A 109,188-nucleotide genomic window follows, 5' to 3' on the forward strand; every position below is an offset into this window, starting at 1 on the left:
TCAAATTCAACAGGAACGCCTAAAGCATCACCGATAGCCGTTCCTAATAATATGTCTTTGTTTAAGTTACTCATATTCTACATGTTTATGAAACCCATTTGATGATATAAATATAGATAAATCTCTTCATTTATAACAGTTTTTAAGCAATAAATATCCCTAAACATTGAAATTTAAATATGGTGACTTTTCTATCAACATCTACTCGACACGTACAATCACATTATATATATCGCATGTTAACACACAGACCTAAATATATTGAATATTAACAAACAAAAAGAATACATTTACGTTTATTCCTACAGAAACTTCTTAAATACACAAGAAAATATGAAAAAGAAAAGAACCAATCCGTGGACTGTCGTGGGAATTATCATCGCCATCCTATTACTCGTATACTGGCTACTAGCTGTAACTGTTTTAAGTGAAGATGAAAACGTGATCCCCGTACTAGACGGAACAGAGCAGGTAATCCAGTAGGATTCCTGCCCTTTTTTCAATTACTTCCGAATATTAACATCTATCTTTTTAGAAATCAAAGAATCCAAAGATATTCTTCCCGCACCCGTGAAAAATAATAAAATGTAAATCCCCAGATATAGCAAAGGCAACTCTTTCACCTGGAAAGGATCGCTTGCATGCACGACAAATAGAACCACCAGCATCGAAAACATCAGGGGAATAGTTGCCAACCGGGTAAAAGCACCCACGATAACAAACAAGGAGCAACCAACCTCGGCCCCGATAATCAGGATCAACGACAAGGTACTCCCCAACCCGATCGGGTCCGGGAACGTCGCGGACAATTCCGAAAACGAGGTTAATTTAGCCAACCCGTGTGTCAACATGGTTATCCCGACAAGCACGCGTAGTATCAACAAGCCCAAACTCAGCAACTTTGGATTCGGGGCTATAACGGACGAAATCACTTTTTTCATAACAACATTTTTAAAGATTGTAATTTTAAAGATAAACGTAACATATTTTACTAATGTTACATTTTTTAGGCGCTAGAATGTAAATATAGCACTTTAATAAAATAAATCGTAGCTTCGCGGAAAGAAATACGAGGATATGATTATAGTTATTAGTTTAATGGTCTGTGGCATCGTGCTAGGATACATCTTTAGAGAGAAGAATCTGAAGATCGTGCAAAAACTCATTAATTACGCCATCTTTTTACTCCTGTTCCTCCTGGGAATCACGGTTGGAGCGAATGCCGACGTGATGAACAACCTCAACTCGATCGGGTTGGAAGCCCTGATCATCACACTAGCAGCTATCTCCGGAAGCATTCTATGCGCTTGGGCTGTTTATCGCTTTTTCTTTATCTCCACGAAATAAATACACGCGCATGAAAGGTAGTATCATCATCGTTTCCTTCTTCATCGCCGGGGTATTGCTCGGCCGCTTCGTGGATGTCCCCTCCTTGCTAACAGCGGAAGAACCCACGCTATACGCGTTATACGCCTTGATGTTCCTCGTGGGAATCAGCATCGGTAGTGATAAAAAAGCACTGGAAGCCTTGAAGCATCAAAACCTGAAAATCATGCTAGTTCCGCTAGCCACCATCATCGGAACCCTTGGCGGCACCGCGCTCATCAGTCTCGTGTTAAGCGGTAAAAGTCTCACGGATTGCCTTGCCGTGGGGGCCGGATTCGGTTATTACTCCCTCTCCACGATTTTCATCACCCAGTACAAAGGTGCCGAACTCGGAACGATAGCCCTAGTTTCCAATATTCTCCGGGAATTAATCGCCCTACTGGCAGCCCCTTTACTCGTGCGTTATTTCGGGAAACTCGCCCCGATATCCGTGGGAGGAGCCACCACGGCCGACACCACGTTACCCATTATCACCAAATTCTGTGGTAAAGAATTCGTGATCGTATCCATCGTTCACGGGATCACGGTCGATTTAAGCGTACCTTTTCTAGTCACATTTTTCTGCACGATATAAACGCTCATTCACATTTTAATCAAACTCAAATTGCATTGTTGATTGTATATACTTGGCGTGTTAATTGTATATACATCATTACAGAAAATTTCCTATTGATATAATACATGATTACATCGTGAATTCTTGATGAGTTACTGGTTAATAGCGATAATAATCTTTTATAAACCTAATATAAATCTTTTATAAACCTTATTACAATAGGGTTCATATAAGGTTCGTATAGGGTTCGTATAGGGTTCATGACGGTACTTAATAGGTAGTGATTAACTATTAACGACCTAATAAAATAGTAACTCTCCATGCAATCCGCCCGTTTTCATGCTGATTTACAGATGTATTTGTCTCTATGAAAATTAAACGTCAGTTCGATAACGTCGGTTTACTGATAAATCAAGTAAATTTCATCAAACTGACGTTATTAATTGCACTATTTCCATGCCCGAATAAAAATTGCACCCAATAGATCAATCTATCGTTAAACGTTCGTTTATTGATATTTCATGTTGTTTTTGTTCTACAAATAAACCCCAAGATTGAAGTAGTTCATTTTCAATGAATCAAAAAAATGCGATTTATATAAGAAGGAGCGTTATTTTTACTATTTTTGATACCAACAAACGAAGGATTAATTCTATGGGTGTGCCAGTCACATACGAGGCGATTAAAGGTGGAGATATTAAGGCTTTTGAAAATCTTTTTCAGGAGCTCTATCCCTCTATGTGTGCTATTGCCATGCGCTTCATTACAGATCGTGACGCGGCGGAAGATATTGCACAAGAAGCATTTATTAAGCTATGGGAAAAACGTGCAACCTACAAGGAAATCCCATGCCTGAAGACTTTTCTCTATGTATCTGTCAAAAATTTATGTTTCAATTATATACGAGATAAAAAAGTTACCATTGATTACACTTCTCCCGAAGCCCAGAATCAAGAAGCCATTTTCAAAGATTATCTCATCGAGGAAGAAGCTTATCGCATTATTGATAATGCAGTGAACGCACTCCCGCCCCAAAGTGCAAGAATCGTGAAAATGTGTTTAGAGGGAAAACAAAACAAAGAAATTGCAGAAATACTTGACATTTCTGTCAATTCGGTCAAAACACTAAAATACAACGCGCTAAACGTACTAAGAAGTTCATTAAAAGACTATTTTTACCTCTTGATGTTATTCCTGTTGGGAAAATAATCCTAAAAGAAATGTCAAAATAATGTGAAAATCACTACCCCTGTTCATCCTTTTCAAATTTTGTCGTGTTCTGCTATTAGAAATGAAAATTCAATAACACGATAAAATATATGGAAGAATCAATCGTAAAAGTCGAACATCTCTCTCATCGCTACAGCGTGCAATGGGCGATAAAAGACATCAACTTCGAGATTAAAAACAAAGGTACTCTCGGTTTGCTGGGGTCAAACGGTGCCGGAAAATCCACCACGATGAACATCATGTGTGGTGTTCTCAATCAAACCGAAGGGGAGGTATATATAAATGGTATCAGTCTCAGGGAACATCCGGTAGAGGCCAAGAAGCACATCGGTTTTCTCCCGCAGAAACCTCCTCTATACCCGGATCTCACGGTGGATGAATACCTTACACACTGCGCCTTGATGCGTTTAGTTGACAAATCACAAGTAAAAGCTGCCGTGGAGAAAGCAAAATCCCGTTGTGGGATTACTCATTTCAGTAAACGCTTGATTCGCAACCTGTCGGGGGGATATCAACAACGCGTGGGGATCGCCCAGGCTATCGTGCATAACCCGAAATTCGTGGTACTTGATGAGCCTACAAACGGTTTGGACCCGAATCAGATCGTGGAAGTACGCCATCTGATCAAAGAGATCGCGGAAGATCATGCCGTAATGCTCTCCACTCACATCCTGCCGGAAGTGCAAGCCACCTGCGATGACATCAAGATGATTGAGCACGGGAAGGTTGTCTTTTCCGGTAGCATGGAAGATTTCAATCACTACATGGAGCCGAACACGTTTATCGTTATCATGGAAAATCCTCCTTCAATAGAGGCATTGAAACAAATCCCCGATATCACGCACGTGGAACATATCACGGACACCCGTTTCCGCATGCAATTTTCATCCGGACAAGATATTACCAAAAAGATAATAGAACTTAGCGTGACCAACAACTGGCGCCTTCACGAGCTTATCCTGGAAAGGGATTCTCTTGACGCTGCATTCGCACAATTATCCGGGAAAAATATTTATAAATAAAGTATAGTATCCAACATGAAAACAATATTCAGATTAGCGAAGACAGAACTTCGCATATTATTCTGTTCGCCTGTATCCTGGTTGATTCTCGTTATTTTTGCTTTCCAGGCGGGATTGAATTTCAGTGAAAATTTCGGGAATCAATTGAAACGCCTAGCCTTAGAATACGGTCTGGGAGAGGTCACGATGCAAACATTCGCCGGGTATACCGGGTTACTGGTTTCGATGGTGAAAAGTCTGTATTTATATATCCCGTTGATCACGATGGGACTGATGAGCCGGGAATTAAGCAGCGGTTCGATCAAATTTCTTTACTCGTCTCCTATCACGACAACCCAGATTATCTTGGGCAAATATTTATCCATGCTGGTTTACGGGGCGATGCTGATGGTGATCCTTCTGATTTACGTATTTTTCGGCTATTTCACGATAGAGAACATGGATCTCCCGTACGTCCTCACGGGGGTGCTGGGACTTTACCTGCTGACTTGCGCTTACGCGGCGATCGGACTTTTCATGTCAAGTATCACGTCATACCAAGTGGTGGCCGCAATGGGCACGCTTGCCATCCTTGCCGTTCTTAATTTCATCGGCGACGTGGGACAAAGTATCTCTTTCGTACGGGATATCACGTACTGGTTATCTATTTCCGGACGGACTTACCCGTTTTTATCGGGGATGATATGCAGCGAGGATGTCTTGTATTTCATCATCGTGATTTCTTTGTTTATCGTGTTGTCGATCATGCGACTGCAAGCCGCACGTAAGAGGAGAAGCCAAACGATCACGCTTGCCCGCTATTTTATTGTCATCGGTGGTGCGTTATTTATCGGGTATCTTACCTCACTCCCGATCAGCAAGTTCTATTATGATGCAACGGCCCTGAAGAAAAACACGCTGACTCCCGGAAGCCAAGAAGTAGTAAAGAAACTGGACGGGGATCTGACGATCACGACCTACATGAATATTCTGGATGAAAATTACGGAAGCGCACTTCCCGATCAACTGAAAAATGATTTCGCCCGGTTCGAACAATACGTTCGGTTCAAGCCAGAGATCAAAATGAAGTACGTTTATTATTACGCACCTTCGGTACAGCCATCATTCCCGGGACGTTTCGAAGATTTATCAGAAAAAGAGCGGGCAGAAAAAATTTGCAAGATCATGGAATTGGATTTTGACATGTTCCATTCACCCGAGGAGATTGACCAGAAGATTGATTTAAAAGCGGAGGGTTATCGTTTCGTACGCGTATTAGAACGTGAAAACGGGCAAAAAGCAATCCTGCGCCTCTACAATGACATGATGAAACATCCCTCGGAAACGGAAATTACCACAGCCATGAAACGTTTTCTCGTTCCGGCACCTAAAATAGCCTTCCTGACCGGACACGGGGAACGAAGCGTGAACAGCTCCGGAGATCGTTATTATTACACTTTTGCCCGGAGTATATATTTCCGCCAATCACTGATTAATCAAGGATTTGATGCCATCGAGCTCTCTATTGCGGAGCAGGATATCCCGGAAGACGTGAACATCCTTGTTATCGCGGACATGAGAACACCGCTTTCCGCCGAGGAGATGCAAAAACTGGAACGTTATATCGAACGCGGTGGTAATCTGTTTATCCTAGGAGAACCGAACCGCCAAGAGGCCATGAACCCGGTACTGGCAAAATTCGGAGTCGAACTTATGCCGGGCACGCTGGTGCAACGGAATCCCGATTATCTCCCGTCAATCATCACAGCACAACTCACAGATCAGGCCGCGGCTCAAAGCCCCAGTTACGCCCAATTAAAAAGCTGGAGAGGCACGATCGTCATGCCGGACGCTTCTCCCCTTCAGTATGTAACCGGTAAGGAATATGATATCAAACCGATTGCCGTAACCCGCCCACAAGGTAGCTGGAATGAACTTGAAACCACGGATTTTCTTGACGGGGAATTATCGCTCAACGAAGCGATCGGGGAGAAAGAGCAATCCTATCCCGTCGTGCTTTCTTTGACTCGCGAGAAAGGGGGAAAAGAGCAACGTATCGTGATCACGGGGGATGCCGATTGTATCAGTAATGCCGAACTTGCTAACAGTCGTAACGGAATGTTCGCCATAAACTTCAACTTTATCTCGGAGACATTCAAATGGTTGTCTTATGGTGAATTTCCCATTGATACCTCCCGTCCTCAAGCCATTGATAACGGCCTGCGCGTGACCCGGAAAATTGAACCTTGGCTCAATTTGTTTGCCTTGGGCGTCATCCCGTTCCTGCTGGCCTTCGCGGGTTTCATGGTGTGGTACAAGCGTAAAGGGAGATAGGGGCATGCACGATTTTAGATTTATGATTTTAGATTTATGATTCAAGGTACATCCCGGAAAGATCAGAATCTTTAAGGTTTTAACATTAAATGAATGAATATATGGAAGATTCAATTGTAAAGGTCGAGCATCTGTCTCACCGATATCACATACAATGGGCTATACAAGACATTAATTTCGAGATCAAGGAAAAAGGTGTTTTGGGTCTACTCGGTTCCAACGGAGCCGGCAAATCCACCACAATGAATATTATATGCGGCGTGCTAAACCAGACCGAGGGGGAGGTTTACCTGAACGGCTATAATCTCCGAACAAATCCGGTCGAAGCCAAACGACATATTGGTTTCCTCCCCCAAAAACCTCCTCTCTACCCGGATATCACGGTGGAGGAATATCTAACTTACGCCGCAAACCTGCGTCTCATGAACACGTCCGAGATTCCGGCCGCGGTCGAAAAGGCCATGAAACGTTGTGACATTACTCATTTCCGGGAACGTATTATCAATAATCTTTCCGGGGGATACCAGCAGCGCGTGGGAATAGCCCAAGCCATCGTTCACAATCCTCGTTTCGTGGTACTTGACGAGCCAACAAACGGGCTTGATCCCAACCAAATCGTGGAAATCCGTCACTTGATTAAAGAGATTGCCACGGATCACGCCGTGTTACTTTCCACGCATATTTTGTCGGAAGTACAGGCCACTTGCAATAATATCAAGATGATCGAACAAGGTAAATTGGTATTTTCCGGCTCAATGGATGAATTCAACAATTACGTGGCTCCTTCCACCCTCCTGATTACCCTGGATGCCGCTCCACCCGAATCAACTCTAGAAGCGATTGAAGGAGTTGCCCGAGTCGAAAAGGTAGATCCCCGCAACTATCGCCTGCAATTCGATGCCTCTAAAGATATCAGCGAACAGGTCGTGCAGCTAAGTGTTGCTAATGGTTGGCAACTTTCAGAGATTCAACTGGAACGTCAATCTCTTGATGCCATTTTTGCTCAATTATCAGGAAAAAAAGTACAACAGTAAATGCTATTTCAATTTATGAAAACAATATTAAAGATAACCAAAAACGAATTGAGCACGTTATTCTACTCACCGATAGCGTGGTTGATTCTTATTATCTTCACGTTTCAATCCGGTATGGCCTACGCTAACGCCTGGGACAGTATCCTACGCTCGGTAGCACTCGGGTATAATCCCAGTTCCCTCACCGGACGTCTACTTTTAGGCTGGGAAGGAGCTATATCCAGCATGCAGGAACACCTATTCCTGTACATTCCCCTACTCACGATGGGACTCATGAGCCAGGAATATAACCGGGGATCTATCAAATTACTTTATTCTTCACCCGTTACCAATCGACAGATTATTTTCGGGAAATATCTCTCCATGGTCATTTACGCCGCGATACTGGTTGCTATTTTGTTTATCTATTACGTATTCACGGCTTTCACGATCCAGAATATAGACACGCCATTCGCCCTGACCGCACTATTGGGAGTATTCCTCATGATCTGCGCATACGCCGCGATCGGTTTGTTCATGTCGTCGTTAACTTCCTATCAGGTGGTTGCCGCTGTCGGAACCCTCGCGGTGCTTGCCGTTCTGAATTATATCGGTCATGTCGGACAAGAAATTTCGTTTGTCCGGGACATCACGTATTGGCTTTCAATTTCAGGACGAGCAGACACTTTCTTTAAAGGCTTGATTTGCAGCGAGGATTTCCTTTATTTCTTGCTGGTTATCGTCCTTTTCGTGACGCTTTCTATTTTACGCCTACAAGCAGAACGCACGAAACGTTCCGCCTTGCAGAGCATGCTTCGTTACGGGGGTGTTATCGTGGTGACCCTTTTGATCGGTTATTTCAGTGCCCGCCCCGCGCTTCGCTGTTATTACGACGCAACGGAAATGAAAGAAAACACGTTGACGCAAAACAGTATTGATATCATGAAAAAGCTGGATGGCCCTTTAACGATCACTACCTACGCGAATATGTTCGATGAAAACTATTTCCGGGCTCTTCCCCGCTATTATAACGAGGATTTCAATCGCTTTGAGAAATACATCCGTTTCAAACCGGAGATCAAAATGAAATACGTGTATTACTATGACAAAACGAACAATCCAACCCTAGAACAGCGTTATCCCGGACTTACCGACGAGCAACGGCTGAAAAAAATATGTGACGCACTGGACTGGGATGTAAAAAGAGTATTGACTCCCGAACAGATCCGGGCAAAAGAAGACCTTTCCGGAGAATATAATAAATATGTCCGCGTGATTGAAAGAGGTAACGGGCAAAAGTCTTATCTACGTCTTTACGAGGACAATTACCGTCATCCGACAGAAACGGAGATTAGTGCCGCCCTGAAACGCATGGTCATAAAATCACCCGTCGTAGCCTTTCTTACCGGTCACGGGGAACGTAGCATAGACGGAATCGGAGAACGAGATTATTACGCGTTTTCCCAGTATAAAGATTTCAGAAGTTCACTCGTGAATCAAGGTTTCGAGAGCATATCCCTTTCCCTTGACAGCGTGAACAAGGTGCCTGAAAATATTGACATCCTCGTGATCTCGGATGTTCGCACGGCCTTATCCCCGAAAGAACAAGAGATCATCGAAAACTACATTGCCGAGGGACGTAACCTTCTTATCGCCGGGGAACCGCGTCGCCAAGAACAAATGAATCCCCTACTGGCTCCTCTCGGATTGTCGTTCATGCCCGGAATTCTCGTACAGGAGAGTAAAGACTTCTCGGCAGACTTAATCCTAGCGAATCCCACGATGGTTTCTCTTGACGTGATAAATAGGTTTGACAAATTGTTAGCTTTTGGTAATCAAATCACCATGCCTTCCGCCGTGGGTATAAAGCAGACAGAAGAGAAAGGATTCAAGGTTGTTCCCATATTGACAACGGATTCAACCGGTTCATGGAATGAACTGGAAACAACAAATTTTATTGAGGACACGGCTCGAATCAATCCTAGTATCGGGGAGGTAGAGCAAGCCAACACGACCATGATGTACCTGAACCGAAAGGTGAACAACCGGGAACAACGTATTATTGTTCTCGGAGATGCAGACTGTATCGGTAACGGGGAACTTACTCGTCAACGAAATGGTATTTCTTCTGCCAATTTCAGCGTGATCACGGAGTCTTTCCGCCTTCTTTCATTCGGGGAATTCCCGGTTGACACTAGTCGCAAAGGTTCATCGGACAATAAAATTAACATCAACGAAGGATGGGGGCTATGGATCAAGATTCTTTTCATGGGTCTTTTACCCGGAATATTGACCTTCCTCAGTCTTGCATTATGGTGGAAACGTCGCAAAAAATAATATAAATGAGACGGTCTGAAAAGTCTTTTTCCAACAAAATCACTACCCCTTTCAGCTCCCCCCTTACACGGGGGGGAGTTGATTTCCAAGCGGTTTCCCCTCCCGTGCAAGGAGGGGCTAGGGGGGAATTCTATGTAAATTGACTTTTTAGACAACCTCCAAATAGCATCTATATAGCAATGTTTTACAATAAAATAAAATTTTCTTGCAAAAAAATGATTTTTCATTCATCCTTTTGACATGAACGTGTGTTCTACAAACAGATAATGGTACCAAACTTAGAATATAATGTCAGAATTTGAAAAAGAATATCGGATCGCCCAGCTTCTAGCCAAGAAAATGGCTGGAGAACTTTCTCCCGAAGAGGAACTGGAGTTGCATGAATGGGAAAATACTTCCCTTTCGGCAACAGAACTGGATAAACGAATACTGGATCCTGCAAACAAACGTCAAAGAGATGAATTCGTAAATAGTTTAGACACGAAGTCATCATGGCAAAAGGTTGAAAAAGGTATTACCCGAAAGAAACATACCTCCCGAAACCTTGTTTGGTGGTCAAGTGTTGCCGCTGCAATTATCATCGCTCTAGTGATGATCTTGCCCGAATCACGAGTTTCGGTTGACCCGACTTTACCGCTTGCAGAAATTCAGACCGGAAGTTCAAAAGCGATATTAATTACCCCGGAGGGTAAGCAATTCAATTTGTCACAGCAGGATTCTTCTCAGACACTTGAACTCGGTTACGGGTTGGTAGCAATCAACAATGGGAATGTTGTTGAATATGTTGAGCGTTCGGATTCCTCGATCTATCAAAAAATGCGAAATAATACCATTCGAGTTCCCAGAGGAGGTGAATATGAACTTATTTTACCCGACGGAACACACGTTTGGATAAATTCTGACTCAGAACTCTCTTTCCCGGCACGGTTTGATTCCACGAAACGGGAGGTTTCACTTTCCGGAGAAGCTTACTTTTCTGTCAGGAAAGACAAGAAAAGACCCTTTACAGTGAAAGTAGGACAAAATGTTGAAGTAAAAGTTTTAGGGACTCAGTTCAATCTACAAGCTTACCCGGATGCCCAAACGATTGAAACAACACTATGCGAAGGCTCCGTTAATGTATCAGATGGAAAACAGAAAGTTACCTTGACCCCTTCACAACAGGCGGTTTATTCTAAAGTGACCATGAATATCACGACTCGCAAGGTGGATGTCCGTTTATACTCTGCCTGGAAAGAAGGTTTGTTCGTCTTCGAGAATAAACCCCTTGAAGAGATCATGACGACACTATCCCGGTGGTACAACATTAATGTTTTCTATGCGAATCAAGCTTTGAAGACCTATCATTTCACGGGAGACTTGGAACGATATGGCGATTTTAGAAAAACGTTAAGTATGATCGAGAAAGCAACCTCGATACGATTTAAAATTAATGGTAATAACATCACAGTTGAAGAAATACTAACTAAATAAAAAAGGGGATATTTGCCCTATCCCCATTAATAATCAATTCATAAACACGCAATTTAGAAATCGATTAATTTAAACTATTAAGTACTCAAAGTTATGGAAAAAAAACGAAAGTACACCTTTGATTTTCATCAAAGGTGGGAGAAAATTCTTCTAATTTTACGAGCAACCCTCTTGGTTGTGGTCATTTCCACTCTCAACATTGAGGCAAATGCTTCCGCACAAGTCATCAAGGTCACTCTCAAAATGGAGAATGCAACCATTGATGAAATGATAAAAACGATCCGTACAGAAACGAACTATAGATTTCTTTACCGGGTTGAGGAAGTAAACAAATACGGGAAACGGGATATAGATCTTAAAAACGCATCCATCGAGGAATTTCTAAAAACCGCACTCGCCGGGACAAAGTTATCTTACGAAATCGAGAGTGATGTTATTATTATAAAACCGACTAATGACGATCCTCAAAAGACAGAGAAATCCCGAATTATCAAGGGGAAGGTTACTGATGACAAAGGTTTCACCCTACCGGGAGCAACGATCATGCTTAAAGATACGAAATTAGGGGTAGTCACTGACCATGATGGAAACTTCAAAATTGAAATTCCGAAGATGGATACCATCATTTTGATCGTTTCTTTTGTCGGTTACGAGACTCAGAATATACACGTGAGCAATGATGAAAGTAAAGACGAAAAAGGACTTGTTATCAAATTAAAAGAAGACGTCACCCAAATGGATGAAGTCGTTGTGACCGGTTACGTCAACATCAGTAAAGAGAGTTTCACGGGAAGTTCTGTCAGCGTGAAAAGAGACGAATTATTGAAAGTATCCAAGACCAACGTGATTAAAGCTTTGCAAGTTTTTGATCCGGCTTTTCGTATGGTAGAGAACAATCAATGGGGATCCGACCCGAATGCTCTTCCGGAAATGTACATCCGGGGACGCTCTGGTATCGGGGTGAAGGAATTGGACACGGATAAACTATCTAAATCCAACCTGAAAGACAACCCCAATTTACCGTTGTTTATCATGGACGGTTTCCAAGTGAGCATACAAAAAGTGTATGATATGGATCCCAACCGGATCGAATCAATGACGATCCTGAAAGATGCGGCAGCCACGGCAATGTATGGTTCCCGTGCTGCAAACGGAGTTGTCGTTATCACGACGGTTCCCCCGACTCCGGGAAAGGTACACGCAACCTACACGATGACCGGGACTTTAAATATGCCTGATCTTAGTGATTATAACTTAATGAATGCCAAGGAAAAACTGGAGACGGAAGTTTTGGCAGGTGCATTTATTGACAACAGACCTTCTTATCAAATAGCTTATAATCAAGAATATAATAACAAGTTAGCTAATATAAAAGAAGGAGTGGATACCTACTGGTTATCAAAACCTTTACGCACAATATTCAACCATAAACATAGTTTATTTTTAGAGGGAGGACATGAAGATCTACGTTTCGGCCTGAATATGTTCTACAACAATGGTGATGGAGTGATGAAAGAATCGTTCCGCGACAATATCGGGGCAGATCTTTCCGTGGATTACCGACTAAACAAAATACAAATCAAGAACAAATTAACTTATCAACAAACCAAACAAAAGGAATCTCCTTATGGTAGTTTTTCTGCATATACAAAAAAATTACCATACGACAAGGCTACCGATGAATACGGTAACTACGTGAAACAAACCACGAGATGGAGACATTCAAATTGGTTCAGTGATAGCGATTTAGCCAACCCCTTATGGGAAGCCCAATTGGGTAGTTATGACAAGACTGATTCTGATGAATTGAGTAATGAAACTGGCATTAACTGGTATATTACACAACATCTTTTGGCCAAGGCGACTTTCAAGATGACAAAAACAACCAGTCACCGGAAGAATTTTATTGATCCACAATCAACTAAGAACCAAAATCCTCTTTCCACGACAAATCTTACTTCGGGAGAATTGAGAACAACAGACGAGGAAGGTACCTCATGGGATCTTACGGCCAACATTTCATACAACCGTAACATCGAGAAGAACAATATCAACTTTAACATGGGTATTAATTCTCAAAATTCAAATAGTTCAACCACTAGCGCCGAGTACAGGGGTTTCCCATCCGGACAATTAAGTTCTCCGAATTATGCTGAAGACATATATTCCAAACCACTAGTCGATCAAAGTAAAACTCGTTTGGTCGGTTTCGTGGGAGTATTGAACTATTCATACGATAATATCTATCTATTGGATGCTTCTCTACGCTTGGACGGTTCTTCACAATTCGGAAGCGAGAAGAAGTGGGCCACATTCTGGTCTACAGGAGCCGGGGTCAATTTACACAACTATAATTTCATGAAAAATATCGGTTGGGTAAACCTATTAAAAGTACGAGCTAGTTATGGTTTAACCGGGAAAGTGAACTTTCCTTCATACACGGCTCAAACTATGTACGAAATTCAAAATGACGAATGGTATAAAACCGGATATGGCGCTTCTCTTATCGCTTATGGTAATGAAAATCTAGGCTGGGAAAAGAAATACACCACGAACTTAGGATTAGATTTCGATTTATTTAATGGAGCCATCCAATTCAGCGGGGATTTCTATTTTGATAAAACAGTAGATCTTGTAAACGATGTTACCATCCCTAGTTCTACAGGTTTTACCACATACAAGGATAACTTGGGTGAAGTGGAAGGAAAAGGTTTTGAAATCAATTTAAAAAGCACCATTATAAACAGACAGGACTGGTCGTTAAATGCTTTCTTCAACATATCCCACGATAAGCGCAAATTCACGAAGATCGCAGAAAGCCTAAAAGCTTATAATGACAAGGTTATCGATCATTTTAATGATAAAGATGCAGAAGATCAATCTACACCTTTCAAGCAATACGTCGAGGGAGGTTCTTTGACCCCCATATACGGTATGAGATCTCTCGGTATTGATCCAACCAACGGGCAAGAATTGTTCGTAAAGAAGAACGGGGAACTCACATATGAATGGAATGCCTCAGAACAAGTTGCCTTGGGCGACACAGAACCGGATGCACAGGGTTCTTTCGGATTCAATCTCCGTTACAAAAACTGGAGTTTATTCACGACTTTCATGTATCAATTCGGGGGACAAGAGTATAATACAACTTTAGTTGAAAAAGTTGAGGATGCCGATATTTACAGGTATAACGCTGACAAACGAGTACTCTCGGACAGATGGCAAAAACCTGGGGACAAAGCAAAATACAGGGCCTTATCCTCAGGAGTGTTCAATATTACAAAAACCCAACCGACGGAACGTTTCGTACAGAATAAGAATATTCTTAGTTGCAATTCTTTATCGTTGAGTTATGACTTCAACCCAGAACTTCTCAAAAAATTACACCTTGGTATGGTGAGATTGGAACTCGGCGCAAATGAATTGTTCAGACTTTCTACGATAAAAGCAGAACGCGGTCTTAGTTATCCCTTTGCACGGACCATGGATATCACACTACATGTAACCTTCTAATGACAATAATTATGAAACTAAAAAAATTAATTCTATACGCATTTATTCCTTTCACTCTAGGAGCATGCACAAACTGGCTGGATGTTGCCCCCGATGATCAAGTCAACGAAGAGACCCTATTCTCAGAAGCCAACGGATACCGGAATGCATTAAACGGTATTTATAAAAATATGGCTGCATCCCAATTGTACGGGCAAGAATTATTATACGGGACAGCGGAGGTGCTCAGTCACGCGTATTCAAGCGGGTATTTGGGATATAGTTATAGTTCTCTATACAATTATAAATACTCGGATAAAGATGCTAAAACAATCATTGAAAACATCTGGTCAAAAGCATACACGGCGATAGCCAATTGCAATAACTTAATTGCAAATGCAGAAGAAGCCGATCCAGCTATTTTCTCGGAAAATATTCTTGAAAAGAATCTGATTTTAGGAGAAGCATACGCCTTGAGAGCGTTCCTGCATTTCGATATGTTGCGCCTGTTTGCACCTTCTAAAAAAATGGATGATCAGAAAACATATATTCCATATTACGACAAAAAGAAATCCACTTACGAACCACATTTAACAGTGGATCAAGTACTCGAAAACGTAAAAAAAGATTTACTGAAAGCTAAAGACCTTGTAGCAGCATTCGACACATTGGACGATCAACATAAACGCTGGTTATATACGGCCTCTCGAATCGAAGGCGGCAGTAACAGCCAAGGTTATCTTACCGTTCCCGATGATTTATTTTTCGCATACCGGGGGTATCGCATGAATTACTACGCCATCGTAGGAACGTTAGCCCGTGTTTATTCTTGGGCAGGGGAGTTGGATGAAGCTTACAAAGCTGCCATGGAAATCATTAAAGCCACCAGTTGTTTCACATTTGGAAGTTCTTCTACTTTCAGTTCTAACCGGAAATTATATGACGAGTTGGTTTTTGTATTATCCAAAAAAACTCTTGTAGAAGATTTTGAAGTTTATATTCCAAGTAATTCAAGTAGTGGTTCCTCAACGGCTTTTTGTCTTGATCTTTATCAAATCGGATGGTCTCGCGGGGAACAATATGATGTTCGATTTAAAAATTTCCTAGATATAAAAAATTATCAATACTACTCCTTAAAATACACGAAGCAAGAAAGTTCTTCCCTTGGAGAGGACATTATCCCCATGATCCGTTTAAGCGAAATGTATTTTATTGCTTCGGAATATCTTTACAAAAATGCTAAACCTTCCGAAGCTCTCGATTTACTATCAACTGTTCGGTACAATAGAGGTTTTCTTGATAATTCTTCTTTTATCTCATCCATTTATGACGAAAGCAGTTTCGAAAAAGCCCTGGTTTCTGAAGTACAAAAAGATTTACTCGGAGAGGGACAAGCCTTCTACTGGTATAAGAAATTTAACATGGACATATCGTGGAATACTCCAGAGTACGTCATACCGACACCTGATAATGAAAACATATTTTAATCCATAAAACATTCTATATGAAAATATATATATTTCTTATATCCGTTTTGCTCACCGCTTGGGCATGCTCTGAGGATGCTATAGATAGCTATAAATCCACCAGATATTTGTATTTTTCCAAACCCGAAGTTCTGGATAGTGCAACTTTTCTGTCTTTCTCTCACTACCCGGGAGCAACAGAAAAAAAGATCAACGTGGAAGTAACTCTAATTGGTGATCTTCTGGAAAAAAACACGACTTATCAATTAGAAATAGATCAGGACAGCACGACTGCCGACCCGTCTGACTATGAACTTAACCTTACACAGACGTTCGCTGCTAATCAGATAAAGGATTCTATCGAGATCAAGGTTTTTAACAAGAATCTTGCCAATAAAGAGGTGACCTTGTATTTAAGAATCGTAGAGAATGAAAATTTCAGTCCCGGATTGAAAAAAAACAGAGCTGCCCGAATTATTTTCAATGATATCGACAGTCAACCATTATGGTGGACAAGTAGTATTGAAACATTGTTCCTTGGAAAATGGACACCTGAGAAATATGCAAGATTCATTGAAAGTTCGGGAATAACAGACCTAACCGGATATGAATTTACTGCAATCCGGAAGATATGTCTTCAGTTTAAAGAAGACATCCGTCTAAACGGTTGGACAGAAAAGGACGGTTCACCAATGGAATTAACTGTAAACTAATTAAAAATGATTTACCATATGAAATTCATATATTTAGCATGCATCGCACTCTTTTTATTGCTTTCCGGGTGCTACGATGATAAAGGAAACTATGATTACGATCCTCTCAATCGGATTGAAATAGAGTCATTTAATGTCCCAAGAACATATTATCTCGGCGACAAGATCGAGATAAAACCTGTTCTCAATTTTGCAATTGACAGTATTGAAGATCATCTTCTTTTTGAATGGACTATACTCGGCAACAAAAAAATCTATTCACATGATTTATCTTATATTGCTGACACGCTAGGAAATGGCAACATCCTTTTATGTATAAAAGACACGGTTAATAATATTGAATATACCCAATATACAGATTGTAATATCAAAACGGAATATGAAGCCGAAGGATATATGATTTTATCTAAAGGTGCTAATAATGAATCGCTACTTTCCTATATCAAATTAACCAGCAATCCAAATTACTCGTCCAAAACAGGTGAAGGAGAAACGAATTATTACACTTGTAAAGATTATTACAACGTTTATCATGTAACCAATAACGAGTCCATGGGACGCGGTCCATTAAAACTGTTACAACATTTCCGTTCTGCAAATACCGAAAATGGATCAGAAGTCGGAGCTTTCTGGATTTTCCAAGAGGAACCGGGATGTATTGATATATCCGGGGTAAGTTTCCAGAAAGATGTAACTCTAGCCTCTCAATTCATGGATGGAATGCCCGCTGGCTTCAAAGCGCACGATATGGTCGATATGACATGGAGTACTTTTGTTATCGGAGAAGACGGTACGATGTACAACCGGAAAAAAGAAACCGAGTACTTGTTTAACTCCGGTCTATTCCTGAATAATATCGTCACTTTCGAAGAAGATGGGAATATATATCCCGTCAGCGGAAAAGGAGTTGTACATCATCGCTATAAAACTGCCGGTTACACTCTATTCCATGAAAAAACGCTCAATAGATTCCTGCTCATGACAGATGGAAGTCAACAAAACGGGGGACAAATTTTATCTCCGGGCATTCTTGGTGATAACATATACACTCCCAAGGATGCTGCCAGGATCAATGATCTAGGCGACATGGAGATGATTTGTTGTGGTGCAAACAGAGTAAGTTGGGGAAATAGATTTTATGCCATACTCAAAGCTAAAGATGGTACGTTCTATTCTTACACGTTCGACATGGGAGATACATTCTTTGGCCGAAGCCCCGACGTTGAAAAAGTTGAACAAAAAGAATTGCCCGCTGCAGCACAAACAACGTTGAGTTCTATCATAAACGGAAGTAGTAAAAACCTTTTTAATGTCGGTTTTGCAAACACGGAAAATGCATCCGGCTCTACCAATGGTAAACAACTTTTAGACTATGTTCTAATCACAAAAGATAATGAACTCTATTTATTAGAACGTAAGTCCGGAAACATCATATTATATGATTCTTTTGATGCTACAATTACATCTATTGATACAGAAGCCTATAATGCATGGATAGCCGGTATCGGACTTGAAAACGGAGAATTCCATATCATGGAAATGACCAATGCAGGTTATACCAAAGAACATCCCAGAAGAATGTATTCTTCGGAAACCGATTTCGGTGGGATCGTCGATATTCGCTTCAAAAATGGCGCAGACTGGCAATAGTTAATGCCTTTAAACAATAAAAAGTGGTTATTTCCTGAATGGAATAACCACTTTTTTAATAATTCAAATTTTTCAATTTCTCTCGGAAAACCGAAAGCCTAACCTGAGACAGGCTTTTAGTCTACCCCAAAGATAAATATAGACAATCTTCTCAGGCTGGAACTTCCCATGCTGTACCCCTACAAATTGACTCGTAATACTTGTAAAAAGTAATTTCACGAAAATAGAGGCAATTAATTCACAACGTGTCTCCGCTTAAATATTTAAATCTGCTTTATGCAAGGTGAGCCCTTCCTCCCCATACTCGCAGAAATACACCGAGTTACAATCATTTGATATGCAATAATAGCCTACCATTCCCTCCGGATTAGGCAAATCAAACTTTTTTACCGGCTTTAAATCCCAGTCGAACACGAATATAGCCTCTTTGGGTCGTTTTAAATCTTTATCCTTTTCGCTCAAATAGCCACGAACCAAACATAAAATATATTTATCATTCACTTTCATAAAACGAATACTCTGGCTCATATCATTTGTTGAGGTAAGAGACATTTCCATCCCATCACGCTGCATCTTCGTGTATCTTTTCTCGTTCACCACATTTCCCGTGTTAATATCAAACGTATACAACATAAATTGATTATGCACGGAGAAAACAGCCATATCATTGTCTTTTATTTCTATCATTCCTTGGGCATAGCTCCACTTTATCAAATCATTTTCATTAATTTGCCTATCCGTTGCCTTCCCGACATCAAAACTATCATACTTTATTGTCTCGTAAGGGGTCACATCATTATCGTTAAATACGACAACCGAACTTTTATTAATCTCGTTCATTTTTTCTTTCTCGAATTCGAAGGCAACGGGACGTATCGTCGCCAAGACCGAACCGTTGGGCAACTTCGTCATTTGATTTACAAGAATATGATCCGGGGTAGTTATCACGGAAGCTTTTCTGTCTCCCAGCGGCATATTACCCACAATATCCTTTTTAGCAAAAGTTTTTATCGTATTTTGATTTTCATACAATAGAACGGAATCTCTTATTATTGCAAACCCGGCTAATTCAATTAATTCATTAGCCGCTCTTCCTTTTGATGCAATCACTGATAATTTTTCCCCTGTATTTAAATCATAGCAGGCCCCGAAATCATCCTTTCCGTTTTCAACATACCACAGTATGGAGCCATCAATCACGCATAACCCATCACCAAGAATATCATACGTATTAAAGGGGGTAAACTCCAATTGTTCAGTTACAGGAAAATCCTCGTCTATATTGGAAAAAGCGGAGGTCGATTTTTTACTCGCATTATTGCAACCAACGAAAGAAATAGCTATTAAAAGCAATAAAAATTGATCTTTTTTCATCATGTAATATGGTTAAAAATTTATGATAAATATTTGCAAATGTATGTCTATTTACTCATCTTTGCAAAGAAATTATTCAAATCTTTAACTTTCAAATAAAAGAAATATGAAAACATTAAAGAAAAACATTTTGACGTCAGTTCTATTCATTTGTTTAGGCCTGACAATTTCGACAATTGTATTTGCTAGTACAAGGGCGCCTCTTGACCCTCCTGGGCGTCCGGGAATGCCTTTGATTACTGATTTTTGGAAAACTGGATGTGATTTATCCTGGACTGCACCCAAATCTGATGGAGGAGCACCAATCACGGGCTATTTAGTTGAAGTTAGAGAAGGATGGTGGCATTGGGAAAAAAAAACGATAGTTCAGGGAAATCTGCTTCGTTGTAAAATTGAATGTATGCAGGAAGGAAGTTCGGCCGAATTTCGTGTTGCAGCTTGCAATAAAGTTGGCTTTGGCGAGCCATCAGAAGCTAGTCCTCAAATAACATTCAAAGATCGATAGGAATTGAAATATAATTCCAATAAATAAAATTCCCGAATAATCGTATCGTGATTATTCGGGAATCAAACTAACTATCATGGAAACAACAGCCCTAAAAACCACTATCGCTTACGAGAGCAAGCTAGTAAAAAGGAATTGGTTATTTTACCTCTTCATCCTCGGAATATTGGGATATACTCTAGGGGTTTTAATCCCGTGGAATATCAATCAAGTTTTATGGTCAGATGTTGCGCTGGCATCTTCCATCCCCTCACGTAGTGTCTACTTTTTGAATCTGTTCCAATCATTAATCGTTGCTTTCATTGTCTGTGATATCCAAAGAAAACAGAGAAAAGCCGAAACCCGGAAAGTCCTTTCCACACGCCCGATCAGCAATGGAAAATTCTTTCTTGGAGGATTTTTAGGTATTCTTATCCCGTTTTTGACAGTAGATGTCGTTTTCATGGGTATCACCATGTTTATCAATATATTCATACCCGATTCGCCCGCTAATCTCTGGGTAAATCTTTTTTATCTTCTCACGCGTACACTTCCCACGCTTATTTTTATCACCGGATTATCTTTGCTTGTAAACAAACTGATCAAACACCCTTTTATCAGTTGGCTTATCTTGATCATTTTTCTTTATTTCGCATACAGTTACTTGACAACACCTCTTCATGGAATGCTCGATTTCCGGGGGAGTTTATTGCCTGACTCTTTTTCCACCCTAGTCGGATTCACGCATATCGAAGATAACCTGCTCCAGCGAAGCACCTTTTTGCTACTGGGAATAAGTTTTCTTTTTTTTGCCGCTCCTCTCACGAAGAGATTAGCTGGTACCCCCGGCCGAAAACCTTATTATTTCATTCCCGCCTCTTTGTTTTTAGTATTTTCCTTATCTCTCGGGTACCTCTATGTTGAAAAGTTCCAAACCCGCTTGAAAAATAGAATCGCATACCGTGAAGCCTTTCTTAAATACAATGAATACCCCACGTCACGCGTGCTCTCCCACGATATCACGTATCGACCGGAAGGAGATAAATTCTCTGCCATAAGCCGGATGAGTATTCAAAATCAAAGAAAAGTGGAAATGGATCAACTTCTACTCTTTCTAAATCCAAGATTAAAGATCAACAAGCTTGAATCCAACGGACAAAACCTACCCTTTCACAGGGATCATCAGGTAATTGTTATCAAACGCCCCGTGGCTCCCGGAGAAAATATCGAACTGGAGATAGAATACGAGGGATATATTGACGAAGATATCTATCAGGTAAACATCCCCGATGATGACTTTTTTGCACCTGTCATCTACACTTCATACCATGAAAATTATGGCAAGCGTTCAGCTTTTGTCTCGGACGAATTCACGTTACTTGTACCGGAAGTCATCTGGTACCCGACAGCTGTTTTCCCGGTAGAATTGCAAGCATCTAAAGAGATTAATTTCACGGATTACACCCTTCATGTAAAACAAACAGATAAAATGACCGTTTTATCTCAGGGTGAGCCTATGCCAAAAGGGGATCATATCACGTTCAATAACGTGCAAAACCTAACCGGATTAACCCTTTGTATCGGGAAATACGAGAAAAGATCGATCACGGTTGATTCCACAACTGTCGAGTTTTACACGTACCCGGGAAATGATTTCTACATGAAACCTTTAGACACATGGGAAGGTATGAAAGCAGGTAGTCCGGGACGGGAGAAAAAATTAGCAAAAATTGCCAATCGCTGCAAAGACATTATCGAGGAGGGACAATCCACCCCTTATCCTTTTAAATACTTTAAACTGATCGAGACCCCTTCATCCTTCCTACGCGGGAGTCGGTTTAGCAACAACATTCAACCGGAAATAGCGTTTTTCGAAGAACGATTTTCTACAACAGATCATTACAAACCCGGAGCCCCTCCCCGGGGGCTTTCCGATGACATAAACCTACAGGAATATATTTTATACCAAAGCATGCCCTCTTACCTCAATCTGATAAACATCGATCACATTTTCACGGATCACATACGTCATGTGACATCCGACAGGTACCGTGGTATAGATATAATATTCAATCAAATAATGTCTCTCAAAGGATCGAAATCCTATAATATAATGCCGCAAACATTAAATGACATTGCTGAAAAAGGATTAAAGGAAAGTATCACGGGAGAATATAGTCTGGAAAAAAATATTGCCATTTCTTTAAAAGTTTCCCATTTACTGGGCTATCTTACAACGCTTACCAGCTGGGATACCCTAACCCAGTTTATGCAGGATTTTAAAAATCGCACTCGTTTCCAAGAAGTTAACTTTGATTCGTTTATCGACGAATTCGAACAACGCTTCGGGCAGAACATCAAGGCTTACATAGACGAATGGTACACGAGTCACCAGATTCCATGGTTATCGCTAAAAGAGCTATCCCTTAAAGCAACAGAAGAGATACAAATCATGGATTTCAAGGTAGGTAATTTCAGCGAAACGGATGGTATCGTTTCAATCATCTCGCGTAGTAGTACTGAAAGTGGAAAAGATAGAATCAAAAATTACCGGAGTTACCAGATTAAACCCGGGGAGTGTAAACGGATCATCGTTCATGAAGACCGAAGATGTGGTCTACAATTAACCACTAATTTCTCGGGTAACCTACCGAAAGAAATTGAACTCCGCTGCGAAGCATATTTATCATCAGGCTCCTTACCTGATGAAGGCGTGAGCTTGCTCGAACGCAATCAATTCTATCCCCCAGGGGAGATTATCGTTGACAATGAAGACGAAAATTTCCATTTAATTGATTCGGCAAACAATCGGAAACGTTTGACCGATCTATTCAAAAAAGGGAATGAGGATGAATACATTACCTTTTGTAATCCTAAAGTCAATACCTGGGGACTTCCCTGCTTACCAATCTTATTAAATGATTTTTATGGAGAATATATTCGTAGTGCTTTTATAAAAGAAGCAGGCACGGGAAAGTTCAAAGCCGAATGGGTAGCAAATATCCCGGAAGCAGGTAAATACGAAATATTCGTCAATCGACCTCATGCCGAGATATTTAGCACAGACATGTATACAACAGATCACCCAGGGATGAAAAACTATTACACCGTTTATACTCCAGAGGGAAAAGAAGAAGTCATCCTGGAAGTCCAAAAAGGAGATCCATCTTGGGTATCACTAGGCACATTCTCCCTATCGGCAGGAGAATCCCGCGTTGTACTGGATGACCGGGGAGCTCCTCCCATCGAAAGTCAAAGCCATAGCAAACATTCGTCGAAATATGTCCAGTTAGTCGTAGCCGATGCCGTTAAATGGGTAAAAATAAAATAATCACGACTCACTTCTCTCCATTCTCGTACCAGTGAGCAGGTCATCACCTACTACAAAAAACCGGGAGAATAAGTGTCTTATGGCACTTTATTCTCCCGGTTTCTTTTTGTAGAAATAGATACATGTTACGAATAACACGCTTCATTAAAGCATCATCCTAAAACAAGTATCAATACCCCCTCGACCCGACACAACATTCACAATAATTAAAAACCGTGGTTTACTTTCGAGCATCTCCTTCCACGGGAACTTGTTTTTTCAAAACTTTTGCATTCAGATACAAGAAAGCGATACGGGGGCTAGCTTCCTGAACGACAAGACTCAATGAATCACGAGTTAACAAACCGATCTTTTCTTTGGTCTCGTAAACTTCTTTCGTTCCATCCTCGGCAACATCAAAACCTTTCACGATCAGGAAACCATCTTTAATTTCCCATGTTTTTAAGTCTAAACTAGGAATGTTAATGGCCTCACATACGCCACCTTTCTTAAAATTGAATCCTTTCAATTCGCCAGTTGACTCATACGTGTAAGGATTACACCATTCCCCGACAATCTTTTTTTCCATCTCTTTTTGAGGGTCACTAGCACAAGCAAAACAAAATAAAGTCAAAGCAACATACAATAAATTTTTCATGATTTCTATTTTAAAATTAAATATTACGTTTATTCAAAATCATATTTTTGATCCACACCCCTTTCATCTATACGAATTCCCTCTTTCATCCAACGGGGCATGGGTGCATCTTTCAGATAATGATCAAAAAATTGCTGCAAACGAATGGTCCAATCAACCTCGGCAGCTTTGTTATAAAGAAAATGTTTATCTCCTTTATAATTTAATAACCAGGCAGGTTTGTGCAAACGACGCATAGCCAAAAATAAATTCAATCCCTCGGAATACGGAACGGCTTCATCTGCATCGCAATGGAAAATCAACAAGGGAGTTTGAATTTTATCCGCATAAAAAATAGGCGAATTTTTAATATACGCTTCCGGATCATCCCAAAGTGTTTTACCCATACGGCTTTGTGTCTGCTCGTACATAAACATACGAGGACTTCCACTACCCGAACGGATTCCCGTGTACGCGGAAACCATACTTGACACGGCCGCTCCCAGGTTGGCACATTTAAACATATTCGTACGAGTTACTAGATAAGCCACCTGGTAACCGGACCAACTATGTCCCTGTATACCGATATGGTCTTTATCCGCAATTCCTTTATCAATCAACATCTGAGTCCCGCTAACGACAGCATTGTAACAACTCTCTCCCGGAGCCCCAATGGTAAAATGCACGTCGGGCATAAACACCACATACCCGTTACTCACGTAAGTAACCGTGTTGATCATGGCACTGCTTAAAGAAGGTATGGGATACGAATGAAGATCCCCGGTATGAGTCTCGTAAAAATTCACGATCACGGGATAACGTTTTGTTGAATCATAATTATCCGGCAAATACAACAATCCCCGGTTCCGCTTTCCCTCGAAATTCGTCCACTCCACTAACTTTACACACCCCCACAAGTAATTTTCCCGCTGCGGATTCGCATCTGTCACTCGAACCGGACGGGCAAAATCACATTTACTCCACCAAAGATCCCGGAAATCGGAATAACTTTGCCGGGTAAACAAACAGTATTTACCACCATCTGATAATTGATTGAAATAAAGATCGTAAGCCCCTTCCATCAACTTTTTCACCTTACGGGCGGGTGTCAATACATATACCCCCTGATTCAAGGTTTCCCGATTCAACGCGTGTAATACAATATTCTGTTTCGGGTTAATCCAACGGGTCTCATAATTCGCTTTTAATAAACGCAATGAAATATCATTTTTCCGTCCCCAACCACCAGTCAGTGAATACGTCTGTTGTTTCCCGCTTAAATCCACTACCCACATATCATATTTGTCATACAAAACGACCTGATCTCCCCCTTCCAACCAACCGGCAATACCATAAGGCCCCGCGGGTTTCGGTTTGTCGTATTCCTCGTCATACATGGCATAACCGATAGGAGTTGAAATATCCGTTAACTCTCCCGTGGCTACCTCTAACTTAAACCACGTCTTTTGTCCGGCATGATACAACATCGCATATTTACCGTTCGGGCTCCACACGGGACGCTGGTCAAAATCTTTAAACAATAATTCGCGTTCGCCCGTTTCCAAACTTACCAGATACAAATCAGCCGTCACGCCATCCCGCCAATCCGTGAGACCACGATAAGGGGTCTCGTCTCCAATAATCACGTGACTATACACATCACACCCCGGCGTGTACATCTGGTCCATTTCAGGCGGTGCTATCAACACGCATTTCTTTGTATCCACGTGATACACGTACTTGGGCATCTTCCGGCGCTTACTTCTTGATTCATACCTCTGACGACTTTGTGAAACTTCATCATCCCATTTCCATAGTTCCAACTCGAAACTCTTGTCCGGTTCTACTTTAGGTTTACGTTCTTCCGGTTGTTTCAACCCGACATCCACGAAAATATATTTCCCGCTATTAAACACGGAATATATCCCACCCCGGACTTTATACTCTTCCGACACGTTTATTTCTTTCGTATCCATCACCAAGCGGTAATTCCCATCTTTTAAAGAAAACGTGTACAATAAATCAGGATCGTTTAAATAAGAAGAATCTGAAGCTACCGAGAACACGCCCTCTTCTCCTCCGGTATTTAACGAAAAATTCACAACCGGAGCCTTTCGATCATCATAAATCACCCGCTGTTTCCCCTGTACAGGCCCCATACACAAAGATTTATAGCCATCATGTTTCCGGATATAGACGATCGATTTGTAATCATCCACGGAAAAATAATTCTCCACGCTATCTATCCGAACAGAATCTCCCTTTTCAAAATTCCAAACCACCAAACGCCGTCCTCCTTCTTTACCCAACGGGTAAGAGTAAGAAATCAAAGGAGAACGCGGTGACTCCCGAAAACCGTAGGGTTTATCCCAATAGGTCTTTTTCATATCCCGCAAGGAAAGGAGAAAAAGAGAATCTTTTGCCTGTTTCAAGGTATCAAGCGGAGAAGGATGTACCAAGTACCTCAACCCTTTTCCCTGATTAAAAAAACTCATTTCCCTCACGTTGGGAAACTCATACACTTTCCCGGACTCCATATTCCGCAAATAAGTCACGGGAACATCTTTATCATGTCCTTCCTGATCAATATAAACAAAACGATAAGTTACCCACTTCCCGTCTTCCGACATACGTTGTCCCTCGACCCTGCGCCATAGTTTGTAAGCCTCCATATCCAAAGGCTTTTTTTGAGACATACAGTCTGTTATGCCTATGAATAACAGACTGTATATTACTAATATTATTCTCATAACGAGTTAGCGTTTTTTCATGAAATAATTAATATCTCCCTGATAATCCGCGGAATCATCTCCCAACAAGTATTTAGCAAAATGAAACCACATTTTTCGCTCGAAGAAATCCCCGTTCTCCCCGAAAAAGCCGTGAGAACTTCCCGGCAAAACAATCATATCAAAATTCTTCTTCGCCCGGATCAACGCATCCACCATCCTGTAGGTATGCGAGGGATGAACTGTTTTGTCCATATCTCCCGTCACGATCAATAATCCACCTTTGTAGTTTTTGGCTAATTCTTGATTTGTCTTACTTTTGGTTTCAAAAGTGATCTCCTCCCGATCTCCATTTACACTATCCTTGATCACACGTTTGTTTTCTTTCACCCCGTAATGGATTTCTACAAATCCTTTATTGTATATATTATTATCGTGATTACCCGCACAGGCCACCGCTGCACTATAAAAATCAGGATAAGTACAAATGGCTGCCGCCGTCATAAAACCACCTCCGGAATGCCCGTACATACCCACCTTTTTCCCGTTGATAAAAGGATAGCGATCAGCCAACTGCTCTATGGCATATTTATCGTCAGCCAAAGGATAATCCCGTTGATTTCCATACCCGTATGTATGGTAAGCTTTACCTCGCATCGGCGTTCCGCCTCGATGTCCCATGGCCACCACGATAAAACCGACTTGAGCCAAACGGGTATTCATATCATCATTCAACGTGAAACGTGTTTGCACGTACTCGTAGAACGGTCCCGGGTATACGGTAGAAATAATCGGGTAACATTTCGTCGAATCAAAATCCGCCGGTTTCCACATGATTCCATATATGTCCGTAACACCGTCTGCCGCTTTCACTTTAAAGCGTTCCGGGGCACGCCATCCCAACTCATATACTCGACGCAAATCCGGTTTCTCCAGTTCCATGATAATCTTCCCTTTTTGATTTCGCACCACGTTTACCGGTTCCAAATCAACACGAGAATAACTATCCACGAAATAACGATGAGAAGGAGATATCTTCACGTCGTGAGAAGCATCTTCCGGAGTCAGCAGAGTGATCGCATCTTTCTTATCCAAGTCTGCCCGGTATAAAACGTAATAATAAGGATCAATATTCTTCTCTTTTCCCAAACCGACAAAATAAATCTGCCGTTTCGCCGTATCTATTTTCTGGATAGGCCCTGCAACCCAAGGACCGGAAGTCACTTGATTCTTTAAATTCCCATCCTTGTCATACAAATAATAATGTCCCCAGCCAGAACGTTCGGATCGGAACAATATCTCGTTCCCGTCATTCAAGAAATGGATTGCTCGCATCTTGTAATCCACATAGGGCTTGTCAATCTCGTGAATCAAAACTTTCACATCTCCTGTTTCAGTATTTACCATACAAATCTCCGTCTCATCCCAAGTACGTTTATATCGTTGAAAATAAAGACGGGAGCCATCATTACTAGCATACAAAAAATCAATATATTGATCTTTCCAACGACTAATATCTATTTTCCGGACTTCTTTCAAATCCAGATCACCAATAATCAATTCATACTGAATTACATTTTTATCTCCGGCTAATTCAGCTTTATAAGTTTTCAACTTCGGACGAGGATTTGCCAACGCATCAATTAACCACAACTCCTCTACTTTACGAGCATCCTCCCGAATAGCATAAAACCGATGTCCCTTTTTAAGCCAACGAGCCTCGCAACCGAAACGTCCTTCCATTTCTCCTTCTTCTTCCCGGTTGAAAGAATAATATTTTTCGCCATCATTTGTTAACTGAATTTCTGTTGTATCCTTCCCCTTGTCAGGATTTCCCACTGCATACAAATTATGATGTTTCGCATATAACATATAAGCACTATCCGCAGAATAATACTTCCAATAAGGGGCATAACTTATCCCGGCCTGACGCCCTACGACCTGCAATTCCTTTGTATATACATTATAAGTAAAATTACGACCATCCATGTAAAACCGGATAGTTTTCCCATCCGGATCAAATTCGAAATGCAAATCTAATAACTTCGGATCATGAGCCCGACGAGTAATTTCACTAACTTTAGTCAATAACTCTGCATTGTCAAAAAGTAATCTCTTCGTACATTTTTCCGGATCTACAAGATAATATTTATTCCCTTCTTCCGTCCAGAAAGAATACCAAAAACGATCTGTATTATTAATATAACGAGGATGTACATCCAATGAATACTTTACTATCGGCATTGTTGTCAATTCCCGAAACCTCTCTGCTAAAGCATAATTTGCCTTTTGCTGTGCATTTACCGATCCTACAAATGCTAAGAACAATATGACTAAAAACTTTTTCATACACGATTATTTACATTCAAACATCCTAACCTTTTACATCAAAAAATTCGGGGGGCCCCAAGCCCCCCCGCACACAACAATATCATACTTTAAAAATATCCGTACTTAACGTCCCCCCAGCTGCTATACTTAAAAATAACATCTACAATCTTACCAAGATCGTGTGTTTCAAACAATGGAGTAGTCTTTGTCATATCATCATCATCAATCTCGAATATGTACAAATCTCCATTTTCCAACCCAACTGCAACATGAGCATTAGCTTCATGTCGATAGGGATTGAAATCTTTGAAAGCAATAGAAGTTATCTTATGATCGAAAGTCTTGACAACCCCTTCTTTAAAGTTATCACGATAATACTCATGGAAATAAAGCGTATTACCGGAAGCTATCAACATGTAGTCGCGGTAAGGCAATACGGCCATATCCACAAAATCAGTAAACATACTAGCCGACATTTCATGAATCCTGCTTTCCAATATCTTGACTGAACGATTTCCCCGACTTCCAGAAGGATAAGTCTGGTAATTATTCATCAAATATTTCCCATTTTGATTAATAATCGTCACGTATGAATCTGAGTGATGGAAACCAGAACCGATTACTTTACCTTCTATATTTTGAAATAATGACATATCCACGTCACTCTCCTCGGTAAAAAAGGGGGCTAACTCTGCATTATAATAAAAATCACCCGTAGGACGTGATTCTTTTTCCCAAATCCCATACAATGTATTCTCCTCATCCAAAGCCAACAAATAAGGTGTCTGTGGGTAAATTGAAGGAGTTATAGATTTAAATTTTTTCCCATCAAAAAGGGGTAAATCCGAATAAGTCCCAACATGATAGGCTTCCAAATCATAATTCTTTTTGTACAAAATCGTACCATCTGCATTCAATAAATACCCTCCGGAAGCAGACTGTGTTGCATCTACAACATTAAAATTAGACGGAATCCCAACCAAAAACTCATCAGAAACAAAAACCTCTCTTTCCATTGAAAATCCATGCAATTCCAACGGCTGATCTTGTTGTAGTACCATAATTTCCCCGGGAATTGTAGCATAATCATCTTGCACATAGTGCTCTACAAGTTTCCGTGGTCCCGAACCCAAGGACTGTCCATCATTATGCAACGGATAAATATCCTTTCTCACCCCAATATAATTCAAATACTCTACCTTATCTTCTGTCTCTTCCTTTTTACCCATCACGATTGACAATATTGACTTATTCCCCTCCTCTGACAACACCATCCATCCCGTTTCATATTGAGATTGTACGGAGATCCTAATCAATTTATTAAAATGCATTCCCGATTTTTTATCAATCGGACAAAACGTTACATTATGAGTGCCTATATTATTAGACATAAAAGTATATGTAGGTTCCGTTGACACCAGTTCTGTTCCCACGTACCATTCAAATTCCAACTCCGGATTAAGACTGTCAATAGTAAGTACAACTTGGGGAGCTAATACAATTTCTTCCCCGGCATAAACGGAATAACTCTCTTCTATATTCTCCCATCTCTTAACTTCATTTATATCCTTGAAGCTCTCATCCAATTTGTTATCCAAACAACTTGTAAGAGAAAACAGGGCAGCTATTATCAATAAATACTTTTTCATAAATTCCATATATTATTTTATCCAATAACAGGTACAGAAACCTCATCTCCATTTTCATCTATAAAAGGACCGTATTTTTCCAAATACCTTTTCAAAGTCAAAGCACACCGACGAATCATATCCGAATCATCAAGTGTAATCTCCGGAATACCCCCGTTAGCCTCAATCAGCAGCTCAAACTTTTTGATGGTAAACTCACCTAAATTTGCCCAGATCACCCATTCATCTTCATCCCACCATTCCGGTCGAGAAGCAATATCTGAAATTGATACAACTGCCGTACGGAAGGGAGTATCTCCTTGAGCATATTTTTCACTATCAGCAATTCTAAACACGACACGTCGTATCTCTGAAGATAAAATCTCACTATTCTTGAACGTGATATAAATCGTATCCGCTACTCGATCCTTATGAAATACAAAATCTCCCGATATATCATAATTTGCAGCATCCAATGTCGTTTCTTCTTTTACTACTTCTAACTTAAAAGAACAATCTTCATCAAACATTTTACCAGAAAGACTCATGGCAACAGGTACTGAAATATCTCCTTCAGGATAGAAAAAGAAGGATGTTGAAGTACTGTCATTTGTTGCATTCTTTGTAAAATAGATATATGAAACATCATTCGAATTTTCCAAAATTCCCCTTTCATCACAAGAATAAAGTGATACCAAGGCTATAAGAACTAATATATACTTTTTCATAATCTCAGCTATTAAATATTCTCACTATCCGGCACATTCAAAACAAAATTCTCTGACTTCCAATTACTAACAGTCGGTACAGACTGATTCAAACGTTTAAACATAAAGAATATCTGTCCTTCGCCCAAAAATTCCCGACGGGCATCTGAAATTAATCTATCCATAAAATCAGACTTTAATGTGATTCCTGATAAATCGACATTTCTCAGATTACGTCCCTTTTTCACTTGCATCAAATAATCAATTGCCTCAGACGGGTCTTTATCAAAACAAGCCTCTGCAGCAATATAATAGATCTCACTCATACGAATAATCGGGATCAAATTCGAACTCAATATTCCTTCTGATGTTGCATTGTTTTGATAAGCATACTTCATCAAACGATTCACCGCACTCAATTGGTATCTTTTACGATAGTCATCCGTTTCACCATTAAACAAATTATCCACCTCTTTGACTGCCATAAACAACTGTCCCCCATCTGCATTAACCACATCATTCAGCGCCTTGTCCCAATCGGTTAATTTTGTAGAATAAAAACCGCATAAAATATCATCGTAAAATTTCAAATTTCCCTTTGTCATCTTACTTGCCGAAGTAAAATCATAATATCTCGTACCATTCTGAAAATCAATAATTTCCTTTGCAACCTTATATGCTTCATTAGGCTGATTATTATACAAATATGCCCGAGCCAAAATACCGGAAATAGCATAATAATTCATTCTGAATCCCCTATAATAGAAAAAGCGGTCACCATCAGGACCATCGAAGCGCTCCTCTATTCTCAATTTCCTTATATCAATTGAATCATATTTATAAACTAACTTTCTTGCATCTTCCAAGTCCTGTATAACATTCTCCATGCATTCCTCTACGGACAACTTCACTGACAGTACTTCCGGATAACCCTTAATATACGGGATATAAGTTCCTTTAGGAGAAGTCACCGGTGCCGGAGCAAAAATTCGTAACATATCAAACTGAATAAAAGCACGTAATGCCAACGCTTCGCCTTCCAATAACGCTCTTTCAGATTCTTTAAGTTCAAATAAATCCGGGTCTGCGTGACGAGCATGAGCGATCAAGTTATTACAGTTAGCTACTGCATTATATCCCTCTTCCCAAATTGCCTGAGGCAATTTATGAAAATCAGTGTATTCATAATCGTAAAAAGCAGCTCCTTCCTTATACTGCCTTCCCGGATACTCAGACGGCATATTTGATACATTATAACATTGAGCTAACACATCCATCAAGCCCCAAGTCATCTCCCGGCCATACATATTTACTCCGGACAATGATTTATACACCCCGTTCAACACATTCCGATAACCATTACCGGTAGAGAAAACCTCGTCCTCACTGATTTGTTCTTCCGGTTGTACATCCAACCAGCTATTACATGCTGAAAACAATACCGGTAATATACATATAAGTAGTAATCTATTCATTTTCATAACTCATCCTTTTTATTAAAAGCTTGCTCTCAACGTAAAATTCACGGTCTTGGCATACGGATAACTTGTACCCCTCTCCTGTTTGATTGAAGAGAAACGCAACAAATCATTCGTACTCACCTCTAATCTCAACACATTCAATCCTATTTTTTTGATCAATTGAGTATCGAAATCATAACTCAAAGTCAATGCATTCAATGAAAGCACGTTATTATCCTGCACGAAACGAGAAGAAGGTTTCGTTGTTGTTGAACGATCTTTAATATCTTTCAATGGAGTAACATCTCCCGGTTTCTGCCAACGATCCGTCAACACACGCTTATCCACATTACTATATTGAATATCCGCATTCTCAACCTTGCTCACTAAGGTGGAGTTATACTCCTGCCCACCAAACTCGTACATGAAAGAAGCAAATAGCGAAAAGTTTTTATAGGAAGCATTTAACCCGAATGATCCTTGTCCCTTGGGTTCCGTATTACCAACAATCACCTGATCGGCCCCACTCCACTCGTGAGTAATAACTCCATTTCGGGTGATAAACAATTCTTGACCATTTGCCGGATCTATACCTAAAGAACGCATAGCAAAAATAGAAGTCGTAGATCCACCTTCTTCATATTTGGTCTTCACCTCTGCCACATTGTTATTAGCTGGGTCATTATAGAATGCATCAACCTGTTCGTTATAAGCCTTCAACGCATCCGAAATCTTCACAATTTTATTCTTGTTATGAGCGAAATTTCCCCACAAAGCAAACAACAAATCATTTCTTTGGATAATATTGGCTCGAATATTAAATTCGTATCCTCTATTCCGAATTTCCCCCATATTATCTTTATAAGAAGCAAAACCGGAAGAAGTCGGCACGGTTACGTCCGTAATCAAATCAATTGTTTTCTTATTATACCATTCCGCACTAAAAGTCACACGTTCATTCCATACCTGCATATCCAACCCGATATTGAACGTATTCGTCTTCTCCCAAGACAAATCTTTATTTCCAAGAGCTTTTAATTTAACACCATATCCCGTAACATACCATTCATCAAATTGAGCCTCGTAAGTTGTAATTGCCGAATAAGAAGGGAAATTCACCTTACCGGTCTGTCCATAAGATGCACGTATTTTCAATTGATTAAAGATACCATTATTCTGCATAAATCCGTAATTATGAATATTGATACCCAAACCTCCCGACCAGAAAGGGGCCCATTTCTGATTAGAACCAAATTCAGAAGAACCGTCAAAACGGGCAGAAGCATCCAACAAATAAATATCATTATACGTGTAGTTCAAACTGGCAATCATACCAAACAAACGAGTCTGACTCTGTGATTTTGTCGGTTTATCCACTACTTCTGCCGCATAGTTAGAAGAATGAAATTCTCCTGAAGGGAATCCACGATAATGAGTGGACGTGCTTTCTGCAAAATCAGAAGTAGCATTAAATCCCACAGACAAATTTATATTATTCTTGGCTATCGACTGTTGGTAATATAAAAATGCTTGAGCATCCCACATCGTTCTTTCACCTTTGTCCACGTACAAATCACCTGTCAGCAACTCATTGGAACTGGCTTGGGTTGATGACTTATTGGACTCAGGATCAACAAAACGTTCTCCTTTTGTAAATTGTTTGGTTATACTGAATTGGCCTTTCATTGACAGATAGTCATTGATAAACCAATTCACGCTGACATTATCAATAATCTCATCATACTTGTCGTAATCATAACTATGCAAACTAGCCTCATACAAAGGATTCAAGGCGCTAAGACCTTTAATTTCAGTAAATTGTAACTTTTTCCTCATAGAACCGTCTTCATTAAAACAACGGTCATAAGGTAATAACGTGGTATAATCACTAAAAGAACCGTACGGAGATTCCTGAGCTTTTACATAACCATAAGAAATATAATTCTTTACTTGGAAGTTTTTCAAACGATAATCCACTGAAAAACCGACTCCGGTTCTATTTCTATAAGATTTCTTCATCACGCCATTGTCCCCGTTAAAAGAAGCATCCAACGCATAACGCAAATCCGAATTTCCACCTTCAATATACAGACTGTGTTTATGAGTGACCGCATTTCTCAACGGCTTTGAAATCCAATCCGTATCTGCTCCTTCTGCAATATTCTTATACCTTCTCCAATAAGAATCCTGTTTACTGATACTTGTAGCTCCTTCTTCAGGATCATACAGCCCCGCGAGACGTTCAATTTCCAACTTTTCCTCTGCATTAGCTAAATTATAATCCGATAAATCCGGGAAAGTCACTCCACCTGTCAAAGAATAAGTAACCGTCACCTCACCCGGCTTTGGAGCAACTGTCGTGATGACCACCACACCGTTAGCAGCACGGGATCCATACATGGCCGTCGCAGCGGCATCTTTCAAAATTGTGATACTCTCAATCCGGTTCGGGTCCATATCGTACACTTTCTGTACATCTACCTCAAACCCATCCATGATAAACGTCGGTAAGTTCGGGTTATTCTCCAAATTACCTTTCGTTGTGTAATTCGGATCCAATTCTTTCACTCCAATACCGGAACGTCCACGAATATACATTTCAGGCATCGCATTCGGATCTGATCCCCATTGATTATTCGTGGCAATACGAAAAGAAGGATCAAAAGTCTGCAAAGCTGCAATTACATTTGTTTGTGAAACTTTCAACAAATCTTCTTTTTTCACTGTCACAGAGCTCCCCGTAAAACTTTGCTTCTTGATTTGCCCGTATCCGGTCACCACCACCTCATCCATCTCCGTCACGTCTGCTTTCATGCGAACGGTCACCTCTTTACTCAGATCCTTCATCTTATTGACATCTAAATTCTGGGTTTCCATTCCCACGAAAGAGAAGATCAAGATCAAAGAATCCTGTTTCGGCAATTCCATTTTAAATTTCCCGTCAATATCCGTCACCACACCAATCGTGGTTCCTTTCAACAAGATCGTTACCCCGGGCAACGTCTGTCCGGCATCGTCAACGACCTTACCTCTCACTACGAGTTTCTCAACCCCGTCTTTCTTTTTATCATCCGGAGTTATCACGATCAAGTTATCCACGATCTTGAAACCGTACTTGGTCCCCGTAAGGCAAGATTTCAGAACCTCCTGTATAGATGCATTCGTGAAAGAGCGAGTGATATTCGTGACACTTTTGATTTCCTCGTCATTATACAAGAACTCGAAAGATGTCTTTTGTTTTAGTACACTTAGAACTTCACTCAACGATTGCTTTTCAAACTGTACAGTAATCGTCTGTTGGCCAAATGCATTTTCACTTGAAAACGCAAAATGTGTAAATAGTAACAACACCATCATTAGTTTGCAGCCTAATGACAACTTGCTACACCTGCTCACCCAGTTTTTAATTTTTCTTCTCATCGATAATTTATTTAGGTCATTTTTGCACACATCTTCCTGGACTTTCCAGCAGATTCACGTGAATCTGCCTTCAATCCAAGCAATTGATGTTTATTAAAACTCGAAAAATTTATACATAACACACATATTCAATGAATTTATTTTCATTGTTAAAAAATCGCTAAACTTTGTTTTGGGAGAAAAATCGTATATATTTGTATATCCCTTTTGGGGTTATTTAGTACACATTTCTTATAAAGCCGGAGTTGCAGCTTCGGCTTTATAATTATACTATTTCTCCATTACACTCACAGTCTTACCCTTTACATCAAATTCTATATTTGTTGTTAAACTTAATAACTCCAGCACATCTGTAATCTGAGCATATCGAGGCAAATACCCGGTAAAATGATAATTTTTGACCGATTCATTCACATAGAATACATCCATCACGTACCAACGGGAAAGCTTCGTCATGATCTCCTGAATACTTTCACTCTGAAACCGGAAATTCTCGTACATCCAAGTCGTGTACACTTCAACATCCACCTCCTTCACGTTCATCTCACCATCTTTTATAACAACTTGTTGTCCGGGTTTCAAAACTTTTCGTTTCCCGGCCATATCAATCTCGATTTTACCAGTAGCCAATGTAGTCTTTGACACCTCTTCATTCTCATAACTATTCACGTTGAATGTCGTTCCAAGAACCTTCACAGCGTAATCTTCACACTTCACGATAAAAGGCTTGGAAGGATTTTTTGCTACTTCGAAATACGCTTCACCGGAAAGATATACCAAACGTTGTTCACTATTTGCAAAACTTTCCGGGAATCGAAGTTCGGTTTGTGAATTTAAATATACACGCGTACCATCACTCAGTATAATTTTATATTCTCCTCCTCTCGGAATTTCTATTTTATTATACTTAATCTCACCTATACCGTCACCTTCCTGACGATCTTTAAAAACAACCTCTTTCCCGTTATTTTCTGCTAAAGAAGAAGTCAACTCCACCTGATTCAAAGAATCCAAATGATAAACCATCCCGGAAGCCACCGTCAATTTCGCAACCGGACGCCCGGGAGTAATCGTCGCCACATCAGCTATTTCAATCTCCACCGGTTTGTCTTTTCTCATCCACAACATAGCAGACACACCCAAAACAACCACGATCGAAGCTGCAACCCGATAAATCGCAAACATCCGTTTCCTTCTCTTGCGAGTAGCCTTTTGTCGCACCAATAACCATGCGCTATTAGCATTGTATGACAATATTTTCCGAATATCCTCGTATTGCATCTTTTCATCCCGAATCCGGGACAAAAGAACCTGATGAGACTCGGATTTCTTCAGCCATTCTTCTAATTTTCGCTGATCCTCCTCATCAATCTCATCCCGCAAATACGCTAATATTATCGCGGCAATGTCATACGTATATATATTATTATCTTTCATACACTATTGTTACACGACCCTACCCAAAAAGGATTAAATGAAATCTCATTTTTTTCAAAAAAATACGAAGTCATTTTATCACTCTCACATATATCATTCTAAAACAATGGATTAAACAGCACGAACAACGAAAAAATATCTTTCAAATTTTCCTTCAAAATCTTTTTCCCGCGCGCCTTTTGAGCTTTCACAGTATTAATACTCAAGCCCAATTCCTTCGCGGCACTCTCATTGTCCAACCCTTGAAAATAACACAAGTCAAATACTTTACGACACTCTTCCGGTAATCTTTCAACGGCTGCAGCCAACTCTCGATGTATCTCCGTGAGAATAATCCCCTCCTCCATATTTTCCAGTTGATCTTCATGAGCCAAAGAAGCGATATACTTTTCTTTTGAACGGGAATTACGAATATAATTCAAACAAGCATTCCGAATAGACAAATACAAGAAATTTTTCAGGTGTACCACGGATTGAAAAAACATCTTTTTTTCTAATAACGTGATGAAAACATCTTGCACAAGATCCTCTACCGCTTCCTCGTCATTCAAATACTGGGAAGCGAAATAACAAAGCGAGCCATAATATTCTTTGAATATGAATTCAATATTATTGACCTTATCATTTATATAGCAAATCTCACCTGCCATCGTCATTCTTTTCATCCATTCAAAAAGTGGATAAAGAAATCAAATTAGCCACTCAAACCCTACCCAATAAACCATAAAAAAGAACAAATAACATTAACGCAAGGCTCCCTAGAATCCCGCAAGCTCTTTTATAATCGTGGGAATGTCGGTGTTATCCAATCGTCCGTTAAAACGATCAGCTCCAACACCAACGGCATACACGGGTACAACTCCGGCCGAATGCCCACCACTAGCCCAACTGACCTTAGCGAGCTGATTTATAATACGAATAGCCAACTTGGCTAACGGTTCATCTTCCGAGTACAAGTTCTTTACCATATCCACTTCCTTACCCGAAAAAGTTTTCAGATAACACTCCTTCAATGCCTGTTCATCTTCTTTCGACAAGCTTACCGTATTCCAAAAACCGAGATTTTCACTTAACAACACCTGTATCTCTTCCCATGAAACTTTATTCTTTTTCTCTCCCCGCAAATCCTTGATTTTACTCGTTAATTTACTCAACGACACTTTTTGATTTGCCAGCACCCGCAGATTCAGATGATATGATCCCGTACCCAAAACAATCCCCCCGGTTTCATGATCGGCCGTGACCACGATCAACGTTTCCTCCGGATGTTTCAGATAAAAATCGTACGCTTTCTGCACGGCATCCGCCAGATCAACCACTTCCCGGAAAGTTGTCGCCGCATCATTCACGTGGCAGGCATAATCAATCAACCCACCTTCCACCATCAAAAAGAATCCCTGCTCCCCCTTGCTCAAAAAGTCAATGGCCCCTTCCGTCATTTGGCCCAATGTAAAATCGCCATCTTCCCGATCAATAGCGTAAGGCAAAGTAGCTTGAGGGCCTCCCTGTATCACGACAAGCTTGGAAGTCTCGACCATTTTCTCCCGGAACATTTCATTTCCCCGCGCGATCAGGTAACCGGCCTGTTCGAACAAATCAAACAGGTTACTTGAATCTTTCGGTGAGCGAGCCTGGATAATTCCCCCTCCACCATACAAATCAAATCCTGTAGTGATCGCATCTTTTCCCAACTCAAAATACATATTTCGATTCGGCTGATGCCCGAAAAATGCGGCCGGGGTGGCATGATTCATCCCTACACTGGTGATGATCCCAACTTTACGCCCCACTTCCTTGGCCTGAACGGCAACACTGTATAAAGGATGTTCCCGGTTCCGGTCCATACCGATCGTGTTATTCTTTGTCTTCTCCCCGGTAGCCAAAGCAGTACCCGCCGCTGCCGAGCAAGTCACTCCATTATAAAAAGAATACGTGGTAATATAATTACGCACCGGGAAACTGGCGAAATTAAGAGGTTTAATTCCGATCACACTATCCAATTCCGCCAGATACATTTCCGTCCCGTTCACTTGATTCACTCCCATTCCATCACCGATAAAATAAAACACGTATTTCACCCGTGGAGTTTCCTTACAACTTCCCAAAAGGAAAGCAGATATTCCGATAAGCCAGACAAATAACAACCTTCTCATTTTTCTTTATTTTATCTAACAAAACTAAATAGAAAGAAACAAAAAGCCAAACCTGATTGTCATTTTTTTACATTCCCCTAAAAATTTCCGGCAACGTACTACCGTTCAATATGTTAAAACGCAAACGTATGCGCAATTATATGTTTTACAAGATGTTTTTTATCCGGAACAAATGTGTTAATTTTGCCCGACTTTAAGAATAAAGACAAGGTATTTAACAATATATCAACAAAAAACAAAGACAATGATTTACTCACACGAAGTACAACACATGTGTGTTGTGAAAAAAGGACCGAATCACGGTCCGGCACCCATCCCGGAAGAAGGGAAATGGGTTCGTTCCAAAGAGATTAAGGACATTTCCGGTTTAACTCATGGAATCGGTTGGTGTGCCCCGCAACAAGGCGCGTGTAAATTAACCCTCAACATTAAGGACGGTATTATCGAGGAAGCCCTGGTTGAAACCATCGGATGTTCAGGAATGACTCACTCCGCGGCTATGGCCTCTGAAATTCTGCCGGGAAAAACATTGCTCGAAGCATTGAACACGGACTTGGTGTGCGACGCGATCAATACCGCCATGCGCGAACTCTTCCTTCAAATCGTTTACGGACGCAGCCAAAGCGCCTTCTCCGAGGGAGGACTTCCTATCGGGGCCGGGCTGGAAGACCTTGGAAAAGGATTACGAAGCCAGGTAGGAACCATGTACGGAACCAACGCCAAAGGAACTCGTTATCTGGAAATGGCCGAAGGTTACGTTACCCGCATGGGACTGGATGAAGACGGGGAAGTTATCGGCTACGAATTCATCAACTTGGGCAAATTCACCGATATGCTAAAAAAGGGTATTGACCCGAAAGAAGCCCTTGAAAAAGCAAAAGGATCATACGGTCGTTTCGCTGAAGCTGCAAAATATATTGATCCGCGGCAAGAATAAATGAATTGTAAATTGTAAATTTTAGATTTTAAATTGAAGAATCTAAAATCTAAAATCATTAAATCTAAAATTAATTATGGCTTTATTTGAAAGTTACGACCGCCGGATTAATCAAATTAACGCGGTTCTAAATAGTTACGGAATAAAGGACATCGAGGATGCGAAAGCAATCTGTGATGCCAAAGGTATTGACCCGTACAAAATGTGTAAGGATATTCAACCCATCGCATTCGAGAACGCGGCATGGGCTTATGTAGTCGGTGCAGCTATCGCCCTCAAAAAAGGATGCACAAAAGCTGCTGAAGCAGCCGAAGCTATTGGTGAAGGGTTGCAGTCATTCTGCATTCCGGGATCCGTTGCCGCCGACCGGAAAGTTGGATTAGGACACGGAAATCTGGCTGCCATGTTGCTTCGCGAAGAAACGAAATGCTTCGCCTTCCTTGCCGGACACGAGTCTTTTGCAGCCGCAGAAGGTGCTATCGGTATCGCAAAATCAGCCAACAAAGTACGTCAACAACCCCTGCAAGTAATCTTGAACGGGCTGGGTAAAGATGCAGCCATGATCATCTCCCGTATTAACGGTTTCACTTACGTTCAAACGGAATTCGACTATTACACCGGAGAGTTGAAAATCGTGAAAGAAAAAGCATACTCCAAAGGAGAACGCGCGCAAGTAAGATGCTATGGCGCTGATGATGTACGCGAGGGTGTCGCTATCATGCGCCATGAAGGAGTTGACGTTTCCATTACCGGGAATTCAACCAACCCGACCCGTTTCCAACATCCGGTTGCCGGAACATACAAGAAAGAGTGCATGGAAACCGGGAAAAAATACTTCTCCGTGGCTTCCGGAGGTGGTACCGGACGTACCCTTCACCCGGATAACATGGCAGCAGGTCCCGCATCCTACGGTTTCACCGACACGCTCGGCCGTATGCACGGAGACGCTCAGTTTGCCGGATCATCCTCCGTTCCCGCACACGTGGAAATGATGGGCTTCCTCGGTATGGGTAACAACCCGATGGTAGGAGCTACCGTGGCTGTTGCCGTTGCCATTGAAGAAGCAATGAAATAATATATCCCATATAACTAACTGGTTATAAACAAAATAAGAAGATTGCTTGAAAAGAAACAAACTTTTCAGGCAATCTCTTTTTTAATCCCGGACAAATAAGATTCCAGAGATTATCAAGACGCACCCCCACGCGGTAATAACAATATACATCAGACACGCTTATTCAATACATAGCCTTACATCCTTTCGTTATCTCTTCCTTATACCATCGTTAAAACAGGCTCTATAGGAACGAAGAGATAAGAAAGACTTAACGAAAAGATAACGAATAGATGTAAGCGTTGGGAAAAGGGAGGCACGTCTTAACCCACGGGTCTTTTATGCTTCCAACGCCGGTGAGACCAAAGCCAGTACTCCGGGTTCTCACGGATAAAATGCTCCAACATACGGGTATGCATACGGGTTAACTCCCCCGGTTCCAACTCCCGGGGATTAGAGCTCAAATCATAAAACTCGGCATGATAGTATCCTCTTTTCACTTTCCGCAGGTTCACGAACACCACGGCCTGATTCAATTTCCGGGCGATTTTCTCCGTTCCTTCCATCACCGGGGTATCTTGATTCAGAAATTCCGTCCAAAAATTCAATGAATGCCGATTAGGAGTCTGATCCCCGATAAAACCGGTCATAGCGATTTTCCCCTCCTGCTGGTTTCTTATCATCACCCGTAAAGTATCCGCTTTCGCCAGAGGAGTCGCGCCGAAACGGCTTCTAATCCGACACGTCATCCGGTCAAAAACCTTGTTATGAATCGGCTTGTAAATAGGGATCAATTCGATTCCCGGTTCCCATAATTTATAAGAATACATCATTTCCCAATTCCCATAATGCCCGGAGAAAGCGATAACACTACGCCCTTGCTCGAAATAATGATGCGGGACATCCATATTCACCATCACGCACCGCTTTTTGATCTCCTTCTCTGAAATATGCCATAACTTATAAAACTCGGCAAAAGTATCACATAAATGACGATAATATTTCCAGGCTATTCGTTTACGTTCCTCCTCACTCTTCTCGGGGAAAGCATTTTTCAAATTCATATCCACCACCTTGCGGCGATAATGAATGCCATAATACAAAATGATAAATAATACATCGGTAATCAAATACATCATCGACAAAGGCAAAAAGCTTGCTACCCACAGAAATGCGTATCCTAAATACGAGCACAGATAAACTAATAATTTCATTCAAATGGTATAAATTCCACACGTACTTTGTTTGCTTCCCACCACAAACTTTTCAAAGATAAGAAAATTATTAAGCCTTCAATGAATAAAGTCTTTTTTTATACTTTCTCCACGTAATTTATCGTTTACCCCACTACCAAGCAGCATTTCGGCATTTCAACTGTACACACCCCCACCCTCCATTACCACTGTCAATACCTCTTTTCTCCTTTTTCACGGCGTTTCACAGGTTCCCGATCCGGTAGGACAGGACGAGCTGGAAACTCGAAAAGATCATGTTATGCTCAGTTACCCAACCTACCTATGCAATAATTGTTGCACGAACATGTTAAACAACCGGGGTTCCAGCAAGATCGGGAAGACAAGACCGAACACGGCACCGTAGAAGTGGGCGTTGTGATTGATGTTATCCCCGCCCCGTTTCGCCATGTACTGGCAATAAAACAAGTAGACAAAACCAAAAACGATACCGGGAATGGGAACTATCGCGAAGAAATAAATTTTATCCCACGGGTTCAGGAATATTGCCGTGAACAGAATAGCCGAAACCGCCCCGGAAGCCCCGATAGACGTGTAGTAAACATTATTCCGGTATTTCCACAAATCGTAAATTGATGCCGCGATCATCCCCCCGAAGTACAACAGCAAGAAACTCGCCCCACTGAATCCCAGCCCGGTAAACCAATTCTCCACGTACACGCCGAAAGAGAGAAAAGTAAACATATTCACGATCAGGTGCGTCCAGTCCGCGTGCACGAAGCCATGCGTGACAATCCGGTACCACTCCCCCGAATGTGTCATCCGGTAAGGAGAATAGGATAGTTTATTAAACAGCGAGTAATTATTAAAACAAGCAATTGACACGGCCACCGTGACAGCCAATATAATGTAAGTGATCATCGTAATCCTATTTTATATTCATTCAATGAACAAATATAGTTTTAATTGGCATAACATCATCATTCTCCTTGAATAAAAAAGGAAGTATCGTCCCAGACACTTCCCTTTAAAAACACAGACAAACAAAAATTAGAATTTAAACAACACGCTCTTCATCTCCGGTGGTTGACAACTATAGTCATCGCAACACTGGAAAGAAACGGAACACGTCAAACTTTTACCCGCCAAAACCTTCTTGTCAAGTGACAATTGCTGCCTGAAAACCACCTTACCTTTATAGATGGTAACCTGCTCCATGCTCTCGTAATCATACGCCCGGGGGAGTATCATCGCCCCGGCAAGACTCACGCCGTCCACCCGTTCGATCTCGATCCCCGTCTGGATAAAACCACTTCCCTCCGGCACGTGCGCGTAAATATGCCATCCCTCTTTTATATCCACCTCCAGCTCGAACGTGGCCTGATTGTCTCCCGTCATCACGACCTTCCCGCTCACCTTTACCACGTCATCCGGACTATTCCGGACATTTCCCACGATCACATCGCGAGACCCGTCCACGATATCATCAACAGTGGGCTCCTCCCGACGAGATATTCCGTGATGCATCAAACTCTTGCTGACCGGGACACATGACTTTTGCAAATACGGGTCTGCCGTCTTTGATAATTCCGCCTTCAACTCCGGGTGATTCCATGTATCAACTTGGAATTTATACCCGCCCATTTCCGTGAAGAACAGGTATTTCCCGTATTTCTTAAACCATTTCCGCCATCCCGCCACCGTCGGGAAATCATATTCCGTGTAACGTCTCGTCAAGCGATACCCCTTGTTCGCACGGGCCGAATCCTTACTCCCCAGAAGCTTGATCGCCTCGTCAAGCAAGCGAACATCATAATTAGCGATTCCTAGAGACTTCGCATCCTCGTCAATCTCCGGCGTCAACCCCTCTAAACGGAAATACGGGTAATTATCTTTATAGAATTGATAAAGTTCATCTTTCTCCGGGTCTCCGCATTTTTTATATTCCGTCGAAGCGTGATCCAGAAGCATCCCCGTCTTACGATAACAAAATTCATTCACCCACGCCCGGGCTTCCGAGCGAAAACGGGTGATACCCCGACGTCCGTTAAACCGGGCCATATAGCACACCGTGTTCACGAATATCTGCTTCGCCTGCTCCGTCATAAAATCGGGTGAAGCCGAAAAGCCCCAATGGAAAATATTCCCGGAACGTCCCAAGGCCATTCCCGTGATATCCTTCAAACTATTACTGCTCGATATAAACTCGCAATCCGGGGAATCATCAAACCCCATCCCCACCAGGATTTGCCCGACCCAGTATCCCTTCCGATCCCCGTTCGACTCCGTCTGCATCCACAACACGTCCAGTTCGGGGGGAATCCCGACGCCCGAATAATACTTCGTAAAATTACCCGGGGTTTTCACTTTCTCCTCCTTCAATTCCACCTTGATCGGTGTGTTAAAAATGGCATGTTCTTTCTTGTAAAAACAAGCATAGCCTTGAATAATGCAATGACATTGCGTCATGAACTTCGTCGGCATCGTGTACGTCAGATCGTCCGTGATCTCTCCCAGCACGATCAAGGCTCCTGAAAAATCTTCCGGGATATACCGGGGCAAGCCCAACGGACGTCCTCCCCGGTCGAAACTCTTCCCTTTCGCGTACAACCCGTAATCAATAGTGTCAATGGCAGGCGGCAGATCATCCATGATCGTCACGTCATATCCCTCTGAACGAGCCGCCGTGTAAACATCCGAACCGATTAAGTCCACTTTCGTGAAAAACTTATCCAACAAAGTCTTGAACTCGGCTCCCCGCGTGAGCGCTAACTGCTGCTGACGGGCGTTAGGAGCCGGCCCCGAATAGGCCCCCGTGTACACCTTCTCGGGATTATGCGCCACGATCAGCACCTTGAGGTCATACTTCTCCTGAGCCCGCACCGGGATCACGAACGCGAGCTCACTCAAACAAAACAGGAGCAAAAACAATGATATACTTTTCTTCATACTTACATCTTTTTTCATAACAGGGTAGGGCCCCGGGCAACCCGGTCCCTACTCCCGATTCCGTTACTGAGGCTTATAAATATCCCAAGCCAGTGATTTGTAAATAATATCCGTCGGACGTGATGTAATATTCTCGAATTTCTTCGTCGGTTGCAGGTTCGTCGTCACCCCGATCTTCGAAGCGTCATAAATATAAAACCCTCCCTTTAATGTCTCCCCGCTATTACGGTCATAGAAACCAACGTACAATTCCCGCATATCATAACTTACCCGCATAAAAGTAACCTCCTTCCCCTCGCCCAGGCTAAACGCCGCCTTGGAAGGAAATTTATTGTTCGGGGCCACATTCTTCGGGTACCACACGAACACGTTCGCCCCGTCGGCATAATAGACAGAATTATAACGCCCGTTAGGCACCAGCCGCATACCCTCCCGGTAAGTCGCATCAGGACAATCGAATTCTACTTTCGTCACGGTCTCGAAACCATTCATCCCGGCAGTAAATTCTATAATCATGTAATGATCCTGATCAGCCTTCTCCCGGCAAACAGAAAAAGCGTTGTTATTCTGCCCGGAATAATAATCCCCGTTCATGTTGAAAATTCGGAGTATATCATAACCATCATATTCATTCGCCCTTCCCCCGTCAACAAACACGTCACCCACCTTTGCCATCGTGTTGTTTGCCGGGTTCGTCCCCCCGTAATATTCAAAATAATTGATATTCGTGAACACCTTGTTATCCTTAACCCAATAGTACGCCAGGTTCATATTTGACCCCATCACGGTAAACAGATCGGCATAAAAAGCGTCCGCGTATTGCCCGGAAAGGTTACCCGTGGCAACTTCATAGAGACCGAATTCAGCTTTATTATATCCCAGCAAACGGTTTTTAGAAGTCAATATATAAGCCGTTGTCGCGTAAGTATCCATGATTGCCACCTCGGTAATCGTCTCGCCGGGGAAGGCCGCCACGAAATCCACCACCCAGAATATTTCAAAGGTCTCCGGGTCCGCCACGTAAATCTTGTCCCGCGTAAAAACATGAAGGTTTGCCTCGCTCTTGCCATAGGATATGATTGATTTCGCGATCCGGACCACGTGCTGTATGTCATATTCCGGGTTGATATTCTTCATGATATCCACGGCAAACGTCATCTGCTTGCCCTCCAGTATATCAGAAGCCGACAACTCTCGCCCGAAAGAGATCGTGGCCGCTCCCGTGTTATCATCATTACCCACCACGAAGTATCCCCGGTCATAAGCTCTCACCTCCATAACCCACGACTTCACCTCGCTGTAATCCTCGTTCTTCACCTCCAGCTTCAATTTATACAACCCTTTATCCAGGAACATATAATCCAGCGTTTCTGCCATTCCGCATTCAAACTCTTTCCCTAAAACCCCTTCTTGGGTAAGCGTGTTCGCCGTCCAGCGATAACTCAACGCTTTCCCCTCAATCTCTTGCGAGATCGTCGGTTTAAAACGAACAGCCTGTCCCAGATCGACGCTGATCGTGTCGGAAGGGGAAGTAATGGTTATATTCGAGAAATTCGGGTTATTTTCAGGATACAGCTCCTTGGAGTTATCATCTATACATCCCCATAACAGAACACCGAATATGATATATTGTAATATCCTTTTCATAGCCAATAGATTAATAGATTGTTGGTTTTGATATATTTAACTCTAACTCGGGATGAGCTTCCGAATACTCCCACATCTTCATTTCCACGTACATTCCAAAAGCATACGGGTAAACAATAGTCGGGTTATTCTGGTAAATCAGCGGCGGGATATCCAAATTCCGCCCCCAACGGGCAACAATCTTATCGAACAAATACTTGTTCTCCTGCTCCATTTCCCAGAAATACTTGAAGAACAATTGTCCCTTGAACTTGCTAAAAGCCCCCCACTTGTAACTGGCCCACCATTGTGGCTCGGCAGGCTCTTTATCATCAAAGGTAATCGTGAACTCCGAATGTCCCCTTACCAATAAGTCATCAGAATCTTCCAACTCGAAAGTCAGTATCGCCCGCGTGTTTTCCAACTCGGCATCCCGGATCAACTTCACCGGGATCGTCGCCTGCACGGAATCCGCCGGGAAAGTAAATTCTGCCGGGAGATCATAATACGCCTCTTTAGCCGCGATAAATTCCTCGCTTGCGTACTTGCCGGAATTAACCTTCAATTTCACCGTCCGGTCATAATCCCTCGGCATTCCCAATAACTTGATCGTTACCCCGTAAACATATTCCGTCTTCGAATCAAAACCGAAATTATAGAACACGGAATCCGTACTTTCATCGTATGCTAAAAAAACACCGTCTTTCTGGCTCACGTTATACACGGGGTAATCCTCGTTCTCACAAGCGATCAAAAGCGACGCTATCACCCCTAAAAATATCATTAATCTTTTCATATCCATTCAATTTTACTCTTGGGTTCTATACTCGAATTCCTTTTCCGGGATTGGGAACACATATACTTTATCCGAAGCCGGGATAACTTTCAATTCCGCATTTGAACGAATTTCCGCGTTCAGCTTCTTCATATCAAACCATCTCTGTCCCTCCCCGTACAACTCCTTGTACCGTTCGTTATACAAAAGATCCAAAGAAGGCGTCAAGGCTGGTTCCCGGTCCTCCAAACGGGTCAATCCCCTGGAAACCAACACGGGATTCAGGTAATCGGCCGCCTCATCCAACTTGTTCTCCCGGAGGTAAGCCTCCGCCACGATATAGTACATTTCCGGAACACGCATGAGAGAGATCCCGTCCACGAGTCCGCGATTCGAAGGAGTATTCTGCGCGCTCTCGATGATCGTGACATCCACGTTTTTCAACAACCGGTAGCTGGTTCCTCCCGCTGTCAGGGAACGTATCCACACCAAACGACCGTCAAGCCCCGCGTTATCCCCCAGATAGTTCGAATACACCTCGTTAAAATCAAACAAGAACTGGCCACCGGACGAGGCCTGATAAGGAGAAAAACTCGTCCATGACGCCCCGTCATACAACCTCAACTTCGTGGTCTCGACATATTTCGTTGAATACACGCCGAACAATGTCTCCTTCTGCGACAACGTCCCGGCCACCAACGTGACCATCTCGTCCTTAGAAGCAAGCGGGAAACGCCCGGAATCAATAACCTTCAATGCCTCCGTACGGGCATCCGCGTAATCCCCCTTCATCCGCAATACACGAGCAAGTAAACCCGTCGTGGCATAATAATTCAGATGCGTTTGGCGATATTTCATGAAATTATCAATATCGTTACCGGTATCCGTTCTCGGCCACGCGAGATTGTCTTTATCTTCTTCCAAATAAGTCTGAGCCTTTTTCAAATCAATAATAATCTTCTCGTACACCTCGCCCACCGTTGAAAAGGGCGTGTGTTTAAACGAGTACTCGGTCACGTACGGAATTCCCTGCACGCTCGCACTTTTCTCCACGTGAGGAGCAAAACTCTTTACCAGATCAAAATGCAACATGGCACGCAAAGCATACAACTCCCCCTTGTACAAGTTCAACAAAGGATAACTACCCTCCGATTTCCGTTCCAGATTATCAATAGCATTATTAACGTAACCGATAATCTCGTAAGGCACTTGCCACATCGACTCTAAAATAGTTGCCGCTTGTGAATAATCGTACCGTGTAAAATAGTACTGAGGGGTAACCTGACTGCTACACCCCAAATCCTGCGACAAAAGATCAAATATACCCCAGTTATAATACTCCCCGTACACCTCATTACTTTTCAACTTCCCGTAAATACCGGTTATCGCGTCCTCGCATCCCTGCACGTTATCAAACATGTCATCGTTAACCACCTCGGCATCAGGATTCACATCAAGAAAGCTATCACAAGACATGATAAACAATGCCAAACATAAACTCCATATTATATTAACCTTCTTCATATTCCTGCAAATTAAAATCTTGTACTAATCGTAAAACTTACATTTCGCGCGAAAGGATAGGTCGTACCTCTCTCCCTCACGATCGTTGAGAAATAAGCGATCTCGTTAAGCGAAAGGCTCAGATTCAAATCACTGAAACCCCATTTCTTGACCAAATCCCGATCGAACTGGTAAGCAAACGACATAGCCGGAATCGTCAGGTAATTCTCCTTCTCCACGAACCGGGAAGTATGAACATTCTCCGTCGTCCCGCTCGCCTTTTTACTCACGTACTCGACCACATCCCCCGGCTTCTCCCAACGCTTCGCGTAAGCCCGCCTGTCTGCGTTATATTTGGCATTGATAAGTTCCACCTTCTCGGCCCGGGTTGAATTATACACGTAGGCACCCAAAGAATATTGCGCGCTGATATTAAAACTAAAATTCTTATAAGACAACATACCGGAAATGGCCCCTCTCAACTTCGGCTCGGTATCACCCAAATCCACCTTATCCTCCGAATTATAAGTTTTCGTGTATTTACCATCCTTGGTAATGAATATCTCCTGACCATCAGACGGATCAATACCTGCCGAACGAACGGCATATAACGTCGTCGATGATTTTCCTTCAACATACAACTGGGTCGGCGAACTACTCAAAAGGGCCGCGTTCTCACTATTCTGGCGGCGAAGCACATCCCCGATCTTAACCAACTCGTTGTAATTCTTGGTCCCGTTCACGTTGATCCGGCAATACCAATCATTCCGGTTTACGACCACCCCGGATACAGAAAACTCGAATCCCCGGTTCAACTGCTCCCCGACATTACTGCTCACGCTTGTTACACCCGCGGAATAAGGCATCGAGATCGGCACGATCATGTCGACCGTACGATTATTATAATAATCAAAATTCACGTCAAGCCTCTCCTTCAATAAAGACGAGGTTATACCCACGTTTATATTCTTTGTCACTTGCGCCTTCAAATCCGTGTTACCCATCGTGATCGGCACGGCTCCCGAACCCGCTTTCCCGTTCAATTCCGAATCGTAACGATAAGTCGTGATCGCTTGATAAGAAGCGAAATTCAAACTACCCGTGTGCCCGTAACTGGCTCTCAAGCGTAATAAATTAACCACATCGCTATCGGCAAACCAATTCTCCCGATGCACGTTCCACCCGATTCCCGCACTCCAGTAAGGTTCATACCGTTGGTCTTTCCCGAATTTAGACGACCCGGAAAACCGCAAAGAACCGTCGATGAAATACCGTCCCCTGTAAATAATATTGGCAGCCGAAATGAATGCTACCCGCGCGCTCACGTCGCTCTGACCACTCGGATGACTGTCTGCCGGGTACTGATGCGCGAAGGTAATGTCGGTCAACTTGTCGTTCAGGAATCCCTGCGCGGAAAACGAATACGGGGAACTCTTGTCCTTATTGATCTCTCCACCCGCATTAATAGAAAACATCGAACCCATATCATCCAGGTTACGGTTAAAATTAAACGTCAACCTCCCGGAATACGAAACGGCCTCTGAAGAAGCGATCGTGTAACGACCTTTCTGGGCCGGATCAACCACTTCCGCGTAAGTATGCGACAACGGGGAAATGTAATCGTCACTTCTCGTGTCCGTGCTGCTGATATTACCACTAGCCGAAATAAAGAATCCTTTCATCACGTTCCAGCGAAGCGTCGAATTTATCGTGTACTCCTTTGATTTCGACGTTGAAGAAGAAGACAGGGAAGCCTCGTAAAGCGGGTTTTCCAAATTGTAGGAAAGATCATAATTCAGCTTACCGTTAGCATCATAAGGAGCATCGTAAGGATTCGCCTGCACGTACTTGGAAAAACTCCCGTACTTGGAATTCTCCACGTTCGTCTGGGCATAATTCGCACGGAAGGTGAATATCAACTTCTGGTTATAATTATAGGAAAAATAAACACCCAACCCCAACCTCTCGCGGGCATCCGCTTTCATCACACCGTGCGTGTTACTGTAATTCCCCGTCAACTGGTAGGTAAGCCCCGAACCTTCCCCGCTCAAATTCAAACTATGACTGTGTGAAAATGAATTTCGCAAAGGTTTTGACAACCAATCCGTGTCGATACCACTATTTACCCGCGCCAATTTCGGCAGATACTCGTTCACGTAAGACTCGCCCGTGTACCCATCGTCCTCCGGATTCCCGTAGAGACCGGACTGTAACTCGAAATCGAGCTTCTCCCGCGCGTCCATCAAATCATAAGCCGACAAATCCGGAAATTCCACTTTACCTGTCAGACTATAAGACAACCGAAGGTCTTTTTGAATATTTTGCTTGCGAGTAACCAGAATTACCCCGTTAGCAGCCTGCTCCCCGTAAAGAGCCGTTGCCGAAGCATCTTTCAACGTGGTCACGCTCTCGATATCGAATATATCCATATCATACAACGCCTGAACGGAAGATTCCACCCCGTCGATAACGATCAAGGGAGCATTCACCCCCACGGTCTGGCTGGCATTCAGAGAACTCGTACCGCGGATAATGATATCAGGCAGACTATTGGGGTTAGAGCCCTGCGCGTTGTTCGGTTTGATCTGAATCGAAGGATCCAGAATAGCAAGCGCGGAAAACACGTTCGTCGTGGATATTTTTCGTAAATCATCCCCCGCTACCGTTTTCAACGCTCCCGTGAAACTCTCCTTACGCCGTTCGAAATAACCTGTCACCACAACATCCTCCAAGGCCACCTCATCATCCTCCAGCACGATATCCAACTTCTTGCCCGGGGAATATTTCACCTCTTGTTTCTTCATTCCCACGAACGAGAACACCAGCGTCACCGTGTCCGAGGGTATTGTCAACTTGAAAATACCATCCACGTCGGTAACAACACCTATATGCGTGTCCTTGATCAGGACAGTAACTCCCGGTAAAGGATTACCCTTCGTGTCCTTCACCGTACCGGAAATCGCCCGCCCGTCATTCTTCTCCGGTTCCTCGTTCTTCGGCTTATTCACGATATAAATGATGTCTTTCTCAAAAAAATAACGTAACGAAGAATTTTTGAACACCTCATCCAGCACCTCTCGCACATTCCTTTGGTCCACTTTCACGTTAAAAGTCGGAAAAGTCTTCACGTGTTCTTCGTTGTAAATAAAACGTAAGCCCGTTTGCTTCCAGATTTCCTGACATAATGTATTCACGTCACATCGCTGCAGATTCAAGGAAACTACCTGATTTTGAGAGTAACCGTGGGCAGTCACCCCCGGTACAGAAAAGAAACAAAAAATCATCAACGACCGCAAAATTTTGAATGCGGCTGATTTTTTCATGCTGAATACAGCATATTTCCAATTAGATTTCATAAATTTGTATGTTAAAGATTTCACATTTGAATAGGTATCCGTTTGCCAATTGGGCCTATTCATTTTTTTATCTTTCTAAAGATGAAGATCCTCACACTATCTTCATCTTTTTTTATCATTTGCTTACAACGACGGTTCTACCGTCAACTTTTATCCGAGCCTCTGAAATCTTCTCGAAGGCATTGAATAAATCCTGAACGTCTTTATAACGTTTCAAATTTCCTGATAATCGAATCTCCTTTAACTCCTTGTTTTGATAAAACACGTCCAAATCATACCACCGGGCCAACTTATTCATGATTGACTCCAACGATTCGTCCTTAAATATAAAATCTCCATTTTTCCAAGCGACATAGGACAACACATTTACATCCTCCACCCTCATCGCCCCGTCTGATTTAAAATAAGCTCCTTTCTGATTGGGTTTCAACATCACTTCCTCATCCCCGCATCTCATGCTCACGGACCCTTGTGTCAACACGGTCTCTACCCGGTCTGCCTCGTAAGCATTCACGTTAAATTCCGTCCCGTATACCTTCACGGTAAACTCATCAACCTGTACCAGAAAAGCAGCGTCGGAATTTTTCACCACGTTAAAATAAGCCTCTCCCTTCAAATAAACCACACGCTCTTTCCCCATGAAATGAATCGGATAACGCAATTCGCTTTCCGCATTCAACCACACCTGAGTACCATCTTCCAACACCAGCGAAAATTCTCCACCCCGGGGTACTTCAACACGATTCATCACCGCTTTCGCAGAAGCGTTCGCTCTTTCCTTTTCATAAGAAAGCTTTCCCGTCTCGCTCACTTTTATTGAAGTCCCGTCCTGTTCCTTCAGATCCCTGGCCTCACCACCAATCTCCACGGCCGCACCCGACGATAGATACAACTTCGCCTGAACCTTTCCCGGTTGAATCATTTCGTTCCGGGTCAACCACTCGTTCTTCGAACTTTCGGACCACACGAACCATCCCCCGATACTGACCATCAGCACCACAACAGCCGCCACTCGATACCATAATTTCACACTCAACGGTTTTCTCAACTTGCGACGGAACGTGTTGAAATCCGTACGAGTCTCCCGTGCCTGCACGCTCCACAATAACTCTAGGTGAGTCTTTTGAAAATCTCTGAAATAATTCCTATTCTGATCGTTCTCCTCCATCCATGCCTCGACCTCTTCTCGTTCGGATGTCTCCATCTCTTCCAACAGATATCGAAGTAATCTCTCGTCTAATTTGTCTTGACCTGTCATAGTTTCATAATTTAACTATAATACAGTCCAAGCCCCAAAGTCATTTAGTCAAAATCAAACTTTTTTTTCGAGAAAAATAAATACAGGAAAACATCCGCCTCATTACCAGCTCGTTGTCTCAATTTTTTCAACGCTGTAACCAAAAGAGAATTTACCGTGGCGACAGATATACCCAACTCTTCGGCGACTTCTTTATACTTCATCCCTTTCAAATAAACACATTGAATCACTTCACGCCCTCTCGGGGGTAATTCTTCAAGAGCCACTTCCACACGCTTAAACACCTCCTCCTCGAAGTTGTCATAATCCTCCCAAGGGCTTTCAAAATGGGTCACGTCGCTGGCACGGAACAACGGATCAATCTTATCAATCCGGTTTAACGCCTGATTCCGAACGGAGATAAACAAATAGGACTTCAATGTTCCCGGCTGCAAAGTATCCACGATAGACTTCTCCCACAGCTTCACGAACAAATCCTGCACCAAATCCTCCGAACGAGCCACATCTCGCAGAAATGTCGCAGCCCAAGCTACAAGGGGCTTATAATAAGTCTTGAAGAGAAGTTCCATTCCCTCCATCCTGTGTACCTTTAGCTGTACGTAAATTTCTTCGTCAATGGCTTGCATAAGGCTATTTTTGATTGCAAAGATACAAATTTACATAAAAATCACCACTCCCAAACAGATTACTTACGACCCCATTTACATCCAAAAAAACAACTATAATGTTGTCGGTTTATCCTTCTCCCCGACAAACGCACTCCGGCTCGCGTACGTCTTATCATCTCCGTGAATATACAGAAGAGTTCCACCTTTAATCGTGTCGATGATTTTCTTGCATACCGCCAAAGGCAAAGCCGGACATCCCAAGCTCCGTCCCAATCGCCCGCAAGAACGGATCGTGGAAGGATCGGCATAAGCGGCCCCGTGCATCACGATCGCCCGGTCTTTGGCCCGGTCGTTAATCCCTTTCTCCAACCCGTCAAGCACCAGAGAATACCCGTTCTTCCCGTAATACGTGTTCTCGGTCTTGAAAAATCCCAGGGAACTCTTGTACGATCCCTCCCGGTTAGAAAATGAAGTGGCGTAATTCTCCCCGCTATTCCGCCCATGCGACACGTAGGACACGAACAACACCTTCTTCAGCTTCAGATCAATCACGTACAAACGTTTCTCCGTGGAAGGCTTCGTGAAATCAATTAACGTCAGAATATCTTTTTTCTTCGCATCAATCCGGTTATACCCGTCAATCGCCCGTTCAAAAACATCGTAATCAATCGTCTCCTCCAACCCCATTTCATGGTAAAGACAACGACTATTCACCGGAAGACTTCTCCCGGCAGCCACTCCCAGTCTCGTTCCCCAGCAAAAACACCCGATCATCAAAACCACGAACAATACACGCATAAAAAATCCATTTTACATCAATCAAACACGATTACCAACGTCTTTTCCACCTCCGCCCAATCGTACATGAACTTGGCATGTGACGTCGCGTTGCGCACGCACATGTGTGAACGAGGCGTTGTACCGAGCGACCAGCTATATTCTATCAACTCGTGTTCCGGGTAATTCACGGGTACTCCGTGCAAATAAGCTCCTCCCGTGAAACGACTGGCATAAGGAGCAAAACCTCCCTCTTCATCCGTCCCGTCTTTCAGGAAAAGCATCTCCGACAACTTCCGCTGTATAAAATATATTCCCGGTGGTGTCGGCTGCTGGAATGGCGGTCTATTCGCACCCGTGGTAATCGGGTTCATACTTCTCACCAACCAAACTGCCCCTTCCTGCTCCAGTGTCGCGATATTCTGATTCGTTCGATCAACAAATATAACTTTTTTAATCGAAAGTGGCCCAATCAATTTCAGATATTTTCGTGGCACGTACCACGACCCGCCAAAAGTGGCCGGCACGATTTGGTAATAACCGGCACTATCGCAAATCACCGAAACGTAAGCTCCATCCCGTCCGTAACGTTCCGGCACGCTCAAATCATCCAGCCGGTACAAAGGTATCCCCTGATGACGATTCACCCCGAACGTATCCTGTATCTGCTTGTATTTATTCGTCACGTATTTCCTCGAAAGCGGTGGAATCCCGTTCTCATTCTTGTAATTCCGGAGAACCCCGTACCCGTCATTCCGCTTTTGGAAAGCTTCCAGCGAATCCAGGAAAGCCGAAATTTTCGTCCATTGAAAGCGGCGTTCCTGCTTCCCGTACTTGTACGTGTCCGCTAGCGTGTGCTTGTCATATAATAACCTTTTTTCAATCTTCACGGCGGACACCTCCGTCCCGAAGCATAGCAAAAAAAGAATTGTTATACAGTATCTTATCTTAATCTTCATCATTTTCTCGTTCGTATTTTGTAGTAAATACGTTCACGAAAAGAAAAAGATATCTTATTACACGATCACAATCGTTAAAAACCATTTATTTCTCTCTTACCAACACGTCCCCTTTTCCCCAAGATACTTTCCTGTATCTCAAAGTACTCGCTCTAATATCTCTCTAGTGCTTCTCCGGTAAGTTAATTGAAAGTTAACTGAAAGTTGATTGAAAGTTGATTAACCGGAGAGTCAATTTATCCTCGATCTTTCCCCTACTTCCCATCAATATACAAGCGAGACACACCGGAAACACACCTGCAACATCGACGAGTCACACCACAATACATAAGAAAAATCCCTGATATCAACCGCGAATTCGATTGACATCAGGGATTCTATAAAATATCGACTACTACTCGGATAAATCGTTTATGCCGGGATCAAACCAGTGATCAAGATCAAAACCAACAATCCCAAGATAGCGTACAACTCCGGGAACACGGCCAACACCATGGTCGTTCCGAACACGTTATAACCACTACCGATAGCCACGATACCGTTAGCACATACCTGAGCCTGACGGATAGCCGAGAAGAAGGCAACCAAACCCAATCCTAAACCCGCACCGAAAATAGCAGAAGCAGGTCCCCAACCCATATCAACATTCGTCAAGAAACTACTCAACAAGAAATATCCCACGAAACCATACAATCCCTGAGATGAAGGTAATGCCGACAAACCGATATACTGACCGGAAGCCGTCGGGTTTTTCTTCAAAGCTCCCACGGCAGCATTACCGCAAATAGTAACTCCATAAGCACTTCCGATACCTGATAATGCTACCATAATTGCAACTCCTAAATAAGCTAATAAAATTGGTTCCATAATTCTAATCTATTTAATTTGTTATTTTTATATACTTTATCTTTTTTGTTATTTTACTTTTTTCCGGAATGGTTCGTACTGTTTTCCACCACCTTCGAACCCGGCATTCTTGTAGAATTCCACGAACGTCAAACGCATCGGGTGAACGAACGAACTGATCATACACAAACCGAAATTGATCGAATGCCCGATAATCAGGATCAGGAATACCGCGATGAATTTCACGATAAAAGGCAGACCTCCCGTAAGCTCGAAAGCCAACGTGTTGAACACGCCTCCCAGAATACTACCCGTAAGCCCGATAGCGAACAAACGGATATAAGACAACGTGTCTCCCAACAATCCCGTGGCCATGTTGTAAGTCCCCCATAACCCCGAACCGATATTCGTGAATATACCTTTACCCGGGGAATTCAAGAAATAAATAGCTATCGCGCAGATAGCGAGAATTCCGTAAAGAACATATTTCACGACCTCGGGCAGGACAACCTTCAACATCGGCAAACCGATCACCACGCCAAGCACGATGATCGCGATCACCCACCCCAACGTGGAAAGAGCGTGTTTGAAACCGAACAACTTCGTCAACCGGGCCGCGTTCAGACACATCCCGTAAAGAATCTGTATGATACCGATCACCACGGCGATAATCATCATCGGGTTATACCCGCCCAGATATTTTCCGTAATTGGCCTCTGTCAGGAAATACTCCTTTACCCCTTTCAACCAAGGCCATTCCACGGAATCAAGAGCGATACCGAAGAACGATCCGGTCACGATTCCCACGAATACCGTGGTAATCCCCAGGAATTGCCCTAACAGCAAATATCCCTTCACCGAGGGTTTGGCCTTTCGTCCCAGGAAGAAACAAACCGCCCAGATAATCAAACCATACCCGCCATCGCCCATACACATCCCGAAGAACAGCATGAAGAAAGGCGCCAGGAAAGGCGTTAAATCCAACTCCTTGTATTGCGGTAAGGCAAACATCTCGGTTACCGGCTCGAACAGGCGGGAATACCAACCGTTCTTCAACTGCACCGGAACATCATCTTCCGGCGTCGGGCGACTGAACTCGAAATAGACATCCCGGGTTTCAAGAAAACTTCTCATCTCGTCCTCCTTCTCCGCCGGAATCCATCCTTCAAGAGCAATCACCTTTTCGTCAACCAACGTCTCGGCCGCATCCTCCACTTTCATCTTATCGACAATCTCCCCGACACGCAGACGATACTCTTTCAAGCGGTCAATCGCGTCTAAAGAAATATAATCCAGCTCCTCGCCAATCTTTAACGACTCCTTCTGCAAACTTTCGATCTGCTCGGCTAGTTCTTCCGCGGTCGCTTGCGGAAACACGTAAGGATCTGCCTCCAGATTCACGTCCGTACCCGCGTGAGTCACCGTGACAAAATACTTTTGTCCCATCATTTCACCGATTACCACGGCATCGTACATCTCTTCCCATTCTGCCTGATACTTCTGCTCCGGCACAGAAAAGAAATGCAACTCCCAACCGGCAGCTTCCAACCCCTTGATCTTCTCCCGGGAGAATTTTCCCCACGGCCGATACAACGAGTAATCTTTCTGCAACACGGATAATTGCTGATCTATCTGATCAAGCCTCGTGTACAAACCTTCCAGAAACTCCAGCAAATGCTCGTCGTCCACTTGCACTTTTTCCTTCCGCTCTGCCTCGTTCCGGCTTTGCATGTGCGAGATCATCTCCCCGGCACGCTTTATCAACATCAACTTTGCCTGCAAATTAGCATCTTCAGCCGAACGTTGCGTGTTCTCGTGAATATGTACCATTCCCTTTTCCCGAAGCCCTCCGAGAAACGATTGATATTCCTTGTAAAATATCAACAGGGATAATTTTTTCATTGATACTATCATAGGCTATTCCTCCATCAATTTACGGGTCTTCACGATCTTCTGGGACGACTTGGACAAATTCTCCTCGTCCTCCAAGAAACGTTTAATCTTCCGGATTGCCTCCTGGAATCCCGGAATCTGCACTTTCTCGTACAAGTTCACCTTCTGGGTTGTCTTCTTTCTTGCCTTGTCCAAAAGCTCCATTTTTCTCGCGAAAAACTCCCTTTCCAAAGCAATAGAAACCACCTCCTTGATGTACTCAACTCCGTCAAGTAGCCACCCCGGTTGATTAAACAAGCTGAAATCCTTTATCTCGTATTCCACCTCGTCTAACACCGGAGTCTTTACCCCGGCAATCTTCTTCACGGACATCTTCACATCCTTCACGACCAGTATGTCTTCCACGTACTCGTCATAAAGCTGCAACATATCGTTCAGTGAATTCAGCGTCTCCTCCAACTTCACGTTAAACTCATCCGCCACCTGTTTCGCCTTCTTCACCTCCGACCGCAAAGCCGACTCCTTATTCTTGATGGTAGGCAATGCCCTTACCCTCATCTTCAACTGCTTATCCAGCCCTTGAAGCGATGTCTTATTATATTGAAACTTTATTGCCACCTTATCAATTTTTAAATTATTCAGTGATTTCCGATTCTGTAATTCTGTGATTAACGCTCTTTGTTCAGATTTGTACTTTTTGTTCTGATAGAAGCGACTACCATTGAAACCAACTCGTTTATCTCCTTTTTCAACCCATCTAACTCCTCAGCTCTCAATAAACCAGATTCTTCAATGATCTCAAGCCAGTAAGCAGTTTCATCAGCTTCCTCTTCAACAATTCTCATTTTGTTGATAAAATCCTTATCCGATTTTGCTCGACATACAGCCCTGTAATTAGCCCCTACCGATAAAGCCGAACGTAAAATTTGATCTTTCACAACCCACGCCAACCGAGTCTCCGGAAACTTTTCAGTCATCCGAATAACAGCCAATCCAAATTGTTTTGTTCTACGTTTAAACTCTATCTGATTCATCACTCAAATCTTATCAATGATACAACCACTTAATCCAAAATCTCTCAATCACCTAATCAATAATCATACAATCGGAAATCACCTAATCACTGAATCCTCCAAATTCATTAACGATTTCCGACTTAATACCCAATTCCGCCTTGTTAAAGTATTTCCGGAACAGCTCCCACGCGGTATCCAGCATCTGTTCAACACTGATATTCACGTCGATTGCCAACAAGCTATTGGAATAATCTTTGGCGAAATCCAGAGTACGGCGGTCGTAATCCGTCAGGTCGAAACCGTTCTCCATCTTCGTGCGGGCATTGGCTGCATCGGCATACAGACGGATAGCGGCATTCATCACTTGCGGGTGATCCTTACGGGTTTTCTTACCGATCACGAGCTGTTTCAAACGAGACAAGCTTCGGAACGGGTCAACAATAACCTTACCGATTTCCGTGTCCTTACGCAAGAACAACTGTCCCTCCGTGATATATCCCGTGTTATCGGGGATAGCGTGGGTAATATCACCGCCAGACAACGTGGTCACGGCAATAATCGTGATGGAACCTCCGGCGGGGAACTGCACGGCCTTCTCGTAAATCTTCGCCAAATCGGAATACAGAGAACCCGGCATAGAATCCTTCGACGGGATCTGGTCCATACGGTTAGAAACGATACTCAATGCATCAGCGTACAGGGTCATATCCGTCAACAATACCAGCACCTTCTCGTTCTTATCCACCGCGAAATACTCGGCAGCAGTCAGGGCCATATCCGGAACCAGCAAACGCTCCACGGGAGGAGCCTCCGTCGTGTTCACGAAACTAACGATACGATCCAACACACCGGCATTATCAAACAGGTTCTTGAAATACAGGTAGTCGTCATTCGTCAATCCCATACCTCCCAAGATAATACGGTCGGTCTGCGCCCGCAACGCCACGTTTGCCATCACCTGATTGTAAGGCTGGTCGGGATCGGCAAAAAACGGGATCTTCTGTCCGGACACCAACGTGTTGTTCAGGTCGATACCCGCGATACCGGTAGCGATCAACTCGGACGGTTGTTTACGACGAACCGGGTTCACCGAAGGTCCGCCGATTTCTCTTTCTTCCCCGTCCACGGAAGGCCCTCCGTCAATCGGGTCACCGAAAGCATTGAAAAAACGTCCGCACAGATCGTCACCCACCCTTAAGGTAGGAGCCTTTCCCAAGAATGTCACTTCTGCATTCGTCGGGATCCCTTCCGTTCCGGAGAACACCTGAAGGGTTATATCATTTCCCCAAATCTTCACGACCTGAGCCAACCGCCCATCTACAATAGCCAGCTCGTCATTCCCGACGCCCTGGGCATTCAACGTACACGTTGCCTTCGTGATCTGGGTAATCTTTGTATAAACTTTTTGAAAAGCAGTCGTCATACAATTTATTTTATTATTCTGTAATTTACGATTCCATGATTATGTGATTCTCGGATTTTTAATCACTTAATCATCATATCACCTAATCACTAAATTTTACTTTTTCTTTCTCTCATTAATGATCTCGTTCACTTCCGCTTCGTACTTCTTGAAAGCCTCCGATTGATACTCGGAATAGTTCATCTGTTTGAAGCCATTGATGATACGTTTGAAATAAGGATTAACCTCCTCGAACGTGTCAAAGTTAAAGTCGGAACGAACCACACCCAAAACCATATTCAACATGTACTTCTGGCGATCCATCGAGGTTGAACCGTCGATGTTATCAAAAGCATCCTGTTGCAAGATCACGAAGTCAATCAACTCGGATTTCCAGTATACCACGTGATAATCCAAAGGCACACCGTCATCTCCCAAAATATCAATCTGCTCGGCAGTCTCCCGTCCCCGAACCAGTATGTTACGAGCCTCATTTACATCCGCGATCCACGTGTCGGAAATATTCTTCTTGGCAAACTCGATAAATTCCGGGTACTCCAAGTACTTAGAATACGACTCCAGCGTGTCGATAGCCGGATAACGCTTTGCATCCGCACGAGCCTGGGACAAAGCATAAAAACAACGTGCCACTTTCTTCGTGGACTCCGTCACCGGTTCTTTCAAGTTACCCCCGGCAGGCGATACCGTACCGATAAAAGTCACGGAACCCGTCTTGCCGTTGTTCAAATACACCATTCCCGCACGAGCGTAAAAGTTAGAAATGATCGCGGACAAGTCCATCGGGAAAGCATCCTGTCCCGGCAACTCCTCCATACGGTTGGACATCTCACGCAATGCCTGAGCCCAACGAGAAGTCGAATCGGCCAGCAATAACACCTTCATCCCCATGGAACGGTAATACTCCCCGATCGTCATAGCCGTGTAAACGGAAGCCTCTCGGGCTGCCACGGGCATGTTCGAGGTATTCGCTATAATCGTGGTTCTCTCGTACAACTTACGCCCGGAACGCGGGTCCTCCAACTCCGGGAACTCGGTGAAGATTTCCACCACCTCGTTAGCACGCTCACCACAAGCCGCCATGATAATAATGTCCGCATCGGCAAACCGGGACAAGGCATGTTGCAACACCGTCTTTCCCGTACCGAACGGGCCGGGAATAAATCCGGTACCCCCTTCCAGGATCGGGTTCATCGTGTCGATAACACGCACCCCTGTCTCCATCTGACGGGAAGGACGCGGTTTATCCACGTAATTACGGACAGGCACCTTCACCGGCCATTTCTGAACCATCGTCACGGGAACCTCTTTTCCCGCTTCGTCTTTCAGCACCGCTATCGTATCTTGAATCGTATATTCTCCGGCCCCAACGATCGAAGCCACGGTGTACTCTCCTTTCAGCTTGAAAGGCACCATAATCTTGTGATCCAGCCAGTTTTCTTTTACATTACCCAACCAATCAGCTCCCGTCACCTTATCACCGACCTTGGCTAACGGGGTGAAACTCCATTTCTTATCTGTTTCCAACGGATTCGTGTACTCCCCGCGTTTCAGGAATACCCCGGTCATCTTGTCCAGGTCATTTTGAAGACCGTCAAAATTCTTTGATAGCAAACCGGGCCCCAACGATACCTCCAGCATGTGATCCTCGAATTCCACCAAAGTGCCGGGCTTCAATCCCCGCGTACTTTCAAAAACCTGCACATAAGCAATATCTCCCACAACCTTAATAACCTCGGCCATCAACCGCTCGTTTTCAAGCTGTATAAAGCAAATCTCATTCTGAGATACCGGCCCTTCGGTACGCACAAGTACAAGGTTGGAAATAATACTATGAACTTTTCCTTGTGTCTTATTCATATTTCAATTTGTAAATTATTCTGATTCTTCAATCTCCTAATCGGCAATCATTCAATCACCCAATTACTTAAATTCTTCCGCGAACTCGAAACTCTTCCTGAACTTATCGACAACCTCCATGAAGACCTTGCGTCCAGATTCGGAACTCATCTTGCTCCACCTCTCGACAATCATCAGTTCGAGCATAAAACTCAAAACTTTCTCTATGGAAAAATACTCGTAAACAACAGACTCCTCGATAAAATCCCAAAGCAACAAATCCAGCCCTCGTTCCCGTTCAACAAGATTCGTATTTCCTACCAACGAGATCACCCTTTCCACGTACGGATATTCCATTGCCAACCCGAAATCTTTCGAATTCGAAGTTCTCAAAGCCTTGGAAAAAGCGTTATCACCGATAATCTCCGGGGCAACCTCTTTCCCGTACTTCTTACAAGTCAAGGCGGTTACCAGATTCTTCACGTTCATCGAAAACTCCGTGTAATTTCGGATAAACTTATTATTACACTTCATCAGGTAATCATAATACATCCAACTCAACACGTTCTCCGGAGAAACGTCATATTTCAAATGTTCTCCTTTAAAGTCCGCGATAAATTGTTTGAGATAAACAGGTAAAGAATGAACGGGTTCGGTGATTTCGTCTTCCAGACGTTGGATGGGATACACTGTTTCAAGATTGGTGTCGGGAGCCATTTTATTCAGCAACCGCAAGACTTGTTTATTATCGGCAGGTAGGAAAAACAGTTCCATCAACTTTACATCCTCCTCCTTCAATGCCCCCTGCGCTAATTCCCGAAACCCATTCACGGATAACGCTAATTTGCGATCATCCCAAAAGACCTCCGGTAGTCCCGCAATCAAACAGTAGTAGTTATTTTTAAATATCATATCATCCATTCTGTGATTCAACGATTTCATGATTTATCGATTTCATGATTCCGCTCAAGGCTATCACGCAATCTCAAATCACTTAATCATTTAATCCTTAAACAACAGTTTCTTCGTGAAGCCTTTCATATATTGGTTAAAGAAAGCTTCAAACAGCTTCTCGGAAAAAGCGATCTGGAAACCGCCATCTTTAGGCTGAACTACAAACTCATCCTCCAGATTACCCACTTTCACGGCAAGTCCTTTATCCAACAATTCCTTATACTTGGCAGCCACGAACGACTCGAACTTCGCCTTCTCGTCCTCGGAAAGGAGCACCTCCATGTTCAGATTTCCCCCGGCAACATCCCACTTCTTCACGATTGTCATGACCAACTCTTGGATAAAAGCTTTCTCCTCGAAACCGATCTTGGCAACGTTGCCCGCAACATCCCCGGCAACCAGATTAGTAATGGCCTGTTTCAACGCCGTGATCGCCTGACGGGCGCTCAACGTCATTTCCGACTCGGCCTTCTTTTTTAGATTTGAAACCTCCGTTTCCGCATCAGCATTCATCTGTGCTGCTTTCGCTTTCGCATCGGCAATAATCTTTTCGGCCTCTTGCTTTGCCTGGTTGATGATATTCTCTGCCTCTTGGCGAGCCTTATCTACCCCCTCATTGTAAAGCTTTTGGGTCAAAATATCTAATTTATTCTCCATACTAAAAAACGTATTATATAATTAATATATCAATGTAAACTTTTAAACATCAACTCTCAACAAATGTGCCAGCTTTCCAGAAAAACGGTGTCAAGGTATTAAAAAACATTGACAATAACAAATAAAAACTACATCCTCGAACGTCAAAAATAAATCCTTTTTCCACAGCATACGTAATCCTTCGCAAAGAGTTATAAATCAAAAAGCCCCACGAGAAGGAGATTTCAAAAAGGGCGTGCCCAAAAGACACGGCTCCACATTCAACATTCGGACATTACACCCTCCCTCCTCGACGTTTATCCCATCGATACTTACACCAAGCCACCACGACCGAACTGATCACCCCTCCCACGACACTCAACACCCCCGCCACGAAATCATTTGCCAACTGTGAGAAAAATGCATTCAGACTCAGCGTGAAAAATATTCCGGTAAAGAAATATACACTCATCATAATTTCAATAATTTAATCGTAAATCACCGAATTACTCAATAGTCAAATTCCGACTATCCGACACGCACTTACCATTCTTCGTGGTTGCGAAACAATATGCGTTCACCTTCGTGTGATCCCAACCTTCCGGAAGAGGAAGCACGGTACTTCCACTCTCCCCGCGACTTCTCAAGGATACGAGTTTTGCCCGTTTCAAAGTACTCTCGAACAACACACCATACACCAGATCATCTGCCAACGCAAAACCGCTTTCTTCTTCCTGTATCTCCTGCGTGAACAAATAGTGACTGTCTTCCGCACTGTACGTCAATGAAACGTTTGGCGCATCCTGAAAACCCGTTGCCACTTTCATTTGCTCGTAATCAACCGTAGCCACGTGCTTCTCATCCACGCTTACCGCTCCCATATTCATCGAAACAAACGCATTCGAAGTAGTACCTTTCCCGATCCCCACGAATCCTTTCCGTACCACCGGCAACAAACAACGAGACAACTCGATCAGCACCTTCATCCTCGCCCGCTGATCCAACACCTCCGGGGTCGGGTTATCCTTTCTCGAAAAAATCTTCGCTTTCGCAATATTCTGCTTGTTCACGTAGCACATTGTCACGTTACCAACGGACTTCGTAGCCTTACCTAATAAATAAGAATTAAACTTTGCCATAACTAAACAAATTAAAAATTAATAATTGAAAATTGAAAATGAACTTTACATCCCTCGTATGGGCCCTACACGATAAATGCAAATCACTTCATCATAAAATAAACGCAAGTTCGCGTGCAAAAAAACAACTTGTAACTTGCAAACCTGTAACCTGCAACTCGCTGCAGGCGATCAATAATACTTCATCCAATCACACAACTGTAACGCCGGTCCCGGCTCAACCTTCCTCGAACTCACATCCGAATGTCCCACGATATCCCGGATCGGGTAATATTCCGTCAACAAATCACACACCTCCTCCAACACCCGCTCCTGCACATCCGTGTAGCGATGCCAATACGTTACCTCCTTGTCCGAATCTTTCATGTACACGTCTCGAATCGGCACCTCCTTTCCACATTCTGCCACAAACCGGCCTCCTTCCGAACGAAGCTGTCCCAAGTTATCCAACTCGATTCCGATAGAATAATGATTCAGTTCAGACCTTCCCTCGTAGCAACTCTTTCCTGCATGCCACGCCTCGATATTAAACGGTACCAACTGTATCACCTGCCCGTCTCTCCCGATTATCAAATGTGCCGAAGCCTTTACATCCGCCCGAATCAGGAAATTTGCCGATGACATGGCATCCCGACCTGCCGTGTAATGTAATATAATCATATCCGGCCCTGCTACTCCTCGTCTATTCTTCGGACACTCCAGTTGCACAACTCCCTTCCCGACTAACCTGTGCCTTACAATTGAAAATGGAGAATTGAAAATTGAAAATGAATCCATCTTTTAACTTTTATCTTTTAGTTTTTAACTTAAAAATGGCTTCTGCCATTTTTTCCCCGCTTCTCCCGATCACGTATCCGCCCAGCCCAATCTCCAACAAATCCCAAAACCGGGAAGTATCCGCCAGTATAGGCAAACTCGTGAACGTCCCCACAAGTACAATCACCGCAAACGTCAACATCACCAATGGCCGCCAAGATCGCTGCAACCAGTTTCCACTCGCTTCTGCCCGTACCACACTTGCCTGAGCCTCCACCATTTCCCGTTCCCGCTCGTACACCAACTCCTGCATTTTAGCCTCCAGTTCCTTCTTCTCCCTTGCCGGGAGAGTCAACCCGCCGATCAACCCGCCGATAGCATTGACAACATCCGTTATCGGCTTCATACCTCTCGTTGCAAACGTACATACTGGCTCGTCGACACCTGCTCCCCATCGGGGGAAACAAAGAAGCAATACAAATGCAACGTCTCTCCATCCCACCCCTTCATCGGGAAACGTGCCAACCCATCCTTGCGCAAGACACGGGAGCATTCAATCACTTCCGGTGAAAACGGACGCTTCTCGTGCAACACAACCAACATCAACCGATCGTCATCTTCTTCCCACTCCAAAGAATAATTACTACTCCATTGCAACACTACTTCACCCCGTTCGTCCACCGCCCCTCTCAAATGGCGTCCCCTCTCCCGCTTTCCCGCCGAAAATTGAAGTTGAGAAAAATCACCAATACTTCCGTTGGCTCTGAATGCTTTCAAATTCTTCTCCATGTAAAAACTATAACCACTGGCACTCTTTCCTTGCGCCGAAATACTCAAAACTCTTTTTAACGGAGTCTCTTTCAACCTCTGGTAAAAACGGATTGCGACCAAAAACCTTGTTCTCATTTCCAATTGCTTTTCCGTATTGGGATTATTCGACTTTCCCTGAATCCTCACGAACGACTTGCCTCGAAGATTGTAAAAAACACAATTTCCCAAGCGCCCTCTTAATCCTAGATCATTTTTAACAGATGCCATAATCTTTCATTTTTTAATAAATACTATCAATAACACGCTCTCGCTTTTCTGATTACAAAACTACTCCTCCGCCCGAACTTCATTACTACACGTGTCCCCCACACGTAGTTACTTTATTCACAACTCACTAATTATCAATAATGCTTTTTTCGAAATATTCCCCTCAGAAACATCACAAACGAACAAGGGTAGAACAAAAGCATGAAACTTTCATTCTACCCTCACCCTAGTTAACGCTTCCGGACATCCTTCTCATCCCGGGCTCGCTCAATCAGAAAAACCAACTGTTTCAGGAACACGACCACCTCCTTCTTTCTCTCAAAGATATCACGCTTCAAATCCCGGTAATTCGGAAGTTTCATCCCAAATACCTGTTCCATAAGCTTGATAATTTCGTCATACTCCATCAAATTCCCCCTCGGAGACCACAACACTTTCGCGAGACAAATCCCCAAAGCCAATTCCGCAACCTCCATTTTAACATTCTCCGACTTCCAGATCGCTAATGCCCCGTCATCCAGATGCCCCACGAACCATTCCGGGTTCTCCACCCGTTCCCGTACCAGCCGAATTTCCCGTTCCTCCCGACTCAATACCGCATACAGGCACCAGACGACCCTTACATTTTTTTCCAGCCTCGTTATCGGCTTGGTATATCTCGTTCCAAACCTGCAACCGGATATGAAGACTCTCCAAGCCACGCACCACCTCGCTATAATCCCGCACACTATCGCTCCATACCACCAGATCGTTCACGAACTCCAGAATCATCAACTCGACATCCTCGTCCATCATCTCTTGAGTATCCCCTTTTAACCAAGAGAACAGCCTTCCTTTCAACAAATGTTCCATAACAACATCATTTTAATTTTATAACATAAAAAAGCCCCGGGAACTCATCTCCCGAGGCATATCATTCATCGTAATTATTAATCACAACACGATCTAATCGACAATCAAAGAACTCATTACTCCTGCTTCCTTCGACTTTAAAAATTTTTCCAATAATTCAACTTGTTTCACCGAATGTATATCCCCGGAAACATGATCGATCAGTTTTGCTGTTGCCAATTCCTTTGCTCCATGCAATGCAACATTTCCGTAAAAACCGACAAATGACAACAAATTCACCTGTATCCGGCATCCCCGACGCTTTAACTCCCGCACTCGTTCAGCCAAACGTCCAGCATAAAACGGATAACGCTCCGGATGTGCAAGCACGGGTACGTATCCTTTATTTTGCAAGCGAAAAACGACCTCTTCAAAAGAAGGTGACGGGGCGACAAAACTGTGTTCCACCAGAACCTTTCCCCCGTCAAACGAGGCAATACGCTCCTCTTGTATCAAATCCAGCATATACTCACCCACCTTATACTCCGCCCCGGCATCAGCCTCGATCTTGATCCCCTCGTTCAACAAATATCCTTTCAACTCGCTCAATTTCTCATGAATAATCTCCGGCGTGTTCATCGGTGACGGGAAAGATATATGAGGTGTAAAAGAAAATCGTTTTATCCCCAACTCCAACATCTTCTTCACGATCACCACAGAATTCTCAATTCGCTTCACACCGTCATCCAAACCCGGAAGAATATGAGAATGAATATCGTGCTCGTAAAAAAAATACTGTTTACGTTCTCGTTTAAACCAACTCATAAGCGTTACGATTTATTTTTTCTTCTTTTTATCCTTTTCATTCTGCCCATAACCGTAACCATAGCCATAACCATAGCCATAGCTGTAACCATAACGACCGGAACGACTCACCTTGATCCCGTTCACCACAATTCCCAAGTTTGCCAAACGTCCACCTTTTTCTAAATCGGAAATAACTCTCAATCCTTTCTTATCAAGCACATTCGCCCGGATCACGTAAACACAGGCATCCGCATATTCACTCAACGAGAAACCATCGGCCAAAATCCCTAATGGTGGCGTATCCAAAATAATACACGAGAATTCTTTTTTCAAATAATCCAACAACTCTCCCATCCGGGAACTTGCGATCAATTGCGTCGGATTCGGAGGTACTGTTCCTCCAAATATCACGTGCAAATTTTCATCCACTTTTTCTATTATCAATTCCGGATCATCCACCATTCCGGCCAAATAAGCAGACAAACCCTTTCTGTTTTCTTTCTTAAAATACTCATTCAACTTCGGATTTCGCAAATCACAACCGATCACGATCACCTTTTTGCCCGCTTTCGAATATGCATTTGCCAAATGGGAGGCCACCAGCGACTTTCCTTCACTAGGAATCGTCGACGAAACCATGATTACCGGAGATTCCTTTCTTTTAATCAAATAATTCAAATTCTCCCGAATCAAGTGCATCGACTCCGACATAACAAAACCCTCCTGCTCGATAGAAGTTCTTCCTTCCGGCAATTGTGGTAAAGTTCCCAGCAAGGGAGCCGCCACCACTTTTTCCACCTCCTCGGCATTCCTCACCTTCGTATCCCACATATCCGCCACGAACATGATCCCCACGGGCAACACCACCCCCAAGAACATCCCGAACAACAATATAAGCATTTTCCTGGGAGCCACCGGATGTTCTCCCGGATCCGGATTTTCGATAATCTTAGCCATCGGTACATACATCAATTTAGCAATTTCCGCTTCTTCCCGTTTCTGCATCAAAAACAAGAACAAATTCTCTTTCAATTCCTGTTCTCGGGCAATGGAACGATATTGCTTTTCCTGAGTAGGCACAGACGTTAACTTTTCCTCCACCAACTGACTTTCCCGCTCCAAACTCTTAATCTTGATATCCAATCCATTCTCCACGTTCGCAATAGCTGACCGGATACTGCTCTTTAACTCCCGAAGCTGAGACTCCAAACCCAAAACAATCGGGTTACTTTCCCGGGCAGACTGCAACAACTTTCCCCTACGGAGAACCATCTCGTTATACTTACTGATACCACTGTTAAGAGTTTCATCCGTCAAACCTAACTGTTCCGGTAATATCCTGAACTCTTCGCCCCGTCTATCCTCCAGATAAGCTCGTACACTCTTCACCACATCCATCTCGGTCCCCAATTTCAACAACTCGGCATCTGTTGCTTTCTTCTGTTCCATCGCAAGGGCCGCATCCGATGTCAAATTAGTCAACTGGTTCGTCTTTTTAAACGTTTCCGCACTATTTTCGATATCCCCCAATTCTTGATTAATAACCCGGAGACGTTCGTTAATAAACTCAACCGTCTTCGCCGATACAAGTTGTTTATCCTCTATGCCGTTTGCGTTATAACGTTTGATCATCGTGTAAAGGAAATCCATTCCTTTATCCGGGTTCATTTCCTTTAACGAAACCCCTACCGCACTCGCATTTTTCTCTAATAAATTTATCTCCAAACGCTTGTGGAAATCCGTGGCCGCCTTCCCATAAGATAACAAATCCACCCGAATCTCATCCCCTATTTGTAATAACGAATCATTTCTCTCCACGGTCATCCGGTACCCCCCCATCGAAATCGTCTGAGAAAAATCTCCCTCGAAGATCACGTTTTTATCCACATCCAATACCTCTATCTTATCCGTATTTTTTGTAACCACGTAAAATGTCGTATCCTTGATATTTTCCGGCAAATCCACAAGTATCCGAAAGGGAGAATCCTTATATAACTTCTCGTCTCTCAACATCTTCTCCCGCGTGTAATCCACGTTCAATTCCAGTTCCTTCACCACGTCCAGTATCAAATTCTTAGACTTCAACTCCACGATCTCGTTTTCCACCATCATCGTTCCCTGGAACAATCCCAATTCCTTTAACATCGGGTTTACCCCTACCTCCCCTTTTTTCGAATCGCTAATCATTACTTTCGCTTCCACCTTATACTCCGGTGTCGAACTAAAACAAATATACAGAGCAATCACGGCACACAACGGGATGCTTATGGCAAACCACCACCAACGGACTAAAATCTTATAAAAAAAAGCTTTCAGATCAAAATACTCCTCTTCTTCTGTCTGTAACAAATTATTATCTTGATTGGTCATCTTCATACATTATTTATTCAGAAACTACTTTGTCAAGGTAATCAAAGCCACAATCGTCGACAAACTCGACAAGATATAAGGCAAGAACGTACTGACACTTCCCCCGGCAATCCGTCCCTTGTTCGGTTCCACGTAAACCACGTCATTTTGCTGTAAATAAAAAAACGGGGAATCGATAAAATCACTGGATGTCAAATCAATCCGGGCAAAAACCTTCTCATCTCCTTGCTCTCGCATGACCAACACGTTCTTTCGTTTCCCGTTAATCTGCAAGTCTCCGGCCATCCCCAATGCATCAAACAAAGACACACGTTCGCTAACCACCTTATAACTCCCAGGACTTTTCACTTCTCCCAGTATCGTCACTTTAAAATTCTGGAATTGAATCGTCACGATCGGGTTTTTCAAGTACTCCGACAACTTCTCTTTCAACATTTCTGCCAACTCGTTTCTCGAAATTCCCACGACCTTCAATTTTCCCAACACGGGAAAATCAATCTCTCCGTTCTTATCCACGAGATACCCCCTCGGGATTTGCTGAGTAGAAGTTGTATTCACTTCACGCCCCAAACCGATCATTGGTGTATTAAAAGGCAGTGCGGATTCCAGATCATCACACGACACGATAATCGACAACAAATCATCCGTGTGAATCACGGTCTTATATTCACACTCCGCTTTTATCCGCTTGTTTACATCAACATCCTGTAAGTATACCACTTTCTTACTTGAAGCACACGAAGCAAACAATCCCACGGCCAATACCAACATGATCACGTTTCTCATCAAATGCATATTTTCAATTATTTACAGATACAATTTTTTATCTCACTCACAATATAAGCCACATCCTCGTCCGTCACGCAAGGCCCGGCCGGGATACACAATCCTTTTTCAAACAACTTTTCCGAAGTTCCGTCCACGTAACAAGGATTCTTTGCAAACACCGGCTGCAAATGCATTGGTTTCCAGAGTGGCCGGGTTTCAATTCCCTTACTATCCAAGAACACTCTCAATTCTTCACAATCCACACCAGTCTCCTCTTTATCTATTAGTATTGTACATAACCAATAATTTGCATTAAATCGCTTATCAGGATTTGATTTTAACTCGATCCCCTTCACGTTGGCAAATGCCCGTTCATACAACTCATGTACACGACGATGGTGAGCCACGTGCTCTTCCAACACGGTCATCTGTCCCAACCCGATCCCGGCACAAATATTACTCATCCGATAATTATAACCGATCTTCTCATGTTGATAATAAGGATACGGTTCCCGGGCCTGCGTAGCGTAAAACATTGCCGCCTTTTTGGATTCTTCATCAGGTACCACCAAGGCACCTCCACCAGAGGTAGTGATCATCTTATTCCCGTTAAAACTCAACGCCCCGTATACCCCGAAAGTACCACATTTCAGTCCCTTGTATTCTGATCCCAATGCTTCTGCAGCATCCTCTAATACTGGAATCCCATATTTCTCGGCCACAGCACAAATCTCATCCATCTTTGCCGGCATCCCATACAAGTGTACTGGAATAATCGCTTTCGGCTTTCGCCCGGTTTTATTCATTCGGTCTCGTATAGCTTCCTCCAACAACACGGGATTCATGTTCCAGGTATCCTCTTCCGAATCCACGAAAACAGCCGTTGCCCCCAAATAAGTCACTGGGTTCGCCGATGCACAAAACGTGAAACTCTGGCAAATCACCTCGTCACCCGCTTGTACTCCCAACAATATTAATCCCAAATGCAACGCCGCAGTCCCCGCACTCAACGCCACCACCTGTTTCCCCTCATTTTCAACCAAGAAGTCCCGCAGGGATTGCTCGAAGGCATTCACGTTCGGCCCCAACGGAACCACCCAATTCGTATCAAACGCCTCTTTAATAAAGTCTTGTTCTTTGCCACTCATGTGTGCCAGGCAAAGATAAATTCGTTTTCGATCCATACATGTAAACAGTAAACGTCCCGCCACGGGCCATCACGAGATTTATTCATCCCGTCCCGCTTGAAACTCTATATTGAAAAATTTTTAATGATTATTCTACGTACAATTCTTTTATTCTTTGCAGTTCCCGTTTCAAATAAGCATCCAACCACACATAATACATACTGATTTTCCCGTCTTTTTCCTTTTCATTTTCCAACTTCTCTTTCAATTCCACTCCACGTTGAAACACTTCTTTTCTTATTGGATTAAGGCGTTGTAAAATTCCCGTTCCCTTAATATTTTTCAATCCTGTTGCATTTATATAATACCTCATATCGCCATAAGTTGCAGCGACAAGTATTTTTTTCAATTGAAGTGAAAAATTGCAGATAAAAGATTTTTTAGCACCGCTCCCCGAGACTATCGAAGGTAACTCTCCAGAGACAGACAACCACACGGGAATCGCCACCGATGTCAAGGGGAAACCCACAAATGTCCACATCGTAGTCATTCTCGGATCTTCTCCATCTCTCACCCCTTGAATAACGGCAGCAGCCCCCGTAGAATAACGATTTATACAATCTTGAAAATACATGTAATGCTTCTCATGTTCCCGTGCATTTCCAAAATCCTGAAGTTTCTGCTCGCTCAAAGAATTTTCCAAAGAAAGACAAATAGAATCCAAGAAAAAATCAATACTTAATTTTTTGCCTTTTTCACGTTCCAAAATCCTTTCAACTGTCCTATAACGTATGTATCCATGCCCCTTCCCGAACAGACCAGATAAAGAATAATTCGTTCGGATTAAATAACCACAAGGTGCAACTTTCGAATCATTCACGTCATAACGAATATATGTAAAATTATTCGTTTCAAAATACGCTCCATTCCCCCTTGCATCGACAACGCCAAAATTTACCCGGAAACTATGAGGTTTTGGATAATTCTTTAAAAAAGACTCAAACTCCTCTACAGAAGCACAATTCAACAAAGCCTCTTTCATGAAAATCCCCGATTTATTAATTTCAACACGAAGCGAATCGTGCAAATTTCCGGAATCAGTACTCATAATCCCAAACCCCGTTGAATTATATCCCATCCAGATCGTTGTATTTTTTTCGTATCCGGCATTCACAACTGCCATTGCAGAATATTTCCCTTCCGACAAAAAAATTACTTTCTTGTTTAGTTGATTTTCGTTATCAAAATGCTTCCACATTAACGGACGACCGTCTTGCGTGACTTTACCGGAAACAATAACAGATGTGCAAGCTTCTATCTGGTTACCTATCCCCTGAAACAACAACAAAAAAAAATAAATACCTGATCATCAATCTCTAACATTCTTTGCCGCAATCAACTTTGCTTCTATTTCCATTTCTGTACTTTGGAGCACAATCGTTGAATCTTGTTTACTTTTCACAATTGTAAAATCAGCAACTGATCTTTTCAAAATAGTACCAGCTCCGATAATAGATTTTCGTCCAACATGAACCTCATCAAATATTGTAGCATTTATACCAACAAAACTTTGCTCGCCAATAAATGAACTTCCTGCTATTGTTGCTTTTGCCCCGATAAAACAATGATCCCCAACTTTTGTAGATGGACCAACCCATACCAGTGCTTTCGCAAAAGTATTTGTTCCAACTTCTGCACCAAAATCAATAACAGCCAAATCACCAATCCAACAATTATCCCCTTTCAAACTTCCATTCAATACGGCTGTTGGAGAAACTAAATTGGCAAAACGGAAACCATTTTGCTTTAACCCTTCATAAACATTTCTACGAATTTGATTCAAATTATTCCACAGGATAGCCACAAACAAATAATCTTTTCCTTTATCAATAACTTCATCCAATGACTCTATTGCAAAAAGTGGTAAACCGCAATACGTTTCAGAAGTCATAAATCGCTTATGAATAGCAAAACCCACGACATGAAACAAATTATATTTCGAGATAAAACGATAACAAGTTTTCGCCGTAGTACTATTACCAATTATTACAATATTATCCATTCAGTCTTTATTAAAAACAGCCTCACTTTCAAGTATAATTGGTTCAACATCAACATCTCGTAAAAACACATACGGTTTATCATATTTGAAACAAGGCGCACCACTGTTAACCATATGTCCTCGTAAAATCTCTATAGTATCAGAAATCAAATCAAAACCGACTTCTGCCATGATTCCAGTATAAGCCATATGCCTAATATTAACTTCTGTAACCTTCAAATTCCCCGCCACGTCTTCCTTCAAATCAAATGACAAAACCCCATGAGCTTTCGTTTGCAATTTGTTACAAACATAGCGAATACAATCATCACAGAATGCCAAAATTCGCTCATCGTTTAAAAAACGGCCAAAAGAAGTATTTCCTGTTACTTTAGACGGAGCCACGTTTGCCATAACATACTCTACACATTCCAAAGAGGCTCCTTTAAGCAATACATCATTATAATAAAGCATTTGATTAGCTAAATGTCTTCCCACAAGGAACTCGCTAACAGTAAATGCCTCTATATCGGAATGAATTAAAAGCCACGATTTATAACTATTTAAATCCTCCAATTTTAAGGAACCCAATCCACCTGAACCCTGTGTTGCCCGAATCCAACAAGGAAAACCGATTTCTTTTTCAACTTCTTCATAACGAGGATTATGTTGCGTTATCTTTATTGTCTTGGGAATAAAAGACGTTCCTTGCAAGATATCCGCCATCAAAGCTTTATCCATCAACGTTAATGCCAAACTTTTAGGAGGCAAAAATGTATGACACGGATATTTCCCATTTTTCATGTAGTAATCTCCCCAAGCGATAATTTCTTTTTCCGGCTGAATAAAAGCATAATCAATTCGATTCTCTCGCACCAAATTTTCAATAAAATACCAATAATTCTCATCCGAAGCTTTCGGGCTAACATGATATTCATCTACTAAACCGGACATGTAGAAACCAATCGCTTTAGGATTGGAGTCAATACCCACGATACGCATTTCTGGATATTTCTGCTTAATCACTTTAGCTATAGAACGCGGAGTAGGTCCTCCGATTCCACTAATTAAAATTGCATCCATACAACAAATATTATATTTTCTAATTGACTTTAACTTTATCTCGTCGAAGTACATCTAATGGTATATTCTTATCTGGATCAGGAAGATATACCACATCTTCTCTTTTTAACACCTTCAATACCGTTTGTAACATGATTTTCACATCAAGTATCAAAGATATCTTATCCACATACTGCACATCTAATTCTAAACGTTCTACCAATGGTAGATTATTACGCCCTGACACCTGAGACAATCCTGTTATACCAGGCCTCACAGTATGACGCAACCGTTCCCGTTTCGTATAATAAGGCATATACTTGACAAAAAGAGGTCTAGGTCCGACAAGAGCCATGTCGCCCTTTAATATATTGATCAATTGAGGTAATTCATCGATTGAAGTTGCACGAATAAAACGTCCCATTTTCGTAACACGATCTTTACCAGGCAACCAATTCCCATTTTTATCTTTATCGTCATTCATTGACTTGAATTTCAATATTTTAAACACCTTGTCATCTTTTCCTATCCGTTCTTGTTCAAAAAATACACCTGCTCCATTATTGGCAAAATAAAGTAAAACCATTATACACAACAGAAATGGAAATAGAACAATTAAAGCGACAAAAGCAATACAAAAATCAATCAATCGCTTAAAAAAATGAGCATACATATATTCACATATATTTTGACAATATATTCTTCAAACCTTTTCCTGCTGGCATCTGCCATACTCTAGCTCCCCAATCATGATTACCCTCGATCAAAATTGGACCATCTTGTTTTATAGCAACATCCCAACCGATCGATTTATTATCCTGATATTTAGATGCTGCTCTAATACATAGTTCTCTCACCTCATTCCAATATGGAATTTGGAAACCTTCAATTTTCATATTTGATATGGGGTGTAACTCATAATCTGGTACGGTAATATCAAATGACACGCCTTGAGATTCTATTTTACCATTTGTAATATTTATTTTAGCCGCAATTCCCCCTGAAGACAAATTATCCGTATTTTTATAAATACCCATTCTTAAACTAGCTCCTATTATTTCAACGGTCCCCTTTTCTGTTAATTGTGTAATAAAACGTATCGTATTTAAACTATTCGGTGCTAAACGTTGTAAGTTTTCATGTTGATAAACGAACTCCTCTAAAATATCAAAATGCAATTCCTTCGCTAACTGTCGTATACCTTGAGGAGTATATTCTTGTACTTCAAAAATTTTCACATTCCGTCCACCTCCTCCCGTTGATGTTTTTAGCACAACTTTTTCTTTCCCTTTAACAAAATTAGCCACACTCATTTCCGTCGCAACAAGCGGATTTATCCACATCCTCCCCAAAAATTCCTTATAAGCATCAAAAAATTTTATCTTATCTGATAACATAACACGCTTTTGAGGAGGATTATTTTTTTTCTGATATTCATACATAAATCCCATCGAAGCATATTCACTCCGTTGTTCCATAGACTTATTATAAAAACCATAATAATAATACTCGTGAAAAGCTGTACCAAGCTTCAATGTCGTTCGAAACATATCCAAAACTTGATGCCATTTAGATATGCCATAAACTTGCTTTACAAAATTACGATGGACTTTTAACTTACCCCAATCTGTAATCTTTAGATAATAACAAAAATAAATAAGGTGTTTCATGATTTTCCTATATCCATTAACGAATTTAATTCAGAAAAGACACAACATACTTCACTACTAAATACAAATCAATTCCTTACAACAAACTTACTCTCAAGACTTGATTTATAAGTATAAGCCCCAAAAGCAATAATAGGCAGTAAATACAAATAGGAATACCAGAACATCCAAGCCCGATGTAGAAAAATGATAACAATAATGGGTAAAAACAAAAGTAAAAACTTCATTTTAACCCTCATGAATATCACCCAAAACGTGATAATCACCAAAAACAAACCGATAAAACCACTATCATACAAGAACTCTCGGTAATCAGCTAAAACTGTTTTTGAGTCAACCTCTAATGCAAAAGTTCCATGCCCCCACAACAACGAGGAAAAAGACGATTGCAAAAATTTATTATATATAAACAACGCCGTCTCGTTCGTTCGGTTATCCAATATACTCTTTTCCTCTCCAATATTCCGTCCTATTGAATACTCCCAGATCGTATCTAACAACGTATTGTCCACAACGAATAAAAAAATAATCAATAATAGAATCGTACAAGCATACCATTTCCATTGAAATTTTCTGATAACAAAAATATTGTACATCTCCAAGATCGCTAAAATCATGAAAAAAGCCGTTGAAAAAGTCAAACAACCACAAATAATTAAAATCGGTGTTCGTCTCCCGTACAACATCTTTTCTATACAAAGAGTTAATCCCAATAAAATACCAAAATGCCCTGGCTCTGTCATAGGGCCAGCAACTCTAAGAAATTGGAATCCACCTATATCAAAAATAATGGTATCATACGAAAGAATAAAACCATACATTTTATATACGATCTGTTTATTCAGATGGGCTGTAGAAACCGGCTCTAATTCAATATAAGGCAGAGCATTAGGCGGAAGAAAAAGCAATAAGACAGTCAAAACAATAGAGCATACGGCAAAAAAAATCATTATCTTTCTAAAATAACCAAATGTGATATAATACACTTGATTATCTAAAAATATAATAAACACCAAGGTCAAAAGAGGCAAAAACACTTTTGCCTCCCAAGAATGATCCCCCAACGGTAGACCAAAAGCTATTCCCAATAACAAGAAAAGCAAGCAAAGAATATATCGTTGTTTTGTAAATACTAATTGTCCTTGAAGATATGACAAAGTAAAAATCAATATCATCAAAAACAATGATAAATAATGCAAAATAGCCTCCAAAGGCAATAATCTTATTACCGGAGGATTTATCATGACAAACAAACAGAAACATAAAAACAACGCTCCTGCTTTTTTCACACTTATAGAAAAGAAATCTTTCATCTATTTACTTGCAGAAGATTTGTCCTTATGATATTGTAAAAAGAAATCGCACTTTCAAATTTCAACAAATACGCTATGCCAAAATATACGATTCCATAAATTAATACCTGAATTAACAACAATAAGATATTATCCAACTCCAAGAATAATCCTCCCCAATAAGTTATTACACCAACACCTATTGCTAACAAATAACTTGACAAAATATCCTTTACTTGCTCCCAGAATCCATATTGAATAACTCTCCCGGAAATAATACCATTTATCAGAAAATGCAAGTAACCGCTTAAAGCCACCGCCCACATCATCTGCATAATACCGAATTGCATCCCCGCAACGATAAACAGTATACTTAAAACCCGTTTCCCCGCTTGTACGAAAAAAAACAATTTACTCTTTCCGATAGATTTATATACATTCGTGTTCACCGTATTTAACGTGTACACCATCCCGAATATACACAGCAATTGAAAATAAGGAACCGACTCTTCCCATTTACTCGAATATAGAAAAACAATCAACGGCCGAGCGATAACGATAAGCAATGACATTAAAGGAAAAGTCAAAAACGTTATCATTTTGACATTCTTTTTCACCCCCATTTTCAACTTATCAACATCCCCTTGCAATTGCGAAAAAACAGGGAAAGTTACCTGATTTACAATTTGTGATAAACTCGATGTCGGAATCTCCTCCAATTGTTTAGCTTGCGTGTAAAAACCCAAGTCACGAGATGAAAAATAGCGACCTATCAAAAGTGCTTGAATATGCGTATATAACGTTTCAACCAAATTAGCCGATAAAATTAACCCTCCATAATTAAATAACGATTTAAACGATGACCAACCAAAGCATAAACTTGGACGCCACTTCCCGCAAAACCATAACAATATAGAGGTCATACAACTAATAACAAGCATCTTAATGACCAAACTCCAAACCCCGTAATTCATATAGGCAAAAATAATCCCGACAACAGCTCCAATTAAGGTTGCCAACAAATTTACTTTTGCCAATATTTTAAATTGAAGTTTTTTAATCAATAACGCATTCTGTATAACACAAAAAGCATTTGTAATTAACACAAATCCCTGCACGCGCAACACTTCTTGTAACAACGAGATCTTATAAAAATTCGCTATAAAAGGAGCTATTATATATAATCCTCCGAATAACAATACCGCTAGAAATAAATTCCAATAAAAGACAGTCGAAATATCTACCTGTGTTACTCCTTGTTTTTGAATTATAGCTGAGGCAAAACCTCCATCAATAAATGTATTTGAAATAGCGATAAAAACCATTAACATCCCGATACACCCAAAATCTTCGGGCAACAACAATCTCGCTAATACCAAATTCGACGTAAAAGATATCGACATTGTCCCAAAACGTTGAAAAGCACTCCACAACATTCCGGATATGGTCTTCTCTTTCAGGGATTGTTTTGTCATAAACCAATCAATTATACCACATTTACAAGTTTCATCCTTTTTAACCAATCCATTCACACATCAGGTCCTACCCTTTCTTAACCATTGTCAAAATTTCATCCGTGTATTCACCCAATGCTGGACCTATCAACTGGTAAACTCCGGGAGAATGTAAATTCAATTCTATTAATACAACTTGCGAGTCCTCATCCACAGTAAAATCCCACCCCACAATACGTGTATAAGGCAATTGCAAATGCATTTCTTTCGCCTTTCGAACAATCTCTTCATATTGCGGAACTTGTATCCCCTCGTATTTGACCCCGAAATCATTGTAATCATATCTACCCGTTGGTTTTATACTATACGCCGGGGCTTTCAATCTTCCGTCCGGACTTATCTCACAAAACACCCCTCCGACAGAAACATTATCAACTAAAGCATCTTTCCGCCCCATCCTCAACAAAGAGGTCAAAACCACAACATCTTCTTCCCGACGAAACGTGGTCAATCGTACTGTATTCAAAGAAGTAGGATTCAATTTGCTCAATATGGCATGTTGGCGAACCACCTCTTGCACGATATAATTCTTTTTGTATAAATCAAACAACTTTTGAACAGACAATCCTTTACACGTTGTCATACCGTCAGAGGAAGAAAAACGTATCACGCTCTTTCCTTGGGATGTCTCCATGGCTTGCTTGATCACCGCATCTGAAAGATTATTACAGATACTCAAAGCTTCTTCTTTCGCTATAGGCTTTCCTCTTAGATAATAAAAGCCATTAATATTTTTAACTATTGTTTTCGGTTGAAGCATTTCAGGAAATAACCTCTCCGTGAAATTTTTATCCGCATATGCCTTCGAAACTGTTCGATCATTAAGCATAGGAACAATTTGAGCATAATATAACCCCAGAGGAATATATTTAGGAGTAAACACCCCGTTGATTGAAGAATAATATTGATGCCATCGGGGATTTATCCGCTTTCCTAAAAGTTTTTCATAATAAGAATTTATATCTTCCTTTTCCTCTTTTGACAATTTCTTCAATTTTATCCCGACAATCATCTCTCGGTACATCTTTCTTTTCTGATATTTCACCCATTCCTTCGTGGCACTTTCTAAAATTTGTTTTACAATATTTTTCATATTAACAAGAATATCTTATTTTGCATCAATTCTTTTTATTGGATGAGACTTTACATATTCTATCACTTCATTAGTCCTTTCTCCAAATAAAGGACCATTATAAATTTGATGGAATTGAATTTCCCCTGAATCAAGATTAATCTCTACAACAATTGGATTTCCTTCTTTATCAATTGCAAGATCCCAAGCTATTAAATTAGCTAATGCAATTCTTTTATGATTATTTAATGCAAATTCTTTTAGAGCATTGTAACAATTTATAATCTGTCCTTTAAAAAGTATTCCAGATGGAGATTCATATACTTTATTCAATTTCTTATCCAAAGCAAAATCATGAAGTCGACCATCATCTTTGATTCCTACAAGAATTCCACCTGAAGAAAGATTATCAACATGCATACCCTTAATACCCATTCTCAAAAAAGATGAAAGAACCGTACATTTACCATTTAAATTAAGAGTGAGCATTCTAATTGTATTTAAAGTATCAAGATTAAAGCGAGATAACTCATCCCCTTCCCTCAAAAAATCTTGAATAATACAATCCCCTTTATTAAAGAAATCATCATTCTTTATGTCTTTACTATTCAAAAATAACACCTTACGACCGCCACCACTAGCAGTTGATGGTTTAATAATAACATTACAATTCAACAATTTAACTTTATCAACAACTTCATCAACACTCAATATATTCCAATCATGATCATAACATACGTTATCTATAACATTTATTATCGTATTACATCTATTCCTAGATTCAATAAAATTTCCAAGAATTGCTTTATGTTGTAAACAAATAGAATATTTACGCAAGTTAAGAGTATATTCAACAAGACCATTATAAATATCTGAAGGAATAAATCTTTCATCAAAATACCCACAAAATCCTTTATAAAAAGAATGCCAATCATGCCTGTGATTACCAGAAACAGATAAATTTTTCCATAAATAATCAATTTTCAACTTTTCATTTGACTTCACTTTATCAAAGGCAAACATTTTATTGTATTTAACGGCAACATTTATATACTTCATCGCCCTTCTTTTATAAAGGAGGTATCCTGCAAGACAAAATATAGACTTTCTCATGCTAAAGATAATTAATTACAAATTAAAATTATAGTCTTCCCATTTTATAAGACACTTTCCCCTCCCTCTCTAAATACTTCCATTCTTCATAACAACTTTCAATCTCTTTTTTCCAACCTTTTTTTATAAATAATTGTCCTGTTCTGTCCCAATAATCATTAAATTCAACTACAAGTGGACCTTCTGGCGTTATCGCAATATCCCAACCGATAGCTTTTAAATAAGGTACTGATTTCTGAAATTGAAGAATTTCTCTCGTTATTTTGTCCCAATTTTCAATTAATACTCCTTCCAAAAGAATTTTATTATTAGGATGGTGAGTTATTGATTGTGTTCTTCTCCATCCATCAAAAAGAGTTACATTATAAATTTTCCCCGTTTTTATATCAACAGCAGCATCGATATTCCCCCCAGCTCCGGCATTATCAACACAAACCCCTGGTTTCCCAAATTTCATCCATATTGCAATAATTTTAGCTTCTCCCAAAGGATGTAGTGTCGTCATAAAACGAACTGTATTAACAGAAGATGAATTAAAAGAATTAAACTGATCGGTTTGATGTATTTTACTTTCAAATATAAGTGGTTCATATTCTTTCAATTTATTTCTCAAGTAAAATTTTTCTCCATTAAAAAGATGTAAAACACATTCTGTCTCCATGTATTCAATATTATCGACAACTAAAACGCCATCACCATGAGATGTTTCTGTACCTTTTATTACACAAGAATGTACATTTTTCAACTTCAATATTTCTAATACAGAATCATAATCATAAGCAATATGGTCATTTTTTATTCTCCCTTCTGGATTATAATAACAATACAACTCTGCTTTTCTAATACCACATGCTTCTAATAATAAATGAGAAAGATATTTATTACGAGCCAATATATAGTATTTTTTAGGATTCAACAAATCCAAACATGGATGCTGCTCCAAAGCTGTTAAAAATGTCTCTCGAAATTCAGGACCTTGCTTTTCGAATTCGAAATCTCGATATTCTTCAATCCTAATCTTTTTTTTCTTTTTGAGATATATAAAATCTTTTAATAAAAAAACTAAACTCTTCCCGGACTCTTGATGAGTATCCCAAAGAAATTTTAGAAAACAATTTATCTTATAAAAAAAACGTTTCATCACCAGACATTTAAAAGTAACTAATCACTCCACGCATAATCACGTAAATAAGCAAAACGTTCCGTCAACTTTCCATTTTTAAGTATCGTTGCCCGCTCAATTACATCACTGGATTCCATTCGACCATTCAAAATATCTTCTATCACATACTTCACGAGCGTTTTTCCAAAATACTCACTCGTATCCAAGGCCAAAGCGTTGGGTAAAGTATCGACAGCCATAACCGTGATATTTTTATCAGACGAAAAAGCTTCTTCCTCCTTTTCCGCATAAGGATTATAATCATAAAACGGGTTCTGATGCGTTGACGCACGAAGAGTTGATTGCACACTCCCCATGATATCACAAGTAACATCTCCGATAACTTTTATCTTAACCTCCGGATTTCGCAAATCTTCTTTTTTCAAATAAACCGGATCTTCAGGGCCCCAATAATGGCAAGATATTAAAACATTCGCAACCTTAGCGTAGGGGAAAAAATTGCTCTTATATAAACTGGGACTCGTGTGAAATTCTTCTCGATCAAAAACTGAAACACCATCCACGTGACACACGATATCAGGCAATTTTACCACAGTATAAACCGGATATTCAAAATCTTCTTCCAAAAACTCTTGCGGTTGAACTCGTTTTATTCCCACCTCATCCAAAAAATGTTGTGCGCCATGTGAAACCCTTCCGTTACCAGTAACCACGATCTTCAAATAAGAATAAATTGGCTTCTTCGCTTCTTCCAACATATAGGACAAAGTGAACCGCTTATCAGGTTTAGGCAATTCAAATGTTCTATTTCGAAGTCCGTAAGCACGTAATGTATTATACACCCCTACAACACCAGCCCACCAACCAAAAGCACATAACCGATGTCCTTTTTCATCAACCAAATACTCGTAATCAGAAAAAGTGATCCCCAATTCCATCATTCTCTTTAACAAGGGTTTATTATATGGTTGCATCTTTGCGATATGGCCAAAAAAGAAATAATGCTTATTGGGGATTAACGATGCGATATCAGCTTCTTTAATTCCCAAAAGTACATCACAATCATCTACTCGTTCAACAAGCTCGATTCCCCGACACATATACTCCTCATCAGAAAACGCACGAATATCACTCTTTTGCACTACAAATTCACATCCTGGAAATTCATGCACTAAAGCAACAATTTCATCCGGAGTTAAAGCAACTCTATTATCTTCAGGAATTTTTGTTTCTTTTATAAGACCTATTTTCATAATATCACCATGTAAATAATACCCTAGTTTTTATATTGACGACATATTCAACTTCAAAACAATTCATTGCCTTCCTATAACGACTCTCTCTCTTTGATCCAACCTTTCATACACCGAATTCTTCGACTTAAACTCCGGCACCACCTGTTTCATCAACCGTACAGTCTCCTCCACCTTCACCGCTAACGCCAATTCGGCTAATTTATCATAAGCACCCACGATCTCGTCCCGACAATACTCTTTCACTCGTGCCACTCGTATTTTGGAATGCCCCGTCGGAATTGTATTTTCTTCATTACTCAACACCTCTTCATACAATTTCTCCCCGGGACGTAACCCGATAAACTTAATCTTAATATCCTCACCCGGAACGTATCCTGCCAGTCGAATCATTCTTTCTGCCAGATCAACGATTTTCACGGGTTCTCCCATGTCAAAAACAAAAATCTGATTACCGGTACTCATTGTAGCTGCATCCATCACCAGACGGCAAGCTTCAGGAATCGTCATGAAGAAACGTGTTATTCTCGGGTCCGTAACTGTCACCGGACCTCCCTGCTCAATCTGTTTCCGGAAATACGGGATCACACTACCGTTACTTCCCAGCACGTTCCCGAAACGAGTAGTCACGAAGCGAGTACATCCCTCAATTTCTCTCCTTTCCAAGGCTACCCCTAAACTCTGCACGTAGATCTCGGCCAAGCGTTTGGAGGCTCCCATCACGTTGGTAGGATTTACGGCTTTATCTGTAGAAATCATCACCATCATTTCCACCCCGTACTCCACGCAAAAATCTGCCACCAATCTCGAACCGATCACGTTTACCCGCACGGCCTCGCAAGGATTCTCCTCCATTAGCGGCACATGCTTATAAGCGGCCGCATGAAATACTACCATCGGGTGATATTTCTCGAAAGCCATTCGCAAACGTTCCTTTTGACGAACATCACCGATAAAAGGCGCGAACTTCAAATCGGGGAATTTTTTTTCCAATTCAAGACGAAGTTCGTGCATCGGAGTTTCTGCATTATCAAACAAGACCAAATGACTAACTCCAAAAGTTACTAATTGGCGACATAATTCACTACCGATACTCCCTGCTGCCCCTGTAACCATCACCACTTTATCTGCAAAATTTTTGGCTATCTCTCCCGTATTTATCTGGATCTCATCCCGTCCCAATAAATCTTCTACTCGTATTTCACGCACAATTGTCTTTTTCAACCCGTCTCCCAACACATCTATCGGTGGAGACACCAAATTCTTCAACCCGCCATCCTGACAAAAACGAACCAATCGATCCGCCTCTTGACGAGCCTCCTCGTGTGAGGGATACAACAAGCCATTAATGTTACATTTCTTCACGAAATGAATAAAATCTTCCTCTCCCTCAAAATAATAAACCGGTAATTCCGAAATCACACATGATTTCAAATATTTATCCGGATTCACAAAACCCACCACATGATAATGTTTACTGGTATACATCCTCTTTTTTAACGCCACGCTCTTATCTCCGCTTCCGTACACCAATACTCTCGTCTTCCCCGAGCCATACAGCGAAATCACAAAATCATAAACCAGCACAAGGGTTACCCGAAAGCCGACTAAAACCACCGTTGTTACGAGAAAATCAAGTAAACAACAGGCAAAAAGATGGTGATCGAACAATCGCAAATCAGACAAAAGAATCACTACTCCTAAAAGAACCGCTTTCAAAAGTATGGCAAAACCCATCTTCCCAATACTTTTTATTGATGCATGCCGGATAATGTTCTTGTTCACTCCCAGTATCCAGAAAACTAGGAAACTGATCACAACCACCCCCGCCAGAACCACGGCGTAAGCAAATCGGGACAAGTCAACAATAAAATTGTCGACAAAAAGGAGCGTAACAAACGAACTACCAACCGACAAGAATACATCCACGAAGAGAATAGTCCGGTAATTCACGTATTTTTTCCTTTCACACAGGCTATTACATATCGTGTGAATTGAAGACTTCATCTATAAAAAGCTATATTCTTCATTAAAAATTCAAAAGGAGCGTCCCCTCCGGTATTAAAGCTGGTCCGGCATGAAGTACCGTCGAGGGAAACGCTATCGCCAGGGGTTGCGCTCCCGGCATGTGAAGTTCTTTATATAAATTCCTTATTTTCATAACGTTCATGGCACATCGTAAACTCCCGTTGTGCTAAAATACGGAAAGACTTCGCCATGTCATAAACATCATCACCTTCTGTTTTCACAAAACGTTTGATCACCTCTTCTTCCCGTTGTTTCACGGAAACGGCCAGTCGCACCCGTTCTTCAACCAATCGCTCCTGACCATTAGTTGACAACTCTACTTTTCCAACAACATCCTCGTAAAAACAGAATGCATCCCACCACCACCAAGGCATCAAATCGTCACGACCGGCTTTACGGGTAAAGCCCAAAGCTTCATTGATCAAACTACTCGCCAGAAGGCTATTTTCCTTCTCTCCCGTGAAGTAATAACAATAACAAAGCAAACGGCAGATATTCGGCGTTCTACAAGGCAATACTATCCTATTAGCACCCCAAGGTGTCAATACATCATACGCCGCATCCAAAGCCGTGTTCAAAAAATTCATGTCCGAATATAACTGGTAAGCATCCATCAAATCGACAATAAAACCGGCACGCACATCCTTGACTAGTTCTTTGTTATTTGCCAAAGGTTCTATGATCCGGGCAATCTCTCGTATGCGTTCATGAATACCATACGCATCCCCGAAATCACTTTCCAACCAAGGATACACCCGTACAATCGAGTATACAGACAAATAGCCATGCAAGAAGTCTGACAATGTTTGAGAAGGACAATCTCTTATTTCCAACTCGCACGACCGTTTATACAAATCGTGAAATAAACTTTTTTCCATTATTTTGTATTACTCTATTCTCTCCAAAAACGAACTTGGAATATAAGACGTGGCGATAGAAGCCACTCCTTCCAAACGGATGATCACCCGTTTGTGCCCTTTCAAACGTACTAGTTCACCCTCTAACCCTTGCAGAGGGCCCTTAATAACTCTCACTCGATCACCCCGTTTAAGATTCTTATTCAACACTTCAATACCATTCGTCGAAAAATCCAAAAGGAACATGAAATCTTCCATTTGCTTATCGGGAACAATTAGCGAGTGTCGGCCCTCTATATCCTTCAGGTAAACCACGTTCAACATGTGATCATTAATTAAGGAAAAACTCGTTGCCTTATCCGTCCGAATAAAGATCATCCCGTGAATCAAAAGAACTCGAATCTTTTTGCGACCTGCAGGAGTATCACGAACTAACTCCTCCTGGGGTAAAAAATTTTCAATTCCCAGTGTATCTAACTTTTTCTTTATTAAAAGTTCCTGATTTACTCGTGTATAAGCAACGTACCAATTTATTTTGTTATTAGCAACCATCTATCTTTTTTATCTTTTTCACGAACAATCACGACATACTCATGTTCTAAACTTACGATACGCCCGGATGCGCTTCGCGCATTAACCCTATCACGAGTCTCGATTTATTGCCATGTGTTTCATACGCTTACTTAAAACAGCAACAACGCACGAAAGCTGTTTGCATAACGTCATTTTAAATTAAAAAACGATCGTTTATTGATATTAATAACTTTTGCATTTTGTCATTTCCCATCAAATGCCAATTGCCTGATTGATAAAAAGAAAAAATATTTCATTTTTATTTGCACTATTCTAAAATTTAGTATATTTGCAACGCATTAAACGATCGTTTTAAAATATATTATTACTATTTTATATTTACACTTTCTCATCGGTACTAAAACACAAAATACTAAACAATAATCACATAACACATCATCTACATATACATTTCCCACGATACTTCACTAGAGAAAGTATATTTTATGACAAAAACATTCTATTTTCACAAAATCTATTTCAATCTCTAAAGATACCTCGTAAACCACCTCTATTCCATAGAAAAAACACAAAAATACCATGCTAATAATCTCTTCTCTCCCGTCTTTCTCCGTTTCCCCTCCGTTACAGAAGCCATTTTCCATATAACGGCAAAGGAGAGGAACGGAACCACAAAGATCTAAAAGAGATTATTACCCGGAAATTTCGGAGAATTTTCTGTTAATTTTAGGTTATTCACCCCCAATGCTAGTCACTCGGTTTATAACAAAACAAGACCATTACGGGTTTGCACAGATATACTCTTGTCTATCTCCCATCCAAATTCGAAAAGAGAGTAAAATATGAAATTACAATCGAAATCCTATTTTAATTCTTATCCTGTAAAATCAACATACCACTCTTTGTACCCATATAATTTTCATGAATCTTCTACTATAAATATAGAAAAATTTTTCTCGCACAAATCTATTATTTCTACCTTTGTCTCAAACATAATTAAAAAAAGATGCTGGATCACAAACTCACGATATTCTACCAGACAGCCAAACACCTGAATACCACGAAAGCCGCCGAAATACTACGACTCTCGCAACCCGCCATATCCAAAAGCATCAAGGAACTTGAACGTGGACTGGGTATCACGCTTTTCGATCGTGAAAAAGGCCGCCTGACATTAACTCCTGCCGGGAAATACCTTCTGGAACAAAGCGAAGACCTGATCGAGCGGGAGCGCATGATCACCTTCAACCTCCAGCATATGAAAAAAGAATTCTCCGGTACCCTACACATCGGGGCCAGCACCACGCTCTCGCAATACATCCTACCGGAATACCTAGCTCGCTTCCGGGAAGCCCATCCCTATATCGAGATAAACCTGATTAGTGGCAACACCTACCAGATCGAACAGGAACTCATGGATAAAAATATCCAACTGGCATTTATCGAGGGTATGCCCTCTCAAACCGACATTCACTACATCCCTTTCCTGAAAGACGAGATCGTACTCGTGACCGCGGCCAAAAACGAGACCCCGGAAACCATTAGCAAACAACAGTTGAAAAACCTGAAATTCGCCGTCCGGGAAGAGGGATCCGGGACATACAACATTATCCAGAGACAATTGGCCGCTTCGGGCATATCGATCAACGAACTAAATCAACAGATTGTCATCGGAAGTACCGAAGGCATTAAACAATATCTCAAACATTCCGATTGCCACGCCCTAGTTTCCGTGTTCTCGATTCAGGATGAACTCTCTTGCGGCCTGCTGAAAATTGTCGACATCGACGATTTAGAAATCACCCGCACCCTCTATGCCATTCACAAACAAGGCCCTATCGATCCCTACGCTGAACTACTCCTGAGATTCTGCGAAGCTCGTAACCGCAAGACTAAACGTAAAATATAATCACGGATCGAACCTATAACTTTTGCTCATACTATCTGAATATTTCTTATTTCCAAGATTCATACATTTAGTAGATATTCGCGTCAAACAAATTACTAAAAGATCATGAGCAAAATTCAACTGAACAAAAATCAAAAAGAAGTACTTTTCATAGTAGCGTTATTTCTTGTACCATTTCTTGATCCGGGCTTTGCCCTTTTACTAGGTTTGATTTTATCACTGACTATCGGTCACCCGTTCCTGGCCATCAACAGTCGGATCACACATATACTCCTCCAAATTTCCGTCGTGGGATTAGGATTCGGAATGAATGTCGAGGAAGCCATCGAAGCGGGTAAAACAGGTATCCTGTTCACGATATTCTCGATCGTGGTTACCATCGGTCTGGGATTGTTCTTCACCAGTAAACTAAAAGTCAACCGGGACACGGGATTTCTCGTTTCCGGGGGTACAGCCATTTGCGGGGGAAGTGCCATTGCCGCTTTAGCCCCGGTAATAAAAGCAAAAGACAAGGATATCACCGTGGCCATGGGAACCATTTTCATGCTCAATGCCGTGGCATTATTCATCTTCCCGCTCATCGGACGCTGGTTGGAAATGAACGATCACCAATTCGGTTACTGGTGCGCCATTGCCATCCATGACACGAGTTCGGTTGTCGGGGCCGCCAAGACATTCAGCAACGAGGCGTTAGCCATCGCCACTACCACCAAGTTAATCAGGGCTCTCTGGATCATCCCGGTTTCATTAATCGCGGCTTTCTTCTACAACAAAGGCACAAACACCAAATCAAAAATATCTATACCCTACTTTATCTTCTTCTACATCGTTGCCATGATCATCGCAACCTACACGCCGCAATGGGGACATGTATACACGCAAATCACCAGCTTTGCCAAAGTAGGGATGTTATTCACCTTGTTCTTGATCGGGGCCGGACTCTCTAAAGAAACCATCAAACAGGTCGGGTTCAAACCCATCCTTCTAGGCATCATCCTCTGGATATGTATCAGCGTGTTATCCGCCGGAGCTATCATGCTTTTTTAAAAGATTTAAAAATACGACATTGAAAACGAAGGGCGGGACTAACAAGCTTCTTAATATGAAACTACCACCCCTACCCCTCCTTACTCAGGAGGGGAAAACGCTTAGTAATTACTACCCTCTCCAACAGGGAGAGGGTAGTAATTTTACAAGAAACAACCACATGGTCCCTTTATAAACTTTTTTCAATTCTTTTAAAAATAAGTAATACAGATTGTATATATATTTGGCAACGTATTGTAAATCATAACAAAATTATCTAACGAAATTTTTATGACAATGCGTGCAAATTATTTAAGTCTGTTACTGGTACTGCTCATGGGAATCCTACCCTTCGACATGCAGGCCTCAGAATCCGACAAGAACGTGATTCTGTACACTCCCTACACGAAAATCTCCGTGCCTCCGGGAGAATCCGTAAACTACAGTATTGATGTCATCAACAACAGTGATGCGGTAAAAAACGCCAACCTATCCGTGAAAGGGCTACCGCGGGGTTGGAGTTACGAATTGAAAGCAGGAAACTGGATCGTCAGCGAACTATCTGTTCTACCGCACGAGCGAAAGAATTTTTCGCTAAAAGTAGACGTCCCATTGAAGGTTAACAAAGGGACCTATCGTTTCACGATCATCGCAGAAGGTTTAGGCGAACTCCCGATCTCGATCACGGTTTCCAAGCAAGGAACCTACCAAACGGATTTCATCACGAATCAACCCAACATGCAAGGGAATTCGAAATCCACGTTCACTTTCAACGCCACGTTGAAGAATCAAACTGCCGAACAACAACTTTACGCCCTGATGGCACAAGCTCCCAGGGGATGGAATGTCACCTTCAAGGCGAACTACAAACAGGCTACTTCTGCCCAGGTCGAACCCAACGCCACTCAAAACATCACGATCGACATCAACCCGCCAGCCAATGTCGAAGCAGGAACGTATAAAATCCCGGTTCGAGCCGCAACTAGTTCGACTTCTGCCGATCTACAACTGGAAGTGGTCATCACGGGGACCTATCAGATGGAATTGACAACACCAAGAGGACTTCTCAGCACTTCCCTCACTGCAGGCGACAGTAAACGTCTTGATCTAGTGGTCAAAAACGAAGGATCTGCAGAACTGAAAGATATCCAGCTCTCTGCCAACAAACCGGTCGACTGGGAAGTATCTTTCGAACCCGCAAAGATAGACCGCCTGAAATCAGGCGAAACAGCTTCCGTGGTGGCCATCATAAAAGCTTACAAGAAAGCCCTGCCCGGTGATTACGCCACGAAGATTTCGGCAAAGACTCCTGAAGTCAATTCGACGGCAGACTTCAGGATTTCAGTCAAAACACCTATGATCTGGGGCTGGATAGGAGTATTAATCATCTTGGTTGCACTGGGATGCGTGTATTACCTGTTCCGCAAATATGGAAGGAGGTAAGTCATGGGCGAACCCATTATCGAACTCGAAGAATTAACCAAGAAATACGGCAAATTCACGGCCGTGGATCACATAAATCTCACCGTTCACAAAGGGGAGATTTTCGGAATCTTGGGTCCTAACGGGGCCGGAAAATCCACGACTATCCTCATGATGCTCGGGCTTACGGACCCGACCTCCGGTTCCGTGAAAGTTTGCGGGATCAATTCCACCCGCAACCCGCTACAAGTGAGGCACCGCGTGGGTTACCTGCCGGAAGACGTGGGGTTCTACGATGACATGACCGGATTGGAAAACCTAATTTACACCGCACGCCTGAATAAAATCAACGAGAAGGTAGCCAGAGCCAAAGCCGCCGAATTACTGGAGCGAGTGGGACTAGCCGTTGATCCGAAAAAGAAAACGGGTAAATACTCCCGCGGGATGCGCCAAAGGCTTGGACTGGCTGACGTTTTGATCAAAAACCCGGAAGTAATCATCCTAGACGAACCGACATCGGGAATAGACCCCGCGGGCGTGCAGGAATTCATGGATCTTATCCGGCAACTCCGGCAAGAGAACGGCCTGACCGTCCTTTTCTCCTCGCATCACTTAGACCAGGTGCAGCACATCTGCGACCGGATCGGGTTGTTCGGCAACGGGAAATTACTGGCCGAGGTAAAACTCAACGAGTTGCAGGACAAAGAACACGGACTGGAAAATATTTATAACAATTATTTCGGGGGAGGAAAAAGCCATGAATGACAATCGTAATCCATTCTGGGTCATCGTCCGTAAAGAAGTAACCGATCATGTCAAAAGCTGGCGGTTCATCATCTTGATCGTCATTATCGCCTTGACATGCATGGGATCGCTCTACACGGCACTGACCAACATCGGGGCAGCAATAAAACCGAATGATCCCGACGGATCGTTTTTATTCTTGAAACTCTTCACTGTATCCGACGGTAGCCTGCCCTCTTTCGTGATCTTTATTAGTTTCTTAGGACCGCTACTCGGTATAGCGCTAGGTTTCGATGCCATCAATTCCGAACAAAACAAAGGTACTCTTAGCCGAATTCTATCACAACCGATACACCGGGATTACTTGATCAATGCCAAGTTTATCGGGGCCTTAATTGTCATCGGAGTCATGCTTTTCGCCTTGGGATTCCTAGTGATGGGCTTCGGACTGATCGCCATAGGAATTCCTCCCACGGCAGAAGAATTCACGCGAATCATATTTTTCATTATCGTGAGTATCTTCTACGTGGCCTTCTGGTTGAATTTATCAATATTCTTTTCCATTAAATTCAAACAAGCTGCCACGTCAGCACTGGCGTGCATAGCGGTATGGCTATTCTTCAGCGTGTTTTACAACATGATCATCAACCTGATCGGCAAGGCCATCAGCCCCTCGGAAATGGCCAGTACTTACCAGATCATCAGTTATCAGAGATTCATGCTGAACCTGCTCCGTTTCGCTCCCGGCATGCTGTTCAACGAGGCCACGACAACCTTACTGATGCCCTCCGTACGGAGCCTGGGACCGCTTACCATGGAACAGGTACACGGGGCCATCCCGAGCCCTCTACCGCTCGGACAGAGCCTCATGGTCGTGTGGCCGCAACTAACCGGACTCATTGCCATCACGGTCATCTGTTTTGCCCTATCGTACGCTTCGTTTATGCGAAAGGAAATCAGATCGCGATAGTTTCAAGAAGATGTGTTCGCAAACGGACACATCTTTCTTTTCACATATTTTCGTGTTCGAATTTGTGAATTCGTAAAAACCACATTATCTTCGCACGACTATAAAAAACGAGTATGATTAGAACTTTTATACTGGCAGTCCAAACTGCACCCGCAAACAACATGGAAATGAGCTTATGGGATATGGTCGTGAAAGGCGGCTGGTTGATGATCCCGATCTTTATATTATCCGTTATTATCATCTATATCGCTTGCGAAAGATTCTGGCTTATCCGTAAAACCGGACTCTCGGATGTCCCTTTCATGGAAAGGATACAAGAGATCCTGAAAACGGGTAACACTCGTGCAGCCCTCGAAGAGTGTGAAAAAGAGGCTTCTCCCCTGGCCAACACGCTCGCCAAGGGTATTAAAATACAGGACGAAGAACCGGGTGAGATCCGGCAAGCCATGGAAGACACGGCCAACTACGAAGTCGCCAATCTCGAAAAAGGTCTCCCCACCCTGGCAACCTGCGCGGGTACAGCTCCCATGATCGGATTCTTGGGTACCGTTGTCGGTATGGTCCAATCTTTTTACGATATGTCCATGGCAGGTAATAGCATTGACATCGGATTACTTTCCCGGGGTATCTACACCGCCATGATTACCACCGTGGCCGGGTTAATCGTCGGGATCATCGGTCAACTGGCCTACAACTTTCTGGTTGCCCGCGTAGATAAAATCGTTTTCCGCATGGAACACTATTCCTCCGAACTAATCGAAACCCTCCGCTCCAAAAAATAATTCCAAATTCTAAATTTACTCGTGTCATGGCCATCAAACGTAAAAGCAAGATCAACCCGAATTTCAACATGTCGTCCATGACCGACATTTTCTTCCTGTTGTTGCTATTCTTCATGATCTCCTCGACCTTGATCAACCCGAACGCTTTAAAATTACTATTACCTAAAAGCACGAACCAGACGTCGGACAAACCGGTCGTGGTCGTCTCTATCGACAAGAATTACACGTTTTACCTGAACGAAAAAGTGATCCCGTTCTCCATGTTAGAACGCCGTCTCGTGGAAGAATTGAAAGAACAGGAAGATCCCTGTATTTCACTCCAGGCCGACAAATCCGTAGCGCTGGAACAAGTCGTGAAAGTGATGAACATCGCCAAAGATCATAACTACCGGGTCATCCTGAGCACGGAACCGGAATAGATCGTTCGATAATAAGGTATCACAACCCTAATACGACAATAACGATACCCCTAGCCTATTTCAAAGCGCTCACCAAACAATTATACCTGAACCAAATTTCCTACTATCGAACTGTAACAATGTAGAGAGGTCAACAAGATAGTATACCCTTGAGATTACTCCTGGCGAAGGCCGACACGTGAAAAAAAATAATTACGAAGCTGAAACCTATCGTCCAAGTCGGCGTATACAACCTCACAAGTGAGCAAAACTTGACGCTCATCGCTTGTAATGATTATCTCGTTGTAGATAAATATATTAGCAACAATTGTTAAACTAAAACTAACACAGTATGAAACGTTTATTATTTTTATCATTCATCGGGCTGTTTGCACAGTTTCTGGTATCATGCTATCCCGGAGGCGCGGACAACGTGGAGGAGATGGACGTTGCCATAACGAATTATGACAAAAATGCGGACTTCACCAAGTACACCACATTCTCGCTCCCCGACACAATCGTCTATTTCGTGGCCAAGGGAGAAACTCCCAATCACGAGTTCGACGCACAAATCTTACAACTGGTAAAAGACAACTTCACGCAACTCGGATACACTTACATTGAACCGACAAGCGAAAGTGACGAACAACCGAGCTTTGTTGTCACCGTATCAGCTTTCTCTAACGTAAACTACTATTATGGCTCTGACTACTGGTATAACAACTGGGGTTGGTATCCAGGATGGGATTGGATCTGGGGTCCGGCATGGGGTCCGGGTTGGGGTCCTTCATATCCCTGGTACCCGGTAACGGTATACTCTTACAGAAGTGGTTCTATCGTGATCGACATGATCGCTGCTGACCAGGAAGCCAGCACCGCTAAAAAAGTTCCTGTACTCTGGAGCGGTATCGCAGACGGGTTGTTACAAGGATCAAAACAATCTATTATTGACAGAATGGAATCAACAATTGACCAGTGTTTCATCCAGTCACCGTACTTGAAAAAATAGTAGGATAGATCATTAATTGTCAATTTTAAATTTAAATGATTATGAGAAAGTTATTAATTATATCGCTAATACTATTCGGGCTTAGCCCTCTAGTAAAAGGACAGATGCTGAATTTAAACTACCAGATGTCAGTTCCAATTGGTAAAATGAATGATTACGCTGGTAAAATGAGTTTCAGGGGTATGGACCTTGAATATCACCACTTCCTGAATGAAAAATTCTCTGTCGGAGGTATGATCGGTTGGAACACGTTCTACAAAGATAAAGGCAAAATGACCGGGGACTTCCTGTTTAAAGGCAGCAAGGATATACACACCATCACCGGCTATCAATATCGTTACATCAATACAGTGCCTATCATGGTCATAGGACGTTACTGGCTTACTGATCAAAACACCATGTTCAGACCTTACCTTGGTATCGGCCTGGGAACAAGCTGGACAGAATTGAAAACAGACTTGGGGCAATTTAGCGCCACGAACGCCAGATGGCAATTCGCATTCGCTCCTGAAATAGGTACGATCATTCCCGTCAACGATCAATTTGCATTCAACATCGGTGCTAAATACACCTACGGAACAAAATCCGGAAAGATTGATGCCATGCAAAACTTCACGATCAGTGTCGGTATCGTATTCATGGGACAATAAAATACAAAACAACTAGGTAATCAATAGGAATAGGTCGTGTCGAGAGACACGGCCTTATTCGTTTTCGCTCCTTATTGATTCAACCACTGCTTAAACTCCTGTATCCGTTCTGAACTCACGATAGCTTCAATGCCGCTAGGCGGCGCAGGCACAAGTATAATCTTGATCCGGCTATTAGAATACTTCACCATTTCCTTAATCGAGGCATAGCTAATTATAAACTTCCGGTTAATCTTAAAAAATAGGGCTGGATTCAATTTGGTCTCGATACCGCTAATCGTCTGATCCAGGATATAATTTTGCCCGTCCCGAGTAAAAAGTACCAAATACTTCCCGTCCGCCATAAAATAAGCCACGTCACCCACCGTTATTGATTTCATCTTCGTTCCCACGGTAACCAAGAAACGCTCCTGATACACCGCCAGCGTGGCCACGGGAAAAGGCTCTCCCGTCGTGGAAAGCGAGTCCAACTTATTCAACGCCTGTTGCAACTCTTCCTTATCAAAAGGTTTTAATATATAATCAATCCCCTGATACTTGAAAGCCTTCAACGCATATTCATCGTAAGCCGTGATAAAAATAACCGGGACCGTGATTTCTACCTGCTCGAAAATATCAAAACTCTGCCCGTCACCCAGATGAATATCCATAAATATCAACTCCGCTTTGTTCTTCTTCAACCATTTCACACTCTCACTCACCGAATCCAACTTCGCCAATATGACCACCTCCGGTGCAATCTCTCCTAATAACCGTTCCAACTCCGTGGCTGCAAGATACTCGTCTTCAATGATAACTGCATTCATAAGCTTTTTTTGTAAATACTCACTCCGGATATCCCCATCCTTCGTTTCAGTATTTACAAAAATAAAGAAAATAATTCACGAAACAATAAAATAGCCGCGGGGAACTACCCCCGCGGCCTTCCAACTACTAGACTAACCTAGTAACATACAAACCTAATTTCTTAAATCAGGATTGGACTCCGTGGCCTCTGACGGATATGGAATAACATAACCAACCCCACCTGTACCTAAAGTTATAGTTGCCTCTGTACCATTAGGATTAGGCTTCACAATTTCTGGTTGAGTCGTACGTCTCAGATCATACCAACGATGTCCTTCTATTATAAATTCCCGAGCTCGTTCATCCGAAATTTCGTCCAACAATTGTTGCTGATTCATTGCATCTATTTCTGCCGATTTTTGTGCAAAATATTCCGGCGTTAAACGTGTTTCAACAAAATTCTTCAAATACGTTTTTGCAGAATTCAATTTTCCATCCACATGCGCCGCTGCTTCTGCTGCAATTAAATAGACTTCAGCACCACGAAAAGAAACTTTCAGATTATCGCCATTTCCTTTAATCAACTTATAATAATCTCCATCTTTCGCAAAATATCTTCCAGAACGCAAATCTCCATCTTTATACTTAGCAACATATTCCGGAAGTATGTACAAATCTCGCATATTATTGCTTCCTCCGATCATTTCCAAATTCATTATGTTTTCCTTAGAAGATTTGGTATATGGCAGAACAAACTGTGCATCATTAAAATTCTCAAGTGAACAAGTCGGAATTAATTCTTCCGCTAAACTTAAAGCTTGTTCCCATTCCGAACGATACAAACGAACCCGAGCTTCGAATATCATAGCTGTTTTCTTCGAGAATCTATATTTCGTTCCTTCAGGTTGTTCGTCTACCTGCATTAATTCCCGCCCTTCTTTTATATCACTCAATATTTGTTCATATACCTTCTCTACTGTTGCTGGAACATAAATTTGTTCGATATCAATCTTTGTCGCAATAGGAACTCCTTTATCAGCATCTGCCGTAGTTATATCGTAAGGTTTTGCATATAAATTCAATAACTCAAAATGCATGTAAGCCCGTAATAAAAGGGCTTCTGCCATCACTTGCTCCCGAGAGTCTTCATTTGTATTAATCTCCGCACTCATAACATCTTCAATGACACTATTCGTGTAAAAAATCGTTTTATACAAACCTCCCCACGGATAACTGATAGTATTATTGGGAGAATTATCAACCCATAACGCAAAGTTTATATACTCGGAATAAACTTGAGTGCCAGACAACGGGAACAATTCATCCGACCGAAGAGATAGCAAATATTTATAATCCGGGATTGTCGAATATCCCGATGTTACCAATGCTCTAAAATCAGTCACCGTTTCCGGAATTACTTTCCCTGCCGGAGTCACGTCCAAATAATTACACGAGGACAAAACCAGCACGGAACAAATTGTATATATAATATTCTTTACTTTCATTTTTACCGTGTATTAAAATTAAAACGTCAAATCTAATCCACAAGAAAAAGTCTTGGGTAACGGTTGCGTGTAAACATTTCCCCACGTTTCCGGATCAAAATAGCCTTTATAACTAGAAGCTATCACGAACGGATTTCTTGCCTCTACACTGATTCGGGCAGAACCTAAACGCAATTTTTTAATTATATTCTCAGGTAATGTATATCCTAAACGAATACTATTTACACGTAAATAGCTCATGTCCTTGAACCAATAATCATAGTTCTTAAATCCTCCCTGAGAATCACCCATCCAAGTGAAAAGGAAATCATTATCAGAATCCATCCAGTAAGAATGATTCATAATCTTAGGATATATTCCATCCGGATTGGAAGGAGACCAAATATCTGCTACCCGTTTTGAATAATTCGACCCGGGAGACATTTCTGACGGAGAATAAAACGGGGTTTCTTGCATCGTCTGATCGATAACAAAACTTGTACTTATAGTCAGATCAAAATTCTTATAATAGAATTTATTTATGAATCCGCCTGTAAACTTCGGTTCTGTAGTTCCCGCGTAAGTGTACAATTCACTAAATTCTTTATTAGTCAATTTACTAACAGGAGCACCATCAGAACCAACCTCCAAGGCAAAAAAGTCTTGTAGTGAGACTCTCTCTCCATTTTTCCAAAACATCTGAATTCCATTCTCATCCAGACCTGCCGTATTAAGCTTGAACAATGCTCCAACCGAATACCCTTGCAATGAAGGAGTCTTCTCATTTTCACGAACAGTTATTCTATCCACATTGCTCTTGTTATGTGCAATATTAAAATCCATTACCCAACGAAAATCTTTAGTACGGATATTTACAGTAGACATCGTGAATTCAAAACCTTTATTAGTAAGTTCAGCCCAATTCATGGAGGTAAAGTCAAAACCATTCTCCAATGGTAAAGAACGTACTCCAATCAAGTCTTTGCTCTTACGATAATATCCATCAACGCTAAAAGTGATGCGGTTATTTAACACACCCATATCAATTCCCACATTCCAGTTTGAAGTTTTCTCCCAACGTAACTTTTGGTTAGGAGGAGAAGTCACGGAAATCGTAGGTTCACTTGAACTACCAAGGCCAGATGTCTCACCCCAAGTTCCGACAATATAAGGGGATGTATTCTTGTCCACATTACCTTGTAACCCGTAAGAAAGTCTTAATTTCAAATTGGATAGCCAATCTGCATTTTTCAAGAAATCCTCCCGATCAACATTCCAAGCTGCAGAAAGAGCCCACAAAGGTAAATACTTATATTTGTCTGAAACTCCGAATAAATTAGAACCGTCAAAACGCATACTTCCAAACACGGTGTAGCGATTATCATAGCTATAAGAAGCTGTCATATAATAAGACAAGTAACGATTCTCATTTTCAGTTCTTTTATACTGTTGATATAAAGAACTTGATATGTCATTAAATCCATCGGGAAAATCAAGAGGTTTAGTCGTTAATGCTTTCGGATCATATCCAAAACCCTTAGTATGCACTTGTGTTGATTTATTTCCTCGCATCTCATAACCGACCATTACGTTTACAGCATGTTTCTCGGCAAAAACATTATTAAACTCACCTTGTAACCGCCACTGATATTGTGACATATTTTCTGTCCAGTTCTGGATAATACCTCCTTCCGGCAACCAATACCCATCTTTGTACGTGTAGGCATTTTCCCTGTATTTACGCACATAATAAGTATCTTTATCTGCAAATTTTTCCGTTTCAGAGTTTTCTATTTGCATTCCAAATAAAGTTGATAATTTCAACCAGGTAAATGGTTTATAGTCCAATGATATCATCGGTTTTACGGCCAGATTCTTCAAAGAATAATCTGTATTTTCCCGTTCTTCCACGATATTAAAAGGCACATATCTTTCACCTGCAAGTCCTGTTACTCCCTCTATATCCTGATCGTATATATACATGCCGTTCTCATCTTTCACTTCCAAATAAGGATTAACCGTTCTGGTATAGTTTGCGGGATTAGTAAATCCACCCAAATCGGTAATATAACTTTTACGTGTACTATGTGCCAAGAACATAGATAACCCTAATTGCAAATTATCCCGTAAATCGAAATCAGTCTTCAAAGTTCCGTTAAAACGTTCAAAACCTGTTTTTTTAGTTGTACCCTGTTCATTATAATAACCAACTGATGCAAAATAACGAGCCTTCTCAGACCCACCGATCACGCTCAGATTATATTGCTGATTCACGGCAGATTGGTATATTTGATCGCCCCAGTTTACATTTCTATTCCGCAATGTATTAATCTCATTTTGAGCCTCTTGAGAAATAGCATTAAATCCCCCTTCACGATAGATTTCCAGCTGATCATATTTTGCTAAAATTCGAGCAACTTCGCCTTTATTAGCTTTTTCATTGTTATCAGCATAATCCAATTTAGTCATACTTAATTCGAAATCAACCTTCTCTGACGAATTCATAAAATTCAACTTCCCCAGATCAGGCTTTGTGGTCACGAACATAGCAGCAGAAGCATTCACCCGCATCTTACCGGCTTTACCTTTTTTAGTCGTGATAACGATAACACCATTAGCAGCACGAGCTCCATAAATTGCAGTTGCAGCCGCATCTTTTAGTACGGTAATATCTTCAATATCTGCAGGGTTAATACCCGCAATTGAAGTATTGTACAAGTTATCTATATTGTCCTTATCACTGAAATTAGAAGGAATATCATTTCCCTCCAATATCATTCCATCAAGAACCCACAACGGGTCTGTACTTCCGGACAAAGAAACCGTACTACGAATACGCATCTTATTTGGAGCTCCAGGAGCACCATTAGTAGGAATAGAAGTCATACCTGCAATCTGTCCTTCTAATAATTGGTCGATACTGGCAACTCCAATACTTTTAATGTCATCCATTTTCACCGTCTGGATTGCAGACGTTGCTTTCCGCTTCTCAATCTGTTGGTACCCCGTCACCACCACTTCTCCCAGTTGCTCCTGATCGGGTTGCAAAAGAACTTTAAACTCGGTATTCTTAGTCACGTCAAGCGTGGTATTTTTATACCCCACAAAACTAACCACCACATATTTTACCGCTTTCGGTATTTTTAATTCAAACTTTCCATCAAGATCAGTAATAGTACCCTTCGGACCAAGATTTTTAGCCTCTACCGCATTCGGGTCGATCATTACCGTGGCTCCAATCAACGTCTCGTTCGTAACGGAGTCCATCACGACTCCCTTGACCGTACGATAGTCGCCCTCGCTTTGTGCAAACAGCCAAAGCGGACATAATAATGCAATTAATAATAAACTTTTCTTCATGCTCATTTTATTAGATTTGTATGTTAAAGGTATCATCATCTCATATTCAAAGCTTCCTTTATACGAATAATCAAATCCTCGTAATGATTACGAGTTTCCACGTTACCCGTGCCTCGTTTACTCTCAACCAGCTTCAAAACTTTCAATAATTCACCCCGTTTCACGGACACGGCTTCAGACACGCGTCCCATGGAAGAGAAATGTAATATCCGTAATTGAACATCCCGATCCGGCTCGATCTTAAATTCAGGAGCTTTAGAAGCATAACAACAGGAAGCATTCGAATGATTATGCAACGCTTTCTTTGTAGTCTTCTCTACCGCCTTATTCGAACTCACGATAATTGCGTCAATCAGATTCTTTTGTGTCATGCGCTCGTAAATAGACAGGTTGCGCCCAGCGTTTGTTCCCGCAAAAACTACTTTATGAATATCCGCGAACATCTCTTCCGGGGTATAACTCTTGGCTCTTCCCAAAGTTGCTTCCGCATCGTACATTCTGAACAAACGCTCATCTTTCAGCAAATTATAGAACGTGGCGTACTGCATCTCCCGGGCTACCGTGTAAGGAGAATATTCCACTCCCATTTGAATTGGGTAACTCTTCTTCCAAACTTCCGCATCAAACAACCATTCCGGTACGATGAATACTTCTTCGATCAGATATTTTACACTCTCTTTCTGTATCTCCTTGGGTACGGGAATATAACGATCTTCGGAACTTCCCATAACCGGGTTATTAATATATATTCCACCCACGTTAGCCGTTACATGTCCGGCATACATCTTCCATTGATTAATCACGGCTATCAACAACTTTCCAGCTTCTGCAAAACCCTCACCTTCTTCCTCTGTCCAGGCTATAATGTTCGGGACAATCCGTTTCAAATTCATAATCCCGTAACGATTTGCCTTCACGATATCATCACCTAAATCTTCATCTTGCGAACGAGGATCTATTGGGTCCTTCGGGTCTTGCTGCTCTCCGTACCAGTACATCGGATCTCCCTCATGTTCACGAATCCAACCATTCAATATCGGTAACTCCTCCTGCGGGGTCTTCGTATCCAGCCAACGATACGCCCAGTTTATAGCAAACTTGTCATAGATCCCAATTTTAGGCGTAATATCTTTCACCCCGTCTTCCGGTTGTGCCACATAATTAAAGCGAGCGTAATCCATGATAGAACTTGCAGTTCCTCCCATTTTCGAGGTAAAACTCGGTGATCTCAAGGAATCGACCGGAAAGGCATGCGAAGCCCCCATGTTATGTTTCAACCCGAACGTGTGTCCAACCTCGTGGGAAGAAACAAAGCGGATAGCGCTAGCCATGTGCTCGTCGCTCAACTTATTACCCCGGGCTCTCGGATCAATCGGTCCCGTCTGTACCCGCATCCAAGTATGCAACAACGACATCACGTTGTGCCACCAAACCACGTCAGCCTCTATAATCTCCCCGGAACGAGGATCAACCACAGAGGGACCCATCGCATTTGCCTGCTCGGACGCCGCATAGGTGATAACAGAATAACGAGCATCGTCTATGTCAAAATCTTCATCACCTTCCGGGGCATCTTTTGCGATAACAGCATTTTTAAATCCTGCAGCCTCAAATGCGGCCTGCCAATCCCGAACTCCGGCTTTAATCTCTTCCCTCCACTGTTTCGGGGTAGAAGGATCTATATAAAACACGATCGGTTTAACAGGCTCCACGAGCTCTCCTTTTTTATATTTCTCAATATCTTCAGGCTTCGGTTCCAATCTCCAACGATGTACAAATTCCCTTTTTTCCACTCGTTGTTGTGCATCATTAAAATATACATGCTCCGTTGTAAAGAATCCCACACGCGGGTCGGCGAAACGTGGTTTCATCGGAACCTTCGGCAATAACACCAAATTAGTCGTGGTCTCTACCGTAAGAGGTACCGCCACGCCGCCGTCTACCACCTGCGTCGTCATCAACGCCTTTACAACCACATTCTCAGGAAAAACCTTCACGCCCAATATCTTTGACAAATCCTTTTTTACTGCCGCTCCTAAAGCTATTTCGTTATATATATCATTAAAACTCTTCTCGCTGCCATCAAACACCTTGTTAACCTTGATCACTACAGAAGCAGAATCTTTTCCATAAGCCTCGATCGGGAAATACTCGATCACCGATTCCCGGTAATTAGCTTTTACCGACTCACTAATCGCATCCCCCTCGGGTGCACTCACTTTCGGGTTATAAGTAGTCACCCATACCTTATTCAACGCCTTATCTTTATAGAATCGAATCAATTTATCGTTTGATTCCATCCCCCTATTCAAACCGGCATCATTCAACGCATATGGAACTCCCGACACTTTATTCACGATTAGAAGATCACGTCCCAGCAACGAATCAGCAACTTCAAAATAGTAATCATTTCCAACCGTTAAAATCTTCACCACACCTTCGGAAACTTTGGCTTTTTTCACCAAATCTCCATAAGTATCCGTTTTAGACACTTCCGTCGTATCCTTGGCATGTTTCTTTTTCTGTCTTTCCCGGGAATACCCTGTTACAGACGACAACAATAAGGCAATTATAACCGTTGTTGCTCCTAAAATGAATGTTTTTGTTCTTACCATACTTCGTTTATTCGTTAAATCTATCTGGTTCACTGATTCCTTACAATGTTAAGACAGATTTACCTCAATTGAAACAAAAATGGAGTGAATCCCCCAAAAAGAGGAGTGAACTACCGTTTTTTTGTCATCAACGATTTCTCAAAAGAGGTAACTGACAAACGTAACACCCATTTTGACAACTACATACAAATTTTTCATGAGAATAGAACTCGTATATGGCTCGAATTCGTTCAAAACCGACCCCCATTGACTCTTCACTCGATTCTACTCGAGGCTGATAATTATTCTCTACAAACAACCAATCTCCCCGTGTATATATTTTAATATGTAAGGGGTTTTGAATGGTAACCTGATTATGCTTGATCGCATTTTCCACCAACATCTGCAAACTAATAGAAGGAATTTTCGCATCTGCCGAATCCGGACTAACCTCTATCATCAAGTCCAACTGTTCTCCGAAGCGAATCTTCTGCAAGAAATAATATTGCCGGGTAAATTCAATCTCTTCCTTCACTGTTGACAAACTCTCGTTTCTCGTCTCCAATAAATATCGATATACCTTAGATAATTTCAACACAAATTCTCTTGCTAACACAGAATCCGAACCGATCAAAACGCTTAGCGAATTCAATGAATTAAACAAAAAATGCGGATTTATCTGATTCTTCAACTGCTGCAAATGCAACTCTAAAGATTCCCGTTCTATCTTACGTCTTAAACGATATTCTTTACGCCATTTATGCTGGGCGAAAAATAACAAAATCGCAAAAATCACCACCGTGATTACAGCGATCATCGCCGTGTAACGATGAAATTCATCCAATATCTCTTTATTACCATATTGAGGAACGTTAACAGCGATCACCCACTTCTCATTTCCTATCAATAAAGGATAATATACTCGAAAAACCTGTGAAGATAAAAAAGCAGAATGAACCATCATCTCCAATTCACTCTTAGTCTTCAATACCTCTTTAATAGAATCCAGTTCCTCTTTCGGCAAAGGAGAAGTCCCCAACAACTTCTCATCCGGGTGAGAAAGCAGTATTCCCTGCTCGTTCACAATAAACACGTAACTGGAAACCCTCCCGTTAAACTCGGCAAAATATGAATGCAAATCCGTCAACAAGATATCAAAACCAAAAAGAGCATGCCGAGAAGCTGTCGGCTCGATTGCTTCTACTGTTGTCCAATATGTATTCCCGTCTTCATTATACGTACCACTAAAATGATAATTATTTATCGAATCCAGTAATGTATGCATATAATCCAATTCAGCTCCGGAAAGCTTCATCTTCCGAAAAACCGTACTATTTCGCTCCAGCAGACGAAGAGAATCTGTCGTTCCCCTAAAAAACCAAGTTCTGCTTAATTTAGGATCTAACTGTTGCATCGTCTTCAAAAGCGAAAACAAGTCACTTTCCTGATATGATCCACTCCGCCCAAAAAACTCTCTTGCCAACCGTTGTAATTCCTCTGTCTTCTTGAATTCATAAGCCACAGACTCCGCTCTATATCGACAAGCTTCTTTCATATTTGCATTATTCATATCATTACCTACATCACTAATCTTTTTCCCAATCAGATATATAGCAACAATAAATAATGCTAATAAAATTAACCCTATCGATATAATATTCGTCCGTATTCTCATATAGAAAGCAGTATTACACAAATATAAAACAAAACAATTGAAAGTTGAAAGTTGAAAATGATGA

Annotated in this window: 88 protein-coding genes (1 of these 88 running past the window's edge); 26 read left to right on the plus strand and 62 right to left on the minus strand. The window is 41.9% G+C overall.

Annotation, left to right across the window (positions count from 1 at the left end; translation table 11 throughout):
• On the minus strand, positions 1-74 hold the beginning of the coding sequence (locus DWW52_RS07715) for an ADP-ribosylglycohydrolase family protein (RefSeq protein ID WP_118714876.1). Its footprint begins 868 nt before the window's first position; the window shows 74 of its 942 coding nt (coding positions 1-74); its start codon is at positions 72-74; the stop codon falls past the left edge of the window.
• A gap of 259 nt (positions 75-333) precedes the next feature.
• On the opposite strand from DWW52_RS07715, the gene DWW52_RS21110 reads away from it, so the two are divergent.
• Complete coding sequence (locus tag DWW52_RS21110; RefSeq protein ID WP_199691964.1) at positions 334-483, plus strand: hypothetical protein; 150 nt, start codon at positions 334-336, stop codon at positions 481-483.
• A gap of 20 nt (positions 484-503) precedes the next feature.
• On the opposite strand, the gene DWW52_RS07720 is transcribed toward DWW52_RS21110, so the two are convergent.
• Complete coding sequence (locus DWW52_RS07720) at positions 504-941, minus strand: DoxX family protein (protein ID WP_118714877.1); 438 nt, start codon at positions 939-941, stop codon at positions 504-506.
• A 136-nt stretch (positions 942-1,077) separates the two neighbouring features.
• Between DWW52_RS07720 and DWW52_RS07725 the strand changes: the two genes are divergently transcribed.
• The 12 genes from DWW52_RS07725 to DWW52_RS07780 all read left to right on the plus strand — a co-directional run bounded on the left by DWW52_RS07725 (position 1,078) and on the right by DWW52_RS07780 (position 18,651).
• Positions 1,078-1,347, plus strand: a complete 270-nt coding sequence (locus DWW52_RS07725; RefSeq protein ID WP_118714878.1) for a LysO family transporter — start codon at positions 1,078-1,080, stop codon at positions 1,345-1,347.
• A 10-nt stretch (positions 1,348-1,357) separates the two neighbouring features.
• Positions 1,358-1,960 (plus strand): lysine exporter LysO family protein, encoded by a 603-nt coding sequence (locus tag DWW52_RS07730; protein ID WP_118714879.1) that lies wholly within the window; start codon positions 1,358-1,360, stop codon positions 1,958-1,960.
• Positions 1,961-2,515: 555 nt separating this feature from the next.
• On the plus strand, positions 2,516-3,151 hold the full coding sequence (locus DWW52_RS07735; protein ID WP_233556764.1) for an RNA polymerase sigma-70 factor: 636 nt from the start codon (positions 2,516-2,518) through the stop codon (positions 3,149-3,151).
• A 110-nt stretch (positions 3,152-3,261) separates the two neighbouring features.
• Positions 3,262-4,194 (plus strand): ABC transporter ATP-binding protein, encoded by a 933-nt coding sequence (locus DWW52_RS07740; protein WP_118714880.1) that lies wholly within the window; start codon positions 3,262-3,264, stop codon positions 4,192-4,194.
• A gap of 15 nt (positions 4,195-4,209) precedes the next feature.
• A complete protein-coding gene (locus DWW52_RS07745; RefSeq protein ID WP_118714881.1) occupies positions 4,210-6,507 on the plus strand; it encodes a Gldg family protein in 2,298 nt (765 codons plus the stop codon).
• Positions 6,508-6,608: 101 nt separating this feature from the next.
• Positions 6,609-7,541 (plus strand): ABC transporter ATP-binding protein, encoded by a 933-nt coding sequence (locus DWW52_RS07750; protein ID WP_118714882.1) that lies wholly within the window; start codon positions 6,609-6,611, stop codon positions 7,539-7,541.
• A 15-nt stretch (positions 7,542-7,556) separates the two neighbouring features.
• Positions 7,557-9,857: a Gldg family protein gene (locus DWW52_RS07755; protein WP_118714996.1), complete on the plus strand. Its 2,301-nt coding sequence runs from the start codon at positions 7,557-7,559 to the stop codon at positions 9,855-9,857.
• Positions 9,858-10,145: 288 nt separating this feature from the next.
• Positions 10,146-11,330 carry a FecR family protein gene (locus DWW52_RS07760; protein WP_118714883.1) on the plus strand — a complete coding sequence of 395 codons (1,185 nt, stop codon included), beginning with the start codon at positions 10,146-10,148 and terminating at the stop codon, positions 11,328-11,330.
• Between the two features lie 93 nt (positions 11,331-11,423).
• The gene (locus DWW52_RS07765; protein WP_118714884.1) at positions 11,424-14,843 is read left to right on the plus strand and encodes a SusC/RagA family TonB-linked outer membrane protein; all 3,420 of its coding nucleotides are present in this window, start codon (positions 11,424-11,426) and stop codon (positions 14,841-14,843) included.
• Positions 14,844-14,854: 11 nt separating this feature from the next.
• The gene (locus tag DWW52_RS07770) at positions 14,855-16,309 is read left to right on the plus strand and encodes a RagB/SusD family nutrient uptake outer membrane protein (protein WP_158582517.1); all 1,455 of its coding nucleotides are present in this window, start codon (positions 14,855-14,857) and stop codon (positions 16,307-16,309) included.
• Positions 16,310-16,326: 17 nt separating this feature from the next.
• A complete protein-coding gene (locus DWW52_RS07775; protein WP_118714886.1) occupies positions 16,327-17,001 on the plus strand; it encodes a DUF4843 domain-containing protein in 675 nt (224 codons plus the stop codon).
• Between the two features lie 18 nt (positions 17,002-17,019).
• Positions 17,020-18,651, plus strand: a complete 1,632-nt coding sequence (locus DWW52_RS07780) for a PKD-like family lipoprotein (RefSeq protein WP_158582518.1) — start codon at positions 17,020-17,022, stop codon at positions 18,649-18,651.
• A gap of 255 nt (positions 18,652-18,906) precedes the next feature.
• On the opposite strand, the gene DWW52_RS07785 is transcribed toward DWW52_RS07780, so the two are convergent.
• Positions 18,907-20,028: a BF3164 family lipoprotein gene (locus DWW52_RS07785; RefSeq protein ID WP_233556766.1), complete on the minus strand. Its 1,122-nt coding sequence runs from the start codon at positions 20,026-20,028 to the stop codon at positions 18,907-18,909.
• A 103-nt stretch (positions 20,029-20,131) separates the two neighbouring features.
• Between DWW52_RS07785 and DWW52_RS07790 the strand changes: the two genes are divergently transcribed.
• Positions 20,132-20,530, plus strand: a complete 399-nt coding sequence (locus DWW52_RS07790) for a fibronectin type III domain-containing protein (RefSeq protein ID WP_118714888.1) — start codon at positions 20,132-20,134, stop codon at positions 20,528-20,530.
• Between the two features lie 76 nt (positions 20,531-20,606).
• Positions 20,607-23,840, plus strand: coding sequence for a hypothetical protein (locus DWW52_RS07795; RefSeq protein ID WP_118714889.1), 3,234 nt, complete (start codon positions 20,607-20,609; stop codon positions 23,838-23,840).
• 220 nt (positions 23,841-24,060) lie between these two features.
• On the opposite strand, the gene DWW52_RS07800 is transcribed toward DWW52_RS07795, so the two are convergent.
• The 10 genes from DWW52_RS07800 to DWW52_RS07845 all read right to left on the minus strand — a co-directional run bounded on the left by DWW52_RS07800 (position 24,061) and on the right by DWW52_RS07845 (position 40,321).
• The gene (locus DWW52_RS07800) at positions 24,061-24,477 is read right to left on the minus strand and encodes a lipocalin family protein (RefSeq protein WP_118714890.1); all 417 of its coding nucleotides are present in this window, start codon (positions 24,475-24,477) and stop codon (positions 24,061-24,063) included.
• A gap of 29 nt (positions 24,478-24,506) precedes the next feature.
• Complete coding sequence (locus tag DWW52_RS07805; RefSeq protein WP_118714891.1) at positions 24,507-27,206, minus strand: prolyl oligopeptidase family serine peptidase; 2,700 nt, start codon at positions 27,204-27,206, stop codon at positions 24,507-24,509.
• Positions 27,207-27,212: 6 nt separating this feature from the next.
• Positions 27,213-29,534, minus strand: coding sequence for a DPP IV N-terminal domain-containing protein (locus DWW52_RS07810; RefSeq protein ID WP_118714892.1), 2,322 nt, complete (start codon positions 29,532-29,534; stop codon positions 27,213-27,215).
• 89 nt (positions 29,535-29,623) lie between these two features.
• Positions 29,624-31,165, minus strand: a complete 1,542-nt coding sequence (locus tag DWW52_RS07815; RefSeq protein WP_158582519.1) for a PKD-like family lipoprotein — start codon at positions 31,163-31,165, stop codon at positions 29,624-29,626.
• Positions 31,166-31,182: 17 nt separating this feature from the next.
• Entirely contained in the window at positions 31,183-31,872 is a 690-nt protein-coding gene (locus DWW52_RS07820) for a DUF4843 domain-containing protein (RefSeq protein ID WP_118714894.1), read from the minus strand.
• Between the two features lie 11 nt (positions 31,873-31,883).
• Entirely contained in the window at positions 31,884-33,332 is a 1,449-nt protein-coding gene (locus DWW52_RS07825; RefSeq protein ID WP_118714895.1) for a RagB/SusD family nutrient uptake outer membrane protein, read from the minus strand.
• 15 nt (positions 33,333-33,347) lie between these two features.
• Positions 33,348-36,731 (minus strand): SusC/RagA family TonB-linked outer membrane protein, encoded by a 3,384-nt coding sequence (locus DWW52_RS07830; protein WP_118714896.1) that lies wholly within the window; start codon positions 36,729-36,731, stop codon positions 33,348-33,350.
• A gap of 270 nt (positions 36,732-37,001) precedes the next feature.
• The gene (locus DWW52_RS07835) at positions 37,002-38,168 is read right to left on the minus strand and encodes a FecR family protein (protein ID WP_118714897.1); all 1,167 of its coding nucleotides are present in this window, start codon (positions 38,166-38,168) and stop codon (positions 37,002-37,004) included.
• 98 nt (positions 38,169-38,266) lie between these two features.
• Positions 38,267-38,818, minus strand: a complete 552-nt coding sequence (locus DWW52_RS07840; RefSeq protein WP_158582520.1) for an RNA polymerase sigma-70 factor — start codon at positions 38,816-38,818, stop codon at positions 38,267-38,269.
• Positions 38,819-38,926: 108 nt separating this feature from the next.
• On the minus strand, positions 38,927-40,321 hold the full coding sequence (locus tag DWW52_RS07845; protein ID WP_118714899.1) for an alkaline phosphatase: 1,395 nt from the start codon (positions 40,319-40,321) through the stop codon (positions 38,927-38,929).
• 244 nt (positions 40,322-40,565) lie between these two features.
• On the opposite strand from DWW52_RS07845, the gene DWW52_RS07850 reads away from it, so the two are divergent.
• Positions 40,566-41,258 carry an iron-sulfur cluster assembly scaffold protein gene (locus DWW52_RS07850; RefSeq protein ID WP_118714900.1) on the plus strand — a complete coding sequence of 231 codons (693 nt, stop codon included), beginning with the start codon at positions 40,566-40,568 and terminating at the stop codon, positions 41,256-41,258.
• Between the two features lie 76 nt (positions 41,259-41,334).
• On the plus strand, positions 41,335-42,333 hold the full coding sequence (locus DWW52_RS07855; protein WP_118714901.1) for a GGGtGRT protein: 999 nt from the start codon (positions 41,335-41,337) through the stop codon (positions 42,331-42,333).
• A gap of 302 nt (positions 42,334-42,635) precedes the next feature.
• Here DWW52_RS07855 and DWW52_RS07860 read toward each other — a convergent pair whose 3' ends face one another.
• The 44 genes from DWW52_RS07860 to DWW52_RS08075 form a co-directional block, all read right to left on the minus strand.
• The gene (locus DWW52_RS07860) at positions 42,636-43,526 is read right to left on the minus strand and encodes a lysophospholipid acyltransferase family protein (RefSeq protein WP_118714902.1); all 891 of its coding nucleotides are present in this window, start codon (positions 43,524-43,526) and stop codon (positions 42,636-42,638) included.
• Between the two features lie 297 nt (positions 43,527-43,823).
• The gene (locus DWW52_RS07865; protein WP_118714903.1) at positions 43,824-44,426 is read right to left on the minus strand and encodes a rhomboid family intramembrane serine protease; all 603 of its coding nucleotides are present in this window, start codon (positions 44,424-44,426) and stop codon (positions 43,824-43,826) included.
• A gap of 129 nt (positions 44,427-44,555) precedes the next feature.
• Positions 44,556-46,454: a protein-disulfide reductase DsbD domain-containing protein gene (locus DWW52_RS07870; protein ID WP_158582521.1), complete on the minus strand. Its 1,899-nt coding sequence runs from the start codon at positions 46,452-46,454 to the stop codon at positions 44,556-44,558.
• Positions 46,455-46,517: 63 nt separating this feature from the next.
• Positions 46,518-48,101, minus strand: a complete 1,584-nt coding sequence (locus DWW52_RS07875; RefSeq protein ID WP_118714905.1) for a hypothetical protein — start codon at positions 48,099-48,101, stop codon at positions 46,518-46,520.
• Positions 48,102-48,111: 10 nt separating this feature from the next.
• Positions 48,112-48,876, minus strand: a complete 765-nt coding sequence (locus DWW52_RS07880) for a DUF4843 domain-containing protein (RefSeq protein WP_158582522.1) — start codon at positions 48,874-48,876, stop codon at positions 48,112-48,114.
• 12 nt (positions 48,877-48,888) lie between these two features.
• Positions 48,889-50,379, minus strand: coding sequence for a RagB/SusD family nutrient uptake outer membrane protein (locus tag DWW52_RS07885; protein ID WP_118714907.1), 1,491 nt, complete (start codon positions 50,377-50,379; stop codon positions 48,889-48,891).
• 11 nt (positions 50,380-50,390) lie between these two features.
• Positions 50,391-53,714 carry a SusC/RagA family TonB-linked outer membrane protein gene (locus DWW52_RS07890; RefSeq protein ID WP_158582523.1) on the minus strand — a complete coding sequence of 1,108 codons (3,324 nt, stop codon included), beginning with the start codon at positions 53,712-53,714 and terminating at the stop codon, positions 50,391-50,393.
• 115 nt (positions 53,715-53,829) lie between these two features.
• On the minus strand, positions 53,830-54,972 hold the full coding sequence (locus tag DWW52_RS07895; RefSeq protein WP_118714909.1) for a FecR family protein: 1,143 nt from the start codon (positions 54,970-54,972) through the stop codon (positions 53,830-53,832).
• A gap of 44 nt (positions 54,973-55,016) precedes the next feature.
• A complete protein-coding gene (locus tag DWW52_RS07900) occupies positions 55,017-55,598 on the minus strand; it encodes a sigma-70 family RNA polymerase sigma factor (RefSeq protein ID WP_118714910.1) in 582 nt (193 codons plus the stop codon).
• A 93-nt stretch (positions 55,599-55,691) separates the two neighbouring features.
• A complete protein-coding gene (locus tag DWW52_RS07905) occupies positions 55,692-56,267 on the minus strand; it encodes a murein L,D-transpeptidase catalytic domain family protein (protein ID WP_233556778.1) in 576 nt (191 codons plus the stop codon).
• A gap of 128 nt (positions 56,268-56,395) precedes the next feature.
• On the minus strand, positions 56,396-57,319 hold the full coding sequence (locus DWW52_RS07910; protein ID WP_233556768.1) for a L,D-transpeptidase: 924 nt from the start codon (positions 57,317-57,319) through the stop codon (positions 56,396-56,398).
• A gap of 408 nt (positions 57,320-57,727) precedes the next feature.
• On the minus strand, positions 57,728-58,183 hold the full coding sequence (locus DWW52_RS07915; protein WP_118714912.1) for an ATPase: 456 nt from the start codon (positions 58,181-58,183) through the stop codon (positions 57,728-57,730).
• A gap of 48 nt (positions 58,184-58,231) precedes the next feature.
• Positions 58,232-60,064: a V-type ATP synthase subunit I gene (locus DWW52_RS07920; protein WP_118714913.1), complete on the minus strand. Its 1,833-nt coding sequence runs from the start codon at positions 60,062-60,064 to the stop codon at positions 58,232-58,234.
• Between the two features lie 15 nt (positions 60,065-60,079).
• Positions 60,080-60,673: a V-type ATP synthase subunit D gene (locus tag DWW52_RS07925; RefSeq protein ID WP_118714914.1), complete on the minus strand. Its 594-nt coding sequence runs from the start codon at positions 60,671-60,673 to the stop codon at positions 60,080-60,082.
• Between the two features lie 50 nt (positions 60,674-60,723).
• Positions 60,724-61,089 carry a four helix bundle protein gene (locus DWW52_RS07930; RefSeq protein WP_118714915.1) on the minus strand — a complete coding sequence of 122 codons (366 nt, stop codon included), beginning with the start codon at positions 61,087-61,089 and terminating at the stop codon, positions 60,724-60,726.
• An 82-nt stretch (positions 61,090-61,171) separates the two neighbouring features.
• On the minus strand, positions 61,172-62,494 hold the full coding sequence (locus DWW52_RS07935; RefSeq protein WP_118714916.1) for a V-type ATP synthase subunit B: 1,323 nt from the start codon (positions 62,492-62,494) through the stop codon (positions 61,172-61,174).
• Positions 62,495-62,590: 96 nt separating this feature from the next.
• Positions 62,591-64,351, minus strand: a complete 1,761-nt coding sequence (locus DWW52_RS07940; protein ID WP_118714917.1) for a V-type ATP synthase subunit A — start codon at positions 64,349-64,351, stop codon at positions 62,591-62,593.
• Between the two features lie 63 nt (positions 64,352-64,414).
• Positions 64,415-65,272, minus strand: a complete 858-nt coding sequence (locus DWW52_RS07945; protein ID WP_233556770.1) for a DUF2764 family protein — start codon at positions 65,270-65,272, stop codon at positions 64,415-64,417.
• Positions 65,273-65,332: 60 nt separating this feature from the next.
• Complete coding sequence (locus tag DWW52_RS07950; protein ID WP_118714918.1) at positions 65,333-65,941, minus strand: V-type ATP synthase subunit E; 609 nt, start codon at positions 65,939-65,941, stop codon at positions 65,333-65,335.
• A 274-nt stretch (positions 65,942-66,215) separates the two neighbouring features.
• Entirely contained in the window at positions 66,216-66,395 is a 180-nt protein-coding gene (locus tag DWW52_RS07955; protein WP_118714919.1) for a hypothetical protein, read from the minus strand.
• Between the two features lie 31 nt (positions 66,396-66,426).
• Positions 66,427-67,059, minus strand: coding sequence for a DUF6266 family protein (locus DWW52_RS07960; protein ID WP_118714920.1), 633 nt, complete (start codon positions 67,057-67,059; stop codon positions 66,427-66,429).
• A 171-nt stretch (positions 67,060-67,230) separates the two neighbouring features.
• Positions 67,231-67,836, minus strand: a complete 606-nt coding sequence (locus DWW52_RS07965) for an N-acetylmuramoyl-L-alanine amidase (RefSeq protein WP_118714921.1) — start codon at positions 67,834-67,836, stop codon at positions 67,231-67,233.
• Positions 67,837-67,846: 10 nt separating this feature from the next.
• Positions 67,847-68,221 (minus strand): 3TM-type holin, encoded by a 375-nt coding sequence (locus DWW52_RS07970; RefSeq protein WP_118714922.1) that lies wholly within the window; start codon positions 68,219-68,221, stop codon positions 67,847-67,849.
• Positions 68,218-68,853 carry a DUF6266 family protein gene (locus DWW52_RS07975; protein ID WP_118714923.1) on the minus strand — a complete coding sequence of 212 codons (636 nt, stop codon included), beginning with the start codon at positions 68,851-68,853 and terminating at the stop codon, positions 68,218-68,220. Before DWW52_RS07975 ends, DWW52_RS07970 begins: the two co-directional genes overlap by 4 nt.
• A 230-nt stretch (positions 68,854-69,083) precedes the next feature.
• Positions 69,084-69,446 (minus strand): hypothetical protein, encoded by a 363-nt coding sequence (locus tag DWW52_RS07980; RefSeq protein WP_158582524.1) that lies wholly within the window; start codon positions 69,444-69,446, stop codon positions 69,084-69,086.
• Complete coding sequence (locus DWW52_RS07985; protein WP_118714925.1) at positions 69,367-69,705, minus strand: hypothetical protein; 339 nt, start codon at positions 69,703-69,705, stop codon at positions 69,367-69,369. Before DWW52_RS07985 ends, DWW52_RS07980 begins: the two co-directional genes overlap by 80 nt.
• Positions 69,706-69,798: 93 nt before the next feature.
• A complete protein-coding gene (locus DWW52_RS07990; protein WP_118714926.1) occupies positions 69,799-70,509 on the minus strand; it encodes a tyrosine-protein phosphatase in 711 nt (236 codons plus the stop codon).
• Positions 70,510-70,521: 12 nt separating this feature from the next.
• Entirely contained in the window at positions 70,522-72,861 is a 2,340-nt protein-coding gene (locus DWW52_RS07995; RefSeq protein WP_118715000.1) for a polysaccharide biosynthesis tyrosine autokinase, read from the minus strand.
• 24 nt (positions 72,862-72,885) lie between these two features.
• Entirely contained in the window at positions 72,886-73,656 is a 771-nt protein-coding gene (locus DWW52_RS08000; RefSeq protein ID WP_118714927.1) for a polysaccharide biosynthesis/export family protein, read from the minus strand.
• 8 nt (positions 73,657-73,664) lie between these two features.
• Entirely contained in the window at positions 73,665-74,813 is a 1,149-nt protein-coding gene (locus DWW52_RS08005) for a DegT/DnrJ/EryC1/StrS aminotransferase family protein (protein ID WP_118715001.1), read from the minus strand.
• Positions 74,814-74,904: 91 nt separating this feature from the next.
• Positions 74,905-76,104 (minus strand): hypothetical protein, encoded by a 1,200-nt coding sequence (locus DWW52_RS08010; protein WP_148315343.1) that lies wholly within the window; start codon positions 76,102-76,104, stop codon positions 74,905-74,907.
• A gap of 21 nt (positions 76,105-76,125) precedes the next feature.
• Positions 76,126-76,818: a DapH/DapD/GlmU-related protein gene (locus DWW52_RS08015; RefSeq protein ID WP_118714929.1), complete on the minus strand. Its 693-nt coding sequence runs from the start codon at positions 76,816-76,818 to the stop codon at positions 76,126-76,128.
• Positions 76,819-77,880 (minus strand): hypothetical protein, encoded by a 1,062-nt coding sequence (locus DWW52_RS08020; protein ID WP_158582525.1) that lies wholly within the window; start codon positions 77,878-77,880, stop codon positions 76,819-76,821.
• Positions 77,881-77,899: 19 nt separating this feature from the next.
• The gene (locus DWW52_RS08025) at positions 77,900-78,532 is read right to left on the minus strand and encodes a sugar transferase (protein WP_118714931.1); all 633 of its coding nucleotides are present in this window, start codon (positions 78,530-78,532) and stop codon (positions 77,900-77,902) included.
• A gap of 4 nt (positions 78,533-78,536) precedes the next feature.
• The gene (locus DWW52_RS08030) at positions 78,537-79,529 is read right to left on the minus strand and encodes a sugar-transfer associated ATP-grasp domain-containing protein (RefSeq protein WP_118714932.1); all 993 of its coding nucleotides are present in this window, start codon (positions 79,527-79,529) and stop codon (positions 78,537-78,539) included.
• A 68-nt stretch (positions 79,530-79,597) separates the two neighbouring features.
• A complete protein-coding gene (locus tag DWW52_RS08035) occupies positions 79,598-80,842 on the minus strand; it encodes a hypothetical protein (protein WP_118714933.1) in 1,245 nt (414 codons plus the stop codon).
• Positions 80,839-82,296, minus strand: a complete 1,458-nt coding sequence (locus tag DWW52_RS08040) for a lipopolysaccharide biosynthesis protein (protein WP_118714934.1) — start codon at positions 82,294-82,296, stop codon at positions 80,839-80,841. Before DWW52_RS08040 ends, DWW52_RS08035 begins: the two co-directional genes overlap by 4 nt.
• 67 nt (positions 82,297-82,363) lie before the next feature.
• A complete protein-coding gene (locus DWW52_RS08045; RefSeq protein WP_118714935.1) occupies positions 82,364-83,428 on the minus strand; it encodes a sugar-transfer associated ATP-grasp domain-containing protein in 1,065 nt (354 codons plus the stop codon).
• 15 nt (positions 83,429-83,443) lie between these two features.
• Positions 83,444-84,520 (minus strand): sugar-transfer associated ATP-grasp domain-containing protein, encoded by a 1,077-nt coding sequence (locus tag DWW52_RS08050; RefSeq protein ID WP_118714936.1) that lies wholly within the window; start codon positions 84,518-84,520, stop codon positions 83,444-83,446.
• A gap of 28 nt (positions 84,521-84,548) precedes the next feature.
• The gene (locus DWW52_RS08055) at positions 84,549-85,661 is read right to left on the minus strand and encodes a sugar-transfer associated ATP-grasp domain-containing protein (protein WP_118714937.1); all 1,113 of its coding nucleotides are present in this window, start codon (positions 85,659-85,661) and stop codon (positions 84,549-84,551) included.
• A gap of 20 nt (positions 85,662-85,681) precedes the next feature.
• Positions 85,682-86,896 (minus strand): NAD(P)-dependent oxidoreductase, encoded by a 1,215-nt coding sequence (locus tag DWW52_RS08060; protein ID WP_118714938.1) that lies wholly within the window; start codon positions 86,894-86,896, stop codon positions 85,682-85,684.
• A gap of 63 nt (positions 86,897-86,959) precedes the next feature.
• The gene (locus tag DWW52_RS08065; RefSeq protein WP_118714939.1) at positions 86,960-88,903 is read right to left on the minus strand and encodes a nucleoside-diphosphate sugar epimerase/dehydratase; all 1,944 of its coding nucleotides are present in this window, start codon (positions 88,901-88,903) and stop codon (positions 86,960-86,962) included.
• Between the two features lie 131 nt (positions 88,904-89,034).
• Positions 89,035-89,802 carry a hypothetical protein gene (locus DWW52_RS08070; RefSeq protein ID WP_118714940.1) on the minus strand — a complete coding sequence of 256 codons (768 nt, stop codon included), beginning with the start codon at positions 89,800-89,802 and terminating at the stop codon, positions 89,035-89,037.
• Positions 89,803-89,811: 9 nt separating this feature from the next.
• The gene (locus DWW52_RS08075) at positions 89,812-90,333 is read right to left on the minus strand and encodes a UpxY family transcription antiterminator (RefSeq protein ID WP_118714941.1); all 522 of its coding nucleotides are present in this window, start codon (positions 90,331-90,333) and stop codon (positions 89,812-89,814) included.
• A 988-nt stretch (positions 90,334-91,321) separates the two neighbouring features.
• On the opposite strand from DWW52_RS08075, the gene DWW52_RS08080 reads away from it, so the two are divergent.
• The 9 genes from DWW52_RS08080 to DWW52_RS08120 all read left to right on the plus strand — a co-directional run bounded on the left by DWW52_RS08080 (position 91,322) and on the right by DWW52_RS08120 (position 99,225).
• Positions 91,322-92,224, plus strand: a complete 903-nt coding sequence (locus tag DWW52_RS08080) for a LysR substrate-binding domain-containing protein (protein ID WP_118714942.1) — start codon at positions 91,322-91,324, stop codon at positions 92,222-92,224.
• Between the two features lie 105 nt (positions 92,225-92,329).
• Complete coding sequence (locus DWW52_RS08085; RefSeq protein ID WP_118714943.1) at positions 92,330-93,271, plus strand: YeiH family protein; 942 nt, start codon at positions 92,330-92,332, stop codon at positions 93,269-93,271.
• A 270-nt stretch (positions 93,272-93,541) separates the two neighbouring features.
• The gene (locus DWW52_RS08090; RefSeq protein WP_199691965.1) at positions 93,542-94,693 is read left to right on the plus strand and encodes an NEW3 domain-containing protein; all 1,152 of its coding nucleotides are present in this window, start codon (positions 93,542-93,544) and stop codon (positions 94,691-94,693) included.
• 3 nt (positions 94,694-94,696) lie between these two features.
• A complete protein-coding gene (locus DWW52_RS08095; protein ID WP_118714945.1) occupies positions 94,697-95,437 on the plus strand; it encodes an ABC transporter ATP-binding protein in 741 nt (246 codons plus the stop codon).
• Positions 95,430-96,386 (plus strand): ABC transporter permease, encoded by a 957-nt coding sequence (locus DWW52_RS08100; protein WP_118714946.1) that lies wholly within the window; start codon positions 95,430-95,432, stop codon positions 96,384-96,386. Before DWW52_RS08095 ends, DWW52_RS08100 begins: the two co-directional genes overlap by 8 nt.
• 113 nt (positions 96,387-96,499) lie before the next feature.
• Positions 96,500-97,168: a MotA/TolQ/ExbB proton channel family protein gene (locus tag DWW52_RS08105; protein ID WP_118714947.1), complete on the plus strand. Its 669-nt coding sequence runs from the start codon at positions 96,500-96,502 to the stop codon at positions 97,166-97,168.
• A gap of 26 nt (positions 97,169-97,194) precedes the next feature.
• Positions 97,195-97,587, plus strand: coding sequence for a biopolymer transporter ExbD (locus tag DWW52_RS08110; RefSeq protein ID WP_118714948.1), 393 nt, complete (start codon positions 97,195-97,197; stop codon positions 97,585-97,587).
• Positions 97,588-97,918: 331 nt separating this feature from the next.
• Positions 97,919-98,575, plus strand: coding sequence for a DUF4136 domain-containing protein (locus DWW52_RS08115; protein WP_118714949.1), 657 nt, complete (start codon positions 97,919-97,921; stop codon positions 98,573-98,575).
• Between the two features lie 41 nt (positions 98,576-98,616).
• Positions 98,617-99,225: an OmpW family outer membrane protein gene (locus tag DWW52_RS08120; RefSeq protein WP_118714950.1), complete on the plus strand. Its 609-nt coding sequence runs from the start codon at positions 98,617-98,619 to the stop codon at positions 99,223-99,225.
• A 71-nt stretch (positions 99,226-99,296) separates the two neighbouring features.
• Here the strand turns inward: DWW52_RS08120 and DWW52_RS08125 are convergent, their stop codons facing one another.
• The 5 genes from DWW52_RS08125 to DWW52_RS08145 all read right to left on the minus strand — a co-directional run bounded on the left by DWW52_RS08125 (position 99,297) and on the right by DWW52_RS08145 (position 109,004).
• Positions 99,297-100,031 carry a LytTR family DNA-binding domain-containing protein gene (locus DWW52_RS08125; RefSeq protein ID WP_118714951.1) on the minus strand — a complete coding sequence of 245 codons (735 nt, stop codon included), beginning with the start codon at positions 100,029-100,031 and terminating at the stop codon, positions 99,297-99,299.
• Positions 100,032-100,184: 153 nt separating this feature from the next.
• Positions 100,185-101,516 (minus strand): RagB/SusD family nutrient uptake outer membrane protein, encoded by a 1,332-nt coding sequence (locus tag DWW52_RS08130; RefSeq protein ID WP_118714952.1) that lies wholly within the window; start codon positions 101,514-101,516, stop codon positions 100,185-100,187.
• A gap of 18 nt (positions 101,517-101,534) precedes the next feature.
• A complete protein-coding gene (locus tag DWW52_RS08135) occupies positions 101,535-104,855 on the minus strand; it encodes a SusC/RagA family TonB-linked outer membrane protein (RefSeq protein WP_118715002.1) in 3,321 nt (1,106 codons plus the stop codon).
• Between the two features lie 35 nt (positions 104,856-104,890).
• Positions 104,891-107,470: a zinc-dependent metalloprotease gene (locus tag DWW52_RS08140; protein WP_118714953.1), complete on the minus strand. Its 2,580-nt coding sequence runs from the start codon at positions 107,468-107,470 to the stop codon at positions 104,891-104,893.
• Between the two features lie 127 nt (positions 107,471-107,597).
• On the minus strand, positions 107,598-109,004 hold the full coding sequence (locus DWW52_RS08145) for a histidine kinase (protein WP_158582526.1): 1,407 nt from the start codon (positions 109,002-109,004) through the stop codon (positions 107,598-107,600).
• Between the last annotated feature and the right edge of the window lie 184 nt (positions 109,005-109,188).

This window comes from Odoribacter sp. AF15-53, from assembly GCF_003479425.1.
Classification (GTDB): Bacteria; Bacteroidota; Bacteroidia; order Bacteroidales; family Marinifilaceae; genus Butyricimonas.

Coding starts and splice junctions, on each gene's coding strand:
- DWW52_RS07950 (WP_118714918.1), bottom strand. CDS start 65,941: ATGGAGAATAAATTAGATATTTTGACCCAAAAGCTTTACAATGAGGGG.
- DWW52_RS07785 (WP_233556766.1), bottom strand. CDS start 20,028: ATGATGAAAAAAGATCAATTTTTATTGCTTTTAATAGCTATTTCTTTC.
- DWW52_RS07965 (WP_118714921.1), bottom strand. CDS start 67,836: ATGGATTCATTTTCAATTTTCAATTCTCCATTTTCAATTGTAAGGCAC.
- DWW52_RS07790 (WP_118714888.1), top strand. CDS start 20,132: ATGAAAACATTAAAGAAAAACATTTTGACGTCAGTTCTATTCATTTGT.
- DWW52_RS07910 (WP_233556768.1), bottom strand. CDS start 57,319: ATGATGAAGATTAAGATAAGATACTGTATAACAATTCTTTTTTTGCTA.
- DWW52_RS07735 (WP_233556764.1), top strand. CDS start 2,516: ATGAATCAAAAAAATGCGATTTATATAAGAAGGAGCGTTATTTTTACT.
- DWW52_RS07945 (WP_233556770.1), bottom strand. CDS start 65,272: ATGAAATCGTTGAATCACAGAATGGATGATATGATATTTAAAAATAAC.
- DWW52_RS08085 (WP_118714943.1), top strand. CDS start 92,330: ATGAGCAAAATTCAACTGAACAAAAATCAAAAAGAAGTACTTTTCATA.
- DWW52_RS07760 (WP_118714883.1), top strand. CDS start 10,146: ATGTCAGAATTTGAAAAAGAATATCGGATCGCCCAGCTTCTAGCCAAG.
- DWW52_RS07940 (WP_118714917.1), bottom strand. CDS start 64,351: ATGAATAAGACACAAGGAAAAGTTCATAGTATTATTTCCAACCTTGTA.
- DWW52_RS07995 (WP_118715000.1), bottom strand. CDS start 72,861: ATGACCAATCAAGATAATAATTTGTTACAGACAGAAGAAGAGGAGTAT.
- DWW52_RS08000 (WP_118714927.1), bottom strand. CDS start 73,656: ATGCATTTGATGAGAAACGTGATCATGTTGGTATTGGCCGTGGGATTG.
- DWW52_RS08105 (WP_118714947.1), top strand. CDS start 96,500: ATGATTAGAACTTTTATACTGGCAGTCCAAACTGCACCCGCAAACAAC.
- DWW52_RS07915 (WP_118714912.1), bottom strand. CDS start 58,183: ATGGAACCAATTTTATTAGCTTATTTAGGAGTTGCAATTATGGTAGCA.
- DWW52_RS07890 (WP_158582523.1), bottom strand. CDS start 53,714: ATGAAATCTAATTGGAAATATGCTGTATTCAGCATGAAAAAATCAGCC.
- DWW52_RS07770 (WP_158582517.1), top strand. CDS start 14,855: ATGAAACTAAAAAAATTAATTCTATACGCATTTATTCCTTTCACTCTA.
- DWW52_RS21110 (WP_199691964.1), top strand. CDS start 334: ATGAAAAAGAAAAGAACCAATCCGTGGACTGTCGTGGGAATTATCATC.
- DWW52_RS07985 (WP_118714925.1), bottom strand. CDS start 69,705: ATGGAACATTTGTTGAAAGGAAGGCTGTTCTCTTGGTTAAAAGGGGAT.
- DWW52_RS08130 (WP_118714952.1), bottom strand. CDS start 101,516: ATGAAAGTAAAGAATATTATATATACAATTTGTTCCGTGCTGGTTTTG.
- DWW52_RS07905 (WP_233556778.1), bottom strand. CDS start 56,267: ATGGGGTTGGAGGAGACGATTGATTACGATGTTTTTGAACGGGCGATT.
- DWW52_RS07930 (WP_118714915.1), bottom strand. CDS start 61,089: ATGAATCAGATAGAGTTTAAACGTAGAACAAAACAATTTGGATTGGCT.
- DWW52_RS08015 (WP_118714929.1), bottom strand. CDS start 76,818: ATGGATAATATTGTAATAATTGGTAATAGTACTACGGCGAAAACTTGT.
- DWW52_RS08070 (WP_118714940.1), bottom strand. CDS start 89,802: ATGGAAAAAAGTTTATTTCACGATTTGTATAAACGGTCGTGCGAGTTG.
- DWW52_RS07900 (WP_118714910.1), bottom strand. CDS start 55,598: ATGCAAGCCATTGACGAAGAAATTTACGTACAGCTAAAGGTACACAGG.
- DWW52_RS08095 (WP_118714945.1), top strand. CDS start 94,697: ATGGGCGAACCCATTATCGAACTCGAAGAATTAACCAAGAAATACGGC.
- DWW52_RS07990 (WP_118714926.1), bottom strand. CDS start 70,509: ATGAGTTGGTTTAAACGAGAACGTAAACAGTATTTTTTTTACGAGCAC.
- DWW52_RS08145 (WP_158582526.1), bottom strand. CDS start 109,004: ATGAAAGAAGCTTGTCGATATAGAGCGGAGTCTGTGGCTTATGAATTC.
- DWW52_RS07960 (WP_118714920.1), bottom strand. CDS start 67,059: ATGGCAAAGTTTAATTCTTATTTATTAGGTAAGGCTACGAAGTCCGTT.
- DWW52_RS07810 (WP_118714892.1), bottom strand. CDS start 29,534: ATGAAAAAGTTTTTAGTCATATTGTTCTTAGCATTTGTAGGATCGGTA.
- DWW52_RS08060 (WP_118714938.1), bottom strand. CDS start 86,896: ATGAAAATAGGTCTTATAAAAGAAACAAAAATTCCTGAAGATAATAGA.
- DWW52_RS07725 (WP_118714878.1), top strand. CDS start 1,078: ATGATTATAGTTATTAGTTTAATGGTCTGTGGCATCGTGCTAGGATAC.
- DWW52_RS07820 (WP_118714894.1), bottom strand. CDS start 31,872: ATGAAAAAGTATATATTAGTTCTTATAGCCTTGGTATCACTTTATTCT.
- DWW52_RS08005 (WP_118715001.1), bottom strand. CDS start 74,813: ATGGATCGAAAACGAATTTATCTTTGCCTGGCACACATGAGTGGCAAA.
- DWW52_RS07840 (WP_158582520.1), bottom strand. CDS start 38,818: ATGGCAGGTGAGATTTGCTATATAAATGATAAGGTCAATAATATTGAA.
- DWW52_RS08035 (WP_118714933.1), bottom strand. CDS start 80,842: ATGAAAGATTTCTTTTCTATAAGTGTGAAAAAAGCAGGAGCGTTGTTT.
- DWW52_RS07845 (WP_118714899.1), bottom strand. CDS start 40,321: ATGAGAAGGTTGTTATTTGTCTGGCTTATCGGAATATCTGCTTTCCTT.
- DWW52_RS07825 (WP_118714895.1), bottom strand. CDS start 33,332: ATGAAAATGAATAGATTACTACTTATATGTATATTACCGGTATTGTTT.
- DWW52_RS07855 (WP_118714901.1), top strand. CDS start 41,335: ATGGCTTTATTTGAAAGTTACGACCGCCGGATTAATCAAATTAACGCG.
- DWW52_RS08030 (WP_118714932.1), bottom strand. CDS start 79,529: ATGAAACACCTTATTTATTTTTGTTATTATCTAAAGATTACAGATTGG.
- DWW52_RS08140 (WP_118714953.1), bottom strand. CDS start 107,470: ATGGTAAGAACAAAAACATTCATTTTAGGAGCAACAACGGTTATAATT.
- DWW52_RS08135 (WP_118715002.1), bottom strand. CDS start 104,855: ATGAAGAAAAGTTTATTATTAATTGCATTATTATGTCCGCTTTGGCTG.
- DWW52_RS08045 (WP_118714935.1), bottom strand. CDS start 83,428: ATGAAAAATATTGTAAAACAAATTTTAGAAAGTGCCACGAAGGAATGG.
- DWW52_RS07780 (WP_158582518.1), top strand. CDS start 17,020: ATGAAATTCATATATTTAGCATGCATCGCACTCTTTTTATTGCTTTCC.
- DWW52_RS07720 (WP_118714877.1), bottom strand. CDS start 941: ATGAAAAAAGTGATTTCGTCCGTTATAGCCCCGAATCCAAAGTTGCTG.
- DWW52_RS07865 (WP_118714903.1), bottom strand. CDS start 44,426: ATGATCACTTACATTATATTGGCTGTCACGGTGGCCGTGTCAATTGCT.
- DWW52_RS07745 (WP_118714881.1), top strand. CDS start 4,210: ATGAAAACAATATTCAGATTAGCGAAGACAGAACTTCGCATATTATTC.
- DWW52_RS08020 (WP_158582525.1), bottom strand. CDS start 77,880: ATGGATGCAATTTTAATTAGTGGAATCGGAGGACCTACTCCGCGTTCT.
- DWW52_RS08065 (WP_118714939.1), bottom strand. CDS start 88,903: ATGAAGTCTTCAATTCACACGATATGTAATAGCCTGTGTGAAAGGAAA.
- DWW52_RS08075 (WP_118714941.1), bottom strand. CDS start 90,333: ATGGTTGCTAATAACAAAATAAATTGGTACGTTGCTTATACACGAGTA.
- DWW52_RS07955 (WP_118714919.1), bottom strand. CDS start 66,395: ATGATGAGTGTATATTTCTTTACCGGAATATTTTTCACGCTGAGTCTG.
- DWW52_RS07805 (WP_118714891.1), bottom strand. CDS start 27,206: ATGAGAATAATATTAGTAATATACAGTCTGTTATTCATAGGCATAACA.
- DWW52_RS07730 (WP_118714879.1), top strand. CDS start 1,358: ATGAAAGGTAGTATCATCATCGTTTCCTTCTTCATCGCCGGGGTATTG.
- DWW52_RS08110 (WP_118714948.1), top strand. CDS start 97,195: ATGGCCATCAAACGTAAAAGCAAGATCAACCCGAATTTCAACATGTCG.
- DWW52_RS07800 (WP_118714890.1), bottom strand. CDS start 24,477: ATGAAAAATTTATTGTATGTTGCTTTGACTTTATTTTGTTTTGCTTGT.
- DWW52_RS07755 (WP_118714996.1), top strand. CDS start 7,557: ATGAAAACAATATTAAAGATAACCAAAAACGAATTGAGCACGTTATTC.
- DWW52_RS08080 (WP_118714942.1), top strand. CDS start 91,322: ATGCTGGATCACAAACTCACGATATTCTACCAGACAGCCAAACACCTG.
- DWW52_RS08025 (WP_118714931.1), bottom strand. CDS start 78,532: ATGTATGCTCATTTTTTTAAGCGATTGATTGATTTTTGTATTGCTTTT.
- DWW52_RS07740 (WP_118714880.1), top strand. CDS start 3,262: ATGGAAGAATCAATCGTAAAAGTCGAACATCTCTCTCATCGCTACAGC.
- DWW52_RS07765 (WP_118714884.1), top strand. CDS start 11,424: ATGGAAAAAAAACGAAAGTACACCTTTGATTTTCATCAAAGGTGGGAG.
- DWW52_RS07975 (WP_118714923.1), bottom strand. CDS start 68,853: ATGGCATCTGTTAAAAATGATCTAGGATTAAGAGGGCGCTTGGGAAAT.
- DWW52_RS08055 (WP_118714937.1), bottom strand. CDS start 85,661: ATGAAACGTTTTTTTTATAAGATAAATTGTTTTCTAAAATTTCTTTGG.
- DWW52_RS08040 (WP_118714934.1), bottom strand. CDS start 82,296: ATGACAAAACAATCCCTGAAAGAGAAGACCATATCCGGAATGTTGTGG.
- DWW52_RS08100 (WP_118714946.1), top strand. CDS start 95,430: ATGAATGACAATCGTAATCCATTCTGGGTCATCGTCCGTAAAGAAGTA.
- DWW52_RS07795 (WP_118714889.1), top strand. CDS start 20,607: ATGGAAACAACAGCCCTAAAAACCACTATCGCTTACGAGAGCAAGCTA.
- DWW52_RS08090 (WP_199691965.1), top strand. CDS start 93,542: ATGACAATGCGTGCAAATTATTTAAGTCTGTTACTGGTACTGCTCATG.
- DWW52_RS07850 (WP_118714900.1), top strand. CDS start 40,566: ATGATTTACTCACACGAAGTACAACACATGTGTGTTGTGAAAAAAGGA.
- DWW52_RS07750 (WP_118714882.1), top strand. CDS start 6,609: ATGGAAGATTCAATTGTAAAGGTCGAGCATCTGTCTCACCGATATCAC.
- DWW52_RS07860 (WP_118714902.1), bottom strand. CDS start 43,526: ATGAAATTATTAGTTTATCTGTGCTCGTATTTAGGATACGCATTTCTG.
- DWW52_RS07830 (WP_118714896.1), bottom strand. CDS start 36,731: ATGAGAAGAAAAATTAAAAACTGGGTGAGCAGGTGTAGCAAGTTGTCA.
- DWW52_RS07775 (WP_118714886.1), top strand. CDS start 16,327: ATGAAAATATATATATTTCTTATATCCGTTTTGCTCACCGCTTGGGCA.
- DWW52_RS07885 (WP_118714907.1), bottom strand. CDS start 50,379: ATGAAGAAGGTTAATATAATATGGAGTTTATGTTTGGCATTGTTTATC.
- DWW52_RS08115 (WP_118714949.1), top strand. CDS start 97,919: ATGAAACGTTTATTATTTTTATCATTCATCGGGCTGTTTGCACAGTTT.
- DWW52_RS08125 (WP_118714951.1), bottom strand. CDS start 100,031: ATGAATGCAGTTATCATTGAAGACGAGTATCTTGCAGCCACGGAGTTG.
- DWW52_RS07920 (WP_118714913.1), bottom strand. CDS start 60,064: ATGAAAAAATTATCCCTGTTGATATTTTACAAGGAATATCAATCGTTT.
- DWW52_RS07835 (WP_118714897.1), bottom strand. CDS start 38,168: ATGAAAGATAATAATATATATACGTATGACATTGCCGCGATAATATTA.
- DWW52_RS07815 (WP_158582519.1), bottom strand. CDS start 31,165: ATGAAAAAGTATTTATTGATAATAGCTGCCCTGTTTTCTCTTACAAGT.
- DWW52_RS07895 (WP_118714909.1), bottom strand. CDS start 54,972: ATGACAGGTCAAGACAAATTAGACGAGAGATTACTTCGATATCTGTTG.
- DWW52_RS08050 (WP_118714936.1), bottom strand. CDS start 84,520: ATGAGAAAGTCTATATTTTGTCTTGCAGGATACCTCCTTTATAAAAGA.
- DWW52_RS07870 (WP_158582521.1), bottom strand. CDS start 46,454: ATGAAGAAAAGTATATCATTGTTTTTGCTCCTGTTTTGTTTGAGTGAG.
- DWW52_RS07875 (WP_118714905.1), bottom strand. CDS start 48,101: ATGAAAAGGATATTACAATATATCATATTCGGTGTTCTGTTATGGGGA.
- DWW52_RS07935 (WP_118714916.1), bottom strand. CDS start 62,494: ATGACGACTGCTTTTCAAAAAGTTTATACAAAGATTACCCAGATCACG.
- DWW52_RS08120 (WP_118714950.1), top strand. CDS start 98,617: ATGAGAAAGTTATTAATTATATCGCTAATACTATTCGGGCTTAGCCCT.
- DWW52_RS07970 (WP_118714922.1), bottom strand. CDS start 68,221: ATGAAGCCGATAACGGATGTTGTCAATGCTATCGGCGGGTTGATCGGC.
- DWW52_RS07880 (WP_158582522.1), bottom strand. CDS start 48,876: ATGAAAAGATTAATGATATTTTTAGGGGTGATAGCGTCGCTTTTGATC.